The sequence below is a fragment of the Romboutsia sp. Marseille-P6047 genome (assembly GCF_900604535.1).
In the GTDB taxonomy this organism is placed as follows: Bacteria; Bacillota; Clostridia; order Peptostreptococcales; family Peptostreptococcaceae; genus Romboutsia_E.
The window spans coordinates 57,672-173,014 of sequence record NZ_UWOT01000003.1 but is presented as its reverse complement, the minus strand read 5'-3'; the positions used below and the strand labels follow the sequence as shown (position 1 = coordinate 173,014).

General features: G+C 28.8%; 105 protein-coding genes, 2 pseudogenes, 1 riboswitch and 1 other annotated feature (2 of these 109 cut by a window edge). Of the genes and pseudogenes, 15 read left to right on the top strand and 92 right to left on the bottom strand.

The genetic code is table 11. The annotated features are described in order from the left end of the window. On the bottom strand, window positions 1-773 hold the 5' end (the start) of the coding sequence (rnr, locus tag EIH23_RS04485) for a ribonuclease R (protein ID WP_122639027.1). The gene continues 1,369 nt to the left of window position 1, outside the view; only the first 773 of its 2,142 coding nucleotides appear in the window; it begins with the start codon at window positions 771-773; its stop codon lies beyond the left edge, outside the window. A gap of 375 nt (window positions 774-1,148) precedes the next feature. Between rnr and EIH23_RS04480 the strand changes: the two genes are divergently transcribed. Beyond that, on the top strand, window positions 1,149-2,093 hold the full coding sequence (locus tag EIH23_RS04480) for an AEC family transporter (RefSeq protein WP_122639026.1): 945 nt from the start codon (window positions 1,149-1,151) through the stop codon (window positions 2,091-2,093). 167 nt (window positions 2,094-2,260) lie between these two features. On the opposite strand, the gene secG is transcribed toward EIH23_RS04480, so the two are convergent. Next, the gene (secG, locus tag EIH23_RS04475; RefSeq protein ID WP_243113321.1) at window positions 2,261-2,488 is read right to left on the bottom strand and encodes a preprotein translocase subunit SecG; all 228 of its coding nucleotides are present in this window, start codon (window positions 2,486-2,488) and stop codon (window positions 2,261-2,263) included. Window positions 2,489-2,687: 199 nt separating this feature from the next. Between secG and EIH23_RS04470 the strand changes: the two genes are divergently transcribed. Together EIH23_RS04470 and EIH23_RS04465 are read left to right on the top strand one after the other, a co-directional pair. Further along, a complete protein-coding gene (locus EIH23_RS04470; RefSeq protein ID WP_122639025.1) occupies window positions 2,688-4,202 on the top strand; it encodes an ABC transporter permease in 1,515 nt (504 codons plus the stop codon). 9 nt (window positions 4,203-4,211) lie between these two features. After that, complete coding sequence (locus tag EIH23_RS04465) at window positions 4,212-4,883, top strand: ABC transporter ATP-binding protein (protein ID WP_122639024.1); 672 nt, start codon at window positions 4,212-4,214, stop codon at window positions 4,881-4,883. A gap of 74 nt (window positions 4,884-4,957) precedes the next feature. Here the strand turns inward: EIH23_RS04465 and ebgA are convergent, their stop codons facing one another. Together ebgA and EIH23_RS04455 are read right to left on the bottom strand one after the other, a co-directional pair. Beyond that, window positions 4,958-8,026, bottom strand: coding sequence for a beta-galactosidase subunit alpha (gene ebgA / locus EIH23_RS04460; protein ID WP_122639023.1), 3,069 nt, complete (start codon window positions 8,024-8,026; stop codon window positions 4,958-4,960). A gap of 35 nt (window positions 8,027-8,061) precedes the next feature. Beyond that, window positions 8,062-9,534, bottom strand: a complete 1,473-nt coding sequence (locus tag EIH23_RS04455; RefSeq protein WP_122639022.1) for an amino acid permease — start codon at window positions 9,532-9,534, stop codon at window positions 8,062-8,064. Window positions 9,535-9,819: 285 nt separating this feature from the next. Between EIH23_RS04455 and EIH23_RS04450 the strand changes: the two genes are divergently transcribed. Continuing rightward, entirely contained in the window at window positions 9,820-10,644 is an 825-nt protein-coding gene (locus EIH23_RS04450; protein WP_164488984.1) for an AraC family transcriptional regulator, read from the top strand. A gap of 74 nt (window positions 10,645-10,718) precedes the next feature. On the opposite strand, the gene EIH23_RS04445 is transcribed toward EIH23_RS04450, so the two are convergent. From EIH23_RS04445 to EIH23_RS04290, 33 genes and pseudogenes are all read right to left on the bottom strand, one after another. After that, window positions 10,719-13,124: a DUF362 domain-containing protein gene (locus tag EIH23_RS04445; RefSeq protein ID WP_122639020.1), complete on the bottom strand. Its 2,406-nt coding sequence runs from the start codon at window positions 13,122-13,124 to the stop codon at window positions 10,719-10,721. A gap of 110 nt (window positions 13,125-13,234) precedes the next feature. Continuing rightward, on the bottom strand, window positions 13,235-14,554 hold the full coding sequence (locus EIH23_RS04440) for a Na+/H+ antiporter NhaC family protein (RefSeq protein WP_122639019.1): 1,320 nt from the start codon (window positions 14,552-14,554) through the stop codon (window positions 13,235-13,237). A gap of 146 nt (window positions 14,555-14,700) precedes the next feature. After that, window positions 14,701-15,639, bottom strand: a complete 939-nt coding sequence (locus EIH23_RS04435) for a thiamine pyrophosphate-dependent enzyme (RefSeq protein WP_122639018.1) — start codon at window positions 15,637-15,639, stop codon at window positions 14,701-14,703. A 13-nt stretch (window positions 15,640-15,652) separates the two neighbouring features. After that, window positions 15,653-16,876 carry a pyruvate ferredoxin oxidoreductase gene (locus EIH23_RS04430; RefSeq protein ID WP_243113320.1) on the bottom strand — a complete coding sequence of 408 codons (1,224 nt, stop codon included), beginning with the start codon at window positions 16,874-16,876 and terminating at the stop codon, window positions 15,653-15,655. Next, the gene (locus tag EIH23_RS04425; protein WP_122639017.1) at window positions 16,877-17,188 is read right to left on the bottom strand and encodes a 4Fe-4S binding protein; all 312 of its coding nucleotides are present in this window, start codon (window positions 17,186-17,188) and stop codon (window positions 16,877-16,879) included. Further along, window positions 17,189-17,761: a 2-oxoacid:acceptor oxidoreductase family protein gene (locus EIH23_RS04420; RefSeq protein WP_122639016.1), complete on the bottom strand. Its 573-nt coding sequence runs from the start codon at window positions 17,759-17,761 to the stop codon at window positions 17,189-17,191. Window positions 17,762-17,913: 152 nt separating this feature from the next. Then, window positions 17,914-19,140 (bottom strand): methionine gamma-lyase, encoded by a 1,227-nt coding sequence (gene megL, locus EIH23_RS04415; RefSeq protein WP_122639015.1) that lies wholly within the window; start codon window positions 19,138-19,140, stop codon window positions 17,914-17,916. A gap of 271 nt (window positions 19,141-19,411) precedes the next feature. Beyond that, a complete protein-coding gene (locus EIH23_RS04410) occupies window positions 19,412-20,977 on the bottom strand; it encodes a sigma 54-interacting transcriptional regulator (protein ID WP_122639014.1) in 1,566 nt (521 codons plus the stop codon). A gap of 101 nt (window positions 20,978-21,078) precedes the next feature. Beyond that, window positions 21,079-22,500, bottom strand: a pseudogene (gene pyk / locus EIH23_RS04405) (pyruvate kinase); the annotation flags it as partial. A gap of 40 nt (window positions 22,501-22,540) precedes the next feature. Further along, window positions 22,541-23,806, bottom strand: coding sequence for a GntP family permease (locus EIH23_RS04400; RefSeq protein ID WP_122639012.1), 1,266 nt, complete (start codon window positions 23,804-23,806; stop codon window positions 22,541-22,543). Window positions 23,807-23,857: 51 nt separating this feature from the next. Then, window positions 23,858-24,997, bottom strand: a complete 1,140-nt coding sequence (locus EIH23_RS04395) for a glycerate kinase family protein (protein ID WP_122639011.1) — start codon at window positions 24,995-24,997, stop codon at window positions 23,858-23,860. Between the two features lie 376 nt (window positions 24,998-25,373). Continuing rightward, complete coding sequence (gene eno, locus EIH23_RS04390) at window positions 25,374-26,666, bottom strand: phosphopyruvate hydratase (protein ID WP_122639010.1); 1,293 nt, start codon at window positions 26,664-26,666, stop codon at window positions 25,374-25,376. 100 nt (window positions 26,667-26,766) lie between these two features. Beyond that, window positions 26,767-28,188: pseudogene (gene pyk, locus EIH23_RS04385) on the bottom strand (pyruvate kinase); the annotation flags it as partial. Window positions 28,189-28,482: 294 nt separating this feature from the next. Further along, complete coding sequence (gene garR, locus EIH23_RS04380) at window positions 28,483-29,391, bottom strand: 2-hydroxy-3-oxopropionate reductase (RefSeq protein WP_330566175.1); 909 nt, start codon at window positions 29,389-29,391, stop codon at window positions 28,483-28,485. Window positions 29,392-29,439: 48 nt separating this feature from the next. Beyond that, complete coding sequence (locus tag EIH23_RS04375; protein WP_122639007.1) at window positions 29,440-30,357, bottom strand: dihydrodipicolinate synthase family protein; 918 nt, start codon at window positions 30,355-30,357, stop codon at window positions 29,440-29,442. Between the two features lie 16 nt (window positions 30,358-30,373). Beyond that, window positions 30,374-31,726: a glucarate dehydratase gene (gudD, locus tag EIH23_RS04370; RefSeq protein ID WP_122639006.1), complete on the bottom strand. Its 1,353-nt coding sequence runs from the start codon at window positions 31,724-31,726 to the stop codon at window positions 30,374-30,376. Between the two features lie 88 nt (window positions 31,727-31,814). Beyond that, window positions 31,815-33,347, bottom strand: a complete 1,533-nt coding sequence (garD, locus tag EIH23_RS04365; RefSeq protein ID WP_122639005.1) for a galactarate dehydratase — start codon at window positions 33,345-33,347, stop codon at window positions 31,815-31,817. A 150-nt stretch (window positions 33,348-33,497) separates the two neighbouring features. Then, window positions 33,498-34,556 carry a sugar diacid recognition domain-containing protein gene (locus EIH23_RS04360; RefSeq protein ID WP_122639004.1) on the bottom strand — a complete coding sequence of 353 codons (1,059 nt, stop codon included), beginning with the start codon at window positions 34,554-34,556 and terminating at the stop codon, window positions 33,498-33,500. A 184-nt stretch (window positions 34,557-34,740) separates the two neighbouring features. Beyond that, on the bottom strand, window positions 34,741-35,868 hold the full coding sequence (locus EIH23_RS04355; protein ID WP_122639003.1) for a glycerate kinase family protein: 1,128 nt from the start codon (window positions 35,866-35,868) through the stop codon (window positions 34,741-34,743). Between the two features lie 320 nt (window positions 35,869-36,188). After that, window positions 36,189-36,356 carry a hypothetical protein gene (locus EIH23_RS16215; protein ID WP_164488983.1) on the bottom strand — a complete coding sequence of 56 codons (168 nt, stop codon included), beginning with the start codon at window positions 36,354-36,356 and terminating at the stop codon, window positions 36,189-36,191. Window positions 36,357-36,561: 205 nt separating this feature from the next. Beyond that, window positions 36,562-37,938, bottom strand: a complete 1,377-nt coding sequence (locus EIH23_RS04350; RefSeq protein WP_122639002.1) for a GntP family permease — start codon at window positions 37,936-37,938, stop codon at window positions 36,562-36,564. A 353-nt stretch (window positions 37,939-38,291) separates the two neighbouring features. Further along, window positions 38,292-39,605, bottom strand: a complete 1,314-nt coding sequence (eno, locus tag EIH23_RS04345; protein WP_122639001.1) for a phosphopyruvate hydratase — start codon at window positions 39,603-39,605, stop codon at window positions 38,292-38,294. A gap of 201 nt (window positions 39,606-39,806) precedes the next feature. Beyond that, window positions 39,807-41,336, bottom strand: coding sequence for a 2,3-bisphosphoglycerate-independent phosphoglycerate mutase (gpmI, locus tag EIH23_RS04340; protein WP_164488982.1), 1,530 nt, complete (start codon window positions 41,334-41,336; stop codon window positions 39,807-39,809). Window positions 41,337-41,350: 14 nt separating this feature from the next. Further along, the gene (gene tpiA, locus EIH23_RS04335; protein WP_122638999.1) at window positions 41,351-42,094 is read right to left on the bottom strand and encodes a triose-phosphate isomerase; all 744 of its coding nucleotides are present in this window, start codon (window positions 42,092-42,094) and stop codon (window positions 41,351-41,353) included. A 170-nt stretch (window positions 42,095-42,264) separates the two neighbouring features. Continuing rightward, window positions 42,265-43,464 (bottom strand): phosphoglycerate kinase, encoded by a 1,200-nt coding sequence (locus EIH23_RS04330; RefSeq protein WP_122638998.1) that lies wholly within the window; start codon window positions 43,462-43,464, stop codon window positions 42,265-42,267. Between the two features lie 142 nt (window positions 43,465-43,606). Next, on the bottom strand, window positions 43,607-44,614 hold the full coding sequence (gene gap, locus EIH23_RS04325) for a type I glyceraldehyde-3-phosphate dehydrogenase (protein ID WP_122638997.1): 1,008 nt from the start codon (window positions 44,612-44,614) through the stop codon (window positions 43,607-43,609). Window positions 44,615-44,677: 63 nt separating this feature from the next. After that, the gene (locus tag EIH23_RS04320) at window positions 44,678-45,700 is read right to left on the bottom strand and encodes a sugar-binding transcriptional regulator (RefSeq protein WP_122638996.1); all 1,023 of its coding nucleotides are present in this window, start codon (window positions 45,698-45,700) and stop codon (window positions 44,678-44,680) included. Between the two features lie 137 nt (window positions 45,701-45,837). Continuing rightward, a complete protein-coding gene (gene rpoN, locus EIH23_RS04315) occupies window positions 45,838-47,187 on the bottom strand; it encodes an RNA polymerase factor sigma-54 (RefSeq protein ID WP_122638995.1) in 1,350 nt (449 codons plus the stop codon). 122 nt (window positions 47,188-47,309) lie between these two features. After that, entirely contained in the window at window positions 47,310-48,185 is an 876-nt protein-coding gene (hslO, locus tag EIH23_RS04310; RefSeq protein WP_122638994.1) for an Hsp33 family molecular chaperone HslO, read from the bottom strand. A gap of 25 nt (window positions 48,186-48,210) precedes the next feature. Then, window positions 48,211-48,960 (bottom strand): class I SAM-dependent DNA methyltransferase, encoded by a 750-nt coding sequence (locus EIH23_RS04305; RefSeq protein WP_122638993.1) that lies wholly within the window; start codon window positions 48,958-48,960, stop codon window positions 48,211-48,213. Then, window positions 48,947-49,219: a small, acid-soluble spore protein, alpha/beta type gene (locus tag EIH23_RS04300; protein ID WP_122638992.1), complete on the bottom strand. Its 273-nt coding sequence runs from the start codon at window positions 49,217-49,219 to the stop codon at window positions 48,947-48,949. The genes EIH23_RS04305 and EIH23_RS04300 overlap by 14 nt, the downstream gene beginning before the upstream one ends. A 71-nt stretch (window positions 49,220-49,290) precedes the next feature. Next, window positions 49,291-50,409: a M20 metallopeptidase family protein gene (locus tag EIH23_RS04295; protein ID WP_122638991.1), complete on the bottom strand. Its 1,119-nt coding sequence runs from the start codon at window positions 50,407-50,409 to the stop codon at window positions 49,291-49,293. 43 nt (window positions 50,410-50,452) lie between these two features. Continuing rightward, window positions 50,453-51,646, bottom strand: coding sequence for an L-serine ammonia-lyase (locus tag EIH23_RS04290; protein ID WP_122638990.1), 1,194 nt, complete (start codon window positions 51,644-51,646; stop codon window positions 50,453-50,455). 213 nt (window positions 51,647-51,859) lie between these two features. Further along, window positions 51,860-52,028: riboswitch (Lysine riboswitch) on the top strand. Window positions 52,029-52,133: 105 nt separating this feature from the next. Between EIH23_RS04290 and EIH23_RS04285 the strand changes: the two genes are divergently transcribed. From EIH23_RS04285 to dapD, 4 genes are read left to right on the top strand one after another with little or no spacing between them, the layout of a single operon-like run. Beyond that, the gene (locus EIH23_RS04285) at window positions 52,134-53,132 is read left to right on the top strand and encodes an aspartate-semialdehyde dehydrogenase (RefSeq protein ID WP_122638989.1); all 999 of its coding nucleotides are present in this window, start codon (window positions 52,134-52,136) and stop codon (window positions 53,130-53,132) included. 49 nt (window positions 53,133-53,181) lie between these two features. Then, window positions 53,182-54,078, top strand: a complete 897-nt coding sequence (gene dapA, locus EIH23_RS04280) for a 4-hydroxy-tetrahydrodipicolinate synthase (protein ID WP_122638988.1) — start codon at window positions 53,182-53,184, stop codon at window positions 54,076-54,078. After that, a complete protein-coding gene (dapB, locus tag EIH23_RS04275) occupies window positions 54,072-54,815 on the top strand; it encodes a 4-hydroxy-tetrahydrodipicolinate reductase (RefSeq protein ID WP_122638987.1) in 744 nt (247 codons plus the stop codon). Before dapA ends, dapB begins: the two co-directional genes overlap by 7 nt. A 30-nt stretch (window positions 54,816-54,845) precedes the next feature. Further along, window positions 54,846-55,562: a 2,3,4,5-tetrahydropyridine-2,6-dicarboxylate N-acetyltransferase gene (gene dapD, locus EIH23_RS04270; protein WP_122638986.1), complete on the top strand. Its 717-nt coding sequence runs from the start codon at window positions 54,846-54,848 to the stop codon at window positions 55,560-55,562. Between the two features lie 79 nt (window positions 55,563-55,641). Here the strand turns inward: dapD and EIH23_RS04265 are convergent, their stop codons facing one another. The 8 genes from EIH23_RS04265 to EIH23_RS04230 all read right to left on the bottom strand — a co-directional run bounded on the left by EIH23_RS04265 (window position 55,642) and on the right by EIH23_RS04230 (window position 63,148). Next, entirely contained in the window at window positions 55,642-56,244 is a 603-nt protein-coding gene (locus EIH23_RS04265) for a DUF4397 domain-containing protein (RefSeq protein ID WP_122638985.1), read from the bottom strand. Window positions 56,245-56,375: 131 nt separating this feature from the next. Then, window positions 56,376-56,780, bottom strand: a complete 405-nt coding sequence (locus tag EIH23_RS04260; RefSeq protein WP_122638984.1) for a VOC family protein — start codon at window positions 56,778-56,780, stop codon at window positions 56,376-56,378. An 87-nt stretch (window positions 56,781-56,867) separates the two neighbouring features. Beyond that, complete coding sequence (gene hpt, locus EIH23_RS04255) at window positions 56,868-57,407, bottom strand: hypoxanthine phosphoribosyltransferase (RefSeq protein ID WP_122638983.1); 540 nt, start codon at window positions 57,405-57,407, stop codon at window positions 56,868-56,870. 69 nt (window positions 57,408-57,476) lie between these two features. Next, on the bottom strand, window positions 57,477-58,793 hold the full coding sequence (locus EIH23_RS04250) for an L-cysteine desulfidase family protein (protein WP_122638982.1): 1,317 nt from the start codon (window positions 58,791-58,793) through the stop codon (window positions 57,477-57,479). A gap of 204 nt (window positions 58,794-58,997) precedes the next feature. Continuing rightward, window positions 58,998-60,779, bottom strand: a complete 1,782-nt coding sequence (locus tag EIH23_RS04245) for a sigma-54 interaction domain-containing protein (RefSeq protein ID WP_122638981.1) — start codon at window positions 60,777-60,779, stop codon at window positions 58,998-59,000. A gap of 214 nt (window positions 60,780-60,993) precedes the next feature. Further along, window positions 60,994-61,563, bottom strand: coding sequence for a class I SAM-dependent methyltransferase (locus EIH23_RS04240; protein ID WP_122638980.1), 570 nt, complete (start codon window positions 61,561-61,563; stop codon window positions 60,994-60,996). Between the two features lie 90 nt (window positions 61,564-61,653). Further along, on the bottom strand, window positions 61,654-62,292 hold the full coding sequence (locus tag EIH23_RS04235; protein WP_122638979.1) for a single-stranded DNA-binding protein: 639 nt from the start codon (window positions 62,290-62,292) through the stop codon (window positions 61,654-61,656). An 88-nt stretch (window positions 62,293-62,380) separates the two neighbouring features. Then, window positions 62,381-63,148: a polysaccharide deacetylase family protein gene (locus EIH23_RS04230; protein WP_122638978.1), complete on the bottom strand. Its 768-nt coding sequence runs from the start codon at window positions 63,146-63,148 to the stop codon at window positions 62,381-62,383. A gap of 137 nt (window positions 63,149-63,285) precedes the next feature. Here EIH23_RS04230 and EIH23_RS16210 point away from each other — a divergent pair, with 137 nt between their 5' ends. The 3 genes from EIH23_RS16210 to EIH23_RS04220 all read left to right on the top strand — a co-directional run bounded on the left by EIH23_RS16210 (window position 63,286) and on the right by EIH23_RS04220 (window position 64,491). Beyond that, on the top strand, window positions 63,286-63,459 hold the full coding sequence (locus EIH23_RS16210; RefSeq protein ID WP_164488981.1) for a hypothetical protein: 174 nt from the start codon (window positions 63,286-63,288) through the stop codon (window positions 63,457-63,459). Window positions 63,460-63,582: 123 nt separating this feature from the next. Beyond that, on the top strand, window positions 63,583-63,789 hold the full coding sequence (locus EIH23_RS04225) for an alpha/beta-type small acid-soluble spore protein (protein WP_122638977.1): 207 nt from the start codon (window positions 63,583-63,585) through the stop codon (window positions 63,787-63,789). A 165-nt stretch (window positions 63,790-63,954) separates the two neighbouring features. Next, on the top strand, window positions 63,955-64,491 hold the full coding sequence (locus tag EIH23_RS04220) for a DUF4364 family protein (protein ID WP_122638976.1): 537 nt from the start codon (window positions 63,955-63,957) through the stop codon (window positions 64,489-64,491). 2 nt (window positions 64,492-64,493) lie between these two features. Here the strand turns inward: EIH23_RS04220 and EIH23_RS04215 are convergent, their stop codons facing one another. Next, window positions 64,494-65,360 (bottom strand): YncE family protein, encoded by an 867-nt coding sequence (locus EIH23_RS04215; protein ID WP_122638975.1) that lies wholly within the window; start codon window positions 65,358-65,360, stop codon window positions 64,494-64,496. A gap of 134 nt (window positions 65,361-65,494) precedes the next feature. On the opposite strand from EIH23_RS04215, the gene EIH23_RS04210 reads away from it, so the two are divergent. Further along, complete coding sequence (locus EIH23_RS04210; protein ID WP_122638974.1) at window positions 65,495-65,743, top strand: TIGR03905 family TSCPD domain-containing protein; 249 nt, start codon at window positions 65,495-65,497, stop codon at window positions 65,741-65,743. 103 nt (window positions 65,744-65,846) lie between these two features. Here the strand turns inward: EIH23_RS04210 and EIH23_RS04205 are convergent, their stop codons facing one another. From EIH23_RS04205 to EIH23_RS04150, 12 genes are all read right to left on the bottom strand, one after another. Beyond that, entirely contained in the window at window positions 65,847-66,866 is a 1,020-nt protein-coding gene (locus tag EIH23_RS04205) for an ABC transporter ATP-binding protein (RefSeq protein WP_122638973.1), read from the bottom strand. A 21-nt stretch (window positions 66,867-66,887) separates the two neighbouring features. Beyond that, window positions 66,888-67,688, bottom strand: coding sequence for an ABC transporter permease (locus tag EIH23_RS04200; protein ID WP_164488980.1), 801 nt, complete (start codon window positions 67,686-67,688; stop codon window positions 66,888-66,890). A gap of 8 nt (window positions 67,689-67,696) precedes the next feature. Next, window positions 67,697-68,557: an ABC transporter permease gene (locus tag EIH23_RS04195; RefSeq protein WP_122638971.1), complete on the bottom strand. Its 861-nt coding sequence runs from the start codon at window positions 68,555-68,557 to the stop codon at window positions 67,697-67,699. Beyond that, the gene (locus tag EIH23_RS04190; protein ID WP_122638970.1) at window positions 68,550-69,767 is read right to left on the bottom strand and encodes an ABC transporter substrate-binding protein; all 1,218 of its coding nucleotides are present in this window, start codon (window positions 69,765-69,767) and stop codon (window positions 68,550-68,552) included. Before EIH23_RS04190 ends, EIH23_RS04195 begins: the two co-directional genes overlap by 8 nt. A gap of 10 nt (window positions 69,768-69,777) precedes the next feature. Next, the gene (locus EIH23_RS04185) at window positions 69,778-70,362 is read right to left on the bottom strand and encodes a CDP-alcohol phosphatidyltransferase family protein (protein ID WP_122638969.1); all 585 of its coding nucleotides are present in this window, start codon (window positions 70,360-70,362) and stop codon (window positions 69,778-69,780) included. A gap of 15 nt (window positions 70,363-70,377) precedes the next feature. Then, entirely contained in the window at window positions 70,378-71,043 is a 666-nt protein-coding gene (locus EIH23_RS04180; RefSeq protein WP_243113319.1) for a TVP38/TMEM64 family protein, read from the bottom strand. Window positions 71,044-71,059: 16 nt separating this feature from the next. After that, complete coding sequence (locus EIH23_RS04175; RefSeq protein ID WP_122638967.1) at window positions 71,060-72,196, bottom strand: (Fe-S)-binding protein; 1,137 nt, start codon at window positions 72,194-72,196, stop codon at window positions 71,060-71,062. A 78-nt stretch (window positions 72,197-72,274) separates the two neighbouring features. Continuing rightward, on the bottom strand, window positions 72,275-72,976 hold the full coding sequence (locus EIH23_RS04170; RefSeq protein ID WP_122638966.1) for a TVP38/TMEM64 family protein: 702 nt from the start codon (window positions 72,974-72,976) through the stop codon (window positions 72,275-72,277). Window positions 72,977-73,074: 98 nt separating this feature from the next. Then, window positions 73,075-73,791, bottom strand: coding sequence for a rhodanese-like domain-containing protein (locus EIH23_RS04165; protein WP_122638965.1), 717 nt, complete (start codon window positions 73,789-73,791; stop codon window positions 73,075-73,077). Window positions 73,792-73,977: 186 nt separating this feature from the next. Next, window positions 73,978-75,291: a bifunctional folylpolyglutamate synthase/dihydrofolate synthase gene (locus tag EIH23_RS04160; RefSeq protein WP_122638964.1), complete on the bottom strand. Its 1,314-nt coding sequence runs from the start codon at window positions 75,289-75,291 to the stop codon at window positions 73,978-73,980. A gap of 157 nt (window positions 75,292-75,448) precedes the next feature. Continuing rightward, the gene (locus EIH23_RS04155; RefSeq protein ID WP_122638963.1) at window positions 75,449-76,738 is read right to left on the bottom strand and encodes a hypothetical protein; all 1,290 of its coding nucleotides are present in this window, start codon (window positions 76,736-76,738) and stop codon (window positions 75,449-75,451) included. 246 nt (window positions 76,739-76,984) lie between these two features. Beyond that, entirely contained in the window at window positions 76,985-77,665 is a 681-nt protein-coding gene (locus EIH23_RS04150; protein ID WP_122638962.1) for a manganese catalase family protein, read from the bottom strand. Window positions 77,666-77,883: 218 nt separating this feature from the next. Between EIH23_RS04150 and EIH23_RS16205 the strand changes: the two genes are divergently transcribed. Then, complete coding sequence (locus tag EIH23_RS16205) at window positions 77,884-78,048, top strand: hypothetical protein (protein WP_164488979.1); 165 nt, start codon at window positions 77,884-77,886, stop codon at window positions 78,046-78,048. Window positions 78,049-78,202: 154 nt separating this feature from the next. Here EIH23_RS16205 and EIH23_RS04145 read toward each other — a convergent pair whose 3' ends face one another. From EIH23_RS04145 to EIH23_RS04065, 17 genes are all read right to left on the bottom strand, one after another. Further along, window positions 78,203-80,866: a valine--tRNA ligase gene (locus EIH23_RS04145; protein ID WP_122638961.1), complete on the bottom strand. Its 2,664-nt coding sequence runs from the start codon at window positions 80,864-80,866 to the stop codon at window positions 78,203-78,205. Between the two features lie 65 nt (window positions 80,867-80,931). Continuing rightward, window positions 80,932-81,192, bottom strand: a binding site (T-box leader). A 74-nt stretch (window positions 81,193-81,266) separates the two neighbouring features. Continuing rightward, window positions 81,267-82,076 (bottom strand): polysaccharide deacetylase family protein, encoded by an 810-nt coding sequence (locus EIH23_RS04140; protein ID WP_122638960.1) that lies wholly within the window; start codon window positions 82,074-82,076, stop codon window positions 81,267-81,269. A gap of 37 nt (window positions 82,077-82,113) precedes the next feature. Continuing rightward, window positions 82,114-83,499: a [Fe-Fe] hydrogenase large subunit C-terminal domain-containing protein gene (locus EIH23_RS04135; RefSeq protein WP_122638959.1), complete on the bottom strand. Its 1,386-nt coding sequence runs from the start codon at window positions 83,497-83,499 to the stop codon at window positions 82,114-82,116. Window positions 83,500-83,566: 67 nt separating this feature from the next. After that, window positions 83,567-84,433, bottom strand: coding sequence for an FUSC family protein (locus EIH23_RS04130; protein ID WP_122638958.1), 867 nt, complete (start codon window positions 84,431-84,433; stop codon window positions 83,567-83,569). Between the two features lie 201 nt (window positions 84,434-84,634). Next, window positions 84,635-86,038 carry an NADP-specific glutamate dehydrogenase gene (gene gdhA, locus EIH23_RS04125; protein WP_164488978.1) on the bottom strand — a complete coding sequence of 468 codons (1,404 nt, stop codon included), beginning with the start codon at window positions 86,036-86,038 and terminating at the stop codon, window positions 84,635-84,637. 243 nt (window positions 86,039-86,281) lie between these two features. Continuing rightward, window positions 86,282-86,935 (bottom strand): phosphate signaling complex protein PhoU, encoded by a 654-nt coding sequence (gene phoU / locus EIH23_RS04120; RefSeq protein WP_122638957.1) that lies wholly within the window; start codon window positions 86,933-86,935, stop codon window positions 86,282-86,284. A 29-nt stretch (window positions 86,936-86,964) separates the two neighbouring features. Further along, the gene (pstB, locus tag EIH23_RS04115; protein ID WP_122638956.1) at window positions 86,965-87,729 is read right to left on the bottom strand and encodes a phosphate ABC transporter ATP-binding protein PstB; all 765 of its coding nucleotides are present in this window, start codon (window positions 87,727-87,729) and stop codon (window positions 86,965-86,967) included. A 42-nt stretch (window positions 87,730-87,771) separates the two neighbouring features. Beyond that, window positions 87,772-88,596: a phosphate ABC transporter permease PstA gene (gene pstA, locus EIH23_RS04110; protein WP_122638955.1), complete on the bottom strand. Its 825-nt coding sequence runs from the start codon at window positions 88,594-88,596 to the stop codon at window positions 87,772-87,774. A gap of 1 nt (window position 88,597) precedes the next feature. Continuing rightward, complete coding sequence (pstC, locus tag EIH23_RS04105) at window positions 88,598-89,515, bottom strand: phosphate ABC transporter permease subunit PstC (RefSeq protein WP_122638954.1); 918 nt, start codon at window positions 89,513-89,515, stop codon at window positions 88,598-88,600. A gap of 229 nt (window positions 89,516-89,744) precedes the next feature. Then, on the bottom strand, window positions 89,745-90,581 hold the full coding sequence (locus EIH23_RS04100) for a phosphate ABC transporter substrate-binding protein (RefSeq protein ID WP_122638953.1): 837 nt from the start codon (window positions 90,579-90,581) through the stop codon (window positions 89,745-89,747). A 141-nt stretch (window positions 90,582-90,722) separates the two neighbouring features. Beyond that, the gene (locus tag EIH23_RS04095) at window positions 90,723-91,289 is read right to left on the bottom strand and encodes a chromate transporter (RefSeq protein WP_207734738.1); all 567 of its coding nucleotides are present in this window, start codon (window positions 91,287-91,289) and stop codon (window positions 90,723-90,725) included. Beyond that, a complete protein-coding gene (locus EIH23_RS04090; RefSeq protein ID WP_122638952.1) occupies window positions 91,289-91,825 on the bottom strand; it encodes a chromate transporter in 537 nt (178 codons plus the stop codon). Before EIH23_RS04090 ends, EIH23_RS04095 begins: the two co-directional genes overlap by 1 nt. 87 nt (window positions 91,826-91,912) lie before the next feature. Further along, complete coding sequence (pepF, locus tag EIH23_RS04085; RefSeq protein ID WP_122638951.1) at window positions 91,913-93,697, bottom strand: oligoendopeptidase F; 1,785 nt, start codon at window positions 93,695-93,697, stop codon at window positions 91,913-91,915. Between the two features lie 20 nt (window positions 93,698-93,717). Beyond that, window positions 93,718-94,353 carry an MgtC/SapB family protein gene (locus EIH23_RS04080; protein WP_279265821.1) on the bottom strand — a complete coding sequence of 212 codons (636 nt, stop codon included), beginning with the start codon at window positions 94,351-94,353 and terminating at the stop codon, window positions 93,718-93,720. A 51-nt stretch (window positions 94,354-94,404) separates the two neighbouring features. Further along, window positions 94,405-95,256: a mechanosensitive ion channel family protein gene (locus EIH23_RS04075; RefSeq protein WP_122638949.1), complete on the bottom strand. Its 852-nt coding sequence runs from the start codon at window positions 95,254-95,256 to the stop codon at window positions 94,405-94,407. A 132-nt stretch (window positions 95,257-95,388) separates the two neighbouring features. After that, on the bottom strand, window positions 95,389-95,550 hold the full coding sequence (locus tag EIH23_RS04070; RefSeq protein WP_122638948.1) for an aspartyl-phosphate phosphatase Spo0E family protein: 162 nt from the start codon (window positions 95,548-95,550) through the stop codon (window positions 95,389-95,391). 44 nt (window positions 95,551-95,594) lie between these two features. After that, the gene (locus EIH23_RS04065) at window positions 95,595-96,122 is read right to left on the bottom strand and encodes a Gx transporter family protein (protein WP_122638947.1); all 528 of its coding nucleotides are present in this window, start codon (window positions 96,120-96,122) and stop codon (window positions 95,595-95,597) included. A gap of 197 nt (window positions 96,123-96,319) precedes the next feature. Here EIH23_RS04065 and EIH23_RS04060 point away from each other — a divergent pair, with 197 nt between their 5' ends. Both EIH23_RS04060 and feoB read left to right on the top strand, forming a co-directional pair. Then, the gene (locus EIH23_RS04060) at window positions 96,320-96,538 is read left to right on the top strand and encodes a FeoA family protein (protein WP_122638946.1); all 219 of its coding nucleotides are present in this window, start codon (window positions 96,320-96,322) and stop codon (window positions 96,536-96,538) included. A 21-nt stretch (window positions 96,539-96,559) separates the two neighbouring features. Then, on the top strand, window positions 96,560-98,527 hold the full coding sequence (feoB, locus tag EIH23_RS04055; protein WP_122638945.1) for a ferrous iron transport protein B: 1,968 nt from the start codon (window positions 96,560-96,562) through the stop codon (window positions 98,525-98,527). A gap of 56 nt (window positions 98,528-98,583) precedes the next feature. Here feoB and htrA read toward each other — a convergent pair whose 3' ends face one another. The 17 genes from htrA to yihA all read right to left on the bottom strand — a co-directional run. Next, window positions 98,584-99,666, bottom strand: coding sequence for a serine protease HtrA (htrA, locus tag EIH23_RS04050; protein ID WP_164488994.1), 1,083 nt, complete (start codon window positions 99,664-99,666; stop codon window positions 98,584-98,586). A gap of 173 nt (window positions 99,667-99,839) precedes the next feature. Next, complete coding sequence (locus EIH23_RS04045) at window positions 99,840-101,192, bottom strand: glucose-6-phosphate isomerase (RefSeq protein ID WP_122638943.1); 1,353 nt, start codon at window positions 101,190-101,192, stop codon at window positions 99,840-99,842. A gap of 207 nt (window positions 101,193-101,399) precedes the next feature. Beyond that, a complete protein-coding gene (locus EIH23_RS04040) occupies window positions 101,400-103,028 on the bottom strand; it encodes a Na/Pi cotransporter family protein (RefSeq protein WP_122638942.1) in 1,629 nt (542 codons plus the stop codon). A 167-nt stretch (window positions 103,029-103,195) separates the two neighbouring features. After that, window positions 103,196-104,791, bottom strand: coding sequence for an NAD(P)/FAD-dependent oxidoreductase (locus EIH23_RS04035; protein ID WP_122638941.1), 1,596 nt, complete (start codon window positions 104,789-104,791; stop codon window positions 103,196-103,198). 52 nt (window positions 104,792-104,843) lie between these two features. Continuing rightward, window positions 104,844-105,164: a hypothetical protein gene (locus EIH23_RS04030; RefSeq protein WP_122638940.1), complete on the bottom strand. Its 321-nt coding sequence runs from the start codon at window positions 105,162-105,164 to the stop codon at window positions 104,844-104,846. Window positions 105,165-105,169: 5 nt separating this feature from the next. Beyond that, window positions 105,170-105,547, bottom strand: coding sequence for a hypothetical protein (locus EIH23_RS04025; protein ID WP_122638939.1), 378 nt, complete (start codon window positions 105,545-105,547; stop codon window positions 105,170-105,172). A gap of 207 nt (window positions 105,548-105,754) precedes the next feature. Beyond that, a complete protein-coding gene (locus EIH23_RS04020) occupies window positions 105,755-106,789 on the bottom strand; it encodes a YecA family protein (protein WP_164488977.1) in 1,035 nt (344 codons plus the stop codon). A 157-nt stretch (window positions 106,790-106,946) separates the two neighbouring features. Then, window positions 106,947-107,408 carry a hypothetical protein gene (locus tag EIH23_RS04015; RefSeq protein ID WP_122638937.1) on the bottom strand — a complete coding sequence of 154 codons (462 nt, stop codon included), beginning with the start codon at window positions 107,406-107,408 and terminating at the stop codon, window positions 106,947-106,949. Between the two features lie 2 nt (window positions 107,409-107,410). Beyond that, window positions 107,411-107,848, bottom strand: coding sequence for a hypothetical protein (locus EIH23_RS04010; protein WP_122638936.1), 438 nt, complete (start codon window positions 107,846-107,848; stop codon window positions 107,411-107,413). Then, complete coding sequence (locus EIH23_RS04005; RefSeq protein ID WP_122638935.1) at window positions 107,845-108,684, bottom strand: hypothetical protein; 840 nt, start codon at window positions 108,682-108,684, stop codon at window positions 107,845-107,847. The genes EIH23_RS04010 and EIH23_RS04005 overlap by 4 nt, the downstream gene beginning before the upstream one ends. Before the next feature lie 7 nt (window positions 108,685-108,691). Next, window positions 108,692-109,093 (bottom strand): prepilin-type N-terminal cleavage/methylation domain-containing protein, encoded by a 402-nt coding sequence (locus tag EIH23_RS04000; RefSeq protein ID WP_122638934.1) that lies wholly within the window; start codon window positions 109,091-109,093, stop codon window positions 108,692-108,694. Between the two features lie 28 nt (window positions 109,094-109,121). After that, window positions 109,122-110,309 (bottom strand): type II secretion system F family protein, encoded by a 1,188-nt coding sequence (locus EIH23_RS03995; protein WP_243113317.1) that lies wholly within the window; start codon window positions 110,307-110,309, stop codon window positions 109,122-109,124. Window positions 110,310-110,320: 11 nt separating this feature from the next. Further along, window positions 110,321-111,598 (bottom strand): GspE/PulE family protein, encoded by a 1,278-nt coding sequence (locus tag EIH23_RS03990; RefSeq protein ID WP_243113316.1) that lies wholly within the window; start codon window positions 111,596-111,598, stop codon window positions 110,321-110,323. 96 nt (window positions 111,599-111,694) lie between these two features. Then, window positions 111,695-112,375 (bottom strand): DUF881 domain-containing protein, encoded by a 681-nt coding sequence (locus EIH23_RS03985; protein WP_122638932.1) that lies wholly within the window; start codon window positions 112,373-112,375, stop codon window positions 111,695-111,697. A 164-nt stretch (window positions 112,376-112,539) separates the two neighbouring features. Then, window positions 112,540-113,628, bottom strand: a complete 1,089-nt coding sequence (locus EIH23_RS03980) for a PRK06851 family protein (RefSeq protein ID WP_122638931.1) — start codon at window positions 113,626-113,628, stop codon at window positions 112,540-112,542. Window positions 113,629-113,735: 107 nt separating this feature from the next. Next, window positions 113,736-115,088 carry an APC family permease gene (locus tag EIH23_RS03975; RefSeq protein ID WP_122638930.1) on the bottom strand — a complete coding sequence of 451 codons (1,353 nt, stop codon included), beginning with the start codon at window positions 115,086-115,088 and terminating at the stop codon, window positions 113,736-113,738. 216 nt (window positions 115,089-115,304) lie between these two features. After that, on the bottom strand, window positions 115,305-115,343 hold the final stretch of the coding sequence (gene yihA / locus EIH23_RS03970) for a ribosome biogenesis GTP-binding protein YihA/YsxC (protein WP_122638929.1). It continues 573 nt past the right edge of the window; 39 of the gene's 612 nt are visible here — the last part of the coding sequence; the start codon falls outside the window, past its right edge; the stop codon is at window positions 115,305-115,307.

Here is a 115,343-nt window from a genome sequence, read left to right as displayed (position 1 = left end):
ATAGTAAATGTTTTTAACTCTCTTATATCTAATCTTCTTTCTATTTCTTCTTTCGGTATTGGAACCGCTACAAATTCAGCTTCTTCTAAAACCTTTTTAGGGAATTCTTCTGGAAGTCCATGAGCCTTAATTATAGAATCAATCTCAACTCCTCTTTCACCTTTTTGTCCTAAAACTTCAACTATCTTACCTTCTGGCTTTCTATCCTCTGAAGGCCATATAGTTATTTCAACAACAACTTTATCATCTTCTCTTGCTCCTAAGAAAAACTTTTTAGGAATATATATATCTTGATTAAATTTTTTATTATCTGGTATTACAAATCCAAAGTTTCTGCTTGGCTTAAATAGTCCAACAACTTGAGTAACTTCTCTTTTAACTACTTTTATTATTTTACCTTCTGCTCTTCTATCTTCAGTTGCAGGGTTTATAATTTCTGCTATAACTCTATCGTTATGCATTGCAGTATTTACATACTCTGCTGGTATAAATAAGTCTTGTGTAAATTCTTCATCAGATTCAACAAATCCAAATCCTTTTCTATGAGATACGAATTTACCTACAAATAATCCCATTTGATTCAATGACATTATCTTTCCTTTTTTACTTTTACATATATATCCATCTTCTTCTAATTCATCTAAAAAATTAAAAAACATTGCCATCTCCGCTGGATGTATATTAAATATAACTGCAAGTTCTTCTTTCTTTAGAGGATTGTATGCTGGATCATTTATTAGTCCTAATAAACTTTCTTTAAGTCCTGGTACCATGTTAGTCCTCCTATTTACTTTTTTATATTAAGTTCATAAAATTCTTATTATTAAATATATACTACATATTTTCTAAAACATTATAATTATTAATTATAAATTTAATTTTATTAATTTTTATTTTATTCTATTATTTATTATTATCATCTTTAGCATATTTAATATATTTATGATAATTATTTTATTTATTATATATTTCCAAACTATTTTACAATATATTGTTATTCTAGCATAATTTACCTTAAATTAATCATACTTTTTATATTATTGATTTTCTAGTGTATTTTAAGTGTTTTTATATGAGTTTCATTGATTTTTCATATAATTTTTTTTACACTAGAGTATACTGACATTTTAATATAAAGGAGTATATGTATGAATAATTTAATTCTATCTTTTAATGTGGTCTCTCCACTATTTCTAGTAATGTCACTTGGATATTATTTAAAGCATATAAAGCTTTTAGATTTAAAGACTTTAAATTCAATGAATACAATTTGTTTTAAAGTTTTCCTACCATTACTATTATTTTATAATGTTTATAAGAGCGATATAAAAAGTTCGTTTAATCTAAACTTAATACTATTCTCGGTTATCTCGGTTATAATCCTATTTTTATTTTTATTAATTGTTATTCCTAAAATTGAAAAAGATAACTCAAAATGTGGTGTTATGATTCAAGGTATTTTTAGAAGTAACTTCGTTATTTTTGGAATGCCTGTTGCAACTGAACTTTTTGGTGATGAAAAGATTGGTATTACAGCATTATTAATAGCTATAGTAGTTCCTCTGTTTAATCTTTTATCAGTTATAGCTTTAGAGCTGTTTAGAGGAGAAGATAAAAATATAGACTACAAAAAAATTATAAAAGGTGTTATTACTAATCCACTTATTATAGCTTCAGCTATTGGTCTTATATTTGTTTTATTGGGAATTAAGTTGCCTACATTCTTAGAAAAATCAGTTAACGATATTTCTAAAATAGCAACTCCATTTTCACTTATACTACTAGGTGGATCTTTCTCATTTGGCAACGTACAATCTTATTTTAAAAAGACTATATTCATAGTTAGTAATAAACTAATATTTGTACCACTTATATTTATACCAATTGCTGTAGCATTTGGATTTAGAGAAATAGAATTACTAAGCATACTACTAGTTTTTGCAGCACCAACAGCAGTATCATCATTCCAAATGGCAAAACAAATGGGTGGAGATAGTATATTAGCAGAACAATCAATAGTATTCTCATGCTTATTCTGTATCCCAACCGTATTTTTATGGATACTAATATTAAAGCAATTTGCTTTAATATAATCTTTTACTCCTATCAAAATAAAAAGGAGTTAAGTTATTTTGGAAACACCCAGCACGTGGTAATTGATATGTTAAGTTATTCTGACATTTGCAGCATTCTTTGCTGCATGGAAGAAAACTTACATATCAACCACCGGCCATATTCCAGCACAACCAACTCCAAAAAACTATTTATTCACTACAACTAATGCTAATGCATTTAAGAAGAATAATACTGCAGCAATCTTAGTTACTCTACCCAGGAAAGCTTCTTTACCCTTTGGTTTAAAGTAACTTTGACTTCCTTCTCCACCGAACTGTGAAGGAACTGCACTTTTACTATCTTGAGGCATTATAGCAAGTATTAATATTATCCCTAGTACAACCTGTACACCCATTAAAACATTGCTTAACATATGGTATCCTCCTATTTAAAAAATGATAAATTTACTCATTTTTAGTCTAACATAATACATTACTTTATACAAGCACTCACAATTCACATAAAATTCATAACCAGTTCATGGAATATTCTTCTACCATTCATATGAAGTTCATCCCTTATCTCTAAAATAAAAATTGAAGGTACAATTTAGAAAAGGAGAACTTATTTTAATGAATTTTTTTAAAAGAGCAATTTTAAGCATTAAAAGTAGACTATCAAAAACACTACTTTTATTTACAGTTATAACAACAATATGTTTATTAGTGCTAAGTGGTATATCAATACAAACTGCTAGTAAGGCTGCAGGAGTTTTAGCTAGACAACAACTTGGTGCTCAGGTAACTTTAAAAGTTGATACAGAAAAGATGAGAGAAAATATGATGAGTCAAAGAGAGTCTTCAGCTTCATATTCGTCAGGAACTCCTGCTCCTGATAAAATGAAACCAAGTATGACACCTGTTTCTACTGAATATATAAATGAATTATTATCATCTGAATATGTAGAAGAATATTTAGCTCAATCTAGTACAAGCTTACTAGCAAGCAACTTCACTGCTGTTGGTGCTTCTGATGAAGAAGATACTACAACTGGAGAAAGTACTAGCTCTAATATGCCTCAAATGGGACAAGGCGGTAAGATGGGTAATATGGGTGATGTTACTTTAACAGGTGTTTCTAGCTTAGAACAAACTTCATCTTTTAGAGATGGAAATATAAATATGGTTGAAGGTAATATGATAACAGAAGATACCTCATCTAATGTTGCTGTTATAGAAGAAGCCTTAGCTAGTCAAAATGATTTAAGTGTTGGAGATACAATAACTGTAGGCTCTACATCTGATGAAAGTACTACATATGATTTAAAAATAATTGGTATATATGCTTCTAGTGAGGATTTCACAGAACAAGCTATGATGAATACTGCATCTAGCCCATACAACAACATATATACAAACCTAGATACTATATCTACAATCAAAGGTTCTGATTATGAAAATGTAGTTGATAGTGCAACATTCTATTTAAATGATCCTGCTAATGTTGATGCTTTTATAGCTAATGCACAAGAAAATTCTTCTATAGATTTTGATACATTTAAATTAGATGCAAATGATGCAGCTTATGAGCAAATGCTAGGTCCTATAGAAAATATAAGCTCATTTGCAAAAATATCTATATATGTTATAGCTATCGCTGGAGGATTAATTTTAACATTAATAATAATGTTATCTATAAGAGATAGAAACCAAGAGATAGGTATACTTCTTTCTCTTGGAGAAAAGAAGCCTAAGATAATAGCTCAATTTGCAGTTGAAATATTATTAATATTAGTTTTATCTTTAGGTGCTTCGTCACTTTTAGGTAAACCAACTAGTAATATAGTTGCAAACCAACTTTTATCTTCTGAAATTTCATCATCTGAAGATAGTAATGAAGTTAGTGCTCAAGGAATCCCTGGTGATAACTCAGGTAAAGGTATGGGGGGTGGCAAAGGTGGTTTTGCTGGAATGTTCTCTCAAACTTCTAATGTAGAAGTTATAGATGAACTTGATGTTTCTGTTTCTGGGTCTGATTTTGCTAAAATGGCTGCCCTAGGAGCTACTATATCACTTGTAGCAACTTGTGTTCCTGCTGTTACAGTAATGAGACTTAACCCTAAAAATATACTAAGTAAGCATAGTTAGGAGGACTATATGAATACAATATTAGAATTTAAAGATGTAAGTTATGCTTATAATAACAATACAGTTATCTTAGATAAAGCCAATGCTAGTTTTGAGCAAGGAAAGTTTTATACTATAATAGGTCCTTCTGGCTCTGGTAAAACTACTTTCTTATCATTAGCAGCTGGTCTTGATAAATCAACATCCGGTTCAATTTTATTTGATAACAAAAATATAAATAATATAGGTTTTTCTAATTATAGAAATAAGTGTGTGTCTATAATTTTCCAAAGCTATAACTTATTAACATATATGAGTGCTTTAGATAATATTATCTGCGCTATGGAGATAAAAGGTGTGAAGTGTTCTAATAAAAAAGAAAAGGCCATTGAAATACTTAAACAAGTTGGACTTAGTAAAGAACAAGGAAAACAGAAGGTATTAACTTTAAGTGGTGGTCAACAGCAAAGAGTTGCAATTGCTAGAGCTTTAGCTACTGAATCAAATTTAATCTTAGCTGATGAAGCTACTGGTAACTTAGATGAAAATACTTCAAATGAGATAATATCTATATTTGAAAAATTAGTAAGGGACCATAATAAAACAGTTATTTTAGTAACTCATAATAACGAAATTGCTAAAAAATCTGATATAACTTACATTGTAAAAAATAAACAATTACTTCAAACTGAAGTTTATTAATAAAAAATCACTAGCTTTGTAATTTAATACTAAGCTAGTGATTTTTTATTAATATATTATACTTTAAGCTATAACTACTCTAATATCTCTCTTCCTAATGAAATTTCTGATACTTCTTTATTATTAAATACGCTAAGTCTAAATCTTAAGTTAAATTCTTCAAACTTACATCTATATTTATCTAATTGCCATTGTCCACAAGAGTTAGTTCCTACTCCATTTTGTTTATAATCTATATTAAATACAATATAATCTCTCTTTTCTAAATCAATAGTATGTTTAGCATATTCTAAATCTGTATCTTCATAATAAGATGCACTGAAATTAAATTTATCATCTGCAATTGCCATTATTGATATTCCTCTATCATTGCCTAAACTTATCCATGAACAATCACTTCTATTTCCATTTTCTTGTGGCTTTACATAGTTCGTAAATAATCCATCAACTGTATTTTCAAATACTCCAAATAAATTTGCTTCTTTAGTATCTGCATAAGACTCTCCTGGTCCTCTTCCTTTATACTTAACATTTTCTAAATCTTTGTTAACTCTCATTTGAAGACCTATCTTCGGTAACATTTCTGGTGCAGTTTCTATTCTACCAGAAGGTACTCCAGATACATCAACTATTATATCTCCACTTCCAAATACCTTATATTCATAAGTAGATTTATAATGCCATGCAGAGTTAGTTGCTCCATTTATAACTTCCACTTTAAATATAAGTACATTTCCTTCTACACTATACTCAACATTTCTTACTACTTCATGCATTAAATGCATAAAATACTTCTTCTTATAGTCTTCAACTATGTACATATCATTATCAATAGGGGCTCTCCAAAAGTTTAGCCTTGGTCCTTCTTCTATTAGTTTATAATCATCTTTACTTACTTCTAATATATGACCTCTTACTAAGTCAAATACTATCTTAAAGCTATCTCCTTTAGCTATTAACTTACAATGTTCCTTATTAACTTCCAAGTTACCTTTTGGCGTTACTTTCACCTTTTCTGTTTTTATTGGAAGCTCAAATTGTGCATTTGCTAATTCATGTCCAGCACTTGCCCAATTACAATCTTCTTTTAACACATAAGATATATTTAAGTAATATGTTGCTCCATCAACTTTCTTAAAGTTTAAGTCATACGGTAGTGTTATTTGACAAGTCTCTCTACCTTTAATGGAAGGCATTTCTACTCTTTTACTTTGTATTATTTTATCATCTTCTTTTATATTATAAACTAACTCTAACGTATTTAAATTTTTAAAGTCATATCTATTTATAACTTCTATTATTCCTTTTTCTAAATCTATGGCCTTAGTTTGAGCTGGCTCTATAACTTTTTTATATTCTAATAACCCTGGAGAGGCTGTTCTATCTGGCATTATTAATCCATCTATACAAAAGTTTATATTACTTGGGTCATCTCCAAAGTCTCCTCCATATCTATAATAAACTTCTCCATTTTCACTTACTGTATGTATTCCATGGTCAAACCACTCCCATATGAATCCACCTTGTAATTTATCATATTTGTAGAATAAGTCTTGATATTCTTTTAAATTTCCAGGTCCATTCCCCATAGCATGACAGTATTCACATAATATATGAGGCTTCTTAACATCATTTATTATCTTGTTCATTAATAATTTGCTATCATGCTCTAACCAAGTATACATAGTGCTATAAACTTCAGAAACTGGTCCATCATCTTCTGATACATTAAAATCGCCTTCATAATGTAGTATTCTAGTTTGATCTAAATCCTTAAGCTTTTTGGCCATAGCTTTAAAATTACATCCAAATGAGGATTCATTTCCTAATGACCACATTAATATACATGGATGATTTTTATCTCTCTTTATCATTCTTTCTAATCTACTTACATGAGCTAACTCCCACTCTGGATCATCACTTATCCAAGCATAATCTCCTGTTAATTCAAATCCATGACATTCTAAATCAGTTTCATCTATTACATACATTCCATATTCATCACATAATTCATATAGATAATGTGAGTTTGGATAGTGAGCTGTTCTTATTGCATTTATGTTGTGTTGCTTCATTAATACTATATCTTTGATTATTTCTTCCTTAGAAACTACTCTTCCATTTTTAGGATTGTAATCATGTCTATTTACTCCTTTAAACTTAATTGCAACTCCATTTACAGTAAATACTTCTCCTTTTAACTCTATTTTTCTAAATCCAACTCTTTGAGGTATTACTTGTATTATTTCTCCTTCTTTTAATACACTTACCATTAATGTATATAGATTCGGTTCTTCTGCCGTCCATTTTAGCGGTTTTTTGACTTCCTTACTAAATTTTGTATTTCCATTTATATCTATAACTTCTTCCAATACTATATTGTTATTTTTATCTAATAATTCAAATTTAACTTTTTGATTATCATATTTTCTAAACTTAAGATCTATATTTAAAATTGCATCTTCATAATCTTTATCTAAATCCGTTACTATTGTTATATCGTCTATTCCATAAACTGGCTCTGTATAAAGCTCTACATCTCTAAATATTCCACTTAGCCACCACATATCCTGATCTTCTAAGTATGTTCCATCACTCCATTGATATACTCTTACTGTACACTCATTTTCACCACATCTTATATATTTAGTAATATCAAACTCTGATTGTATTCTTGCACCTTTACTGTATCCTACTTCTTCTCCATTTATCCAAACATTATATGCAGAATCTACTCCATTGAATTTTAATATTATTCTTTCATTCATCCAAGATTTATCTATTACAAACTTTCTCTTATATATTCCTGTTGGATTTTCAGTTGGTACATAAGGTGGATTTATTGGGAAGTTATACCATAAATCAGAGTAGTGCATCTTCCCATATCCTTGAAGTTGCCAATTCCCTGGAACTACTATATTATCCCAATTTTCAGTATCAAATTCTTCTTTAAAAAAACCTTCTGGAGAATATTCTGGAGCATCTAAAAATAAAAATTTCCAGCTTCCATTTAAATTTTTATAATTTTGTGTATATTTTTTATCCCCTATTAATGCCTTTCTTTTAGATGAGAAACTTAAAAATTCACTTCTAGCATCTAATCTATTTACCCCATCAACATGTATATTTTCCCATAATTTCATATCCAATCTCTCCTTTTTATATTATGATCATAGATTTAAGCTATAATATCTATTTCATTAGCTATATTTTTACCAACCTTTTTCTCATATTTCATCCAGCATATTTGTGCAAATCCTAAGAATATTACTAATCCTAATACATTGTATAAAAGAACAAATAGAGGATTAGTTTGACCTTCTGGTAAAGTTCCATTAAAATATGCTGTTAAGTCTGCTGGTGATGGTACTGAAGATATAATAAATACAAATGTAAACAGTATTAATAATAAAACACCTATTCCTATACCTAGACCTCTTGATCCAACTTTAAAACTTCTTTCTAGATTATCCTTTTTAGCTCTTAATACTATATATCCAACTAAGAAGAAGAATACTGGTATTAATGATGTTGAAGCTGTCATATTTATTAACATTTCTAATAAACTATCAACAGAACCTATCCCTAAAGCTGGTATTATTAAAAGTATTGTTACTATCATCGCTTGAAGATATAATGCATTTATTGGATTACCCTCTTTGTCTGTTTTAGCTACCCAGCTCCCAAATATCCCTTCTGGTATTTCTGAGAATAAAACTTTAACCGGTGCAGCTGTCCATAAAACTAACGACCCTAAACTTGCAAGTAACATTATAAATCCAACAATGTTAGTAATTATATTCCCTACTCCATAATAAGAACCTAGTATCAAAAATGAATCAAATAATCCATTTGAAAAATTTCCACTCAACTTTTCTGCTGGAACAACGATCCCTACTGCCACTGATCCTAATGCATAAAGTAGTCCAATTAATACTGTTGAAAATAGCATTGTTTTTATAAATGCTTTATTTCCACCTTTTACGTCTTTTATATAAACTCCTATACTTTCTGCTCCACCTACTGCTTGAAGTACCCATGCTAATACCATAAAGTATGTCCAGTTGAATTTAGGCATAATAGTATCTACCGTAAATTCCTGTGCTGGTTTTTTACCTAGTACAATAATTACGCCAAATGAAAGTACTATAAATCCAATTCCTAAAACCATTCTAGCTACACCTGATAAATTTGTTATCTTCGATATCCAACCTACACCTTTTGTAGATAATATAGTTACTACCCAGAATAATAATATTGATAAAACTGAAATTAAAACTGTTTTTCCATTAAATATATTCTTTCCTACAAAAGCGTATGATGCATATATTAAAGTTTTTGGTAATAATGATGTAAAGAAAAATAAATTTACAAAGAAGTATGACCAAGAACCTAAGAACGCCCACTTTGCACCTAGAGAAGTTTTTATCCAACTATTTATTCCTGATTCTGAATTAGAATTAGCTGATGCAAACTCACCTATCATAAGTGCAAATGGGAAAAAGTAAAATATGGTACCAAATATATATGATGGTATAGTTGCTAATCCTATATTCACACTACTATCGATAATATTTCCAAATGAGAATACAGCTGTAAAAGTCATTAACATTAAAGCTTTAGAACTAAGAGTTCCTCTATTTTCACTCATTATTTGACCCCCTGAGTTTTGTATTTTTTACATAATTATTAATATTAATCTAGTTATTAAACTTTTTTAGAATCTTTAACTTAATACTCTCTACACTGCTAAATTTAGCTATTTCCTTTTTAAAAAACGTTTTCTTTATAAATTAATAATACTAATTAATATGTTCTATATCAATATATTAATGTTGCTATGTTTTGTAATTTTGTTGCATTTAAAGTTGACACAATATATTTTTAGATTTAAATTATAATTAATTATTTATCATCAAATATGTGGGGGTGTTTTATGGAAAATAAGATAGGAATTTTTTCAACAGACTTTAAGCCTAGTAATGAATTATATATATATGAATGTGGATTTGAGCATTGTTCTCCTAGAGAGCCATACCAGTATGAACAAATAGATTACTATCTAATTCACTATATATTAGAAGGAGAAGGTCTATTTTTTATGGAGGACAAAGTTTACCATTTAAAAGCAGGAGATGGATTTTTTATACCGCCAAATACTGATAATAACTACTATCCTTTAGATGATAACCCTTGGGTTTATAGATGGATTGGAATAAATGGGTCTAAAGCTAAAGAACTTCTTACTCTGTGTGGTTTTTATAATGGTAATTATACTTTTAGGTATACTAAAGATAATAAATTAGATTATTGTTTTAAAAATATTTATGATAGCTGCTATTCAAATAATATATTTGAAGGAATTGGGTATTTATATCAAACTTTATCAATTTTAATAAACGAAAACTCATCTTCTGATCTAAGCGATATTTCATCCTCTAAAAGCTATATTTCTAAGTCAATAGAATTTATAGAATCTAATTATCATAAAAACATAACAGTATCAGATGTAGCAAGCTACTTAAATATTGATAGAAGCCATTTTTACAAAATATTCAAACTTAATATGATGACTACTCCTCAACAATATATAATGGAGTATAAATTAAAAAAGTCATGTGATTTTCTAAGAAAAAGTAGTTATTCTTTAAATCAAATAAGTGATTTGGTTGGATTCTCATCACAATCATATTTTTCTAAGTTTTTCAAAAAACATATGAATATGACTCCACTTGAATATAGAAATTTATTTATCAAATAAACAATTACTTCAAACTGAAGTTTATTAATAAAAAATCACTAGCTTGTAAACATCTACAACGCTAGTGATTTTTTTTACCAGTTTTCAGAAAAACTTACTGTAAAAATTTTATTCTTATCATCAGTTCCTTCTATATTTGGTATTTTTACTCCTTGAATATATACAAACTCAAAAGGAACATAAAGTGTAAAATCTAAAGGTGGTTCTCCATTATAAACATCCTCAAAATATTTTTTAATAGGATTATTTATGCGCTTATCTGATTTTAAAATATGAGGTGAGACTTTAGGAATATTACCTTGTATCGACTCTAATGACACTATATTGTCTTTAATTTTTTGAGTATATTTACCAAAATTTAATACTTTATCTGCATATTGAAAAGCCCATCCATATAACGAATCTATACTTATATATTCTTCTGTTACTGAGCCATAAATATATGACATATAAAGGACATATGTTGCAGTTTTCCAACTAGGCCACATACCTTTTCCAAATTTCATATTTTCGATAAATAAATCATCATTAATCTCTTCACTTTGAGACATTTCATATGCTACTTGAGCTATATTTACATAAATTCTATCAATTATAAAATCATGACCTTGATGATTCCAATCTTTTCTCACATTTTTTATAAAAGATCTTACCATAAGAAAGTTAGTTTTTAATTGGCCATACCTTTCATTAAAGCTTTTATAACATTCTTCTAAAATATTATAAATAGCATCTTCAAATCCTCTTCCCTTTTCATTATAATCAACTACACCGTCTTTATTTTCATCGTAAATATTCATTATTGTATTAAAAACAGATGTGTTAGCTAATTTATCTTGAGATTTTAGGTAACTAAAAATTGTTGATTGTAAATCATGCATTATTGTAACTAAACTATAATAAAAGTTTTCTGTAATCACTTCTACAAAAGTATTTTCTTCTATTTTTCCTAAATGACCTTGAAGTGATACTAATGGCTTTTTAGTTAAATTATCTATACCAATTACGTAATATAGTTGTTTTCCAATTCCTCTTTTTTGAGCATAATTGTATAAATCATATCTAAGTAATGGTGAATCATATCCATAAGTTGTTATTATATTATTATTTTCAATTTCAGCTATTGGAATTTTTTGAATAAATTCAGTGCTCCAATTATTTTCATCTTTAATTTTTATTGCCTTATCCATAGGTATATTTTTAAAACAATATCTAGCAGTAAATAAATCAATGGCAACACAGTCTAGAGATGAAAAAATAAATCCTTCTTTAGTTGGTTGCGCATTAGCACTATCATGGCTTTTATTCATAATTTCTATTGCATCTAATATATGAATCATAAATATATCCTGACTTTTTATAGCTTTTATTATGTCACTTTGAGTTCCAGATATGCCATGAGTTTTATATTTTATATAATCTCCATCTTCATTCATCTTTGGTGAATTAGTTTCTTCATCTATTTCCATATGCCATGGAGAATATGGATGAAGCCCCATTCCAAGATTTTTAATTGCACCACTTAAAAGGTCTTGGTCGTGTATTTTTACTCTAGGAATATTAATTAATACACATCCTGGATATTTATAAATATCATCTTTATCTCCTTTATCTCCACCTACAATTACCTTATGCAACCTTATTTCTTCATAATTTGCTCCATCATCTATTTTTATAACTCTTCCTTTAGATTTATCCATTCCTATATCATTTAGGTCATATACCATAAGCTGATTATAAGCTTCTCCAGGTGATAAGTATGCACCTTCTATACTTTCTTCATATCCATTCATAGGATTATCTTTATGACTATATAAATTACATTCCTTTAAATACTTACGAGCGAAGTAAAACCCCCATCCTCCATAAAATTCGCCACTTTTACCTTCAATTACAGCTTGTGGTGTTATTTCTTTACCTACAAATTTACTTAAAAATTTTGATATCATAAGTGTACTAGCTGAGCATTCTCCAATTGACATTTTTGAGTAAGATATATTTAGTTCATCATGAAACCATCTCATTATAGCTGCAACTATCGGCCATTCTGTACAAATCTTTTTTGTATCTGCTTCTCTATGTGTAATAGGATCTATCGCAATAGACCCTATTATGTTCGGCTTAAATAAAAGCTTTTTACCTTTATTTACGTCATATTTTACTTTTTCCTTAAAATGAATTTCTTTATCTAACTTTGATAATAAACAATCTATATTGTAATAAATATAATCGATTTTTTTTACTATCTCTCCCCACGCTGCATAATCTTTATAATCTATAAATTTTTGTAATAAAATTGGTATTCCGTCATAAGCCTTATAAGCATCCAATCTTACTGCTGAAATCGCAGAACCTTTGTAGTCTATTTTTTTCTTTCCTATTTTAGAATCAACGATTACTTCATTTAAATTTTTTTTAGATATGATAAAAATCCCCCCTTTCTTATAAGAAAAAAGAATTGCTATTTTTATTATATTCATGAGGGTTAGTTTATTTGCTAAAAAAAGAACAAAATCTATTTTTAAAATAAAAAATCACTAGTCTAGTGTATACTATTTGACTAGTGATTTTTTATTTTTATCAATTTATTTTAAGATACTTTACTCGTTTTTTCATTAGATTTTTTAAGTATTGGAATCCCAAATACTATCGAAGCTATACCACAAACAAGCATTAACATTGGATAATGCAAGTATTTTATTATCTCAACTGCTGATATTCCAACTATTCCAGCAGCCGTAACAAGCTGTGCTCCATAAGGTATCATACCTTGCCAACAAGCTGAGAATATATCAAGTATGCTTGCGGTTTTTCTTGGGTCTATATCATATTGTTCTGCTATATCTTTAGCAAGAGGTCCTGCTGTTACTATTGCTATAGTATTATTTGCAGTGCATAAGTCTACAACACTTACTAATGTAGCTATACCAAACTCAGCACCTTTTTTACTGTTTATTTTGCTAGTTATGAAGTTAAGTAAAAATTCTATTCCACCATTATATTTCATTAAACCAACTACTCCACCTACTATTAGTACTAATATACATAACTCCTGCATACCTGCCATACCAGAAGATACAGCTTGTATCAATCCTAATAAATCAATAGACGATGTTACTAATCCTATTATTCCTGCAAATAGTATTCCTCCTCCAAGCAGCACAAAAACGTTTACCCCGCACAGAGCACCAACTAGTACCACAATATAAGGTACTACTTTTATAAATTCATAAGTATAATTTTCTCCTGTCGCTCCTTGGTATCCTCTTGTCATTACTGCAAGTAATATTACTGTAGCTATTGCAGCTGGTAAAACTATTAAAAAGTTAACTTTAAATTTGTCTTTTAAATCACACCCCTGAGTTCTTGATGCAGCTATTGTTGTATCAGATATCATTGATAAATTATCACCAAACATTGCCCCACCAACTATAGCTCCTGTAACTAAAGCTATTGGTATACCAGTTTTTTCAGCTATTCCAAGACCTATTGGAGCAAGAGCTGCTATTGTACCAACTGATGTCCCCATTGATATAGATATAAAGCTACCTATTATAAATAAACCTGCAACTAATAAATTTGGAGGTAATACTGACAAACTTAAATTTACTGTTGAATCTACACCACCCATAGCCTTTGCAACACTTCCAAAAGCTCCAGCTAATAAAAATATAACTAACATTAGAACTATATTAGGGTCTCCTGCTGCTTTACAGAATATATCCATCTTAGTATCAAATTTTTCGTCTTTGTTAAATAATAATGCAACTCCCGATGCTATCATAAAAGCAACTAGAACTGGCATTTTATAAAAGTCCCCTGTTATAATACCACTACCAACAAATAATACTAAGAATACAACTATAGGTAATAATGCCAATGGATTTCCTTTTGAAGCGCTTTTGTTCATGCTAAACCTCTCCCTATTTAAAATTTTATAATATTACTTATATATAAATTCCCCACCAAGATAAGTTTAGATAGTCCCCATAGTAAAGCTATCTAAACTTCTATCTTGATGAATTTGCCAATATTATAATCATCCTAATATATAACTTATATTTCTTCACCACATCTAATTAATAATTCTCTCCATCTTCTATCAACTTCTTTTTGGAAATCTTCTATTAAATGTTCATTTCCTTTTTTAAATAAATGCTTAAATCTACCTTGTGGTTTTAAAAATTCTTCAATTGGAAGTTTATTTTTAGGTCTATAATTTAATATCCATTTTCCATCTATAACTTCAAATAGTGGCCAATAGCAAGTTTCTACTGCTAATTCACATATTTTCATCATATCTTCTGCTGGATATCTCCATCCTCTTGGACATGGTGCCATTACATTTAAAAATGATGCACCCTCTGTATATATAGCTTTCTCAGATTTAGTATGCAAATCTTTAAAGTTCTTTATAAATGTTGTTTGAGCTACATAGGGAACATCATGTGAGGCGATTATTGTGGCTAAATCTTTTCTATTTTGTGGCTTTCCTGATGACTCACAACCTACTGGAGTTGTTGTTGTATCTGCATACATGGGAGTTGCAGATGAACGTTGTATACCTGTATTCATATATGCGCCATTATCATAACATACATATACCATATCATGATTTCTTTCCATCGCACCTGATAGTGATTGAAATCCTATATCATAAGTTCCTCCATCTCCACCAAATGCTATAAATTTATAATTATCATCTATTTTCCCTTTTCTTTTCATTGCTTTGTAAGCTGCTTCTACACCACTTATCGTTGCTGCTGAATTTTCAAATGCATTATGTACAAATGAGTCTTTCCATGCAGTATAAGGATACATAAAAGTAGATACCTCTAAACATCCTGTTGCACTACTTATTACTGCATGATCCTCATCTTTTAATCCACGTAATATGTTTCTTACAGCTATAGTACCTCCACATCCAGCACACATTCTATGTCCACCAGCTAATCTTTCACGCTTATTCATAAATTCTTTAAAATTATAACTCATCTCTTACACCCCCCTAATCTCTTACTGATAAATAACGATACTCATCCCCTAGCTCATTACTATTATCAATTTTTTCAAGTTCGCTGTATACTTCTTCAACATTTTCAACCTTAACATCTCTACCACCTAAACCGTAAATATAATTTACAATCTTAGGCCCCTTTTCTAAACTGTAAAGTGCTCCTTTTACTTCCGCTCCTAATGGTCCTCCATAAGCATTAAAACCTTCACATCTATCCATTACAGCTAAAACTTTTACATGTTTTAAAGCTTCTCTTATTTCTTCTGCCGGGAAAGGTCTAAACAGTCTAATTTTTAACAATCCAACTTTCTTCCCTTCTGATCTCATTTTATCTATAGCATCTTTCGCTGTCCCTGCAGCAGAGTTTATTATAACAATTGCATAATCTGCATCATCTAATTTATATTTTTCAAATAATCCATAACTTCTTCCAGATATTTTTTCGAAATCTTTTGCTACTTCTAAAGCTACTTTTTTAGCATTTTTCATAGCTTCTGCCTGTTGTCTCTTATGTTCCATATAATATCCTGTCACATCATAAGCCCCTGTAGACATTGGTATTTTTGCATTTAATAAATAATTTTCTTGAGTATATTCTCCAACAAATTCTTTTACTAAAGAATCTTCTATCAAGTTTATATTTTCAACAGCATGGCTTGTTATAAATCCATCTTGGCAAACCATTACTGGTAATTGTACATCTTTATGTTCACCTATTCTTACAGCTTGAATAAAGTTATCGTAAGCTTCTTGGTTATTTTCAGAATATATTTGTATCCATCCAGAATCCCTAGCGCCCATACTATCTGAATGATCACAGTTTATATTTATTGGCCCAGATAGAGCTCTATTAACTAAAGCTAATGTTATTGGTAATCTGTTTGATGCTGCTATATATAATTCTTCCCACATAAGCGCTAACCCACAAGAAGATGTTGCAGTCATAGTTCTTGCCCCTGCTGATTGTGCTCCAACTGCAGCACTCATTGCACTATGTTCACTTTCAACAGTTACAAATTCAGTTTTAACTTCACCATTAGCTACGTATGATGAAAAATACTGCGGTATTTCAGTTGAAGGAGTTATTGGAAAAGCAGGAAAAACATCTGGATGTATTTGCTTTATAGCTATTGCCACTGCTTCATTTCCTGATAATCTTTCTCTTATTACTGAAGGTTCTACTACTCTTTCTTCCATTATTGCTGTAGTTGACATCTATACTTCCTCCTTTACCATTTCTATAGCATCGAAAGGACAAACTTTTGCACATATACCACATCCTTTACAGTGCATATAGTTAAATTCACTTCTTTTTTTATTCTCTACAGGAATAGCACTATCTGGACAAACTGGAATGCATAGTAAGCATTGCTTACATTTATCTTCTATAAATATAGGCTTATCTACTCTCCATTCACCTGTGTTAAATTCTGCTGAAGTTCCACCACCAAAAACATTTCCTGCTGGTGTTATATCTTTCCAAGATATATCTTCTGTAATAACTTTGCTTATTTTCTTGTTTTCCATCTATTCTACCTCCTCTAGTGCAATTTTTAGAGCTTTCATATTTCCATCTATAACCTCTGGCTTAGATGCAAATTTATGTTTAAAAGAAGTTTCCATCTCATTTAAAAATGTATCTAAAGGCATTATGTTTGCTACCTTCACTATTGATGCAAGCATTGGCGAATTTGGGAAGTATTTTCCTAGAGCTCTTTCTGATACACTTCTAGCATCTACTGTATACAACCTGCCTTCATATCCTTTAAGATATTTTGATATTTCATCTTTACTTTTAGATGTATTTACTATTATTGCGCCATCCTTTTTTAATCCTTTAGTTACATCTACTGATTCTAATAAAGTTTCATCAACTACTACTACAAATTGTGGCTCATATATATTTGAGTGTACTCTTATCTCTTTATCACTGATTCTGTTATAAGCAGTTATTGGTGCCCCCATTCTCTCTGGACCATATTCAGGGAAACCTTGCACATATTTACCTGTACTAAATGCAACATCTGCTAGTAATAATGAAGCAGTTTTTGCACCTTGTCCTCCCCTTCCATGCCATCTAATCTCTATTGTGTTATTCACCATCATACCCCCTTAAAAATTAAGTATATTTGTGCTCATCCAATAAAATCTTATTTAAGATTTCCATTATCATACAATTGTTATTATCTAACAATGGAAATCTTAACTATCCGCCATGATAAAAGTATCATAGCGGATATTAGTATTATATTTTAAGCATTTAACACTTCTTCTTTTTCTACACACTCTAATTTATCTAAACCTTGCTTTAAGTCAGCTATTATATCTTCAGGATCTTCAAGTCCTACAGATATTCTTATTAATCCTTCAGATATTCCAGCTTCAGCTCTTTCTTCTGGAGTATATGGTGAATGAGTCATAGATGCAGGATGTTGTATTAATGTTTCACAGTCACCTAAACTAACTGCAAGAGTACATAATTCTAAAGAATTTAATAATTTTTTACCAGCTTCAAGTCCACCCTTAACTTCAAATGCTATCATACCGCCTGGCATATCCATTTGTTTTTGAGCTAATTCATATTGTGGGAAGCTTTCTAATCCTGGATAATTTACTTTTTCTACATTTGTATGAGATTCTAAGAATTTAGCAACTTCTTTAGCATTTTTAGTATGTCTATCCATTCTTACTTGTAAAGTTTTCATTCCTCTTATTATTAAGTAAGCATCAAATGCAGAAAGTACAGCACCTGTCATATCCTTTATTCCAAATAATCTTACTTGATTAATGAATTCTTGTTTACCAACAACGAACCCAGCTAGAACATCTCCATGACCATTTAAGTATTTAGTAGCAGAGTGAACTACAACGTCAGCTCCAAACTCTAAAGGTCTTTGTATGTATGGAGTACAGAAGGTATTATCAACTACAACCATACAACCCTCTACTTCATGAGCTATTTTTGATACAGACTCTATATCTATTAATTTTAAATCTGGATTTGCTGGAGTTTCTAAATAAACAACTTTAGTATTTTCTCTCATAGCTGCTTTTACTTCATCTAAGTCTGTTGCATCTACAAAAGTAACATCTACTCCATATCTGCTCATTCCATGATTTAATAATGCGTAAGTACATCCATATAAAGTTTTACTTGCAACCATATGATCTCCTGCCTTTAATGCTGACCATAAAGTAGAAGTTATAGCTCCCATTCCTGAAGCTGTAGATACACAAGCTTCACCTTTTTCTAATAAAGCTATCTTTTCTTCTAATTGCATGTTTGTAGGATTTCCTAATCTTGAATATATAAATCCATCTTCTTCTAGCGCAAATCTTCTCCCACCTTGTTCTGCACTATCGAATACGAAAGTTGATGTTTGGTATATAGGCGTTGTTAAAGCTCCTGATACTGGGTCTTTTTTATGACCTCCATGTATAGCTTGTGTTGCGAATTTTTTATTTTTTAAGTTTTCCATTTGAGTTACCCCCTATAATTTTATTTACACAATTATATAGAGCAATCATTGTGCCAACTTTTTACTTTTAAATAATAAACTTTATTTTTTATTTTATTAGTTTTGTACCCCTTGAAATAAGCCACTTTGTAAAACGTTTTCCGATGGTGTATTCACATATTTTTCTTATCTTATTATATATATTTATATATATCGTAAACCTTTGTTTACATTATATATATTTTACGTAAATAAAACTTTACATCTGTAAATATTTATTTACAAATTTATCTTACTCATTTATTTTATATTTCTTTACCTTATTCATCACTGATGTATGCGATATTCCAAGTATTTTAGCACTCTCCCTATAACTTTTATTAATATTATATACTTTCATAATAATTTCTTTTTCGTAGTTTTCCATTTCCTCTTTTAGAGTACTTATTTTTATATCATCATCTTCAATAATACTTTGTATAATATCTTCACTTTTATATAAATAATCTATAATAATATCTTTAGAAGTCAAAATGTCTCCACTACATAGATTCATTGCCCTTTCTATTAAATTCTGTAGTTCTCTTACATTCCCTGGCCAATCATAGTTCATCAAAGTATCAATAAAATCCTTTTTAAATCCTTTTATATTTTTCTTAAGTTTCTTATTAAGCTTGTCTATAAAGAACTGAGTTAATATTGGAATGTCCTCTAATCGTTCTCTTAGGCTTGGTATTTTTATTGGGATTACATTTAATCTATAGTATAAATCTTCTCTAAAGCTTCCTTCTTTTATCATATTTTCAAGATTTTTATGAGTGGCAGCTATAATCCTTACATCAACATCTTCTTCTTTACTGCTACCAATCTTTCTTATTTTTCCTTCTTGTAAAACTCTTAAAAGTTTAGCTTGAAGTAACATTGATAACTCTCCTATTTCATCTAGAAAAATAGTTCCTCCATTAGCTTCCTTAAAAAGTCCTTCCTTACCATTTTGCATAGCCCCTGTAAAACTACCTTTTTCATATCCGAATAATTCACTTTCTAGTAAGCTATCTGGCAGTGCCGCACAGTTAATAGCTATAAATCTTTTATTTTTTCTATCACTTAACTCATGTGTAGCATTTGCAAATAGCTCTTTACCTGTACCACTTTCTCCTCTTAATAATACAGTTGAGTTACTTTTTGCTATAGCCAAAGTCATCTGCTTTACCTTTTCTATACTCTTGCTATTACCTATTATATTTTTAAAAGGCCCATCATTATTTTTATTGATAATATTAACAAGTTGTTTTGCTTTATTAACATCTTTTATAGAAATTACACCACCTATAGTTTCTCCATGATCATTTGTTATTCTTCTTCCTGTAGTTATATAGTTGCTTTTTATACCATCATGAGTTAATGTAGCTTTTATATTGTCATATTCATCACCATTATTAATTAAATCTACAATTACATCATCTTTTCCAATAATTCCCCTAATATCTTCTCCAATAACATCCTGCTTATTATAGTTAAACAAATCCTGACAATAGTTATTAAATATATTAATTCTAAAATTTTTATCTATAGAAATAATTCCTTCATCTACAGAATTTATAACTGCCAGTAGCTTTTGTTCATTTTTTTCATGATTTAAAAGTTCTATTTCATCTATAGAGATAATGTCTTCTATACTAGATATTGCCTCTTTAAGAATATCTTTATTATCTGGATCAATATCATCTATTTTTATACAAACCTTTTCCGGAAAAACCTCCATAGATACTAAATCTATTTTTTTATTATATAGCTTATATAATATTTCAGTAGTAATACCAAATCTATTTTTAGTATTTATCTCAAACCTAATCATATTAATTTTCCCCCTGTGTTTGATTGACTCTCTTTTATAATATCATAACAAAAAAATAAGCCAATAATATGATTAATATTATTAGCTTAGGTTTAAAATTATATAGTTTCTACTTTTATTAAATTAGTAGTTCCACTTGTTGCAACTGGCACACCTGCGGTTATTACCACTAAATCATTTTCAGCTATGTATTGTTTTTCTTTAGCTGCATTTATTGCATTATTTATAACTTCATCTGTATTTTTACCACTTGTAGTTATAACTGGAAGCGCACCCCAAGTTAATGATAATTGTCTCATTACTCTTTCATTATCTGTTATCGCAACTATCGGGCATTCTGGTCTAAACTTTGATACCATTCTTGCAGTATGACCTGATGAGGTTGAACTTAATATTGCTTTTGCATTTAAATCTATAGCAGTTGCACAAGTTGAATAACTTATTGCATCTGTCACATTTGTAGCTTCTAAAGCTTTTTCTCTTAATTTTGTATTATAATCAATGGTTTCTTCAGTTCTTTTAGCTATTATAGCCATTGTTTTTACAGCTTCAACAGGATATTTCCCTGCAGCAGTTTCTCCAGATAACATTATTGCATCAGTTCCATCGTATATTGCATTTGCAACATCAGTTACTTCTGCTCTTGTTGGTCTTGGATTTCTCATCATCGAATCCAGCATTTGAGTTGCAGTTATAACTGGTTTTCCTGCTTTATTACATTTATTTATCATATTTTTTTGAACAATAGGTATTTCTTCTGTTGGTATTTCAACACCAAGATCACCTCTAGCAACCATTATACCATCAGATATATCTATTATTTCATCTAAGTTGTCTACACCTTCTTGATTTTCTATCTTAGATATTATTTTTATATCAGTAGCATTATTTTCTTCTAATATTTTTCTTATAGCTAATACATCAGATGCTTTTCTTACGAATGAAGCTGCTATAAAATCTATTCCTTGTTCTATTCCAAACTCGATATCACTTCTATCCTTTTCAGTTATAGCGGGTAAATTAACTTTAACACCTGGAACATTAACCCCCTTATGATTTTTTACTATACCTGAATTTTCAACTACACAAACTATATCATCATTATTGACTTCTTTTACTTTAAGTCCTACTAAACCATCATCTATTAATATGATATCTCCACACTTAACATCCTTAACTAATCCTTTATAGCTTACTGTGCACATATCCTGACTTCCCATAACATCCTTCATTGTTATAGTGAAAGTGTGTCCTTCTTTTAAAAAAACTTCTGGTTCATTAAATTCTCCTGTCCTTATTTCTGGCCCTTTAGTATCTAAAAGTATAGCAGTAGGTTGTCCTAATTCTGCTCTTACTTTTTTAACTAAATCCATTCTTACTTTATGCTCTTCATGAGAACCATGGGAGAAGTTAAATCTACAAACATTTAATCCATTTTGAATAAGTAATTTTAAAGTTTCTTCTTTGTCACTTGCTGGTCCTAATGTACAAACAATCTTGGTTCTTTTTATGCTATTTATCATACGTTTGTCTCCTCTACTTAGTGTATAGTTTTATAATATATTACATTATTATTCCCCACATAATAGTTGAAACTATTGTTATAGTTAACCCAACAGCAGCTTCATATGGTACTAGTTTTAGACGTTCATTTATACTCATATTTACTGAACCTCCTGTTGCGTGGAAAAATGAACCATGTGGTAAACTATCAAGTACAGTTGCTCCTACATGCACCATTGCTGCTCCTGCTAATGGAGCTATTCCAACTGATATTATTGCTGGTGCAAATGTAGCTGAAGCAATAGTTGCTCCTGATGTAGTTGATGCAGTTGCGGCACCCATTAATATACCTGAAATTGGTGCTAATAAGAACTCTGGTATATGCATTGCATTAAGTATTGATATTGTACTAGCTTGGACTCCTGAATATTTAATTACACCTGCAATTGTACCTGTTCCTATTAAAAGTATTGCAACTGGCATCATCTTTGATAAACCAAATGCCATATAATCATTTATATATCTTATTTTTCCCATAACTAATACTCCTATAATTCCTCCTAGAGGTAAAGCTATAAGTGGGTCTACTGTAATTCCTACTATAGGTCTTAATGAAAGTAGTAATATTGCTACTAATGGACCTACTATTGCTGCAAAAAAAGATGGTAACTCTTCTTGAGGTTCATTTTCTTCTAAATTTAATTCAATTTTATCTCCAGCATGTTTTTTAGCTAATATATTTGCAATTATAATAGTAGCTACTAATCCAAAAATTGCTGGTATTATATTAGCTGCCATTAATGATGATAAGCTTACGCCAAAGTTTTCTGATGCTGCTATTGTATTTGGATTTGGAGAAATTACGTTACCACATTTTCCTCCACCTATCATAGCTAAAAGCACTGTAAACTTTGAATATCCTAATTTTTTACCTATTGCTAAAGCTATAGGTGCAACTGTTATTACTGATATATCTACGAATACACCTACTGCTGTTAATATTAAAGTTGATAATGCTAAAGCAATTAAAGCTCTTTTTTCTCCTAATGTTCTTATTATTTGATCTGCAATTTTAGCTGCAGCTCCAGTTTTTATAAGAACACCTGCAAGGACTCCAGATGTCAATATACGAAGAATAGCTGACATTATTCCCCTTGCACCTTCCATCATTACATCTACAGTTCCAACAAGGCCCGCTCCACCAACTAATCCACCAATTAATGCTCCTAATATTAAGCTATATGCTGGTTGAAATTTTTTTATTATTAGAATTATAGCTACTGCTAACCCTAATAATGCTCCAAATGTAGTTATTTGTATATCCATCTACTTCACCACCATTATATAATTTTGTATCTTATTTATATAAACTTAAAATTAACTTAACACCCTGACTAAATTAAATATTTGAGTTGCGGTTTGAATCATATTTTTTTCTGCTGTACTTTTATCTACAGCTTCTTCTAATGACATAGCCTTATTTACAATTGCAAAGAATGCATCTATACCTTCTTCATTACATTTAACTGCATCATCTGTTATACATCCTGATATTGCTATGACCTTTGCACCATACTTTTTTGCTAACTTAGCAACTCCTATTGGAGCTTTTCCCATTGCTGTTTGATTATCAAGTCTTCCTTCTCCAGTTACAACAATATCAGCATCCTTAACTGCATCTTCTAACTTAGTTTCATCAAGTATTATCTTTATACCTGATTCAAGCTTTGCATTTAAAAATGCTAAAAATCCAAATCCTAGGCCTCCTGCTGCTCCAACCCCTGGTACATCTGCTAAGTCCTTGCCTAAATCTCTTTTTACAACCTGTGCAAAATTCATAAGCCCTTTATCCAGCTCTTCTACTATACTTGGTGTAGCTCCTTTCTGAGGTGAATATATATGAGCCGCTCCATTTAATCCATATAAAGGATTATTAACATCGCATGCTATTTTAAAAGTACATTCATCTAATTTTTCTAATTTTTCACTTACATCTATTTTTCTTATTTGATTTAATACTTGTCCTCCTAATCCAACTAATTCATTATTTTCATCATAAAATTTAAATCCTAAAGCTTGAAGCATACCTACTCCACCATCATTGGTTGCACTTCCACCTATACCTATCACAAAGTTTCTACAGCCTTCATTTATAGCTTCTTTTATCATCTCTCCTACTCCATATGTAGTTGTTATTAATGGATTTTTATCTTCCCCAGAAACTAAAGTAATTCCTGCTGCTTGAGCCATTTCCATTATTGCAGTATTACTTTGCTCTAATACTCCATAAGTTGCATTAATTTTTTGCTTAACTGGACCACAAACTTGTACAGTTCTCCTTTTACCATTCATTCCTTCAACTAATGCATCTACTGTACCTTCTCCACCATCGGCTAATGGTTTTATTTCAACATCTGCTTGTAATTTAGCATTTTCTATTCCTTTTTTTATAGCATTAGCTGCTTCCATAGAACTTAAGCTTCCTTTTAGTGAGTCTATTGCAATTACTATTTTCATAATTTCTATCGCCTCCTATTTATTAATGTAATATCAAACAGCATTAAAAATTAAAATATCACTTCTAAAAATTAAATAATTTTCTATATATTTTGTTATATATACTATCCTTATGCAATGCTCAATATTCACATTAAAAGTTTACTCAATTTAGATTATATTATTTGATTATACTTATATATAATCAATGCTTTCTAACAATATTTTATTCAATATAATTCTATATTAATCATATTAATAATCACTCTAAATTTTTACAGTTAATATTATCTTCACATATATTTTTCAAAATAAATTATAATATCTGTAAAAATAAAAAAGACTATCTATGAGATAGTCTAATATTATAATACTTTCTCAAGATAGTCTTTTTTTATTATTTCTTTAAATTGTAGAAAGAATCCATTCCACAATATCTAGCTTGTTCTCCAACCATTTCTTCTATTCTTAATAATTGGTTGTATTTAGCTACTCTATCAGTTCTTGATGGAGCACCAGTTTTTATTTGTCCAGCATTTACAGCTACAGCTAAGTCAGCTATAGTAGTATCTTCTGTTTCTCCTGATCTATGAGATATAACTGCAGTGTATCCAGCTCTCTTTGCCATTTCTATAGCATCTAAAGTTTCAGTTATTGTACCTATTTGGTTAACTTTTATTAGTATAGAGTTTGCAACACCTGCATCTATTCCTCTTTCTAATCTTTCAGTGTTAGTAACGAATAAATCGTCTCCAACTAATTGTATTTTCTTTCCTAATCTTTCAGTTAATACTTTCCATCCGTCCCAGTCTTCTTCATCAAGACCATCTTCTATTGTTACTATTGGGAAGTTATTTGCCCAATCTTCATATAAATCAACCATTTGTTCAGCTGTTAATTCTTTTCCTTCTCCAGCTAAAACATATTTCTTAGTTTCTTTGTTGTACATTTCTGTAGCAGCAACGTCAAGACCTAATCTTACGTCATCTCCTGGCTTGTATCCAGCTTTTTCTATAGCTTCAACTATTAATTCTAAAGCTTCTCTGTTTGATCCTAAGTTTGGAGCGAATCCACCTTCATCACCTACACCACAAGCAAGACCTTTTTCTCCTAGGACTTTCTTTAATGAGTGGAATACTTCTGCTCCCATTCTTAATCCTTCTTTGAATGATTTAGCTCCTACTGGTAATATCATGAATTCTTGAACATCAACGTTGTTATCAGCATGTTCTCCACCGTTTAATATGTTCATCATTGGTACTGGTAATTGCTTAGCATTTACTCCACCTATGTATTGGAATAATGGTAATCCTAATTCTTCAGCAGCAGCTCTTGCTACAGCCATAGAAACTCCAAGTATAGCATTAGCTCCTAGGTTTCCTTTGTTATGTGTTCCATCTAAGTCTATCATTATAGCATCTATTTCAGGTTGATCAAAACAATCCATTCCTTCTAGTTCTGGAGCTATTATTTCATTTACATTGTTAACAGCTTTTTCTACACCTTTACCAATGTATCTTCCTTTATCTCCATCTCTTAATTCTACTGCTTCGAAAGCTCCTGTAGATGCTCCTGATGGTACTATTGCTCTTCCTATAGATCCTGATTCTAATATAACTTCAACTTCTACAGTTGGGTTTCCTCTTGAATCTAATACTTCTCTAGCGTATACGGCTTCTATTAATGACATTTAAATTACCTCCAAAATTTTTATATGATTATATAATAGATTAAAAAACCTACTATACTATTGTCTACATCTATTTAAAATTTATATAAATTATTTATTATATAGTTTCTACTTTTATTAAATTAGTAGTTCCGCTTGTTGCAACTGGTACACCTGCTGTTATTACTACTAAATCATTTTCAACTACGTATTCTTTTTCTTTAGCTGCACTTATAGCATTGTTTATAACTTCATCAGTATTTTTACCATTTGTAGTTATTGTTGGAAGTACTCCCCAAGTTAATGATAATTGTCTCATTACCCTTTCATTATCTGTTGCCGCAACTATTGGGCAAGCTGGTCTAAACTTTGATACCATTCTTGCAGTATGTCCTGAAGAAGTTGAACTTAATATAGCTTTTGCATTTAAATCTATAGCAGTTGAACAAGTTGAATAACTTATTGCATCTGTTACATTTGTAGCTTCTAAAGCTTTATTTCTTAATTTTTTATTGTAATCAATTGTTTCTTCTGTTCTTTTAGCTATTGTAGCCATTGTTTTTACAGCTTCAACTGGATATTTACCTGCAGCAGTTTCTCCAGATAACATTATTGCATCAGTTCCATCGTATATTGCATTTGCAACGTCAGTTACTTCTGCTCTTGTTGGTCTTGGATTTCTCATCATAGAGTCTAGCATTTGAGTTGCAGTTATAACTGGCTTTCCAGCTTTATTACACTTACTTATCATAAGCTTTTGAACAACAGGTATTTCTTCTGTTGGTATTTCAACACCAAGGTCACCTCTAGCAACCATTATGCCATCAGATACAGCTATTATTTCATCTAAGTTATCTACACCTTCTTGATTTTCTATCTTAGATATTATTTTTATATCAGTAGCATTATTTTCTTCTAGTATCTCTCTTATAGCTAAAACATCAGATACTTTTCTTACGAATGAAGCAGCTATGAAATCGATTCCCTGTTCTATACCAAATTCTATATCGCTTCTATCTTTTTCAGTTATTGCAGGTAAATTAACTTTAACCCCTGGTACGTTAACACCTTTATGATTTTTTACTATCCCTGAGTTTTCAACTACACAAACTATTTCATCACCATTAACTTCTTTAACTGTAAGTCCTACTAAACCATCATCTATTAATATAGTATTTCCTGGTTCTACGTCTTCAGCTAGTCCTTTGTAGCTTACTGTACACATTTCTTTATTCCCCATAACATCTTTCATTGTTATAGTAAAAGTTTGTCCTTCTTCTAAAAAAACTTCTGGCGTATCAAATTGTCCTGTTCTTATTTCTGGACCTTTAGTATCTAAAAGTATAGCAGTAGGTTGTCCTAATTCTTCTCTTACTTTTTTTACTAAATCCATTCTTACTTTATGTTCTTCATGAGATCCATGAGAAAAGTTCATTCTACATACATTTAATCCATTTTGAATAAGCGCTTTCAGAGTTTCTTCTTTTTCACTTGCTGGACCTAATGTACAAACAATTTTAGTTCTTTTTGTGCTATTGATCATAATTGACTCTCCTATATTCCTGAAATAAATACTACCCTTATAATATTTACTTCATTTTTATAATTTATATATATATTTATATTCCATATATTATTATACAATTTTTTACATATATTTTGAAGTTATATATAGTTAAATTTTAGATAATTTTAAATCTTCCATCTTTTTAATTATATTTCTAATTATTAGTATTTATAATATATAGTTTTCTTACTAAATCACATAAATTTAATAAAATAATATGGATTAAAAATAGCGAATTATTAAAATTCGCTATTCCTAATTTATATGTTATTAAGCTTTTACTAAATCTTCGTGTCTAACAACCTCAGCATTAGCTAATTTTTCATAGTATTTTACTAAACTTGAGTGATCTTTTTGTCCTAATCCATCTACCTTTAAGGCTTGCATCATTTCCATAACTGAAGAAGTTAATGGTAATGGAGCTCCAACTTCATGAGCTGTTTCTAATACATTTCCTAAGTCTTTTATATGTAAATCTATTCTAAATCCTGGTTCGAAGTTTCTATCCATAACCATCTTAGATTTAGCATCTAAAACTGTACTTCCAGCAAGCCCCCCTCTTATAGCTTGGTAAACTAATTCTGGATCAACACCAGCTTTAGTAGCTAATATATAAGCTTCCGACATAGCTGCTATGTTTAATGCAACTATAGTTTGGTTAGCTAATTTAGTTATATTACCAGCTCCTATTTCCCCTGTGTAAACAACAGATCCAGCCATTGCATCCATTACATTGTAACAAGCATCGAATACTTCTTTTTCTCCACCAACCATTACAGATATTGTTCCATCTATAGCTTTTGGTTCTCCACCACTTACTGGTGCATCTATCATTTTTATTCCTTTTTTAGCTAATTCTCCATGTATTTCTCTACTTACTAATGGAGCTATTGAACTCATATCTATAACTACTAAACCTTCTTTAGCTCCTTCTATTACACCATTTTCTCCTAAAACAACTTCTTTAACATGTGGAGAATTTGGAAGCATAGTTATAACAGCATCAACTTGCTCTGCAACTTCTTTTGGAGTAGATGCAGCTTTAGCCCCTAAAGATACTAATTCATCTACTACTTCTTGTTTCCTATCTAATACAACAAGTTCAAAACCAGCCTTTAGAAGGTTTTTACTCATTGGTCTACCCATTATTCCTAATCCTATAAATCCTATTCTTTTCATATTCATTTACTCCTTTTATCTATTTTTCGTACTAATTTCCTTCAATAATTAAGCTTCTAAAAGAGCTTCTCTTTTTATATAACCTAAATCTGCTAATATTTGTGCCATTTCATCTAGTACATCTTTAGATGCTGTAGTATTTGGTTTTATACTATTTCCAACTTCAAGACCTATTAAATTACAAGCATCTTTCGTTCCTGCTGGGAATGATACTTTATCAAAAGTATTTCTAAAAGGTGTTAATTTAAATTGAGCTTCGCAAGCACCTTCTATATCACCAGCCATATATTTGTCATATATTTCAACAACTAATTCTGGAACTATATTGGCAGTTGATGCTATTGCTCCTACTGCTCCATATGCTAGTGAACCTAATATCATAGTATCTTTCCCTGCCATAACTTTGAAATCTTTATCTCTTGTAGTTCTTATGAATTCAGCAGTTAGAGTCATATTTCCACTAGTATCTTTTATACCTACTATATTAGGTACATCTGCAAGTCTTTTTACTAAATTAACACTTAATCCATATCCAACCTTACCAGGATTGTTGTATAAAAGTACTGGTAATTCTGGAGCTGTTTCAGCTATTGCAACTATATGAGCATATAGTTCATCTTCAGTTGGAGATATGAACATTGGAGGTAGTATAGATAAACCATCTGCACCTTCCTCTATAGCCATTTTTACAGTTTCTACACATTCTTTTGTAGTTATTCCAGCTATACCCATATATACAGGTATTCTCTTAGCTGCAGTTTTTACCATACAAGCTAATGCTTTTCTTTGTTCCTTATAGTCTATAGCAAAGAATTCTCCGTTACTTCCGAAAGCAAGTATTCCATGTACTCCACCATCTATAACATAGTTTACCATTCTTGACATAGCTTCTTCATTTATACAATTATTTTCATCAACGGGAGTAACTATTGGAACAATTATCCCCTTTATTGAACTAGTATCCATTTTAATCCCCCTAATATTAAGCAAGTACTGCTTGTTCTTCTCTTATTAAACAAGGTTTTTTATTATCAAATTTCCAATCTTTTATTAAGTATTGCATTCCTATACTATCGTCTCTTGCTCCTAGACAATGTTCATTGTATAATGCATTTGCCTGCATTATTTTTTCCATGTCTAACTCTATACCTAAACCAGATTTTTTAGGAACAGCTATTTTACCACCTTTTATTTCATAAGGTTGTTTAGTTAATCTATCGATTCCTTCTTGCCATATCCAGTGAGTATCTATTGCAGTTATTTCACCTGGAACTGCTGCTGCAACATGAGTAAACATTGCAAGTGATATATCAAAGTGGTTATTTGAATGAGATCCCCAAGTTAATCCCCATTCATTACACATTTGACCAACTCTTACAGAACCTTGCATAGTCCAGAAATGTGGGTCAGCAAGTGGTATATCTACTGATTGAACTTGTATAGAGTGTTGCATTTGTCTCCAGTCAGTTGCTATCATATTTGTAGCAGTTTTTAAACCTGTAGCTCTTCTAAATTGAGCCATTATTTCTCTTCCTGAGTAACCATCCTCAGCTCCACATGGATCTTCTGCATAAGCTAGTACATCTTGTTTTCCTTTACAAACTCTTATAGCATCTTTTAATGACCAGCATCCATTTGGATCTATTGTTACTCTAGCATCTGGGAATCTATTTTTTATAGCTGTTATAGCTTCTATTTCTTGATCTGGTGTTAAAACTCCACCTTTTAATTTGAAATCTTTAAATCCATATTTTTCATGAGAAGCTTCTGCTAACTTAACTACTGCTTCTGGAGTTAAAGCTTCTTCAGTTCTAACTCTATACCATTCACAGTCACCACCTTTTCCATCTAAGTATGGTAAGTCAGTTTTGTTTCTATCTCCTATAAAGAATAAATATCCTAAAGCTTCAACTTCTTCTCTTTGTTGACCTTCACCTAATAATGCTGCTACTGGTACATCTAAGTGTTGTCCTAATAAGTCAAGTAAAGCAGCTTCTAATGCTGTTACTGCATGAACTGTTATTCTTAAATCGAATGTTTGAAGCCCTCTACCAGCTGCATCTCTATCATTGAATTTATGACGAACTGTATTTAATATATTATTGTAATTACCTATGCTTTGTCCTACTACTAATTCTTTAGCATCTTCTAAAGTTTTACGTATTCCTTCTCCACCTGGAACTTCCCCAGCTCCTGTGTTTCCATTACTATCTTCTAATATAACTATATTTCTTGTGAAGAATGGTGAATGTGCTCCACTTAAGTTAAGTAACATGCTATCATGTCCTGCTACTGGTATTACTTGCATTTTAGTTATTACTGGTGTTTTACTCATCGTAAATTTTCCCCCTAAAAGTTATATTTATTTCATCAAATTAATGTTATTTATCTATTTTAAATTTAAATTAACTTACTTTTTTAAATCAAGTTACTGGTGCAGGATTAAACACTGCTAATGCATTATATATTTTATGTTGATCTGCATAAGTTTTTTGTTTATCACTTGCAACATCTAATATTAAATTGAATATTTCCCAACCCACTTCTTCTATTGTTTTTTGACCTGTTGCAATTCGTCCTGCGTCTACATCTATTAAATCAAACCATTTTTCTTTAAGTGTTGAGTTTGTTGATACCTTGATTACTGGAGATACATTTAAGTTATATGTAGTTCCTCTTCCAGTTGTAAATACTTGCATTGTTATTCCTGATGCTAATTGTTGAGTACCACATACAAAGTCACTTGCTGGAGTAGCTGCATATGTCATACCATGTTTTCTAACTCTTTCACCAGGAGATAGTACATCTACTATTCTAGTACTACCTGATTTCGCTACTGAACCTAAGGCTTTATCAACTACATTTGATAATCCACCTTTTTTGTTCCCTGGAGATGGATTAGCATCTCTATCGACATCAGCTTGTTCTAAGTAGTTATCGTACCATTTCATTTCATATACAAGTTTTGAAAGCACTTCTTCATTAACAGTTCTTGGTGCTAATAAATGAACTGCATCTCTTATTTCAGTAACTTCAGAGAATATTACCTTAGCTCCTGCTCTTACTAATAAGTCCGCTGCATATCCTACTGCCGGATTTGCCGTAACTCCAGAGAAAGCATCACTTCCTCCACATTGAAGCCCAACTACTAAATCAGATACTGGACATTCTACCCTAGTTCTCTCATTCAGTTTTTTTAGTTTAGCTTCAGCCTTAGCCATTATTTCTTCAACCATAGCATTAAATCCATGACAATCTTGTAGTATAACAAGGTTTTCCTTTTCTAACTCAGGAAATAACATATCTGGTACTAATTTCTCACAACCTAGCGATACTGTTAATATCTCCCCTCCAAAGTTAGCATTTTTAGCAAGATTTTTTATAGTTCTTATAGGAACTTCTGCACCTTTACCTTTTATAGCTACTCCACATCCATAAAGATGGTTTAAAGCTATTATGTCATCTACATTTTCATATTTTGGTAATACTTCTCTTTTTAATCTATCTACAGCAACATTTAGAACACCTTCCGAACATTGCACCGTAGTCGTTATCCCTAATATATTTTTGGTTCCTACACTACCATCAGAATTTTTATATCCCATGAAAGTATATCCTTCAAGCGGCTCTAAGTCATTTTCTATACATTCACTTTTAAGTTCATCTAAAGAATATGCTCTTGGTAAGATTACCCTATCTTCTCTTAACCAACTTCCTTTTTGTATATCTTCTGTTGCATATCCGATTACTTCACCGTACCTGATTATTGGCTCTTCTTTTTTTATATTTTCAAGAGTTACTTTATTAGCTTCTGGTATATCTTGAAGTAATTCTAATCCATCTGGAAAAACAGTCCCTTTACTTAATCCTCCTTGATTAACGATTATGGCAACGTTATCCTTAGGATTAACTTTTATGTATAGAGGTTGTTTTTCATTAGCTACTTTATTCTCCATATCATCCCTCTTTTTCATATATACTAATATGCTTAGCTGATTACTTATTTTTAGTTATCTTTCTATATTTTTATTATAAAACTTCCATATATTGTAATCATCGTTTCTTTGACCAAACTTTAACATTCTTTTTTGTTCACTTGCACAATCTTAATTATAAAGTATATATGATGTATATAATTCCAATAAATCTAAAAAGTTTTTAGGATTTTTACCTGTTAATGAATATATTTTTTCTAATCTATAATTAAGTGTATTCCTGTGAATATTAAGGTTTTTAGAGATTGTATTTATCTCTCCACTGTTTTCTATATAAGATAATATTGTATCTATTAAATCTAATTTATTACCTTCATTTTTCAAGATTTCCATATGCCTTTTTAATATCTCATTTCCTTTACAAGTTGTTAAAGTTGACAAAAAATATAGTTCTTCATACTTTAGAACCTTTTCATTTTTACTCAAAGTTTTACCTACTTTTATAGCTAAGTCCCCTTGTTTAACAGCTGTTGATATAAGATTTTCTTTTAAACTAACTCCTATATCTAGTTCTTCTTGAGATAAAATATCTATAATTATATTTTGCTTCGATGGTGTATTAACAAGTACAACTAGTGTATTCTCAAAATACTCTATTATAAATTCTTGTTTTTCTAAGAACATCCATAGTTTATCTTTTATTTTTAAATAGTAGTTAAAATCTTTATTTTTTATATTTATAACAAGTGCAATTCTTGGTATATCTAAGTCTATTCCTAGCTCAATAGATTCTCTTTTTATTTCTTCGCTATACTCCCCTTCTAGTTGAGTTAACTCATAAAAGAATTTATCTCTATGCATTTCAAACGCCTTTTTCTTAGAAAATGTAAAGTGTTCATTTACCAAAAGTTCAGCTGTTATTCTTACTAGCTCACCAAATTGCCTTATATCATCAGGATTACCTGTAACCCCTATTACTCCTATCATTTCATTTGAAAATATTATAGGTAAATTTATACCAGCCTTTTCTTTATCAGTGTTTTTGTGTATTTCTACACTTTTATTTTTTTCTAAAACCAATAAAGCCCCACTATGTATCTTGTTTAATCTACTTCTATCTCCACTTGCAATTATTACACCTTCTTGGTTCATAATATTTACATTATATGGTATAACCTTCATAACTCTATTAACTATATCCTGAGCTATTTTACTATCTATACTATGCATTCTATGTCCCCCTATTTATTATCCATAGTAAATAAACTTTTTTTGTAGATTTGTACAATTGTTTTATTTAATATCGATTTTACTATAATACATCCCAATAGTACATAGATTTTATTATTTTTTTAACAATCTTTTTTATAATAATAAATTTAGCATAGTACATCTAGGTTATAAGTAAACATTTTTAAATAGTTAATAATCGTACAATATTCTCTACTGTATTCTCTATATTTTCTTTTCCTGAGTTTAAAGCTTTTTCTAATGTCATTACACCTGGCATTATTGATAAAATAGAATTAAATCCCAATTCATATAATTCTTCTACACCACTTCCAACATTTCCAGCTACTGCAATTACTGGTATATCATATTTTTTAGCAACTTGTGCTACACCATATGGTGTTTTTCCAAATTTAGTTTGTCTATCTATACTTCCTTCTCCAGTTATTATATATGAAGCTCCTTGAACTTTTTCATCTAAGTTTGAGTACTTTATAACAATATCTATACCTGGTTTAAGGTGACCATTACAAAATGCTAATAAAGCAAATCCTAATCCACCAGCAGCTCCTGCACCTTTTTCATTTGACATATCTTTTCCTAATTGTTCTTTAACAATTTGTGCATAATGACTAAGATTTTTATCTAGAATTTTTATTAATTCTTCTGTTGCACCTTTTTGAGGTCCAAAAATTGCAGATGCACCTTCATCTCCTGTAAGAGGATTGCTTACATCACATGCTACTTCTATATCTATTTCACTTATTCTTTTATCAAAATTACTTAAATCTATTTTATGCAGTTTATCTAATGATCCACCACCAAAAAATAAATCATTTCCTTCTTTATCTAAAAGTCTGCCTCCTAAAGCTTGTATCATACCAGCACCACCATCATTAGTAGCACTTCCACCTATTCCTATTATTATCTTTTTAACACCTTTATCTAATGCAGCTTTTATAACTTCTCCTGTTCCAAATGTTGTTGTAATTAAAGGATTTCTTTTTTCTTTCTCTACATAATGAATGCCACTAGCTTCTGCCATTTCTATTACAGCAGTTTCATTATCTCCTAAAATTCCATATCTAGCATTTACCATTTCTCCTAAAGGACCAATTACTCTCACCTCATAAATCTTACCTTCGGTTCCATCTACTAAAGATTGAACTGTTCCTTCTCCACCATCTGCCATAGGAACCTTAATACATTCCGCATCAGGCAATACTTTCTTTATACCAATTTCCATAGCATCTGCTACTTCTTTTGCTGTCAAACTCTCCTTAAATGAGTCCGGTGCCAATACAAATTTCATACCATCCCCCCAAAATCTTTTTATTTTATATATATTATTTTAAATTATTTTAATATCGTTTTCATCGGCAGTTTACTAATATAATTAAGAATTTATTGTGCTTATGCACAAGACACTTTAAATAGTTAAAATTAGTATAAAAATACTGTAATTATATATGAATCTAAACATATCTACATTATTTTCGTTTATAACCTTATATGTTAGTCTATTAATTTGTGCATTTCAACATTTTAACATTATTTCTAAATATAAATTGCTAATAAAAAATAGCTATATCTCAATATAGAAATATAGCTATTTTTTATTCAATATAATAATTAATTAATTTTATCTAATAAATCAGTATATGATTTAAGTTTTTCCATTACTTCTTTTTTGTCTTGTCTGAACTCAATTCCTCTTGCCATTTGTAATATTTCATTATTTAGTAAATTTATTACTAACTCTTTTTCTTGGCTTGTCAAATTCTTGTTAAGTTCATTCACTTTACAAGACCTCCTTGTATTATAATTTTAAAATCTTTAGCTATGTATACTAAATACAATACTAATAATCTACTATATACTCATTATGTCCATGTTGATACTTTATTATATTAATTAATTATAAATTTAGTTCCTTATTTAAAGTTAAATACATACATAAAAAAATAGCGATAAACATAAGTTTATCGCTATCTATATATTATTTTTAGAAGAATAACATATTTGCTATTATTACTATAGCTAAAGCTGTTAATGAACCAACCATAGATACACCGAATTTAGCATACATTTGATCTTTCATTTCTTTCAATCCATACATTCCATTGAATACCCAGAATCCACTATCATTGAAGTAACTAAATGCTACTCCACCAGCACAAGTTGCCATAGCTGCTATTATCGGATCAAGGCCAACTACTGATAATAATGGAGCTGTTAATGTTGCTGCTGTAGTTAATGCAACAGTTGCACTTCCTAAAGCTATTCTCATTAATGCTGCTATTATAAATGGTATTAATATTGCAGGAATCGGTAAATTTAGAACTAATTCCCCTAAAGCTGTTCCTATTCCAGAATCCCTAACTATAAATCCTAATGCTCCTCCAGCACCAGTAATTAACATTATCATACCAGTTGATTTTATTCCATCTTCCATATAACTCATAACAGTTGATTTATCTTTATCTCTTGCAAGACCATAAACTGCTATAAGAACACCAACTGATAAAGCTACTATTGGAGAACCTATGAAAGTTATTATTTGATACTCTATCCCTGCAAAGCTACATATAGTATTCGCAAATATCATTACTAATGGAACTAATATTGGTAATATTGACATTAATAATGGTGGTAAATCTTTATTTTTCATTAATTCCTCTACATTTTCTATTTCTTTTATGTATTCTTTTTTAAATTCTTTTTTAGTATATCCATCTCCGCTATCATTTGGAATTTGATATACTTTTGTTCCCATCCATTTACAATAGAATATACACACTATGAATGGTATTATTGTTACAAGTACACCTGATAGTATCATCATACCAACATCTACTCCTAATAACCCTGCTACTGTTAAAGGTCCTGGTGTAGGAGGTACAAAAGTATGTGTAAGTTGAAGACCTATAGCTAATGATAAACCTAAACTTACAGCTGATTTACCACTAACTTTAGAAAGTGCTTTCGCAAGTGGCGTTAGTATTACAAGAGCTGAATCTGCAAATACTGGTATTGAAACTATATATCCTGTAATTCCAAGTGCCCATTCTTCTTTTTTCTTACCTACAAGTTTTATTACAGAGAAAGCTAGCTGCTCTGCTGCTCCCGATTTTTCAAGAACTGCTCCCATCATTACTCCTAAACCTATTATGATACCTGTACTACTTAATGTGTTCCCAAATCCCGTTGTTATTGAAGATAATACTGATGATACATCCATTCCCCCAATTAATCCAGTTATCATTGCTGCAAAAATTAGTGCTAAAAATGTATGTACCTTTGTTTTCATAGATAGGAATATTAATACTCCAATCCCTATTACTAGCCCTAAAATCATCTGTGTACTACTTACCTCTGTCATAAATTACTCCTCCCCCTATAATTGCTTTTTTTTTAACATTTAAAATTACAGTTAAATTATCTCTAATATTCTCCAAAATTCCTCAATTTTATTTTGGAAAACCTATGCTTTATACTTATATTATAAACGTTTTCCAAATTCACTTTCATCGTTCATTTGACTAAATTTTAACATGTTTTTTTATATTTTTGCATAGATTTGGTGTTCTTTATATGCATTTTTATAAAATATTACATACCTATTTATAATTAATATTCATTTCATCTTCATAATAAGATTCTTAAGTAGTTATTTTAAAACAAAAAACTAAGCCTATATAAAAATTATATAGGCTTAGTTATTATATCTTAATATTATTTTACTAATATTTTTGATTCATCTTTTAAATTGTAGAAAGATTTCATTCCACAATATCTAGCTTGTTCTCCAACCATTTCTTCTATTCTTAATAATTGGTTGTATTTAGCTACTCTATCAGTTCTTGATGGAGCACCAGTTTTTATTTGTCCAGCATTTACAGCTACAGCTAAGTCAGCTATAGTAGTATCTTCTGTTTCTCCTGATCTATGAGATATAACTGCAGTGTATCCAGCTCTCTTTGCCATTTCTATAGCATCTAAAGTTTCAGTTATTGTACCTATTTGGTTAACTTTTATTAGTATAGAGTTTGCAACACCTGCATCTATTCCTCTTTCTAATCTTTCAGTGTTAGTAACGAATAAATCGTCTCCAACTAATTGTATTTTCTTTCCTAATCTTTCAGTTAATACTTTCCATCCGTCCCAGTCTTCTTCATCAAGACCATCTTCTATTGTTACTATTGGGAAGTTATTTGCCCAATCTTCATATAAATCAACCATTTGTTCAGCTGTTAATTCTTTTCCTTCTCCAGCTAAAACATATTTCTTAGTTTCTTTGTTGTACATTTCTGTAGCAGCAACGTCAAGACCTAATCTTACGTCATCTCCTGGCTTGTATCCAGCTTTTTCTATAGCTTCAACTATTAATTCTAAAGCTTCTCTGTTTGATCCTAAGTTTGGAGCGAATCCACCTTCATCACCTACACCACAAGCAAGACCTTTTTCTCCTAGAACTTTCTTTAATGAATGGAATACTTCTGCTCCCATTCTTAATCCTTCTTTGAATGATTTAGCTCCTACTGGTAATATCATGAATTCTTGAACATCAACGTTGTTATCAGCATGTTCTCCACCGTTTAATATGTTCATCATTGGTACTGGTAATTGCTTAGCATTTACTCCACCTATGTATTGGAATAATGGTAATCCTAATTCTTCAGCAGCAGCTCTTGCTACAGCCATAGAAACTCCAAGTATAGCATTAGCTCCTAATTTACCCTTGTTGTGAGTTCCGTCTAATTCTATCATAACTGCATCTATTCCTGGTTGGTCAAAGCAGTCCATTCCTTCTAATTCTGGTGCTATTATTTCATTTACATTGTTAACAGCTTTTTCTACACCTTTACCGATGTATCTTCCTTTATCTCCATCTCTTAATTCTACCGCTTCGAAAGCTCCTGTAGATGCTCCTGATGGTACTATTGCTCTCCCCATAGTTCCGCTTTGTAATGTTACTTCAACCTCAACAGTTGGATTCCCTCTTGAATCTAATACTTCTCTAGCGTATACAGCTTCTATAACTGACATATTTCTATCTCCCTTCAATTTTCATAATATAATAATTAATATCTACACAATATATTAATTTAATTCCTTCTTTATATAAAAATATAAATTTGTTGATGGGCAAATTTTATTTAAATTTTTAAATTTGGTAATAAAATAATATATCGTGTATTTTATAATTTTCAAATATAATAAATTTATCTCAAATAATCATTTTTATAATCATTTTTTTATTAATGAATGACCAGTCATCTCTTCTGGTTGTTCTAAATGCATCATATCTAATACTGTTGGTGCTATATCAGATAATCTACCATCATCTAGTAATGTGGAATTTTTAAATTCTTCACCTGCAACTATAAATGGTACTGGATTAGTAGAGTGAGCTGTTATTGTTTTTCCAGTTTCTATATCTTCCATTAATTCTGCATTTCCGTGGTCAGCAGTTATTATTGCACTACCACCTTTTTTAATTATTTTATCAATTAGTTTTCCTACACAGCTATCAACTGTTTCAACTGCTTTTATTGCAGCTTCAATATTTCCTGTATGACCAACCATATCAGGATTTGCAAAGTTAACAACTATAAAATCAAATTTATCTTCATCTATTCTAGCTTCAACTTTTTCTAATAACTCATTAGCAGACATTTCTGGTTGTAAGTCATAAGTTGCAACTTTTGGAGATGGTATTAATAATCTTTCTTCACCTTGGTTTGGTTCTTCAACCCCACCATTAAAGAAGAATGTAACGTGAGCATACTTCTCTGTTTCAGCAGCTCTTAATTGAGTTTTGTTATTTTTAGCTAAAAATTCTCCTAAAGTATTGCTTAATGATTGAGGTCCAAATGCTATATGAACATTTTTAATAGTTATATCATATTCAGTTAAGCATACAAAGAAAGTCTTCATACAAGGTCTTTCAAAACCTACAAATTCATCACAAACTAAACTTCTTGTTATTTGTCTAGCTCTATCTGGTCTAAAGTTGAAGAATACTATAGAATCTCCTTCTTTTATAGTTCCAACAGGAGTATTATCCTTAACTATAACTGTTGGTAAGACGAATTCATCATTTTTACCATCATCATAAGAATTTTGTATAGCTTCAGTAGCAGAATTTGCAGTTTCACCTTTACCTTCTACCATTGCATTATATGCAAGCTCAACTCTTTCCCATCTTTTATCTCTATCCATTGCATAGTATCTACCACTTACAGAAGCAAATTCACCTACACCTACTTCATCCATAACATCTTGTATTTCTTTTACATATGTTATTGCACTTTGAGGATCTGTGTCTCTACCATCTGTAAATGCATGAACATATACTTTTTCTACACCATTTTTCTTAGCCATTTTTATTAAAGCTTTTAGATGATCTATATGTGAATGTACTCCACCATCAGATAATAATCCCATTAAGTGAAGTGCTTTATCTTTAGCATTTTCCATAGCTTGGCATAATACTTCATTTTCAAAGAATTCGCCATCTTCTATTGCTTTCGTTATTCTAGTTAAGTCTTGGTATACTATTCTTCCTGCACCTATGTTTGTGTGTCCAACTTCTGAATTACCCATTTGTCCATTAGGTAAACCAACATCTAGTCCACTAGCATTTATTGTTGTGCTTGGATATTCATTAGATATTCTATCTAAGTTAGGAGTCTTAGCAGCAGCTACAGCGTTCCCTTTAGTTTCACTAGTATATCCGTAACCATCCATTATGATTAAAGCAACTGGTTTTTTCATAATTATTTCACTCCTTAGAAATTTACAAGCTTTACATAATCGTCAGCAGCTAAGCTAGCACCACCAACTAAAGCTCCATCTATATCACTTTGTGCCATTATTTCTGCAACGTTTGCAGGTTTAACACTTCCACCATATTGTATTCTAACTTCATTAGCTAAATCACCATATAAACCTTTTACTACTTCTCTTATATAAGATATAACATCGTTAGCATCTTCAGCAGTAGCTGTTTTACCAGTTCCTATTGCCCATATTGGTTCATACGCTATAACAACTTTAGATAAGTCTTCTTTAGCTACATTTTCTAAAGCTTTTTCAACTTGAACTTTACAAACTGCTTTAGTTTCACCAGCTTCTCTTTGTTCTAGAGTTTCTCCACAACAAAGTATTGGAAGTATACCATGCTCTAAAGCTTTTAAAACTTTTTTATTTACAGTTTCATCAGTTTCATTGAAGTATTCTCTTCTTTCTGAGTGCCCTATAACTACATAGTCTACACCTATCTCTTTTAGCATTGATGGTGCAACTTCACCTGTAAAAGCTCCACTTTCTTCAAAGTGCATATTTTGAGCTCCAACTTTTATATTAGTTCCTTTAGTAACTTCTTTTAAATCTTTTAAAGCTAAGAAAGGTGCACATATTACTGCTTCTACATTTCCATTGTTTACTCTATCTTTAACATCATTAACAAAAGCAACAGCTTCTGCTATTGTTTTATTCATCTTCCAGTTTCCTGCTATTATAGGCTTTCTCATTTTCAATTCCTCCACATTTGACTAAACTTTAAGGAAAATCCATTCCCTAATTGGATTTTCCTTAAGTTTAATCTTGATAATATTTAAGGTAGTTTTATTTTCATAAAACTGCTGTGGTAACTTATTTATATTTTAAAATTGAGTACTATACTCTATTGTTAATTTCTATATTATTTGTTATCTAAAGCTACTATCCCTGGTAATTCTTTACCTTCTAAGAACTCTAATGATGCTCCTCCACCAGTAGAAACGTGAGTCATTTTATCTCCGAATCCTAATTGGTTAACAGCTGCAGCAGAATCTCCACCACCGATTACTGTAGTAGCATCAGTTAAGGCTGCCATAGCTTTAGCTACTGCTAATGTACCTTTGTTGAAGTTTTCAAACTCAAATACTCCCATTGGTCCATTCCATACTATTGTCTTAGATTCATTTACAGTATTTACATATAATTCTATTGTTTTTGGTCCTATATCAAGTCCCATGAATCCTTCTGGTATGTCAGCTCCTTCAGTTATAATTGGCTCAACATCAGCAAACTTATCAGCTACTGCATTATCTATTGGTAGTAAGAATTTAACACCTTTAGCTTCAGCCTTAGCCATCATTTCTTTAGCATATTCAACTCTATCTTCTTCGACTAAAGAAGTTCCTATTTCATATCCTAAAGCTTTTAAGAATGTATAAGACATTCCTCCACCTATTATTATGTTATCAACTTTTTCTAATAATTGTTCTATAACAGCTATCTTATCAGAAACTTTAGCTCCACCTAATATTGCAGTGAAAGGTCTAACAGGGTTTGCAACAGCTTCACCTAAGAATTTTAATTCTTTTTGGATTAAATATCCACAAACTCTTTCTTCTAAGAATTCTCCAGCACCTACTGTTGAGCAGTGAGCTCTATGAGCAGTACCAAATGCATCATTTACAAATATTTCAGCTAAAGAAGCTAATTCTTTAGAGTAATTTTCTTCATTTTTAGTTTCTTCTTTTCTGTATCTAGTGTTTTCAAGTAATACTACATCACCATTTTGCATTTTTTCTACAGCAGCTTTAGCATTTTCTCCTACAACATTAGCATCAGCAGCAAATACTACTTCTTTACCTAACATTTCAGATAATCTTTTTGCAACTGGTGCTAAAGATAATTCTGGCTTAGCTTCACCTTTTGGTTTTCCTAAGTGAGAGCAAAGTATTACTTTAGCTCCATTTTCTATTAAATACTTTATAGTTGGTAATGCTCCGTTTAATCTATTTTCATCAGTTATAACTCCATCCTTTAAAGGTACGTTGAAGTCACATCTTACTAATACTCTTTTTCCGTTCATGTTTATATCTTCTATACTTTTTTTATTAAGCATTGACATTATGTATTCTCCTTCTAACACCGAATTATATATATATTCCCTTTATATCGTATACAATAAATTCATACTCTTAGGTACAATTTTTTAGAAAAAAAGTCCAGAGCCCGTAGTATAAAACTACAAACCCGGACCTTGTTTAAAATTACTTAGCTAAGTTAGCAAAGTATCCTAATGTTCTTATTAATTGAGAAGTATAAGACATTTCATTGTCATACCAAGAAACAACTTTAACTAATTGTTCTCCGTTTACTTCCATAACTTTTGTTTGAGTAGCATCGAATAATGATCCGTAGCTTATTCCAACTATATCAGAAGATACTAATGGCTCTTCAGTGTATCCGAAAGATTCATTTGAAGCAGCTTTCATAGCAGCATTTATTTCTTCTACAGTTACATTTTTATCTAATGTACATATTAACTCTGTTATTGATCCAGTTACAACTGGAACTCTTTGAGCAGCTCCGTCTAATTTACCTTTTAATTCTGGTATAACTAAACCTATAGCTTTTGCAGCTCCTGTAGTGTTAGGAACTATGTTAGCAGCAGCAGCTCTAGCTCTTCTTAAATCACCTTTAGCGTGAGGACCATCTAAAGTATTTTGGTCATTAGTGTAAGCATGTATAGTTGTCATGAAACCTTTTTGTAATCCAAAAGCATCATTTAAAGTTTTAGCCATTGGTGCTAAACAGTTAGTTGTACAAGAAGCTCCTGATATAACAGTTTCGCTTCCATCTAATATATCGTGGTTTACATTGTAAACTACAGTTTTTATATCCCCTGTTGCTGGTGCAGAAACAACAACTTTCTTAGCTCCAGCTTCTAAGTGAAGACCAGCCTTCTCTTGAGAAGTGAAGAATCCAGTACACTCTAATACTATATCAACATTTAATTCTTTCCATGGTAAGTCTGCAGGATTTCTTTCAGCAGTTACTTTTATTTCTTTTCCGTTAACAACGAAAGCTCCGTCTTTAACTTCTATTTCACCATTGAATCTACCTTGAGCAGTATCATACTTGAATAAGTGTGCTAAAGTTTTAGCATCTGTTAAGTCGTTTATTGCAACAACTTCAAACTTATCAGTTTGTTCCATTAATTTTCTTAATGCAAGTCTTCCTATTCTCCCAAATCCATTTATAGCTACTTTAACCATCGTGCTACCTCCTAAGTGTATGTATATTTATAATATATTTTTACTAGCTTAGCTAGTGGTTAACTAATTTGTATCTAGAATCTTATATGCACTGTCTTCATCTGTTACAAGGACGATATTTTTATCTACCTTTGATATTGCTATACAAGCTTCTACTTTTCTTGAACCTCCAAATATGGCAATTGTTTCTCTTACATTATTTACAGTATTTAAGTCTATACCCACAGTATTCAACTTATATACTATATCACCATCTTTATTGAAGTAATAACCAAAGGCTTCACATACAGCTCCTTTTGATATAATTTCTTCAACTTGTTCATCTGGTATTTTTCTTCTTCTTGCCATCTCATCAGCTCTACCAATACCAAAAACTAATATATTAGTTTTTTCTATATAATCTAATGTTGTTTTTATTTCTGGCTCTTGTGTTAAGCTTTTCTTCGCTTCTTCACTTAATTCATCTGGTATATTTAATAATTTATAATGTGAATCTAACTTCTTACTTATGTTTGAAACTATATTACTTGTTTGAGTTTCTACGATTTTTCCCATACTACCTCTAGCTGGTACTACCGTAACATCAGTATATTTCTTTTCTGTTTTTAAAGCTTTAGAAAACTCTAACATTGTACTTCCACCAGTTATAGAAACTACATCTTCTGGTTTTAATACTTGAAGAAAATACTCAGCTCCACATTTTACTATGTCATGTAAAATACTTTCGTTGTTATCAAAGCTACCTGGTACTAATAAAACCTTTTTTATACCTAGCTTTTCTTTTACCTTATCTTGTAATCTTGAAAGTCCCATTATATCATTCATAGCATCTTTTAGATCTTCTAGAAGTTCTTCACCTTCTAAAGTAATATTCATGCCTGAACCTGCAACACTTATAAGTCCTTGTTCCTTTAATGACTCTGTTTCAGATCTTATAATTCTTTCGCTTATATCTAATATATTCGATAAGGTTCTTCTTCCTACTGGTTGACTTAAGGAAATCTGTCTAAGAATAGAGTATCTTCTTTCCATAAGCTCCACTACTTGGGGAATTATTTTTTTTTGAAGTTTAATTAAGTCTTTCATTTTATGACTCCTTGGTGTAATTTAACGGGACATTAATTGTCCCTACATTCAATTTTAGTCCCACAAGATAATTTAATTTTAAATCATATCCCAATTTATTTCAATAGTTTTAGTATAATTTTTTTTATTTTTTCTAATTATAACCTTTTTCGTTTACTTGAGGATAATATACCTAGCTCTTCTCTATATTTGGCTACAGTTCTTCGAGCTATATTTATACCTTCTTCATTTAATATTTTTGCCAATTTATCATCACTTAAAGGCTTGTCCTTATTTTCTTCGCTTATTTTATCCCTTATTATCTTTTTTATGCTTATACTAGACATAGACTCACTTCCATCTATATTTATAGAACTGCTAAAAAAGTATCTTAATTCAAAAGTTCCATATGGAGTTAATATATATTTTCCATTTACACCCCTACTTATTGTAGACTCATTAATATCTAATTCGTTTGCTATAAATTTCATAGTCATAGGTTTTATAAATTCAATACCTTTATTTAAAAAGTCTTTTTGATTGTTTACTATACATTCTGCAATTTTAAGTATAGTATTTTTTCTATTCTCAATATTATTAATTAGACTTAAAGCTGAATTTAATTTTTCTTTAATATATTTTTGGGTTTCCTTATCAGAGTTAGAATTTTTAAGTATATCTTTATAAAAGTTATTTATATTCAATTGATATGAACTACTTTGATTTAAATAGACTAAAAACTCATTTTCTATTTTTTCTACTACAACATCAGGCTTTATATATAATATTTCATCACCTTTATTAGAGTAATTATCATATGGCTTTACACTCAAACCTTTTATTATATTAAATATTTCTTTAAATTCTCCTTTCGATATATCATATTTTTTACATAATTCTTTGTACTTACTAGAAGCAATCAGTTCTAAATCATTTAGTATGATATTTTTTAATAGTGAATTAAGTATTCCCATATTTTTTAATTGAATTATTAGACACTCTTTCACAGATCTTGCTCCTACTCCACTTGGATCAAATCCTTGTATTATTTCTAAACATTTATTATATACTTCATTGTTTATATTAAATTCACTTATTATTTCTTCATCACTAATATTTAAATATCCATCTTTATCTAAACTATCAATTATATATTCACAAATTTTTTTTTCTAAATGACTTACTTTATGTAAATTAAGCTGAAGATGTAGATCATCATAAATATTATTGGGACTTTTAATAACATTTTCTAAATTTAGCTCATTATCATTAAATTCCCTTTCTTTATGATTAATTATATTATTTCTTTCATTACTCTTAATATATTCTTCCCAATTTATATCATTATTTTTTTCAGCTTCTAATAAAGGGTTATCTTCAAGCTCTCTTTCTATTTCTTTATCTAAATCTATATTATTCATATGCAATATATTTAGAGATTGAATTAATTGAGAGTTTATTACTAGATTTTGAGATTGAGTTATTTCTAAGTTGTTTTTAATGTACATATTTTAACCCCCTATCAACTTTTATTAACTCTTATTTTTTTGTATAAAAATAAACCCTTATACTAAGGTCTACCAACAAGTTTAGTATACCATAGCACAAGGGTTTAAAATAAGTTATTTAATTACATATTGTGTAAAACTTCTATAAGTTCTTCTTCTGTGTAATTGTATTTTCTATTACAGAATTGACATCCAACTTCTGCTTTTTTGTCTTCTTCTATTATCTCAGTTAAAGCAGTTTTACCTATAGCAGCTAGTGCATCTTTAACTTTTCCTTTTGAACACTCACATTCAAATTTAACTTCACATTTATCTAATATTTTTGGATCTAATCCATTTAATACTATATTTAATATATCTTCTGGAGTTTTACCTTCTTTAAGCATATTTGTTATAGATGGTAAATTTGATATATTTTTCTCTAATATAGATATATTTTCTTCCTCCGCATCAGGCATTAATTGAACTATAAATCCACCTGCATATTCAACTTCATCACTTCTTGTAAGAACACCTAAAGAAACTACTGATGGAGTTTGCTCAGATAATGCAAAGTAATGAGTAAAGTCATCAGCTATTTCTCCACTTACTAGCGGATAAGAACCATTATAAGGTTCTCTAAGGCCTATATCTTTTATTACCTTAACATGTCCATTAGTTCCTACTGCTCCTGCTACATTTAATTTCCCATTCGGATAATTTTCAACTTCTACATAAGGATTTGAAACGTATCCTTTTACATTCCCTTTTGAATCAGATGTAACAAGTATTGTTCCTATTGGACCTCCACCTTTTATTATAACTGTTACTTTATCTCTTTCATTTTTCATCATTAAGCCCATCATTGATGTTGCTGTTAGCGTTCTTCCTAATGCTGCAGTTGCAACCTTAGTTGTATCATGTAAACTTCTTGCTTCTTCAACTAAGTCTCTAGTAGTTGCTACGAAGGCTCTAATTTGTCCGTTTCCTGCAGTTGCTCTTATTACATAATCTTTCATTTCGTATTCCTCCGATAAATCCTAATTATTTCTTACATACAAAGAATATTCTTTCACTGTCATCTTTAGGACTTTCAAAAGTAAAGTCTCCATATGTTTTTATTTTATTAAATCCTACTTTTTTTAGTAGGCTTATTATTTCTTCTTCCTTGTATGCTCTTTGTAAATGAGTTTCTTCAAATCTATCAAATCTCTCATCTTCTTCATCTCTTATAAAGAATGCTAACTCCATTTCAACTAAGTTCTCTTCTTCATCAAAATAATTTTGCCACATATAGGCTATATCTTCTCTATTTTCACCGTACATATTATTTCCTAATACAGTTGATAGTTTATAAAATGAACTTATATCAAATATAAATAATCCATTTTCTTTTAATAGTTCATATGACTTAGAAAATACATTTTCTAAGTCTTCATCATAAGTTATATAATTAAATCCATCACAAGCACATAGAATACAGTCAAGGTTTGGTATATCAAAATCTAATTCAGCAATATCTTGTTGAAGTAGTACTAATTCAACGCCTTCATCTTCACCTTTTTCTCTAGCTACACTAAGCATTTCTTCTGATATATCTATACCCGCAATATCATAATTCTTCTTAGTTAAAGGTATTGTTAAGTTACCTGTTCCACATGCTAATTCTAATATATTTTTAACCTGTGCATCTTCATTCTTTATTATATTCTCTATATAGTCAACCCATCCGTCATAATCAACTTCATTCATAAGTTCATCGTATACGAATGCAAAATCTTTATACTGATTCATCCTCTTTATTTTTGTCCTCCATCATCTTTTTCTTTTGTTTTTTTCGTGATGTAAGTATTCCACCAATTCTGCCTGCTTCTTTTGCAGTAAGACCTGCCCATCCACGTTCACTAACCTTATCTAATAAGCCTAGTTCTGATGCTATCTCATATTTCATTATATCATTATCTGTCAATGGCTTTAGCTTCTTTTTATTAGCTCCTTTTTTAGTTCTTTCACATTTTTCTATAAGTTCTTTATTTAATTCATTTTTTTCCATAAAAACACCCCTTCTTTTCTGTATTTTTATCATCTAGACAAAATTTATACAAAAAACAAAGGGGTTAATTTTTAATTTAGTAATTTTTTAGCTTTTAATAATTTAATATATATTTCTAAGGCATTTAAGAAAATTTTTTCATCAAAATTGAAATTAATATTATGAAGTCCATTTATATATCCTTTTTCTTCATTTCTAGAACCTAACATAAAAAATAATCCTGGAACTTCTTTTTGATAGTATGAAAAGTCCTCCGATATCATTAAAGGGTCTAACTTTATTATTTTATCTTCACCTATTATATTTATAAATTCATCATACAACTTTTTATCATTATTTACAGCAGGATAAAAATCTCTTATCTCTGCATCAATTTTACAATTATACATAACTTCACACCCAGATACAACTTCCTTAATTCTCTTTTTCATATGTGCGTAAGTTTCTGGACTAAATGTTCTCATAGTTCCTTCTAAATATGCATTTTCAGCAACTATATTTCTTACAGATCCTGCATTTAGTTTTCCTATTGTAATTACTCCATTATCTATAGGACTTAAGTTTCTAGAAACTATACTTTGTAAATTGCTTATTAAGCTAGAAGCAACTACAGTAGCATCTATTCCATTTTGAGGCATAGCTCCATGGGCACTTTTAGCAGTTATATTTATATCTATTTCTGCTCCTTGTGCTAAGAAATAACCATCTCTTAAACCAATATATCCTTCTGGTATTTCAGGATATATGTGTAATCCATATATTTCATCTACATTATAATCTTTGAGAACACCTTGTTTTATCATTTCTTCAGCTCCACCAGGCGCTTCTTCTGCTGGTTGAAATATAAATACAATATTATCATTTAAATTATGCCTATTATTATTTAGATATTCTATTAATCCAAGTAAAATACTCATATGCCCATCATGTCCACATAAATGCTTAACTCCATTTTCAGTACTTAATGCGTCAATATCTGATCTAAATGCTATAGTTTTTCTAGGATTTTTTCCTTTTATAATACCTACCGTACCAGTTTCTATATAAACACTATATTCTATTCCTAATTTATCTAAATAACTTCTTATATATTTTGATGTATTATATTCTTTTCTACCTATTTCACCAATATTATGTAATTTATTTCTATGATTTTTCAGTTTTTCAAACAATGCCTTTATGTCATTCATATTTTTCTTCCCCCTTGAGTGAATTATTTAAACTATGTTTTTGTTAACATGAGAAAAAGTGCTTAGCTAAACCACCTTTAGCAGTTTCTTTATATTTATCCATCATATCTATACCTGTTTCCTTCATAGTTTGAATTACTTGATCTAATGTTATAAAATGTGTTCCATCTGTCAATAAAGCATAGTTAGCTGAGTCTAAAGCTCTTTCTGCTCCGATAGCATTTCTTTCTATACATGGAATCTGAACATACCCATATACCGGGTCACATGTCATTCCTAAGTGATGCTCTAATGCTATTTCAGCTGCATACTCTATTTGCTCAGTAGTTCCACCTTTAAGATATGCAATAGCTGCAGCAGCCATAGAACATGCAGCACCGATTTCACCTTGACATCCTACTTCAGCACCTGAAATTGATGCATTGTATTTTATAATATTTCCAATCAATCCTCCTACTAATAATGCCTCATTTATTTGATTATCAGTATATTCACCATGGTCTTGTAAACTTAAAAGTACCCCTGGTATAACTCCTGCTGAACCACATGTTGGAGCTGTAACTATCATATTTCCAGAAGCATTTTGCTCTGAAGCAGCTAATGCATAAGAAAATAACATAGTTGTAAATTTATTACTTTCTAAATATTTATTATAAAAGTCTTTAGCACGCCTTTTTAATTGTAACTTGCCAGGTATAAATTCGGTTGATTCTAATCCTTCTTTTATAGATCGTCTCATCGCTATTCTTATATTATCTATATATTCAAAAACATCGTCATCTTCATTTTCTAAAACATAATCCAATAAGGTTTTATTATTTTCATTACACCAATTCATAATATCTGTCATTGTAGTCAAAGGGTATTGTTTACTAATATTTGATGTATTTTCATTTTCTTCTTTTAAACTTCCTCCGCCTATTGAAAACACTGTATACTCATCTATCACATTATTATCTTTATCTAGAGCCCTAAATGTCATTCCATTTGGATGGAAATCTTTTATTTCATCTGGTTCCCATATTATTTCAACACTTTTAGGTTCTAATGTTTTTTTTATAATATAATCTGTCAAGTGACCTTCCCCTGTTGCCGCTAAACTACCATATAAATTTACTCTAAAACTATCTGCATTATGATTCTTATCTCTAAACTTTTTAGCTGCTCTTTGCGGACCCATTGTATGAGAGCTTGACGGACCACAACCAATTTTAAATAATTCTTTTAAAGTATCCACTAAATTTCCCCCTTATATTGTGATAATTAGTATATTCCTTCAATTTTAATTATATCTTTTTGTCATATTATTAGATACAAATTATTCATTAAAATTTAGAATTTTTTCAACCTAATTTCATTATTTGCATTAAAATTTAGAATTTTCTAAAATTTAAATTGATTTTTAGAGATTTATACATTAAAATTATACTAAATTATTTATAGTCTCTTAACCTATCGTAGAGGCGCTGTAATTATTAGTAACTAATTGTAGCTGGCAAGCGTTAATAATTAGAGAAAGGAATTATAGCCGAAGATATATCTTGGCAAAGGTATTTTCTGGGATTGTATAGAATATATACAATACTGTCACTTATCTTAAGTGTTGAGCTACAAGGTTTACTTTTATGTATTTTAAAACGTACAAAGTATACCTTTGTACGTTTTTTTAATTGTATGTATTTTATATAACTTTGGTAAATATATATTAAATTGGGGTGATTAAAATGAAAAAGATAAATGTGGCAATAGTTGGTGCTACTGGTATGGTTGGTAGAACATTTTTAAAAGTGTTAGAAGAAAGGCATTTTCCAATAAAAAATCTTTATTTATTTTCATCTGCTAAATCAGCAGGTTCTGTAGTTAAATTTGCAGGAAAAGAGTATATAGTTGAAGAATTAACTAAAAACTCTTTTGATAGAGATATACAAATAGCATTATTCTCTGCAGGTGGATCTATAAGTGAAAAATTTGCACCTATTGCAGCATCTAAAGGAGCTATTGTAGTAGATAATTCCAGTCAGTGGAGAATGGACCCTAATGTTCCATTAGTGGTTCCTGAAGTTAATCCTGATGCAGTTAAAGATCATAAAGGGATTATAGCTAATCCAAATTGCTCTACTATACAAGCTGTAGTTCCATTAAAACCACTTCAAGAAAAATATAAAATAAAAAGAGTTATTTACTCTACATACCAAGCTGTATCTGGTTCTGGTGTGAGAGGAGTTAAAGATTTAGAAAATGGTGTAAACGGAGAAGCTAATAGCTTTTATCCTCATCAAATAGCCTTTAACTGTCTTCCTCATATAGATGTATTTACTGAAAATGGCTATACAAAAGAAGAGATGAAAATGGTAAACGAAACTATGAAAATATTTAATAACTATAACTTAAAAGTCACTGCTACTACAGTTAGAGTTCCTGTTAAAAACTGTCATAGTGAATCTATAAATATTGAGCTTGAAAATCCATTTGAACTTAATGATGTAATAAATGATTTAAAAAATGCAGATGGTGTTATTGTAATAGATAATCCAGAAAAATTAGAATATCCTACAACAATTGATGCAAACGGTAATGATGAAGTTTTTGTTGGAAGAATAAGAAGAGACTTTAGTATCGATAACGGATTAAACTTCTGGTGTGTAGCTGATAACATCAGAAAAGGTGCTGCTACTAATGCAGTTCAAATAGCTGAGTTGCTATTAAAATATAATTTAGTTTAAATTTATTAAAAATTATTTTTAATTTTTATATTTTAAGGGGGATATCGTTATGATATTTAAAGGATCTGCAGTTGCTTTAATTACTCCATTTGATGAGAATGGTAGAGTTAACTATGAAAAACTTGGTGAATTAGTTGAATTTCATATAGAAAATAATACAGATGCTATAGTTGCTTGTGGTACTACAGGTGAAGCTAGTACTCTTGATGATGAAGAGCATCTTGCTGTTATAAAATATGTTATAGATAAGGCTAATAAAAGAATACCTATCATAGCTGGCACTGGTGGAAATGATACTATTCACTCTATTTATATGTGTCAACAAGCTGAGAAATTTGGAGCAGATGCTCTTTTAGTTATAACACCTTATTATAATAAAGGAAATAAATCTGGAATAAAAAAACACTTTGAAACTATAGCCTCTAGCGTTAATATACCTATAATAATGTATAACGTTCCTAGCAGAACTGGTGTCAATCTTGCTCCTAGTATGGTTTCTGAACTTGCTCAGGTTAAAAACATAGTTGGTATAAAGGAAGCTAGCGGAAACTTAGCTCAAGTTGCTGAAGTTTGTAGATTAGTTCCAAAAGATTTCGCTGTTTACTCTGGTAATGATGATACTATATTACCATTATTATCTCTTGGAGGCCATGGTGTAATATCAGTACTGGCTAATATTTGTCCTCAAGAAACTCATGATTTAGTTTATAAATTCTTTGAAGGAGATATAAATGGTTCTAGAGAACTTCAACTTGGAATGAAACCTCTTATAGATGCTTTATTTATAGAGGTAAATCCTGTTCCAGTAAAAACAGCTGCTAATTTACTTGGATTCGAGGTTGGTGGTTTAAGACTGCCTCTTGCTGAAATGGATCCTAAAAATGTAGAAGTTCTAAAGCAACAATTAGTCAATTGTGGACTAAAATTACAGGAGGGAACATGCTAAAAGTAATAATAAATGGATGTAGTGGAAAAATGGGAAGAGTTTTGGCTAACTGTGTTAATGAGGACTCTAATTTAGAATTAGTTTGTGGGGTTTCTCCTCAAAATAACAATGATTTAGGATTTAAAGCATACTCTTCTTTTGACTATGTTAGTGAAAATGCTGATGTTATAATAGATTTCTCACATCACTTAGCTTTAGATGAAGTTTTAAGTTATGCATTAAAAACTAAAACTCCACTAGTTATAGCTACTACAGGTTATAATGATGAAGAGTTTGATAAGATTTATAATGCATCTAAAGCTATACCTATATTTCACTCTTATAACATGTCTTTAGGAGTTAATGTATTACTAAGATTAGTAAAACAGGCTGCTAAAGCACTAAGTGATTTTGATATAGAAGTAATCGAAAAACACCATAATAAAAAGGTAGATGCTCCAAGCGGTACCGCTGTAATGATAGCTAACTCTATTAAAGAGGTTTTACCAATGTCAGAAAATAAATATGGGCGATATGGGCGTGAAGCTAAAAGAAAAGAAAATGAAATAGGTATACACGCTATTAGAGGTGGAACTATTGTTGGTGAACATGACGTAATATTTGCTGGTCATGATGAAGTTCTTGAAATAAAGCATACGGCCCAATCTAAGGACATATTTGCAAAAGGATCTATTACTGCTGCTAAATTTTTAGCTAATCAAGATCCTGGATACTATAACATGGATAATATATTTTAATTAAGACATAATCAAGGGGGAATTCAACTTATGATAAATTTAAATGATGCTTATGAAATTGCAAGATTTATAAAGGACTCAGAAAAGCAAACACCTGTAAAAATATATATTACTGGTAAGCTTTTACGTTTAAAAAGAAACGATAAATTTAAAGTTTTTGGAGGTAATGGTTCTTATACTTTAATCGGAGATTATAATGTTATAATGAATGAGCTTGAAAGTATAAAAAACCATATTGACGATATTCATATAGAATATGATAGAAGAAACTCTGCTATCCCTATGTATAACTATTTACATGAAGAAGCAAGAATTGAACCAGGTGCACTTATAAGGGATATGGTTACTATCGGTAAAAATGCAGTTATTATGATGGGAGCTGTTGTTAATATAGGAGCTGTTATAGGTGAAGGTTCTATGGTAGATATGAATGCAGTAATCGGAGCAAGAGGCATAATAGGTAAAAATGTTCATCTAGGAGCTTGTTCTGTTGTAGCAGGTGTTTTAGAACCACCTTCTGCTACTCCAGTAGTAATAGAGGATGATGTTGTTATTGGTGCTAACTGTGTTATTTTAGAGGGTGTAAGAGTAGGTAAAGGTGCTGTTGTAGCTGCGGGTTCTGTTGTTACAAAAGATGTCGAACCTAATACAGTAGTTGCTGGTTCACCTGCTAAATTATTAAAATTTAAGGATGAAAAAACTTCATCTAAAACACAAATATTAAGTGATTTAAGGAAATTAGATTAATATATCATTTACCAGCCTAAATGATAAAAGCTATAAACAATTAGACTCATATCTATTGTTTATAGCTTTTTATATTGTTTTAATTCATAAATGTAGCTCCATCTAAAGATTGGATTACTTCCGCATTTGGTAAATTTCCTACAGCATAAAACGTATATATCCTTCCAGCATTTAATATTACCTTATTTTTTAATATTATTTTTCCCTCTTCAGATTCTTCTATATTAACTACATATTCACCTGCCAAAACAGTTACATAAGGAGTTACTTCTCTAAATTCCACATTACTATATAAATTTTGTCCATTTACTTCAATATTAACTGATGGTCCATTTGGAACTAAGTGTACAACTCTAATTTTAGCATTATTCCCCTCTACAACCTCAGCCTCTTCTACCACAGGAATTAATATTACATCATTTTCACTACCACTAATAGCAATTGTTGCTAATTCCCCTACTTTTACATCTATTTTTTCATTTATTATAGGGTTCTCTTGAGTATCAATAGGATACACAGTTACAGTATAATTGCCTTCCGGTACATATACATACGGACTAAATTCAGTAAAAGCTAAGTTTTTATAAAAAGGCATATTATTTATATATATATCTACTCTATCCCCTTCTGGCACAGCATGAAGCATTCTAATCAATGAATACTTTAAATTCCAATCTCTCACAATATCAACCCCCTATTAAATATAGTACTACTATTATCATATTTAGTTTATAATGTTTTTGATACAATTAAAGCCTCCACATATAACTAAGGTATACTTCTTAATTTATATAAGAGGCGTTTTTATTTTTATTATATATTTGTATCTCTAATTTCTATTTCTGTACCTTCTGGTGCTTTAATTTTGAACAATTTACAACCTTCTACATTATAAATAATCTCTCCATTTTTAACCTTAAAATTATCATAACCCATATCTATAATTCTATTATATTCTTCATCAATATTATCCACTAAAAAACACATATGAACGATTCCCTCATTTTTAGAACTCCACTTATTAAGAGACTCACCATTCTTAGCAGTTTGAAGTTCTATCATGAATTCTCCAAATTTAAGCCAAGTATTAAAATCTCTACCATGAAAACCTTCACTAACCTGAACAACTTCAAACTCCATAACATCTCTATAAAACGCCAAAGATTTCTCATAATCCTCAGTCTGAATACAAACATGATGCATAACTCTTTTGCTCATCATAATATCTCCTTTATTTTAAACATTTCAACCAAAAAGAGGTTTTGTGTTCGTTAATCCCAGCGAACACAAAACCTCCAGACATACCTATCTATCTTCGTTTGTTACGTTAAATACATATGGTACATTTCTATAGTAATCACCATAGTTTAGTCCATAACCAACAACAAACTTATCTTCTATTTCAAATCCACAATAATCAGGTACTAATTCTACTTTTCTTCTACTTGGCTTATCTAATAATACACAAGATTTTATACTAGCAGGATTTTTTCCACTTAAATGCTTTATAACAAAGTCCATAGTAAGAGCACTATCTGTTATATCATCTACAACTAAAACATCGTATCCAGATAAATCTGCCTTTACATCTGATACTACATTTACAGTTCCTGAACTCTCTTCACCATGTCCATAACTTGCTGTTGTCATAAACTCTATTCTAACTGGAACACTTATTTGTCTAACTAGATCCGCACAGAATATAAAACTTCCCTTTAATAGTGATACTACTAATAAGTTTTTATCCTTATAATCTTCTGATATTTGAGCTCCAAGCTCTTTTAATCTTTCGTTTATTTGTTCTTCAGAACATAAAACTTCCCATTTCTTAGTTGCTATATCCATAATGTAACCTCCACTTGTAATAATGATAAATCCATTTTATAGGAGATTAGCTTCTTTTGCAAGGAGGATTTAATTTAACTTATTCATCTCATCCATTACCTTTATTATAACTTTATCAGTAGTTGACATACCCTTATCACTTACTTTACCTAAGTTCTTTATACTTTGTTCAACTCTAGAACCTACAATTCCATTCATAGGTGGTACATAACACCCTTGTTTCGCTATTATTGCACTTTGAACAGCTGCAGATGCTGCTGATGCTAGTTTTAATGCACAACCAGCTTTTGCTCCATCACAAATCATTCCACTTAAATTTGCCACCATATTTTCTATAGCACCTTCAATTTGACTTATATCTTTACTCATTAACCATGATATTGCTGCTGTTGCTCCTGTTGATGCAGCTACTCCACAACCACAAACTGCAGATAATCTACCTGTAAAGTTTTTAACATATGCTGTTACTAAATGAGATATTGCTAAAGCCTTAGCTAACTCTTCTTCAGACTTTGGAAACTTTCTATTATACGCTACGATTGGAAGTATTGCTGTTAATCCATGATTTCCACTTCCATTAGAACTCATAACTGGCATTTTTACACCAGCCATTCTTGCATCTGATGCAGCTGCCGTTATCATCATAGCTTGGTTCATTAAATCATCACCTAGAATACCTTCCTCCATGGATTTTTTCATACCATAACCTACACCAATTCCAACTTTTCCCTCTAATCCAACTTTCGCTATCTCCTCATTCATAGATATACCATCTAATAAAAACTTTATATCTTCAAAATTAAGCTTTTCAATATTTTCAACCAATTCTTTTATAGTTATACTATCCATTATGTTTTCTTGTTTATCGATTGTTATCGATTCTTCTTTTACTTCTTCTGTTAGTTCTTCTTTATTTAATATAATTTGCCCGTCTTTTTCTAAATATATAAAATTATCATGTTTATTTCTTATTACAACTTTTACACTATGATTTTTTCCTTTTAAAATAACCTCTATATAAACTTTCTCATCTGTATCTAATGGTGATATATCTATTGGATTATTATCCATATAATCTTCTGCAGCCTTTACTTGAGTGCTATCTAAAGTTTCTAGAACTTGAAGACCATTTTCTGAATGTCCACCTAATAACCCCATAGCTGCTGATATCTTTAATCCTAATCTATCTGTCCCTGGTATTCCAACACACATACCATTTTTATAAACATTTGGACTTAATAATATTTTATTGCTAACAATTTCTTCTCCTAGTAATTCTTTTGCTTTTGCACAAGCTAAAGCTACTGCTACTGGTTCAGTACATCCTAGCGCCGGCTTAACTTCTTCCATTAATATATTTATTAAATTATTTCTTATATCTCTCATAATAATATAACCTCCTAATAAATTTTATTATACATTTATATACAGCATTTTTCATGCCAACTTTTAAAATTTTATTAATTTTTTATAATTAAGGTATATACTTGATTTTGTACTTAGAAATTTTATTAGTTTTTATATATATAATATTTTTCAACAAATATAGTCTCAAAATAAAAAAATATAGTCTCAAAATGAGAATTTGTATCATTTTGAGACTATATTATATTTTTCTAACTTTCTATATAAAGTGGCTCTAGATATACCCAAAGATTTAGCGACTAATTCTTTATCTTTTTTATAATCTTTATATTTATTTAAAGCTTTAATAATTTCATTTTTTTCTAGCATTTCTAATGTATTTATTGTAGTATTCTCTTTTATAAATTTATCTATACGTCTTGCTTTTATTTTCTGAGGAATCACATCTAAAGTTATAATGGAAGATGTCGACATATTAATACTGTATTCTATTATATTTTGTAGCTCTCTTATATTTCCAGGCCACTTGTAATCAATCATTACTTGTAATGCATTATTGTCAATTGACTCTACATCCTTACCTAGCTTTTTTGCATATTCTTTAATTGTATAATTTATAAGTAAAGGAATATCTTCCTTTCGTTCTCTAAGACTTGGTAAATGTATTGGTATAACATTTAATCTATAGTATAAGTCTTCTCTGAAGCTTCCCTTAGATACCATTTTTTCTAAGTCTTTATTAGTTGCAGCTATAATTCTTACATCTATAGATACATTTGATTTTCCACCTATCTTATCAAGCTCTTTTTCTTGTAACACTCTCAGTAATTTTGCTTGAAGATGTAAGCTCATATCTCCTATTTCATCTAAAAAAATTGTTCCATTATGAGCCAATTCAAACTTACCTAATTTTCCACCTTTTTTAGCTCCTGTAAATGCACCTTCTTCATATCCAAATAGCTCACTCTCTAAAAGGTTATCTGGTATAGCTGCGCAATTAACTGCTATAAAAGGATTTTCACATCTATAACTATGATTATGTATAGCTCTAGCAAATAACTCTTTTCCTGTACCACTTTCTCCAGTTATTAAAACTGTAGAATTAGATTTAGATGCTACTAAAGCTTCTTTTTTAATATTACTTATTATATCGCTATCTCCAATAATATTATCTAACATTATCTTATAGTCATTGTTTATCTTATTATAGTTTTTTATAGCTTCTCTTTTGTCTATAAAATCAATTACATAACCTTTTAAATTTTCTTTTACTATAATCTTATTTATGTTATATATCCCCTTTAAATTACGTCTATTTTTATGGTAAAAAAACATGCCTGACTTATATGCCCTAAAATCTTTATTAAGAGAGTTATTTACAAAATTTAATATTTCATCAATATTTTTATTTTCTATATCATAACTATCAAGTTCAAAAAATTCCTTGAATTTAGAATTATACTTATCTATTTTACCATTTACATCTATAGAAACGATAGCCTTGTCCATACTATCAATTAATATTTCAAGTTTTTTCTTTTCTAATTCTAGCTCTTCAGTTTTAATTTGAGCTTTTAATTTGTTAGAAATTAAATCTGCCATCTTTCCTAGAAAATTTAAAAGACCTTCGATATTATGCATTATTCTTTCTTTTTGCTCTTCATTAAATGCTATAAGACCAATAACTCCATATGAATGCCCATCTAATGTGATAGGACAACAAACCTCTGCATACTCCTTACAAAATTGATTATTATCACATACTATGCATACCTTACTAATATGAGGATCATCTATAACAATTGATACTTGTTCTTGTAAAGATTTTTTAAATGCAGAGTATCCATCAATTCGTTCTCCTATCTTGTTTAAGTATCTTCCTGTTCCAGCTATCCTAATTAAACTTTCATCTACTATAGTCACCTCTATATTCAGAACTGAAAGTATAGCTTCTGCTATGTTTTGAATTTCATCCTTTATATACTCTAAGCTATTCATTTTTATCATTCCTTATTTTTCTTTAGACGTATCAATTCCTTTATTTCCTTTAATGTCACATATATCTTATTTAGCGTAAATTGAATTGACATAAGTATTACAAACAACATGACTACTACTATTAGTGTAAAATTTATATTCATACCTATTATTCTCTCCTATAATAAAAGACCAGGATAACCTAGTCTTTAGTATTTTTATTCACAATTATATTTTAATTCATTTATTTCATTTTTCCTATATAAATGTATCTTTCATCCTTTATTTCCTTGAGAGCACCTTCAAAATTTAATTTTGAAAATAAATTAAGTATTTCTTGTGGATAATTATAGTGTACATTTTCTCCTAGAAGCCTATGCTTAAAATATTTTAACTTTACTTTCAAGTTTTTTAAGTTGTGGTCTTCTAGAATAAGCTCGCCCTTCTTCTTTAAAACTCTACGTATCTCATGTGATGCCTTTTTACAGTTGCTGGTATGGTTAAAGTGATCTAACACTATAACTTTATCAAAGAAACTATCATTAAAAGGCATATATTCTAGTGCACCTCTTACAACAGTACAGTTCTCATTATTCACTAAAGATGGACATACATCTTGATAGTTACTATGTTCTAATATCGTTACGTTAACACCCAGCATCCTAAGTTTTTTGCCTAAGTTGCCTACATCTCCAACAAGCAGTATCTTGTCTCCTATATCATATTTAATCGTATCCAAAAAACATGTTATGTCGTCTGATTCTTCAATTCGGTCTGAGTTTGGCTCATAGTCATGATATAATGCGCTCTTCACAGTGCTCCCCCTCTTATCTTTTCTCAAAATTTATCATAAAATAGATTATAATAAATCATGAGCAACTATTCAATACATAAATAGAAGTATTTATTCTTGAGCATTATTTTCAGATAATTTTTTAATTTTAGATATAGATACTTCATAAGCTACTTTTTTGATAGGATCTCCATTTTCAACCTTTTTCTCATATTCTCTACTTTGAACTCGTCCCCACATCTGTACCCTATCACCAACTTTTAGGGTCTTGGCAAATTTCGCATTTCTACCCCATACAATAGATGGAATATAATCAGATTTATTATATGGTCTATTTATTGCAACTAACAGATCTGTAATTTCTCTTCCTAAAGGTGTTTTTCTATATATAGGTTCTTTGCATATATACCCATCTAAGAATATACTATTTGGATCCTTATTTTCTTCTTCAGATTGCTTTAATTCTCTAACAAACACAGTCAAAACCAATCTGTTTTTATTATCAATATTTTTATTATAAGATCTAAGTTGACCTATAACATTTACTAAATTATTATTTTTTATATCAACATCTTGTAATAATCTTTCTGATATAGTTAATGGTAGTATGTCATAAGATTCGCTTAATCTATTTATTTTTATTTTTGTATTATAAAACTTTTCCCCAAAGATTTCATGACTAAAGTCTAAATTATCGTCCATTTCTCCTCTTAGGTATACTACATTAGTGTCATCCTTTATATCTATCATATTATTTATCCTCCCACAATTGTTAATTCTATTATTTTATCTCAATCTTATATAATAAATATATTTATAACTACTTAAATTTATTACATTAATTCTCTTTTGACTTTTGGACTCCCGAAGAGTTTATAGTATAGTTATCTTTATAAATTAAATCTGATACTTTACAAATACCATATCCGTTTTTTTCAAGTTGAGTAATAGCAGTATCTAGATATTCCTTTACGTTACTAGAACTCGCATGAAATAAAACTATTGATCCAGGTTGAACACTTTTGTATACTCTCTCTGTTATCTGATCTGCGCTTATTCCCTTCCAATCTAGTGAATCTACATCCCATTTTATAACTGTATAATCTAAAGATTTACAAACTTCCATCACTTCATCAGTAACCTCTCCAAATGGTGGTCTAAATAATGTTACTCTTTGTCCTGTTATATTAGATATTTTTTCTGATGTGATTTCTATCTCATTCATAATATCTTCATCAGGTGTTTCTTTCATATTAGGATGAGTATTTGAATGATTTCCTATTTCATGACCCTTTTCACTTATTAGCTTAACTGTATTCTTATTATCATCTATCCAGCTTCCAACTAAAAAGAATGTCGCCTTTATATTGTGCTTATCTAATACCTCTAATATTTCATCTATATTTTCACTTCCCCATGCAACATCAAAAGTTATAGCTATTTTTTTTTCATCTGTGTCAACACTATATATAGGCATATTTGCATCATCACTTATATTACATATGTACTTAATTCCAAAAACTAAGGCAAATACTGATAATAATGCTAATAAAAAAAAAGTTATACTTAAAAAGAAGGCCTTAGTTCTTTTCCATCTTAAACCCATATCACACCTCCTTTATATATATAATCCTATATTTAAAACTTATTTTCTTTTATTTCAAAAAATTACTACAAAGATAAATTTATTATTTGGGCAATTTAGAATTAAGAAATAAAATAAATAATTAAGGTGGTGTAATTATGGCAGACATAAAAAATTCTTTAAAAAATATTCAAGCAAAAGAAAGCCTAAAAGCAACTGTTAACACTGTCACTAGTAATATTAATAATAGTTATACTAGGGAACCTCATGGACTTTATGAAGGTATTAGAAAAGATAAAAAAATAAAAATGAACCATAAAATATATGAATAAGCCTAAATACATTAATATATAAATTAACTTATTTTTACAGTATATAAAATTTCAATCTGGTCAAAATACTAGTAACAACACAATTAAATGTGTTGTAAATGACAACTAAGGAGGAAATTTACTATGTCAAATACTAATAACAAAACAGTCGTACCTGAAGCGAAAGCTGCTTTAAATCAAATGAAATTAGAAATAGCTAACGAAATAGGTTTATCTAACTACGAAAACATAGATAAAGGTAACTTAACTGCTAGACAAAATGGTTACGTAGGTGGATATATGACTAAGAAATTAGTTGAAATGGCTGAGCAACAAATGGCAGGCAAATAAGCCTATAGTAAATTTTTATAGTTAGTTAAAAGTAAGGCTACCAAATTTTTCGGTAGCCTTTTTGTTTGTTTTATACGAAATTAAATATTAAGTAAATTGTACTTTTAATTTTATATATTTTGGTTTAATATAGTATATAGAAATAGTTTTACGGAGGATGATATTATGTTTGAAAACTCATCTGAAGAGTTAGCTTATCATAAGCTATTAATTTTATATATTTTAGATAGGATTAATATGGATTTAACTAATTCTCAAATAACCCAAGTTGTTTTAGAAACTGAAATGATGAATTATTTTTCATTACAACAACTTCTATCTCAACTTATGGAATCTAAGTTTTTAATTACATATAAAGACTCTGATAGAGAATATTACTCTCTCACACAAAAAGGGATTGAAACATTGGAATATTTTTTATCTAGGATACCTGAGAATTCTACTAGAAAAGTTGATGAATACTTATTATCTAACAAAGAAAGTTTGCTAGCTGATACTCAAGTTAAGTCTAGTTTTGTTAAACAAAGCGATAATGAATTTATAGTTAATTTAAGAGTAATTGAAAATCAATGTAATTTAATAGATTTAAATTTAAATGTTTCTTCTGAAAAACAAGCTCAGCTTATTTGTAATAATTGGAAGAATAATGCATCAGATATGTATGCAGAAGTTATAGACTTACTAATACGAAACAATCATTAAGCCTACATACACACTATGCTTGTAGGCTCTTTTCCAACTTTAATTTCTTTTATTAACTGATTCGTAATACAATTATAAACCTTAATCATGTTATTTTGACTATCTGATACAAATAAAAAATTACCATCATTTGAAATTTCTAATCCTTGTGGTGTTCCATCTACACTTATATTAGCAATATATTTACCTGTATAAAAATCTAATATTTTTATATTTTTATATGCTAAATCTGCTATATATACTCTTTTATTTTTATAATTAAATCTAATTTCAAGAGGCAATAAAAAATCATTTAGTACTTTTCTTATTTCCATGCTTTTTAAATCTATTATCATAACCTTTCCATCTAAAGTAGATATATATATATGATTGCTTTCTTTATTAATTTTAAGATGCCATGCTTTAGAACTTATATTCATTTGCTTATCTATTTGCTTTCTATCTACATCTATACATACAATTGAATTTATACAGGATACATATATTTTTTTTGAAACTTCATCAAAATCTAATCCATGAGGTGTGTGTTCTAAATTTATAACCCCAACAGGAGTCAATGTCTCTCGATCTAAAAAGTATATACTATCTGAATCTTCATTAGATATAAATACTTCTTTATTACATAGTATTACTTGACTTAAATTTCCGCCGACAGAAACTGTATCTAAAATATTATCATTATTTAAGTCATAAATATAAATTATTCCATTACTTGAACTAGGTATATAAATTAAATTTTTTTCTTTATCTATACAAAAATGATGTGGATAAATACTCTCTTCTAAATTTATTACCTTCTCTACTTCAAGGGTGTAATAATCTATTATACTTATACTCTTAGATAGATAATTAGATATATATATCTTCAAAAAATCCCCCCTTCCATAACCTACGTATTATATAATAATATATTATTCATTTGTTAGGATTATTCATTGCTTTATTTAACTTATATTGGTATTATTATTTTTATAATAATTATATTTATTAAGGAGATAGTGTTATGAGATTTTCTTTTAATCCAAGTGGTGTATGCTGCAAAGAAATGATATTTGAGTTAGATGATAATAATAAAATAGTTGATGTTGATTTTATAGGTGGCTGTCCAGGAAACCTAATCGGAATAAAGCAATTAGTAATGAATCAAGATGCTAGTGATGTTGCTAAAAGATTAGAGAACATAACTTGTGGTGGTAAATCAACTTCTTGTCCAGATCAGCTATCTAAAGCTTTAAAAGAGGCACTTAAGTAAGTAGATAGATAATAATTTAAATATTTACACGTATATGTATATAATATCGAAAAAGTTTGTTATCACTTAAACTATTCTTAAATGATAACAAACTTTTTGTTGATTAGAATAAAACTATATTTTGGGTTTTAATTTCTACCTTTATAATATCACCTTCTTTATAGAAGTTATTATCACTTGATGATTTTAAAATTGTTTCATTTACTTTTACATCATAATATGTTTTTTCTCCTGCATACTTTCGTTTTATTATCTTCCCTTCTATTCCTTCTTTTGAATCTCTGTTTAACAATTTTATACTTTCTTGAGGTATCATTAATTCTACATTATTTATATCTTTTACATCTTTTAAGTTTAATTCTACTGAATTACTTATAAATTTATTATTTTTTATTTTTCCTTGTAAGTAATTTCTATCTCCAAATATATTTGCAACTTCTTTACTATTTGGATTTTCATAAAGATTACTTGGTGTATCATACTGCTTTATTTCTCCATCTAACATTACTGCTACTTTATCACTCATCATTAAAGCTTCTTCTTTGTCATGAGTTACTAAGATTGTCGTTATTTCTAATTTTTTTTGTAAGTTTAATACAAAATCCCTCATTTCATTTCTTAAACTTATATCTAAATTAGAAAATGGTTCATCTAATAACAATACCTTAGGACTTATAGCAAGCGTTCTAGCTATAGCTACTCTTTGCTGTTGTCCTCCAGATAACTCTGATGGGTATTTACTTTTATAATCGTTTAGCTTTACTAATTCTACTAATTCTTGTACTTTCTTAACTCTTGCTTCCTTTTTTACTTTTTTCATTTTTAATCCAAACTCTATGTTTTCAAAAACATTCATATGAGGAAATAATAAGTAATCTTGGAATACTATTGCTGCATCTCTTTTGCCAGTCGGTATATTTTTTACACTAGCCCCATCAAATAAAATATCGCCTTCATCTAGTTCTAAGATTCCAGCTATTATTTTTAGTGTTGTACTCTTTCCACATCCTGATGGACCTAATAAAGATATTATTTCTCCTTCATTTATTTCTAAGTTTATATTTTTAAGTACATTCACTTTATCAAAACTTTTATTCAAATTTATTAGATTAACATGTGACATATCTTTCTCCTTAGGTTTTATCTATATTAAATATGTAGTTTCTTCATTATTCATGTAATACTTCTTTATTCGCTTTTCTATTAATATAAGTAGCATTATACTTACAATTAAAAACACTATACTGTATAAGGCTGATATATTCCTATCTCCACTTTGTATATACGGAAACATTATCATTGGATAAGTTATTATATTACCTCCACCTATAAGCATAGTTAAAAAATATTGACTAAATGATATTATAAAGCACATACTACTTGCGCCTATTATTCCAGGCATTATTAATGGTAATGTAATATATCTAAATACATTGAACTTATTTGCTCCTAGTAATTGTCCTTGAATTTCAAGTTTATTACCTACTAATTTATAAACATCACCTATAATTCTCACAGCATATGGTATACAAGGAATTATATTTATTATTATTACACCAACTAATGTATTTGCTATTTTCATTCTTATAAATGTAATATGTATTCCCATTGCCACAGATACCATTGGTATTATAATAGGTGATAATATTAATAGCTCGAATAATCTTTTTCCTTTAAAATTATATATAGCTATTGCCTTTGCAGATGGTATACTTATTATAATTGTAATAAATACAATAACTAGTGATATTAATATGCTATTAACTAGAATCTTTAAATTTGATTTATTTAGTATATATTCAAATCCCCTAATTGAATAAGTTTTTGGTAGCAAATCTGGATAAGTCCAACTATTTGTAAAGCACCATACTCCTAATATAAATATTGGAGTTATAATTGATATTAAGAGAATATCTATAATTAATTTTCTTATATTTCTTTTCATCATTTCACCTATAATTTGTATCTATATATTTTATAAAATATTTTATTATATATTATTAACAAAACAAAACTTATTAAGGATAAAATCGTATTTATAGCCATAGCTAAAGATCTTTTTCTTAAATCTGAGCTTATATAATTAACATATGAATATACTGATAGAGCTTTAGGTGTACTTGGTCCTATTAAGAATGGAACTTCATATGATCCAAAAGAAAATGCAAATAATATTATAAATGATGAAACTATAGTTGACATTGATAGAGGCAAAATTATATATATAAAACTTTGAAACTTACTTGCACCTAGATTTAATGCTACTAATTCTAATTTTCCACTTATATTTTTTAGTATATTATAAGTTGTAAGAATAACATAAGGCGTTCCCTTCCATAAGTAAACCAATATTACTCCTATTCCATTTTTATCTGATATTAAATTCAAAAACTGAGATGAATCATTTATTATTCCTAAGTTAAAAAGTATTCTAGATATTATACCAGTCTTAGAGAATATGAATATTATCAATATAACTACGATTATATGAGGTACTATAACTGGTATATTTAATATATATGTTCTGAAATTTGAATATTTATCTTGGCATAATAAATACGCTAGTATAACTCCTATTAAAACTGATAATAAAGCTGAAATTAATGAAGTTTTCATACTAAAGAGAAGAGATTTTAAGAAAGTTGCCTCTCCTAAAATCTCTTTATAATAATCTAAAGTTATACTATTCATACCTATCTGTGGAAAATATCCTAAGCTCTGTACTATACAATTATATATTCCAACAATCATAATAGACGCTAATATGATTCCAGAAGGTGCTATGAGTAAATATGGCTTTAGATTTTTATTCACTTTCTAACACCTCTTCAGTCCATATTTCTTCTATTATAGGTACCATACCTGCACTTAGTTCTGGGACTGAATTACTTATTGTTATACTATCTTCACTAAACTCTGACTTTTCACTATCTGAAACTTTATTCATATCTAAAACGGTTGTATCTCCCCAGTTTTCAGTGAAAGTCTTTGAAGCTTGAGCATCTACACTCATTAAAAAGTTTATTAATACCATCGCTCCAGCTTGATTAGGAGAATTAAATGGTATACTTAAAAAGTGGGTATTACTTAAATTTCCATTTTTAAACTCTATTATTTCTGTAGTACTGCTAAGTTCACCTGTTTCCATTCTTCCATTTAATGAATTTGGAGAATATGTCATAGTAAAGTAGACTTCATTATCTGAATACATATTATCTAATTGAGATGTAGTTGATGGATATGTTTTTCCTTCATTCCATAAATAAGGCTTTATCTCATTTAAATAATCTATAGCAGGTTGTATAGCTTCTTTTACTTTTTCTTTATCTTCTGGTAAGTTTGCAACATTTTCATAACCTACTATGTCGTATATTACATTTCTAACAAAAGCACTCGCTGTAAAATCAGGTAATGCTGGATATGTAAATTTACCTGGGTTAGCTGTTATAGCTTCTTTTAAAGATTGTGTATCTGTTATAGTTTGAGTTATTTTATCAGAATTAACAGCTATTGCAAATTGAGATTTCCCCCATGGTGCTTCCATTCCACCTACTTCTGTACCAAAATCTGTAGTAACATCTTCTGATGCAGTATCTACATAGTCATTAAAGTTTGGAAGCTTTCCTACAAATGAACCTAATAATAAATTACTTTCCTTAGCTGTCTTAAAGTTTTCTCCATTTATCCAAACTACATCTATTAAACCATCATTATTATTAGCTTGTTTATCTGATAGTAATTGATTTAGTATTTCATCTATATTCATACCTACTCTTTTTACTGTTATATCGTATTGTTCCTTCATTTGGTCTACTACATAACTATCAAACCATTTATTCATTACTTCATTTCCACCATATCCATAGAAAGTAACAGTAGTACCCTTAGCTTTTTCTAAAATCTCATCATAATTACTATCTAAAATACTTATATTCTTGTCTGTAGATGTTTTACTTGTACATCCTACTAAACTAACAGCTATTGCTAGCACTACACATAATAAACTTAATAATTTCCTTTTCATATTAATTCTCCTAATCTAATATTTTTTTGGCTTCGAAAAATCTTTGCCCAGCTGTAAATAATACTAATACAGAAAATATATTAGTAATTATCCCCAAGTACTGTGGTAGTAATATCATAAGTGAAAATAATATAAATCCTTCAGTTCTTTCTGCTACCCCAGCTTGGTAATAAAATGACTTCATTCCTTTCTTCTCTGAGCAAGCTCCAACAGTTAAGAATATAGTCATTGACATTAATATTGATGCTGTTAATATAAGTAAGTTAAATCTTACGTCTATAAACTTAATGCCAAATACAATTATCATACTTACTTCAACAATTCTATCAGATACTATATCAAGCACTGTTCCAAATGATGAACTAGAGTTACTTTTTCTAGCCATTGCACCATCTACTGCATCTAAATACCCCGATATCCAAAGTATTACTAATCCTAATAAGGGCCTATCAAAATATATAAATATAGATGTTGATATACCTAATAAAAGAGCTAACATTGTAATTTGATTTGGTCTCATTTTTAAATTCAAAAATAATTTTGCACCCATTTCAATAAATGGATTAACATATTTTCTAGCATGTGTATCTAACATTTATTCCTCCTAGCTTTACTTTGTATTATTCTTTAACTCTTTTGATATAAATTTATTTTTTAAGAATATAGAAACCACAAATAAAAGTATTAATAAAGCTATTGATATATAAAAGCTTGTACTACCCATATTCACAGCTTCTGATCCTAGGTTTGTAAATACTAATATCCCTGGAATCGTTCCAACGAACGTAGCTAATATAAAATCTTTATACTTAACAGAAGTAAGACCTGCTCCATAACTTATAACATCAAATGGAAATAGTGGTATTAATCTTAATAAAAATATAATTGTAAATCCTTTATTATTTATCATAACTTCTATATTATCTAATTTTTCTTTGGTAAGTTTTTTAATTATTTCTCTACCCCAATATCTAGATATATAAAAAGATATAGTTCCTCCAATTAATGCTCCTATAGCCGTATATATATATCCTTTAAATAATCCAAAAATTAACCCTCCAGCTATTGCTAGTACAGAATCTGGAAAGAATGTAAGTGGTACTAATGCAAACATTATAATATACACAATTGGTCCAATTTTACCAAAACTTTGTACGTAGTTTTTTATATCTTCTACACCTAAATTTAAACTACATATCTTATAAATAACTATCCCTATTATAGTTAAAAATAATACTCCTAATGTTATCTTTAATATCCTTTTATCATATTTCACTTTAATTTCTCCATACTTATAATTTTTTACTTTTTCCATTTTGTATAGTTTTATATCTCATCTTCCATTTATGAATTACTGATGTTTTATCTTGAGTAAATGACCTTTTATTTATTACATCTTTATTAAAAATAAAATCTAATAAGTGAAGTGAATTCTTTCCAACAGACATCATAGATTCACAACAGGATTCACAATATGAAATTACTGTATCAGTTTTTGCTTGATTAGCTCTTCTTTTAGTTTGTTTTATTGATATATCTGGGTTAGTTACTCTAACCATAGCTCCTGATCCACAACATTCACTATTTTCTCTATTTTTATCAAATTCAATTATCTTCACACCTAAATCATTTAATATCTCTCTTACTGCTTCATGTATTTTAGGTTCTTTTCTTATTGGACAAGGATCGTGAAGGGAGAATTCAAGATCTATGTCTTTATAATAATATTTAAGTTCTTTTGGTACTTTATATTCTTTAATCACACTCCATAAAGTAGTTACTTTTATATTCTTACTACTGTTTCTTATTGTATCAAAACAATTGGGACATGCAACTATAACTTCATCTATATCATTACTTTCAAACAACTTGTCTAATTTAGAGTAATATTTTTTAAACTTATCAGTATCCCCCATTGCTAGTGTTGGTTTACCACAACATTCTACTGCTAAAGATATATTATCTATTCTATCTTTTAGATACTCAAAAGTCTTAATAACTATTTCTGGACTATAGCTAGATAAACTGCATCCTGGTAAAAATATTTTTTTAGTATCTTTAGTTACAAAATTTCTTGAAAACAATGGTGAAAAGCTATTTATCTGATGAAATTTTACTGTATTATACCCTAAAGATTTTAGTTCCTTATTATTGTTACTAGTTATATCTTTTCTAATTCCTAAGTACATTTCTTTCAAATCTATATCCTTTGGACATTTCTCTTTACAAAGATTACAGAACATACAAGAGTAAGGTATATCCTTATTTACTGATTCTTCATTTAATATATCTTTCATTATGTTTTTGGGAGATGATCCATATTCCTTCATCATAGGACAATTATTGTAACATAGTTTACAATTAATACAATCATCATATTTACCTTTTACTAATTCTAAAGTTTTTTTATTTAGGTTTATTTTTTTCATTATAAACACCTCTTATATATAAAATAGGATGACAGTATAAAACATAGATTTATGCTTTAATACTCCATCCATAAGAAATTAATTATTATGCTTTTCACTCCATACCTTTTTAGCTACATATATTAGTATACTTAATGCAAATAAAGTAAGAAGCCCAGTCATCATTAACTTAGCACCACCTGTAAGCATTCCTCCTACATATGAGTAAACTATAGTTGCTGGAAGCTGACCTATTCCAGTGGCTACAAAAAATGATATAAAGCTCATTGATGTTAAACCTGCTGCATAGCTTACTAAGTCAAAAGACATAAACGGAAGTAATCTTGATATTAATATAGTGTGCTTTCCATATTTATCAAAAAACTTATCTATGCTTTCAAGTGCAAACTTACTAGTTAAGCTTTCTACCACACCTCTACCAAGAAACTTTGCTATATAAAAACATAATGTTGCTCCAGCCATAGCACTAGACCAAGAAAGTATAGCTCCATACACCCATCCAAATAGCGCAGCATTAGCAAAAGTTATTACGAATGCTGGAAGAGGAGCTGCAACTGACTGAAGTATCATTAATAAAAATGATATTACCGGAGCCCACATTCCAAAGGATAATATATATTCCTTTAAACCATCCATATCAAGAGATATTAAATATGATGTCATTTTATTAATAACTTTATTTACTGATGGATTAAATATGTAAATTAATAATGATACTAAAATTATTCCTAATGTAATCCAAAATGTTTTATTTAAACTCTTTTTTCTATTTTCTTTCATATTGATAAACTTATATATCCTTTCTACTTAATTAGCTTTTAAATTAAATTAGGGAATATAAAAATAAGTATTTTATACCCCCATTTTACTTTAATATATTATTTAACTAAATTAAAATCGTATTCTTTAACACCATCAACTGAGTTGACTACGTTTTTAAAACCTTTATCTTTTAATAATTCAGCTACTTGAGCACTTCTTCTACCTATAGAGCAATATATTAATATATCTTCATCTTTATGATCATCAATTTCATTTAATCTTGATTCAACTTCATCAATAGGTATATTAACTGCATTTTTTATACTACCTTTATCATAATCTTTTGCATCTCTAACATCTAATATAAAAGCATCTTTATTTTCTTCAACTAACTTCTCAAATTCATTTCCAGTTACATTAGTATAATCAACTGTTTTATAATCAAATTCATCCATACCATCTTCTGCATTATATACTTTAGTAAACCCATTATCTATTAACATCTTAGCTGCCTTACCACTTTTATTACCTGTATGACATATTAATAGTATTTTTTGATCTTTATATATTTCTAACTCAGATATTTTTCCTTCAAACTCATCAAATGGTATATTTATAGCATTTGCTAAATGACCTTTTATATAATTTTCTTCATCTCTAACATCTATTACTAGTACATTTTCATTTTCATCAGCTAACTTTTCAGTCTTAGTAGAATCTATTTTGTTATAGCCTACTTCCCCTTTATTTGAAGAGCACCCCACTAAGCCACCTATTGCTAATACTAATAGCATTCCAACTGATAGTGATTTTACTATTTTCTTTACATTCATTTTTTAATCTCCCTCTAAATATATAATTTTATATTATAATTACAAGCTTTTGACCATGTTCAATTATACCAAATGATATTTTTAAGTAAACTTATATAGAAAACTTCTATACTATAATATTTTTGTATAGAAGTTTTCTATATAAAAATTACCCTTGAATAAATCCAAGGGTAACTTTGTTTAGTATTATTTTTGAATTAAAAGCTCTTTTTCTTTTACTAAAGTTCTAACTGCTCCTATCATATATAATGATCCAGCACTTATTATTACATCATCTTCTTTAGAATTATTTAAAGTATAATTAACTGCATCATCTATATTCTCTATTGAAATTACATTATCTACATACTTAGATATTTTATTTTTTAATTCTTCACTATTTATAGCTCTATCATTATCTGGAGTTGTAGTTACCACTTTATCAAACTTAGGCATCAGTATTTTTAATACACTATCTATATCTTTATCTGCCAACATCCCTATTAGCATTGTTAATTTCTTATTTGGGAAGTTTTTATCTAAAGCCTTTGATAATGACTTTGCTCCATCTTCATTATGAGCTCCATCTATTATAAACATAGGATTTTCTTTTATCTTTTCTATTCTTCCAGGCCACTTAGTAGTTAAAAGACCTTTTCTTATAGATTCATTACTTACTTTAACATCTTTATTATCTCTTAAATACTTAATTACATTTAATGCAACTATTGAATTATTTATTTGATGATCTCCTATTAATTTTATTTCTATGTCATCAAATTTTTCTAACATAATATCACAATCATATACTTGAGAGTATATATCTGATTTTTTAATATATATATTATCAAAGTTTACTTCTATATAGTTTGCATTTTTATCTTTACAAACTTCTTTTATAACGTCTTCTGCTTCCTTAACTTGCTTATATACTATAGCGGTTCCATTTTCCTTTATTATTCCAGCTTTTTCATAAGCTATTTTTCCTATAGTATCCCCAAGAACACCAATATGATCTAAACTTATAGATACTAATACACTTACTAATGGATTCTTAATTACATTAGTAGAATCATATCGTCCACCTAGTCCAACTTCTAGAACCACATAATCTATTTCTTGTTCATTATAATAATAAAATGCCATAGCAGTTACTATTTCAAATTCTGTAGGTGCAGAATAACCTTCGCTAACCATTATATCTATTTTATCTTTTATTAAAGTTATTATTCTTGCAACATCATCCTCTGGTATATTTTCTCCATTTACTCTTATTCTTTCTGTAAAAGTTTCTAAGTACGGAGATGTATAAAGTCCTACTTTATATCCTTCTTCTTTTAAAATATTTGCTACAAAAGAGCAAACTGATCCTTTTCCATTTGTACCTGCTACATGAACCACTTTTAAATTTTCTTGAGGATTACCTAAAAGCTCCAATAATTTTCCAGTACAATCTAATCCTAATCTTATACCAAACTTATGAGTATCTGCTATATATTTTAATGATTCTTGGTAATTCATCCTTCTTCCCCCTTGTCATTTTTTATAAATTATCTATATAATATCTATGATTCATTTTGACTTAACTTATAAAATTTCTATATTTTATAAGTTAATTATAGTATATTTATATATCTATAACAAAGAATTTATTGTATATATAAATTAAAAATATCCATTAGAGTACTCTAATGGATATTTTAATTACTTCATTATAGATGTCTTTATTTATTTTATAAATTACATTTTCATCACTACTTGTATATCTTACATACTCTTGATTATTGTAAAATTCTAAACTAATATCTGTATCATCATTTATAGTTAATATAATATCACCTTGAAGATTAAAATCATCATTTTGCTCTTCCCAACTTATAAATTCAAAAGAATCTAATAAGCTACATATCTTTTCATAATCATCTTCAATACTTAAAATTTCTTCTTTATTATCTCTTAAGTCTTTAACTTTTAAATATGATATATTATCATCTATAAGTTCTTGATTTTTCCTTGGATATAACACATAGGCATCAGTATATACACTTTCTGTACCATATGTATCTTCTGTATTATTTGACATTTCCTTCATAAGGCTAAACCAAATAATTCCACCACTCATTGGTAATTCTCTTCTTTGAGCCTTTTTATATGTATATTTCTCATAGTCTTCTATATAGTATATAGTATCACCATTATCTACTTGTTCACTTCCTGTTGAATAGTTATTTTCATCATAAGTTAAATAGTAAGATACTATTTCTTTATCAGTTTTACTTGTATCAAATTTAATATTAGATATAGCTTTTAAAAGCTCTTTTATTTCAATTGTATTTGTTCCTATTTCATTATAATTATAAAATGCATTCCAGTATGAGTCTACTTTATCACTATACTTATTTATCATTATATTATAGCCTTCATTCTCTTTGTTTTTAGATATATTATAATATTTATCATCACTTATAAATGAATAACTTATATTCTCTATATTATCATCATAATAGCTTAATCTAAAGTCTTTAGGTATAATGTAATCATTTAATTTCAGATTTTCTTCTATTAACTTATAATCATCTTCTATACCTTTAACACTATTATTTTCTATTCTTACAAATCTATCTCGGTATTCTAGTCCATTATAAATAAAGCCACATACAATTCCAATTCCTAATACTATTATTCCTAGATTGGCTGATTTGTGTTTAATTACTTTATTTTTTCTATCTTTATCTTTCATCCATAAAGCATAGATTCCATATCCTACTGGAATTATGAATTTGATATAAATATCTATATTAAAGGTAAAACATCCTAGAAGATAAAATCCTATTAATTTTAAAACTAAGTAATCTTCATTCTCTTCTCTCTCTTTATAAAATTTTATTAATATAAATATTACACCTAATATAATTACCCAGCTTGAATATTCAAATATAGTCGTTGCTATGTCTAATATATAGTCCACCTTTTCCCCCTAAAAATAATATACTTTTCATTATTATATATCATATAAAACCCTATTTCCATATTATTCTATTTTATTAAACACCTATAATTTTATATTAATACATATTAGTACATAAATTTATAACATAGTAAAAATGACCTACTCAAAGGTCACTTTATGGTTTATATATAATATTTTTATTTTATAAATAATTTTTTATAATATTAAGTTAATCTCAGTAATATTAACACTTTATATGTATTACTATTTCTTTAATGGTTGTTCAAAAGAAGGTGGATTAACATTATTTAATACAGTGTCATGATTTGGTCCAGGAGTTGATAAATCAAAGTATAATTTAGAATCTTTAGTAACTCCAAAATCTCTATTTGAACCAGTATTTTGTACTTTATTTAAAGCATCTCTAAATAAAGCATTATGTGCTTCCTCTCTATTAAGTAAAAAGTCTATTGTTTCTCTTACATATTTATCTTCTATTTGTCTATATAAATATTCATATACAACTTTAGCTCTTTGCTCAGATGCTATATTAGATAATAAATCTGCCACTAAGTCGCCTGTCACACTTACATAATTTGCTGTCCAAGGCTCACCTGATGAGTTTATTAAAAATGGAGCTAATCCAGATAATACATGTGTCTCTATTTCACCTTGTCCAACTTTATTATAGTCAACTTCATGTCCATTTAATAAATTAATAGTTTGAGCCACCATTTCCATATGGCTAAGTTCTTCTGCTGCTATATCTAAAAATAAATCTTTTAGTTGTGGATCTTTTACCCTAAAACTTTGAGATAAATATTGCATTGCAGCCTTTAACTCACCATTTGCTCCTCCTAATTGTTCTTGCATAAGAACAGCATATTGAGGATTAGGTTTTTCTACTTTTACTTCACGTAATAAAGCTTTATCATGTTTAAACAAATCAATATACCTCCTTTATGTTGTATAAAAATATTATTAACATAAAAATAAAATATATTAATGATTTATATCATAATAAAAATAAAACATAATTTTATAAAATAAAAATGTACGTTACTATTTTCTCAAAGTCATCTATAGTTAAATTTTATCATAAATATTTATATGGCTTATTTATACACATATTGGAGATAATAAATTTTAAGAGGTGATGTTTAATGAATAACGAAAATATTTTAAGTAACAATTTACCGACAGACTTAAAAGTTCAATTAGATATTTTAGCTACAGAAAATCGTACCACAACAGATAATTTAATACTAACAATTCTAAATAACTACGTAAAAAATGAATTCGAAGACTCTGACAATATTATAGAATAATATATTTCTTATATACTAAATCCTCAAAATAAATTGACTATAACTTTATATCTAATATAATAAAAAATAGTTAGTACATTGCAAATTCTCTTAATCTGCTTGTACTAACTATTTTCATCTTTAAGTCAACTAAATTATCATTGATTTAAGTTATCTATTTCATTTTTAATTCTAAATTTTCAAGTCTTTCTACTACAGACTTCATCATTTCTTCGAATTTTTCTTTTTTAGCTTTTTCAGCATTTATTAATGCCTCTGGAGCTTTTGCAACAAATCCCTCATTAGAAAGTTTTCCGTTAACTCTCTTTATTTCACTTTCTAATTTAGCTTTTTCTTTGCTTAATCTTTCTATTTCTTTTGCAAAGTCAACTAATTCATCAAGAGGTATAAATATTTTAACTCCATCTATAACAACACTTACAGCATCTTCTGGTATATTATCTTCATTAGCCACTATTTCAACTTCAGATGCAGATGCTAATGTTACAAAGTAATCACAACCTGCAACCATCGCTTCTTTCTTTTCTTCAGTTGGAACTATTATTACCTTAGCTTTCTTTGATGGTGGAACATTCATTTCAGCTCTTACATTTCTTATATTTCTTATTCCATCCATTGTTAAGCTCATCATTTCCTCTTCTTTAGCCATATTATCAGCTTCAGTGTAGTGAGGGAATGAAGATATAACTATACTTCCTTCTACTGTTGGTAAATGAGTATATATTTCTTCTGTTATAAATGGCATATATGGGTGTAATAATTTTAATATTTTTTCTAATACATAAGTTAATGTATATAAAGCAGCTTGTTTAGCTTCTTTATCTTCACTGTATAATCTTGGTTTAACTATTTCTATATACCAGTCACAGTATTCTGACCATGCGAAGTCATATATCTTTTGAGCTGCTATACCAAGGTCAAACTTATCCATATTGTCAGTAACTTCTTTAACAACATTGTTTGCTCTTGAGATTATCCACTTATCAGCTAAAGTTAAATTAGCTTCAACAGACTCTCTATTTACACCTTCCATTATTTCTGTATCTATATTCATGAATACGAATCTTGACGCATTCCATAACTTATTAGCAAAGTTTCTTGCAGCTTCTACTCTTTCCATGTAGAATCTCATATCATTTCCTGGGGAATTTCCTGTTGCTAACATGAATCTTAACGCATCAGCACCATATTGGTCGATTACTTCTAATGGATCTATACCATTACCTAAAGATTTACTCATTTTTCTACCTTGAGAGTCTCTTACAAGTCCATGTATTAATACATGCTCAAATGGCTTTTCATTCATACAGAACATTCCTGCAAATGCCATTCTTACTACCCAGAAGAATATTATATCGTATCCAGTAACTAATACACTAGTTGGGTAGTAGTAGTTTAATTCTTCTGTATTATTTGGCCAACCTAATGTTGAGAATGGCCATAATGCTGAAGAGAACCAAGTATCAAGTACATCTTCATCTTGCTTTAAGTTAGTGCATCCACACTTACATGCTTGTGGCTTAGATTTAGCAACTATTACTTCACCACAATCTTGGCAGTAATAAGCTGGTATTTGATGACCCCACCATAACTGTCTTGATATACACCAGTCTCTTATATTTTCTAACCATTGTAAGTAAGTTTTATCAAACTTATCTGGAACAAATTTTAATTCTTGCTTTTTAAGTATCTCTATTGCAGGTTTTGCAAGCTCGTCCATTTTAACAAACCATTGATCTGATAGTCTTGGTTCTATTACTGTATGACATCTATAGCAAGAACCTACATTATGGTTATGATCTTTTATAGCTATTAAGTATCCAGCTTCGTCTAAATCAGCTATAAGTTGTTTTCTACACTCATATCTGTCCATACCTTCGTACTTACCAGCTAAACTATTCATTGTTCCATCTTCGTTCATTACATTTATTTGCTCTAAATTATGTCTTTTTCCTACCTCATAGTCATTAGGGTCATGAGCTGGAGTCATTTTAACAGCACCTGTACCGAACTCTGCATCAACATAATCATCAGCAACTATTATAAGCTCTCTTCCTACTAATGGAAGTATTGCATGCTTTCCTACTAAATGAGTATATCTTTCATCTTCTGGATTTACAGCTATACCTGTATCTCCTAATAATGTTTCTGGTCTAGTTGTAGCTATTTCTAAAAATTCATCACTACCTGCTATTGGGTATTTTATGTGATAGAATTTACCTTCATGCTCTTCATGTTCAACTTCAGCATCAGATAAAGTAGTTTTACAATCTGGACACCAGTTTATTATTCTGTTTCCTCTATATATTTGACCTTTTTCATAAAGTTTCACAAAGAACTCAGTAACAGCTTCATTACATCCTTCATCCATTGTAAATCTTTCTCTGTCCCAGTCACAAGAATCTCCTAATTGTTTCATTTGGTCTACTATTTTTCTACCAAATTCATTTCTCCAATCCATAGCTCTCTTTAAGAATTCTTCTCTTCCTAATTCGTACTTAGATTTTCCTTCTTGTTCTCTTATTCTTTCAACAACTTTAACTTCTGTTGCTATAGAAGCATGGTCAGTTCCTGGTTGCCATAAAGCTTCGTATCCGTCCATACGCTTCCATCTTATAAGTATATCTTGTAATGTATGGTCAAGTGCATGTCCCATATGTAATTGCCCAGTTATGTTAGGCGGTGGAAGCATTATTGTAAATGGCTTTTTATTTGGATTTGGGCTAGATTTAAAGTATCCTTTTTCTACCCACTCTGAATATAATCTTGATTCAAAGTCTTTAGGATTATACGTTTTTGATAAATTAGTATTTTCCATTGATATTTCCTCCTGCTTATTAATTATTCTAATTTGTATAATAAAAAAGAGCTTTTAGTCCTTATAATAAGGACGAAAAGCTCGCGTTACCACCTTAATTCTAAGATTTAAATTCAAAATTGTATCGTTGCATCATTCAAATACAAAAAATTTTCCTCTTAGCTCTCAATAAATTTTAACGATTTTCACCGTCTAAGTCTACTATTAATTCAACCTAGAAACTCCGAAGCTACCTTCTGTAAACCTATACTTAGAAAACCTTCCAGCCTATGAGTTTTCTTCTCTATTAGCAGTATTTACATACTCCTCTTCTTCACTGTATTTTTTTATATTATTTTATTTATTAATTATATCTAATTATCATTATTATTGTCAATTACTTATAATAATATAAGTAATTTTAGCTATTAGTATTCCCTACCCAAAAGTTTTTAGGCTCTATATTTTCAGTTATAGGAAGTAAAGTATACCCCCTCTCTTTTAAAATCTTAATCGTATCACTTAATGCTTTTACACTTTCTTCTTTTTCATGCATTAAAACTACTATTTCTTCTCTTTCTCTTCCATAATACAATATATTACTTACAATTTGATCTTTACTTGATTTCCAATCTAATGTATCAAGAGTCCAATCCCAAACTAAATATCCATTATCAATTAGATTATTGTAATTTACTTCTGGTGTATATGGTTTACTTCCATATGGAAGTCTTATTAATTTTGATGTTTCTCCTGTAATATCATAAAGTGTTTTATTACAAGTTTCAAACTCTTCTAAAGAAGATGTTGCAGTTTTATATAATTCTTCTACATCATGACTAACACCATGAAATCCTACTCCATGTCCTTCATCTACCATTCTTTTTATTTCATCCTCATATTTTTTCATATTATCATTTAACATAAAAAATGTACCTTTTACATTATTTTCATCTAATATATCTAATATCTGACTAGTATACTTTGATGGCCCATCATCTATTGTTATATATGCTATTTTATCTTGTGTTGCTCCAGGACCTTTACTTATTTCATTTGCACTATTATCTATGATTTCAGTTACACTTTTATTTGAATTTAAGCTATCATCAATATTGCTATATTTATCTTTAATATTATAGCTATATTTAAAAGAAATACCTATACTTATCAAAATTGCACTTACAAATACCCCCATTAATATTTTTAATACTTTTCTATTATCCCCCATATTCTAATCCCCTTTAAATAAAGATTAAGTTAAATTATCATTTAGTACTTCTCTCAAAAATTTTTTGAATTTTTTCATGATCTTTAACATTTAAATTCTCTACTTTTAAAATACCTATTTGTATTAAAAATTGAGCTACATTTAAATTATCAAGTGGCGTTTTCATATCCGCTTCATTTGAATATTTGTCCACATTTGCACTACCCTTATCTACTGATAAAAGTTTCTTAGGTCCTCCTATGCAACCCCCGATACATCCCATTCCTTCTATAAAATTAACATCTAGTTCTTTATTTATAACTTTGTTTAAATCTTCAATACATTCTTTAGCACCTTGAAATGCTATAGGTTTAAACTTAATACTTGAGTCAATTTCTTTTAATGTAGCTTCTATAGATTTGCTAACACCCCCTGATTTTGCATATATTCGTCCACAGTAAGAAGATTCTTCTCTAGCATCTTCTTCAATATCTAATAAGTTTACATTTAAAGCTTTAAAAATTTGCTCTATCTCCTCAAAAGTAAGTACAAAATCTATTGCATCATTTAAAGCATCTTCCTTAGCTTCTTCCTTTTTAGCTATACATGGTCCAATAAAAACTACTTTTGCACTAGGATTCAAAATTTTAATTATTCTTCCACAAGCAATCATTGGCGATACAGATGTAGATATTTTATCAGCCACTATAGGAAATTTATTTTTTACTAAGTTAACCCATACAGGACAACAGCAACTTGTTATAAAAAATTCCTTATTATTATTATTCATATTTTCATAAAAGCTATATGCTTCTTTAGCTGTAAGTATATCAGCTGCAAACGCAACTTCTATCATATCTTCAAATCCTATACTTTTAAGGGCACTTCTTAAAATTCCAGCAGTTACATTTTCTCCAAATTGTCCAATAAAAGCTGGCGCTACTGCTGCATATACTGGATACTCTTTACTCTTAAGCATATTTATCATCGGTATAAACTCAATTTTATCCGATATAGCACCTAGCTTACATTTATACATACATTGTCCACATGAACTACATGTACTTTCCTTATTACAATGTATATGCTTACTCTTAGTTAAACATTCACCTTTACTACTTTCACAATACTTGCAAGCATCATCTATTATAGAAATTACAGGCATTTGAATTTGTTTTAGATTAGTAGCTTCATTAATTAAATCTTTTAAATTTACATCATCGATTCTATCAATAGGATCAAGACCCATTATTATTCTTATTAAGTTGATAACTGTTCCTTCATCTATTTCCTTATTTATATCATTTCGCAAATCTTTTAGCACTTTTTGAGGAATCTCATTTATATCATTTAGATTTTCATACCATATAATTCTTATTAATTCTTGAAAAATTTTTGATTTATAATTACTTAAAATTTGATTTTCTATATAGATAGGTTTCATATAGCACCTCCCAAATAGGCTTATATATCTAATATTTGTAGAGGAGCTATATTTTATTAATGAATTGTTATTTGAAATCATTTATATAACTTAATTTATCTATCTTTTCTATTATTTTTTCTAAATGAAAGTTAAATACAGGAGATTTATGATCATCTATATCCCAGTTAAACTCCTCTCCTTTATAAAACTTCTTTAATATTTTATAGTTTTTTTTACTTAGATAAAGCTTTTCTTCTAATAATTCTATAGATTTCATATGAAAATATATTTGTTCGCATATACCAATTGCTTCTTCTAGTTCATCTGTATTTACATTATTTTTACTAAAATCTAACTCATCTAGAAATTTAGAGTACACACATTCTAATTTATTAAATGATTCTCTATATTTGCTTATATCAAAGTGTTCATTATTTATAATTCTTAATTTTATAAATTCTTTAGATAATATTTCCATATTTATAAATTCGCTTACTGTATTTTTTAGGTAATCTGGTCTAGCAAACATGTAATTTACAAGTACTCCAAAGATTACACCCATTGATGTATCTATAACTCTATGAATTGCATAATACCCTGGTTCAGCACTTATATTTCCTAAGTATATTGCTGAAAAAGTTACTACTGATACGATTCCCCCACCTGTATTTAATATAGTACATCCATATATAACTGCCATTACACCTATTCCACATAAAATTGGATCTTCAGGTTTAATAATAGCCATTAAGTATCCAATCAATCCTCCAAGCATTGTCCCTCTTACTCTGCCTAGCCCCTCTTTTAATGATCCACGTACTGTATCTTGGACTGATAATGCACACGCTGCAACTGCAAAAAACATTTTTTGTATAACAAACTGCCCAAATATGCAACAAAGCATAACCGCTATACCAGTCTTAATTGTCCTCATACCTAGCTTAATTTTCAACTGTTAAACCTCCCGATGTGATTATACCGATATATTTACTTATATAGTATAATCTAAAAAAAAATATATTGGTAGACTGTATACAATATTCCCTATTAATTCTAGATATTTTTATAAAAAAAGATGTATTTAATAATTATAATTTTAAAATAAAATATGTAATCATTAAATACATCATATATTAATTTCCGATAAAATTTATTATATTATCCCTTGACTCATCATAGCATCTGCTACTTTAATAAATCCAGCTATATTAGCTCCTACAACATAGTTGCCATCTTTACCATATTCTTTAGCAGCTTCTTTAGATGAATTAAATATGTTTATCATTATTTCTTTTAATTTGTTATCTACTTCTTCAAATGACCATGAAAGCCTCATACTATTTTGCGCCATTTCTAAAGCTGATGTTGCAACTCCTCCTGCATTTGCAGCCTTTGCTGGAGCTACTAAAATATTATTTTTTAGTAAATAATTTAAAGCTTCATTTGTACAAGGCATGTTTGCACCTTCTCCAATTGCTTTTACTCCATTATTAACTAATACTTTAGCTTCCTCTATAGTTATATCATTTTGAGTTGCACAAGGTAAAGCTATATCACACTTTACTGACCAAATGCCTTTTTGTCCTTCAAAATAATGAGCATTATGTTTTCTTTCTGCATATTCTTTAATTCTCTTTCTTTCAACTTCTTTGATTTGTTTAATTAAGTCTATATCAATCCCATTTTCATCAACTATGTATCCATTAGAATCACACATTGCAATTACAGTTGCCCCTAATTGTTGTATCTTTTGTGCCGCATATATAGCAACATTTCCCGCTCCTGATATAACAATCTTTTTCCCTTGAATACTTTCTCCATGAGCCTTTAACATTTCATCTACAAAGTATATAAGACCATACCCTGTTGCTTCAGTTCTTACTAATGATCCACCATAATTTAATCCTTTTCCAGTTAGGACTCCAGGCTCATTAGCATTTCTTATCCTTTTATATTGTCCAAATAAGTATCCTATTTCTCTTCCTCCAACTCCTATATCTCCAGCTGGAACATCTACATCTGGACCTATATGTCTATATAACTCTGTCATAAAACTTTGACAGAATCTCATTATCTCTCTATCTGATTTTCCTTTAGGGTCGAAATCTGCTCCTCCTTTTCCTCCCCCTATAGGTAATCCAGTTAATGAATTTTTAAATATCTGCTCAAATCCTAAAAATTTTATTATACTTCCATTTACCGAAGGGTGAAATCTTAATCCACCTTTATAAGGTCCTATTGAGCTATTAAATTGTACTCTAAAACCTCTATTAACTTGAACTTGACCTCTATCATCAATCCAAGGAACTCTGAAAATAATTTGTCTTTCTGGCTCTACAATTCTTTCTAAGATACTTTCCTCCATATATTCTGGATGTTTAACTAATACAGGCTCTAAAGATTTTATAACCTCTTCAACAGCTTGATGAAATTCTTCGTCCCCCTTATTTCTTTCTTTAACTTGATTTATAACATTTTTTACATATTGAGTTGCTTTAATCTCAACTACAGTCTCCTCAAGTAATCCACTTACTGATTCAATAACTTTCGAACTCATTTTAATCCCCCTAATTAATTGAATTGTTAAATCTCTCTTATATAATTTTATACTTTAAACAAAATTTTTCCAATAGTACAACTATAATCCTTTAAAAATTTCTGAATTTTCAGTAATATACTATTATATATTTATCTAAAATATAAAACTACTTAATTTTATTATATGAAAATAACTTTCATTATATAAAAATAATTTGCACAATATTGTAGTGTTTATCTACTTATATTATGCAAATTATTTTTAATCAATCTCTATCATTTTACCATTAGCTACGTATATAATTTTTTCACATATATTAGTTATATGGTCCCCTATTCTTTCAAGATATCTAGCTACAAATAAAATTCTTGTTCCTTGTTCTACATTTTTAGCTTTTTCGCTCATTATACTTATAATATCTGGCTTAGAAATTTTATATATTTCATCAATTTTATCATCTCTAGATGCTATATCATATGCTAACTTTTCGTCACAGTCAGATAATGATTTTTTTATATCACTAAGCATACTTAAACATACACTTCCCATTTCTTCTATTCGATTTAATTTCATAATATGATCTTCATTTTCTATAGCTAGTGCCTCTTCAGCTATATTTTCAGCATAATCACCTATTCTTTCTAATTCTATAGCTATATTACTTAAAGCATATATAAACCTTAAATCTTTTGCCATTGGTTGCTTTAGTACAATTAATTCTATACTTCTATCCCTTATATATTCTCTTAACGTATCTATATCTTCATCTAACTTAATAACTTTTCTTGCACTATCTAAATCCTTATTTACTAGGCTATTTATTGATAAAGAAACTGCATCTTCACACTTTTCAACCATCCTGATTGCATATTCTCTTAAAGTATTTATGTTAAATTCTAACCTTGTAACCATCATGATTTTACTCCTTTTATATTATATAAATTCTAACCAAATCTACCTGTAATATAATCTTCTGTACGCTTATCAAAAGGATTAGTAAATATAGTTTTAGTTTCGTTAAATTCTACCAATTCCCCATTTAAGAAAAATCCTGTCTCATCAGAGATACGTGCTGCTTGTTGCATATTATGAGTAACTATTATAATAGTGTAATGTTTCTTAAGTGTTTCTATAAGTTCCTCAACTTTTAAAGTTGATATTGGGTCTAGAGCTGATGTTGGTTCATCCATAAGTATTACTTCTGGCTTCATAGCAATTGCTCTAGCTATACATATACGTTGTTGTTGACCACCTGATAAACCAAGAGCAGAAGACTTAAGTCTATCTTTAACCTCATCCCAAATTGCTGCACCTTTTAAACTTTCCTCTACGATTTTATCTAATTCTTTTTTATCTTTTATACCATGTATTCTTGGACCGTAAGCTACATTATCATATATACTCATTGGGAACGGATTTGGTTTTTGAAATACCATACCTACTTTTGTTCTTAATTTTATTACATCGTCAGATTTATATATATCTTCACCATCAACTTCTATTTTTCCTTTTATTGTTACATTATCTATTAAGTCATTCATTCTATTTAGTGTTCTTAGGAATGTAGATTTACCACATCCAGAAGGACCTATTAATGCAGTTACTTTATTTGACTTTATATTCATATTTATTTTTTTTAAAGCTTGATTGTTTCCATAAAATAAATCTAAGTTATTTACATTTAGTTTTGTTTTATTTATCATACTCATAATCCTTACCTCTCAGATATATTTTCTATATTTATATAAACTTTAGTAATTTGCTTTATTTAATTTATTTGCTATTATTTTAGCTATAGTATTTAAAGTTAATACTATGACTATTAATACTATACCTAGCGCTGCAGCCGTTTCAATATCTCCAGTTTCTTTAGTTAAAAGATATGCATGAACAGTCAATGTTCTTGCACTGCTAAATATTCCGGTTGGCATTTGAGCAACAGTACCTGCAGTTAAAAATATCGCTGCTGATTCACCTATAACACGACCTACAGATAATATTATTCCCGAAAGTATCCCTGGTACTGCACTTGGAAGAACTACCTTATATAAAGTTTGGAATTTTGTTGATCCAAGAGCTAAAGAAGCTTCTCTATAAGCTTTAGGTACAGTTTTTAAAGCTTCTTCTGTAGTCCTTATTATTAAAGGTAATATTATTATTGCAACTGTTAACGCTCCTGATAAAATTGAAAAACTTAATTTTAAAACAGTTACAAAGAAAATCCCTCCAAATAGACCATATATTATAGATGGTATTCCTGCTAAGCTCTCTGTTGCAAATCTTATTGCTTTTACTAATTTACCTTGCTTAGCATATTCTTGCATATAAATAGCTGATAATATACCAATCGGTGTTGCTATAACTATAGAAAGTACAACCATATAAATTGTTGTTATTATCATAGGAAGTATTCCACCATCTCCAGACGATGAGTAATCACTTATTAAAAATTGTAAGTTAAGTTTTCCTATACCTTTAGTAAATATATATCCTACTATTATAGCTAATGTTCCTACTGTAAATACTGCTGATAGATAGATTAAAAACTTTAATATATTCTCTTTTAATTTCCTCACCTTAATCTACCCCCTTAGATAATTTATTTAAAACTAGATTTAAAATTAATATAAATGAGAATAATACTACTCCTGTAGCAAATAGCATTTCTTGATGAGTTCCAAATGCATATCCCATTTCAAGAGCTATATTTGTTGTAAGTGGTCTTACGCTTTCCATCAAAGATCCTGGCATCACTGGAGAGTTACCTGCAACTAATATTACAGCCATTGTTTCTCCTAATGCTCTACCTATACCTAGTACTACAGCTGCTAATATTCCTGATTTAGCTGCTGGTAAAATCACTTTGAATATAGTTTCTATTTTCGAAGCACCTAGGGCTAAAGAACCTTCTTTATAAGCTTTTGGTACTGCTCTTATTGCGGTTTCAGATACTGATATTATTGTAGGTAACATCATTATAGATAAAACTATTATTACTGCTAATAGACTTTGACCTTTTGGTAAATTAAAGGCTTTTTGTATACCAGGTACTATAAATGATAGTCCAAATATACCGTATAAAACTGATGGTATACCCGCTAATAGTTCTACTGCAGGTGACATTAGTTTAGCAACTTTTTTAGGTGCTATTTCTGCAATAAATACAGCTGTTAATATACCTACTGGAACACCTATTATTAAAGACCCACCTGTTGCTAATAATGAAGCCACTATCATTGGTAAAATACCAAATTTATCAGACGAAGGTAACCAGTCAACTCCTGTTATAAATTTAGTAAATGAGTATCCCTTTGCTATGAATGGCGTTAATCCTTTATAAAATACAAATCCTATTATAAGAAGTAAACTTACTACTGCAACTAATGCACTAATAAAAAATATATTTTTAGCTACATTCTCTGCTATATATTTACCTTTATTATTTTTACATTTATACTTCTCACTTATCTCTACAGATTGAGATTCAATTGACATTAAAATTCCCTCCTATTTTTACTATTCTATTTAAAATAAGCTTTTTATGTTTAATTTGTATTCGCTTTCTTTAATTAGATAATATAATAGAAAAGTTAAATCTAAATTATATCCAAGTTAAGTAAAGGTAAAAATATTACATACTCTTAACGTTTTTTTACATTATAAAAAACAGCTATTTTAAGAAAAACTCTTAAAATAGCTGTTTTTTATTTAGTGGAAATCTATACTAGTTTACTCTTATGAATCCTTTTTCTTCTAATATACTTTGACCCTCATCACTTAATATGAAGTCTATTAAAGATTGTGCATTATCAGATATTCCATCTTTGTTTACTAGTATAAATGGTCTTGCTATTACATATTCATTATTTGCAACGGTTTCATGATTTATTTCTACACCATCTATTTTAACTGAATTTACTTTTTCATCAACATATCCAAAAGATATGTATCCTATTGCATTTTCATTTCCTTCTACAGTTGACTTTATATTACCTGAACCGTCACTTATAGTTGCATCTGATACTAGTTCTTCAGACTCAAATCCTACTTTTTCTTGGAATCCATCTCTAGTTCCTGATCCATCTTCTCTTGATACAACTACTATTGGAGCATCATTTCCTCCAACATCTTTCCAGTTAGTTATTTTTCCTGTGTATATATCTCTAACTTGATCTAAAGTTAAATCAGTTACATTATTTGCTGAGTTAGTTATGACAGCTATACCATCTGTTGCTATTATTGTTTCTTTTAATCCAGAACTCTTTTCTTCATCTTTTAAATCTCTAGATGACATTCCTATTTCAGATACTCCTTCTATAGCATTTTTTATACCTGCTGAAGAACCTAATTGTTGAACTTCAACTTTTATTCCTTCATTTTTTTCTTCAAATGCTTCTGCTAATTTTTCCATTGGAGATCCTACTGAAGTTGAGCCTGATACTGTTACCTTAGAGCTTGATGAACTTCCTGCATCTGATCCAGAGCCAGCTCCACATCCTACAGCTAATCCTGCAACTAATATTGTACTTGATAATAATGCTAATACTCTTTTTTTGAACATTTCATTACCCCCGATATATTTTCAAATTTAGTTTAACTTATTTGTTTACTTTTCTTTACAACTAAATAATACATATTTTTTGTTAACTAAATATTATAAATCAGTTAAATGAAAGTAAATAATGTTAAGAGTATGTAAACACTATAACTTCAATACAATTCCTGCAATAGCTCCAATTAATAGAAATAAAGCAGGGTGTTTTTTAGATTTTCTAGTAATAAAAAATATTATTATAAATAAAATTAAAGATTTATAATCGAATAAGTTTATTATATTTTTTGAATCTACAAATCTACTCCATGTCAATATTGATATATTTACAACTTGAAACCATGCTACAGCTATAAGACCTGTTACAGCAGGTCTTAATCCACAAAATACAGCTTCAACCTGTTTACTTTCTCTAAATTTACTTAAAAAATGTGCAACTATTATAATAATTATAAATGCTGGCATCACTAATGCTGTAGTCGCTACTAAAGATCCAATTACTCCGCTTGCTTGAAAACCTGCAAATGTAGCCATATTTATACCTATTGGACCTGGAGTTGATTGAGATACTGCAACCATATCCGCTAAAGTAGACTCATCAAACCAAGTATAATTTCTAGCTATATCATATAAAAAAGGTAATGTTGCTAGCCCTCCTCCTATAGCAAATAAACCAGTTTTAAAAAATTCATAAAATAATTGTATATAAGTAATCATTATTTCTTTCTCCCATATGTAATTATAAATCCAACTATTGCGGCTGCAATAACTATATATATAGATGAAACCTTTAATATTGCCCCCAATATAAATGTTAGTGCAAATACAACAACACCAATTTTATCAACTATAGAATTCTTCCATAACTTTATAATAGCATTTAATATAAGAACAGCTACCACAACCCTGATTCCCGAGAATGCATTTTGAACAATCTCGAATTGTGAGAAGTTTTTTAAACAAGTTGCTATTATCATTATTATTACTAAAGATGGAAATACAACTCCCATTGTTGCAAAAAGCGCTCCTAAAATCCCCTTTACCTTATATCCAACAAACGTTGCTGTATTTACAGCTATTATTCCTGGAGTTGTCTGGCCTACTGCATAGTAATCTAATAATTCTTCACTAGTAGCCCACTTTCTACTTTCTACAACTTCTTTTTCTAACATAGGAAGCATTGCATATCCACCACCAAATGTTAGTCCTCCAATCCTAAAAAAGGTTTTAAATAAGTCAATCAATTCACTCATAATATGTATTCCTCCCTATTATCTCTCGGTTAAAAATATAAAATGGGCTAATCAAATTATAAATTATAATTTAATTGCCCTTTATTTTTATAATTCTTTTTCTAATTTATCTACTAAATTACTAAATACACTTAATGCTTTATCTACAGATTCTTTTTTCTCCATATCTACACCTGCAGCTCTTAACTGATTAAGTGGATAGTCTGAACCACCACTTTTTAAAAACTCTATATATCTTTTAACTGCATCTTTTCCTTCATTTAATATTTGTTGGCTTAATGCACTTGCTGCAGAAAATCCAGTAGCATATTTATAAACATAGAAGTTTGAATAGAAATGAGGTATTCTAGCCCACTCTAAGCCAATTTGCTTATCTACATTACAAGATTTCCCATAGTACTTTTCATTCAGCCCATAATATATATCTGTAAATTCTTTAGCTGTTAAAGGCTCTTTTCTTTCAACCTTTTCATGAGTTATTTTTTCGAACTCAGCAAACATAGTTTGTCTGTATACAGTAGTTCTAAACTGCTCTAGATAGTAATTTAATAAATATATAGTTTCTTCTTTAGAGCTTGAGTTTTCTAGTAAGTAATTTATCAGTAGCAATTCATTTAAAGTTGATGCTACTTCTGCTACAAATATTTTATAATCTGAATATAAATATTCTTGTGTACTTCTAGAATAATAACTGTGCACTGAGTGACCTAATTCATGTATTAGTGTGAATAAGGAATTTAAATCATCATGATAATTCATAAGAATATAAGGATGAGAATCATAACTTCCCCAAGAGTAAGCTCCACCTTGTTTGCCTTCATTCTCATAAACATCTATCCAACGCTCTGAAAATGCTCTTCTTATAATACTTAAATAATCTTCCCCCAAAGGCTTTAATGCTTTAAGTATTATATCTTGAGCTTTTTCATAAGGTATATTCATATCAAAGTTTTCAGTTAATGGTACATATAGATCATACATATGTATTTCATCTAGCTTTAAGAATTTTTTCTTTAGCTCTATATATTTATTAAGTGAATCTAAGTTTTCATCCATAGCTAGTATAAGATTATTATATACATCTACGTTTACATCATCATTAAATAATGAGCCTTCTAATGCTGAGTTATATTTTCTCATCTTAGCATAAAATATTTCAGATTTTATTCCTCCATAAAGAGTTGATGCAAATGTATTCTTATATTTTTCATATGTAGAATAGACTGCTTCAAAAGCATCTTTTCTAATTTTTCTATTTTTACTTTTTAATAGTACTGAAAAATTAGAATTAGTTAACTTTATTTTATTACCATCTTCTCCATCTATTTCAGGAAATTCTAAATCAGCAAATGAAAGCATGTCATATACATTTTCCGCTACACCTGATATATCTGATACTGCTGCTAATATTTCCTCTTCTTTTTCACTTAATGTATGTGGTTTTTGTCTTATAATATCATCTATATATTTTTTATAAAATCTAAGTTCTTCTGATTGTAAAAATTCTTTTAGTTTATTATCATCAATTGATATTATTTCTGGGATCATATATGAAGTTGCCATTGATAGTTCTGTTGAAATCATTTCTATCTTAGTTGCTATAGCTTGATTTTCATTAATTCTAGTATCTTCATGTAACTTCATATGTGTGTATACATATAAGTTCGAAACAATTCTAGAAGCATCTATTGATAGTATAAGAGCTTCACATAAATTATCTTTACTATCTCCTAGCTTTCCTTTATATAATTTAACTTTATTAATTAAATCTTCTACCTTCTTTATATCTAAATCTATATCCTCTTCATTCGGATACATTTCCTCTATATTCCATTTATATTCTTCTTCAATTAAATTTCTATCTTTGTTCATATGATTCTCTCCTTTATAATTTAATATATAAAATCTATAAATAATACATTTTCAATTTTATTTAATTCATTTTTTAATTCACTCATAATTATTCTTCTATCATATACTATATAAAAATTTATTCTCCAAATACTATTTCCTCCTGTATCTATATCCATATTTTTTACAGTAATTTGAGATTTAATCAATATATCATATATTATAGATACTATATTTATATTATTTACAGTTATACTTAATATAGCTTCTTTCTTTTTAAAAATAACTCTATCTATCCTTTTTAAGATGTATAAAGTTATCATAACAAAAAGCCATGCTAATATCCCTAGTATATATTGACCATATCCTATCGTTATTCCTATACATGCAGTTGCCCATATTCCCGCAGCTGTAGTTAGTCCCTTTATTCCATTAGATGTTTTTAAAATTGCTCCTGCACCTAAAAAACCTATCCCCGATAATACTTGAGCAGGTAACCTACCTGGATCCATGTTTGCATAAATATAATATTCTTGAAATAACATTAAGGCAGTTATTGATGTTATACACGATCCTACTGAAACTAATATATGAGTCCTAAAACCTGCAAATTGATGAGATTTTTCTCTTTCTAATCCTGTGAGCCCTCCCATAAATAACGCTAATAATAATTTTATTATAATTTGTTTTGTGTCTATAAAAATCCCCCCAATCTTTTATAGACTCATTTAATCTAAAGAATTCATATCTTTATTTTCATGACTTATAATATTTATATGTCTAGGATAAGCTATCTTAATATTATTTTTGTTAAAAACTATTAAAATTTGTAATTTTGATTCTTTAAGCGCAGAAAAATACCTATACGACTTTACCATTCCCGTGATTGTATATTGAGCTCCAATAGAACTTTTATCTATATCTGTTACTCCATATACACAAAATCCCTTATTTTTATTTGAATTTATATCTTTATATAAATAATCACTATATTGATTATTCATTATCTCACAAACTTCTTGCAGTGAACTAATTACTTTATTAGGGTCTTCTTCATAAGATACCTTTACATGAACCACTACTCTCATTTTATCTTTACTATAATTTTTTATACTATTTATACTTCCATTTGGTAAGGTTATCCTTCTAAGGTCCCAATCTCTCAAACTAGTACTCCTGATTCCTATCTCTTCTACCGTTCCTCTAAATTCTTCATTTATAATAACAAAATCACCAACTTGTAATTGTTTTTCAAATAAAATAAAAAAACCATTAAATATATCCTTTAGTATACTTTGAGATGCAAATCCTGCTATTAATCCTACTATACTTGCTCCAGTAACTAATGATCCAAATTTTGTTGCATCAACTATCCCAAATTCTCTTAATACCAAAATTACACATATAACAAATACGATATAATATGTTATAGAAGATAAAACACTAGAAAGAGTATTCTCATACCTAACATCAAAATTTGTAAATTCAAATAATCTATGCAAAAGATATTGTATAAGCTTAATCAATATGTATGAAATTAAAACTATTATAACTGAATTTATAATTTTCCCTATAATCATACTAAATCATCCTTTATATTAAATAATTTTCCATCTTAATTATTTAATATTCGCCATTTACATTTTATTATACTTCACATAATGATATTAAGATTACTAATTTTAGATATAAAAAAACCCACTTTCGTGGGGCTATTTACTTAAAAATATATACTTATTTATTAAAGAATCTATTTTTTTACTTGATTCAACTAATTCATCTTTAAATATTTCAGGATACTGTATATAAGTATTTATTTCTTGTCTCAATTCTTCTATTTCAGTTTTTAGTGTTTCCAATTCGCTATTCGCCATAATAATCACCACTATTATAAATTTGTATTCTTATAACAATTTTATCAAATATTGATATTCTTTGTCAATGAATTTTTACATATATTGCCAATCTTAGGTAAACAACATTTAGCTACAATACCTACAAAACAACCTGTAACTAACGATGTTATAAGCATGAACGGAAGATATCCTATCATAAAAATATTTTTTACAATTACACTTGCTACTATAAGTTGACCTATATTATGTCCAATTGCTCCAATCATACTTATGCCTATCAATGAAAAACCCCCTATTTTTAAAAGCATATACATAGATATTAAACTTAAATACGCCCCCCCTATACTAAATAATAAATAAGATAATGGCCCCGAAAAAATAGATGATAGTATAACCCTTATTGTTATAATTATTAAAGTATCCTTTACACCTAATATTATTAAAGAAATAAGAGTTATAATATTTGTTAATCCTAATTTAGCCCCTGGAAATAAAGCTATTAGCGGATTTGGAATATATATCTCTATTATATATAAGATTAAACTATATCCTATCATTAGACTTAAAAATGTCATCTTCTTTACTTTCATACATTTCATCCCCAAATATCATATTATACTTACATATTAATTATAGTTCATATATAACTAAAAAACTCTTTATATAAGTAAAAATTTTTTATTTATATAAAATTGCTTAAATATAGTAATAACCCCTATTACTTGACTTCTCCTATTTATATTGATACAATTTTTATGATAATGAATTTCATTAGGAGGTATAAATAATGACTGTTTGCGATTTAAAAGTTGGTCAAAAAGGTATAATCAGCAATATAGATGGAAACGACAAGTTAGTCAAAAGACTACTTGCTTTAGGTTGTATAGATAATACAGAAATAGAAGTAACAAAAATCGCTCCATTTGGAGACCCTATTGTAATAAAATTTAGAGGAGTTAATTTTGCACTTAGAAAATATGATGCCCAAAGTATATCTTTAAAATAATATCAAAAGAGGTGATTACGTATGATTAATGTGGCATTACTTGGTAATCCTAATGTTGGTAAGACAACAATATTTAATGCTCTTACAGGATCTAATCAGTATGTTGGAAACTGGCCTGGGGTTACAATCGAGAAAAAAGAAGGTTTTTTATGTGATGATATAAAAATAGTAGACCTACCTGGTATATATGCAATGGATACCTTCTCAAATGAGGAAAAAGTAGCTAAATCATTTCTAGAAAATGATAATGTTGATGTTATCGTTAATGTTGTTGATGCATCTAACTTAACTAGAAATCTGTACTTAACTACTCAACTTATGGAATTTAATAAACCCATAATAGTTTTATTAAATATGATGGACGTTGCTGAATCAAAAGGTATTGATATTGATACTAAAAAGTTAAGCGAAGAGCTTAACATAACTATAATTCCAACAATAGCTAAAAAGAAAGATAATCTTTCTTCTATTGAAGAATCTATTAGAAGTGTATCTGGCAAAACAATAAATTATAGTAATAACTTCGGGAATGAAATTGAAACATATAAAAAATTAGATAATATACTTGATAAGTGTAGTAAATCATCTACATTTAGAAAAAAAAGTATAAGTGATATAATCGATGATATAGTTTTAAATCCTATACTTGCTTATCCAATTTTTATAGGACTATTATTACTCCTATTCAAATTTACATTTGATTGGGTTGGGGGTCCTCTTCAAGAGGGATTAGCTGGAATTATAGAGACCTATGTAATGGCTCCTTTAGATATCACACTATCTAACTCAAGCCCATGGTTTAAGTCTTTAATTATAGACGGTATATTAGGTGGTATAAGTGGAACATTACCATTTTTCCCATTAATATTCACTTTATTCTTAGGAATATCTTTATTCGAAGATAGTGGTTATATGTCTAGAACTGCATTTTTAATGGATAAGATAATGAGTAAGGTTGGATTATCTGGTAAAGCTTTTATACCAATGGTTATGGGATTTGGTTGTTCATCTCCTGCTATAATGGCTACAAGAACATTAGAAAGTGAAAAAGATAGAAAAATAACAGCTTTAATAGCACCCCTTATGACTTGTGGTGCAAGACTTCCTATTTACGCTTTATTTGCTGCCTTATTCTTCCCTGGTAAAGAAGCTATTATTACTATGTCTTTATATTTAACTGGTATAATAGTAGCTATTTTAGTAGCATTAGTTTTAAATAAAACAGCTTATAAAACAGAAATAGAACCATTTATATTAGAACTTCCAGAATATAAAGTTCCAACATTAAGCGGATTATTGAAAAATACTTGGAATAAATCAAAAGGCTTCTTAATAAGAGTTGTTACAGTAATGTTTGCCATGTCTGTAGTTATATGGGCACTTTCATCATTTAACTTCTCTGGATTTACTGAAAATATAAATGATAGTTTCTTAGCTTCAATAGGAAAACTAATTGCTCCAATATTCGTTCCTTTAGGATTTAGAGATTGGAGAATATCAGTTTCAATTTTAACAGGATTAGGGGCTAAGGAAATAGTTGTAAATACCCTAAGCGTTCTTTTTGGAAACTTAAACGAAGTTTTACCTACTGTTTTTACAGGAGTTAGTGCATATTCATTCTTAATATTCTCAGCGCTTTATACTCCTTGTATAGCAGCCCTTGCTACTATGAGAAAAGAATATGGAAATAAAATGATGATGATATCTTTATCTTATCAATTTATTCTTGCATGGGTAGGAGCTTTTATTGTAAATATTATAGGAAGTTCTATAGTTGGTAATTCTAACAGTTCAATGATAGAGCTTTTAATTGGTGGGGCTATAATATGTTTAGCAATAGTTATACTATTTAAAATGATGAGAAAAGAATCTAATGGTTGTTCTTCATGTTCTAGCTGTTCATCTTGTCCATCAAACTCTAGCTGTTGTTCTGATGAAAAAATAGAATCGAATGAAGCAAAAAAAGACGCTGTAAAAAAATCAGTTTAATATAAAAGGTGAGATTAAATTTTTAATCTCACCTTTTTACTTATAGCTTTTATATTTTAAAATTTAACATTTAAAGTTACTTCTTTACCACCTCTATATACAACTACCTTTGTGCTATCCCCTGATGAATAAGTATATAAAGATTTAGTTAAATCTGACATACCAGTTAAATTTGTATCTCCTAATTTCACTATTACATCTCCAACTTGTACCCCTGCTGTTTTTGCAGCACTATCATCTATAACTTCTGCAACATAAACACCTGCATCAACACCAAGACTTTGATTAGTAGCTGATTCATATGTTGATACATCTGCTCCTTTTATTCCTAAAGTAACTTTATCATAAGTTCCACTATTTATAATTGACTCAACTATAGGTTTTGCTGTGTTTATAGGTATTGCAAATCCTAAACCTTCACCTTGAGAGGCTTTAGCTGTATTTATACCTATTACTTGACCATTTTGGTTTAATAAAGGCCCTCCACTATTACCTGAGTTTATACTTGCATCAGTTTGTATAAGACCAGTCATTGTCCCTTGTTCTGTTTCTATAGTTCTATCTAGTCCACTTATTATACCTTGAGTAACACTTCTCTGTAAATCTAGTCCTAATGGGTTACCTATTGCTACTGATATATCACCGGTTCTAACTTCATCGCTATCTCCAAATTCAGCTGGAGTTAATCCAGTCTTATCCACTTTAACTATAGCTAAATCTAATTGAGCATCATACCAGGCAACCTTACCTTCTGATGTAGTTCCATCATTAAATAATACATTAACAGTATTTGCTTCTCCATCAGATACAACATGTGAGTTAGTTAATATATATCCATTTGCATCAACTACTACTCCTGTACCAACACCTTCTGATTGAGTTGGTATTGCAAATCTATTATTTGTACTAATAGTTGTAGTTGTTATCCCAACCACTGAAGGCATTGCTTTTTCCGTTACTGCATGATATACATTTTGAGTTTTTCCACTATCATTAACTACAATTTCTGAGTTCGTTGTCCCTGAATTACTAACCCCTATACTATTTCTTACTATAGCTATAGTTAATAAAGAGCTTAAAGCTGAGCAAATTATTGCTACTATTACAACTAATCCTATGCCTCTTTTTCTCGACATAATATCTCTCCTCCAAATTTCAATTATTTAAGTTTAAAAATATTCTACCTTTTATTATTTTCACTTTTTTATTTTTAATACGAAACTAACCTATGTAAAATAAAAAAGAAATCACCATAAGATATTATATTTATCTTTTGATGATTTCATTATATAATTTGTAACTTAATTAAACCTTAATTATTAAGTCTTTTTTCTAATTCTTCTCTTTCTTTTTCAAATCCAGGTTTTCCTAATAATGCAAACATATTTCTCTTATATGCTTCAACACCTGGTTGATTAAATGGATTAACCCCTAATAAATATCCACTTATAGCACACGCTTTCTCGAAGAAGTAAACTAGATATCCAAAGTTATATTCATTTAATTCTTCCATACTTACTAATAAATTAGGAACTTGTCCATCTGTGTGAGCAAGTAAAGTACCTTGGAATGCTTTCTCATTTACAAAGTCTACACTTTTTCCAGCTAAATAATTTAACCCATCTAAATCTACATCTTCCTTTTCTATAGCAACAGTTCTTCTTGATTTTTCAACATTTATAACTGTTTCAAATAATATTCTCTTACCTTCTTGAATATATTGTCCCATAGAATGTAAATCAGTTGAGAAATCTACAGATGCTGGGAATATGCCCTTATTATCTTTCCCTTCACTTTCACCGTATAGCTGTTTCCACCATTCACTTACATAATGTAATTGTGGCTCATAATTTACTAATAATTCTATGTCTTTACCTTTTCTATGTAATATATTTCTAACTACAGCATATTGGTAACTTTGATTTTCTTTTAAATTTGATGTTCTATATTCTTCACAAGCTTCTTTAGCACCAGCCATCATTGCATCTATATCAAGTCCTGCTGCTGCTATTGGTAATAGTCCTACAGGAGTTAAAACTGAGAATCTACCTCCAACATCATCTGGTATAACAAAAGTTTGATAACCTTCTTCATCCGCTAATTGCTTAAGAGCTCCTTTTTTAGAGTCTGTAGTTGCATATATTCTTTTTCCTGCTTCTTCCTTACCATATTTCTTTTCTAAGAAGTCTTTAAATATTCTAAACGCTATTGCAGGCTCTGTTGTAGTTCCAGATTTTGATATAACGTTTATAGAAACATCTTTATCTTTTATAATATCTAATAAATCCATCATATATGTAGAACTTATGTTATTTCCTACAAAGTATATTTCTGGAGCATTTCTATCTTCTTTACTTAAATTATTTCTGAAAGAGTGGCTGCACATCTCTATAGCAGCTCTTGCCCCTAAGTAAGATCCACCGATTCCTATTACTAATAGAACATCTGAATCTGATTTTATTTTTTCTGCAGCTTCTTTTATTCTATCAAATTCTGCTTTATCGTAATTATTAGGTAATTCAACCCACCCTAAAAAATCATTTCCTAAACCAGTCTTTTCATGAACCATATCATGAGCTAAATCTACGTATGGTTGCATAGATAACACTTCTTCTTCATTGAAAAAATTAACTGCTTTACTATAGTCAAATTTTATTTTTCCCATAACTTTACCTCTTTCTTAAAAAATAGTCTAACCAAATTATAACATATTTTATACTACTTTTTACTAAAAAAATCAATTTCCCGCTTATCCACTCTACGTATTATATATATTAATAAGGTATAATTTCTTTATAAAAAAAGAGTATGGTAATATATCATTTATAAGTTAGATACAAAACCATATTCTTTATATATTAAAAATTATAAATTAATTCTGTGTTACTTGATGTGATATAACTTGTTGAGCTATATTAACAGCATGATCCGAAACTCTCTCTAAGTTCATTATCATATCTAAGTATATCACTCCACTATCTATACTACATGAGCTTTCATTAAGTCTTCTCATATGGCTAATTCTACATGATCTTTCCATAACATCAACTTGTTCTTCCATTTTTATAACCTTACAAGCTAAATCTATATCTGAAGTTCTCATAGATTCTAATGCATATGTATAAGCTGAAATAACTTTATTATACATTTCATTTAACTCATCTTTACCTTCTTTAGAAAACTCAGCTCCACAATTCTTAGCAGCTTCTGCTAATTCAGATATATTATCTGCATGGTCTCCGATTCTTTCTATATCATTTACTGTATTAAATAAAGCATCTACAACTTCTCTAGAATCTTCGTTTAATGGTGCCTTAGAAAGTTTTAATAAATAATCTAATATTGTTTTTTGTAGTATATTAACTTGCTTCTCATTTTTTCTACAAGCATCTATATTTTCAGTTACATCTTCTAAAATTGCACTCATAGCTAGGTTTAAAGATTCTTTAGCCTTTTCACCCATTCTTAAAGTTTCTTTAACTGTATTTGCTAATGCAATTGAAGGTGTTTCTATCATTCTTTCATCTATATATTTTATTACTTTACTTTCATCATTTTCATGTTCATTACTTTTGTCTGGAACTAATGTAACTGCAAGCTTTATTATAAACTTATTAAATGGTATTAATAGTAATACTGATATTATATTAAATAATGTATGAGTATTAGCTATTTGTCTTGCAACATTTCCAGGGTCTGCTGATGTTACCATACTTACCACTGGCTTGTTTAAGAATATTAAGAATACTATTGTTCCCAGTATATTAAATATTAAGTGTATCATAGCTGCTCGTTTTGCATTTTTACTAGCACCTATACTTGATATTAATGATGTAACACAAGTACCTATATTTTGACCATATAATATCGGTAATGCTGATGATAATGGTATTAATCCTTGAGATGCTAAAGCAACTAGCATACCCATTGAAGCACTTGAACTTTGTACTATTGCTGTTATACCAAATCCTAATAAAAGACCTAGTAAAGGATATGTACCAAATGTTAATAATAAATCCGTAAACCCTTTATACTCTGCTAGAGGTTTTACTGCATCCTTCATAAAATCCATACCAGTAAATAGTATCCCAAATCCTATTAATATTTCTGCTATATGCTTTACTTTCTGTTTACTACTAAATAAGTACATTACTATACCTATACCTAACGCTACTGGTGCAAGACCATTTAAGTCGAAAGATACTAACTGCGCAGTTATTGTAGTACCTATATTGGCACCCATTATAACTCCTGCTGCCTGAGGTAAAGTCATTATTCCTGCATTTACGAAACCAACTACCATAACAGTTGTAGCACTAGAACTTTGTATTACAGCTGTAACTAAAGCTCCAACTATAACTCCCATTATAATATTACTAGTTAACAGCTCTATGATTTTCTTTAATCTAGATCCAGCTGATTTTTCTAGAGCTTCTCCCATAAGGTTCATTCCGTATAAGAATAGCCCTAAACCTCCCATAAGACTTACTGCAATCTCCACTTGTTTTCCTCCTTAAGGATAATTATCTTGTCTAAAAATTTAATGTCCTATTGTATTCTACCAAATACAACAGAACATTAGTGTTAAATATATGTTAAATATTAAATTTGTATTAAGTTTTTGTTTATTTTAAGTTAAATTTTTCATAATGTATTTTAAAATTAATCTTATTTCATACTTGCATACTGACTAATTATTTTTTCAGCACATTTAATTCCATCAACAGCAGCAGTAACTATTCCACCTGCATATCCAGCTCCTTCTCCACAAGGATATAGTTTTTTAGTATTTGTAGACTCTAATGTTTCTTCATCTCTAACTATTCTTATAGGTGCTGATGATCTTGTTTCAACTGCTGTTAAAACTGCATCATCCATCGCAAAACCTTTTATTTTTCTATCAAATCCAACTAAAGCCTCTTTCATAGTTTCTATAACAAAGCCTGGTAAGCACTTTCTCAAATCTACGAATGTATACCCAGGCTCATAAGAAGGCTTTACACTTCCAATATTTGTAGATATTCTATCATTTAAGAAATCTCCTACTAATTGAACAGGTGCATTGTAATTTTTACCACCTAATTCATATGCTAATCGCTCATATTTTTCTTGGAAATACATTCCTGCCAATGGGTGCTCACTTCCAAAGTCATCTGGAGTTACATTTACTAAGAATGCGCTATTTGCATTGTCTTTATCTCTAGCATGCTCACTCATACCATTAGTAACCACTTGTCCATCATTCGATGCAGATGCTATAACACTCCCCCCTGGACACATACAAAATGTATATGCTGTTCTTCCATTTGAAGTATGCTCAATAAGTCTATAATCTGCTGCACCTAGTCTCGGGTGATTATGATACTCTTTATATTGAGATTTATTTATTAACTCTTGAGGATGTTCTATCCTAGCTCCAATTGCAAAAGGTTTTTGAGTGATTTTTACACCTCTATCATGTAACATTTCATAAGTATCTCTTGCACTATGTCCTATAGCCAAAATTACTATATTAGTTTCTATTACTTCTTCATTATTTATTGTTATAGACTCTATTTCATTATTTACCCTACATATATCAGTTACTTTAGAATCAAATCTTACTTCTCCTCCAAGTCGAATTATCTCGTTACGTATATTTTTAACTACATCTTTTAATATATCTGTACCAACATGAGGTTTATGAGAATATAATATTTCTTCTGGAGATCCGAAATTAACAAGCTCTTCTAATACTTTTCTACATCTTATATCCTTTATTCTTGTTGTTAACTTACCATCAGAAAAAGTACCTGCTCCCCCTTCTCCAAATTGCACATTAGAGCTGTTTTTAAACTTTCTTTCCTTCCAAAATTCCTCTATATCTTTAGTTCTATTGTCAACATCTAAACCTCTTTCTAATAAAAGTGGATTATATCCTCTTTGAGCTAATAATAAAGCTGCAAATAAACCTGCTGGACCACTACCTATGATTACTGGCGTTTTGTCTAGTTTTTTAGTTCCTGATTGTACATCTTCATACCTTAATTCTTTTATTTTTACTATATCTTTTAAATTCTTTTCTAATACTTTATTTTCATTTTTAACTTCCGCATCAACAGTGTAGACAAAGTTTATCTTCCCTTTTCTAGCATCTATTGATTCTTTATAAATATAATATTTAACTAAGTCACTTGATTTTATTTTTAACTTCTTGATTACAAGACTTTCTATTATAGATGGACTTTCATCTATAGTCATTTTTATATTAGATATTCTTAACATAATTTCACCTTTCTTTTACTATATAGCATAAAAGGGAATGTCTCAAAATTATTTATTTTGAGACAGCCCCTTTTATAAACATAACATCTATATCATTATTCTCTAGATCATCTATCAAAATTTCATCTAAAATGAATTCTTTTATATCATCTACGGAGATATCTTTATTATTTAGATTTTTTACTAAAGCGATAACATTAAAACTCCTATTAAACTTCTTAATATAAATGTCATCGATTTTTTCCACAATTACTTTTAAATCACATATAAATGAGTTTTCATTTCCTAACTCAATTTTATCATCATACTTAAAAAGTTTAAATTCAAATGAATCTTTATATGGTGTTATTTCTTCAATTCCCACTAAATTCATATTATCTAGTCCTTTTTAGTTATAAGACCTCTTATAACCTTCATATTATTAAATACTTTTTCTAAAAAGTTTTCAGCTTCTTCATTATCTAATAATGCTATTTCTAAGTTATGATCCTCTGGTATACTTCTAGAAGAACAATATTCTTTTGCTACCTCTATTAGTTTATTTTTTGACTCTGCTGATAAATCAAACTCTTTATAATCTATTATTATGTATTGTTTAACTTCTTGAGTAGTACCTTGATTATACCCTATTTCTATATGATAGATAACTGCATATAAATTTTCTGGAGTTTGTTCTCCACTATATACAGGTACCGCTGGATTAGATTTTATAAAATTTGTTGATACTGCGATTGCATTTCCTAAACTAAGATTCATATTTATACCTCTTTCTGTATATTATATAATTCTATTTTATACATTATTTCTATATATTAAAACCTTTTTTTCATAATTTAAATGTAAATTTATATATAATTTAATATACCCTCAAAATTTTTAAGTAAACTTATATGTAAAATTTAGTCAAACATAAAAAATTAGAGGAACTATTACTATATAATCCCTCTAATTTTTTATATATTACTACTCAGCCTTAAAATCTTTATATCTTTTACCTAAAGTACTTGGGCTTATTTCATATTTTTTAGCTATTTGAGCTTGAGTTATTGATTGACCAGCTTCTTTTTTAACATAGTATTCAACTCCAGCTGCCCATCCGTTCTCAGCACCTTTTACTTCGCCATTTGCAGCCTTATATCCGTTCCAGAAGTCTATACCTGATTGTAATAAGTCTTCTTCTATATTTTGCTTTAACATAGTAATTACTTTATCATCACTTTCGCATACTTCAACTGCTTCAGCTTTACTAGCTTTTTCCGCTCTTTGATTCTTTAAATATTCAGCTATACTTGGCTCTAATAATTGTTGTATGTATTTGTATAGTATATGAGTATGATGTATTAAGAATGTCTTCATATCTTTGTATATATCTTCATATTGAGCAAATAAAGCTTTTATATCATTAACGATTGTATCTTTAATTGCTTCTGATATACTTATAGTTATATCTATTAGTATATTTATATCTCCTACCTTTACAACTCTCGCTATCATTGGGCTTCCAACTTTAAAATCTTTTAATAAGTTGATATCTTCAGTATATAACTCGACATCATTTAAGCAGTCTTTTAATAATATTTTTTCATCTTGAATTTCTTTTACTTCATACACACTTACATAAGATTCAAATAAGCTTCTTAGTATATCTCTTTCAACCATATCTAAGTTATCTCTGTTCGCTTCAAAAAATTCAACTGTCATAACCTTTTTATTTTCCATTATATGGTCTTGTATGAAATAAGTATTAAAGAATCTTTCAAACTTAGAGTTTATTTCTTCATCTTCCATTATGAAGAATGTTTCTCTAGCTTTATCGTATTCTGCTTTGAATTTCTCATCTCTAGAGAATTCAGATATCTTTGAATATAGTTCGTAATATTGCTTTTGTGAAAGACCTACTTTTCTACTTGATCTTTCTGAAGCCATATCTTTATTTAAACAACATTTTTTATATTTTTTACCACTTCCGCATGGACATAAATCATTTCTTCCTAGCAAGGTGACGTTCACTCCTTTATTTCTAAATTAAAGTACAATATCATATTATACCATTTTTTTCTCGAGTATTCTACAATTCTTTGGTATTTTATTTAAGATACTTAATGTTAAGTTTTGGAATTAATTTGTACTTTAATAACTATTATGACATATTTGTTTATATCCCTTTAATTTGTATTATACAATTAACATAATCTTTGATTATTTCATTTTCATCATTTAAGTTTGAGGTATTTTTAATAATTTCAAATTTACTAATTTTATTTTCTAGACCTATATTTTTAAGTCCACCTTCTATATAAAATATATTATCTATCCTTCCACTTACTTGTATTTCTATTATATATTTATAATTATTATTTTCATCTGAATATGAATTTTTATTTATATAATTTATATTTACTATGTTTTTTATCTCATTTTCAATTTTTAATATTATATCTTTTTCATAATTATCATTAATTTTATTAATAGTGTTAGCTTTCTTATCTAAACTTTCTAGTTCTATTTGTATATTATTTTTCTTATTATTTTGTATTAGATTAACACATCCATATATACAAACTATTACAAAAATTATTATTAATATTTTTTCTCTTTTACTTAGTTTTCTACTCAAATCTATACTCCTACATTATACTTTAGTTTAAACATATAATGTTCCTCTTCTTTTACTATGCTTTCTATAGAAAAATCTTTAGCACCTGACTGAGTTTTTAATTTTTCTAGCATATTTAAATCTTCACATATACCTTCAATTTCTACATTATTATTTTCTATTAGTAGCCTTTTTATATTTTCTTTGCCTATTACTTTATAGGCTAATTTTATATCTTTAACTTTTACATATATCTCTTTATATGTACTATCTTCAATATCTAGGTTTAAATTTCGTTCTATATCTTGATTTATTTGTACTTCTTTATTTTCTTTATCTTTTTGTTTAATATTTACCATAAGAAAAATGCTTAATATTGTAAATAAACAAATTATTATTTTTGATAACTTTATTAAATTAAAATCTTCTTTTAAAAAATTAATCATTGTATATTTCTTCATATTACTATACCTATTGCATTTATATATCTATTTACGTCTTTATTTAAATCTTTTGATATATCTAAAGTTACTTTTCCCATGTTTAGTATTATTGAATTTAAATTTAGATTAAGTTCTTTTATATCTTCTTTTATTTCACTATCTCCATAATAGTAAATATTATTATAATTTTCACTTATAAGTCTTATATGCTGTAAGGTTGCTATATTTCTAGGCAGAATATATGATTCATATACGATACTATTGATTACTTTATTTAATAAAAATTCTTTATCTCTTAATTCTATAAATAAATTAGTTGAGTCCAAGTTAGTTATAGTACCTAAGTTAATTAATTTTTGAAGTATATCAAAATTAACATTTAATATTTTAGCTTTCATATCTAGTATTTGAGCTATATCATTACATAGTTTAATTATGTGTATAGGACACAGTACAATTTGTACTGTGCCCGTATTATGATTTTTTTCTAAAATTTTATATCTAATTTTATAATCTTCTAAGTTTATCGGCATATATTGATTTATATTATATTTTATAATACCTAGTACATCTCTCTTTTTGCTAATATTTATATCCTCAATATTCCTAACAATTATATCTTCTGTTTGTATATTGAATAATAGCTTACAGTCTCGTTTATATGTATTTTCAATACTATGTATATTTAATTTAATATTTTCACATAGCTGTTTCATATTGTTTATACTTATATTTTCAATAAAATCATGCTCAATAGTTATTCTTTTATTGTTCTTTTTTAAAAGTATAATTCTAGTATAATTATTATTAATATTTATATTTATTATATATTTAATATAATCACATCCTATCATACTTTAATTAATTTTCAGGCTGATTATTAGGTTTACTTGGCAATTCTAGCTTAGGATAAAACTGTATAGTTCCATCATCACCAATTGAGCTAATTGTTATAGAGTCTCCCTTTATTAATATATCAAAATCCTTATTTGTCGAATTAGATTGTACTTTAGATTGTAAGTATCCATTTTTAACCAAATCATCTATTACTCCTGATGATTCACTTGAACTAATCTTTCCATCATTTTTAGCTATAGTTATTGCAGTTGCACAATCCGATTTTATCTTAGCATTTTTTTGAACTTCGCCATATTTCATCATAGCCATACTTGACAATATACCTAAAATTACTACAACCATAACCATTTCAATTAATGTAAATCCCTTTTTCTTCTTACTTCTAAACTTTTTTAAATTTACCATAATAAAATCTCCTTTTATTTTTTAATTTTTATATTGATGCTATTACATCAAACATCGGCAATAGCATTGATATAACTACAATTCCAATAATTACTGCTACAATCCCAATAATTACTGGTTCTATTAGCTTCATACTGTACTCGATTTTATTGTCTAATTCTTGCTCATAAAACTTATTTATACTAAGTAAGGTTTTGTCTAAACATCCACTTTCTTCACCAATTTCTATCATACCTAAAAATAAAGTAGGAAATGCTTTTACCCTTTTAAATGATTGCCCAATAGCATTACCTCTTATAATACTATCCTTACAACTTAATATTTCTTTATATAAAATGTGATTATCTACGACTTGCGAGGATATCTCTATTGCTTCTGTAATTTCTATTCCACTTTTATTGAGTATATAAAAAGCTCTAGAAAATTTAGTTGTTATAATTATTTTTATGAGATTTTTTATGATTGGAATTTTTAACTGCATTTTTTCTATATAAATTTTGATTTTTGGACTTGTTTTTATTTTATAAAGTAAGTATGTTATTATAAGAATATTAAGCACTATCAATATTAAATAATTATTTTTTAAAAATGCAGATAAATTTATTAAGAGATTTGTAATAAACGGTGGTTCAGTACCATTATTTTCAAATATCATTTGGAAGTTTGGTATTATTTCTATAAGCATAAATATAGATGCTATTATAGATAAAATAATTAATATTACTGGATATATCAAAACTGATTTTATTTTAGATTTTAATTTATACTCTTTATCATAGTATTCTGATAGTCGACTCATTACAGCATCTAGATTTCCACTTATTTCACCTGCTTTAACCATGCTTACAAAAAATTTAGAGAACTTATTCGTTTTTTGAAATGACTGGTTGATAGAATTTCCATTATGTATGTTATTCAATACTTGATTCAATACTTTAACTAACTTCTTGTTTGAATTAGATTTTAACATTTCAAATAATTTAGTTATTTCACATCCTGATTCCAAAAGAATACCTATTTCATTGCATAGAATTCTTAATTCTTTATAATTTATCTTATCTTTATCCCAAATCTGTAGATCATATTTCTGTATAGATGCTACCATAAAGTTATTTTTATTTGCATATTCAAGAACCTCTTTCTCTGATACACAATCTATTTTTTTAATTACTCTATCATTATTTTTATCATATAGTACACATTTATATATGCTCACTGAACACCACCTTATATATCAATATAATTTGAACATAAATACTCTTCTAATGTGATAATCTTTTCCTTGACTAGTCTTTTATATGTATCATCAAAAGTTATCATTCCATTTTTTATAGCTGTAGTTTTAATATTTTGAGCATCTTTCATCTGACTTATAGATAATTTTATATCATCATTAATTTCTAGTATTTCATAAATTGAAGTTCTTCCAATATATCCATCTTTACATTTATTACACCCTATTGCAACTTTAGTCTCTATATTTTTACCATTATCATCCGATATAGTTATATCATGGCTACAATTATTACATAATTTTCTTACTAGTTTTTGTGATATAACACCTATTAATGATGCACTTATTAAATAGGGTGGTATTTGCATATCTATAAGCCTAGCAATAGATGATACTGAGTCATTTGTATGCATTGTACTAATTACTAAGTGTCCTGTTATTGCTGCTCTTACAGCAATTTTAGCTGTTTCAATATCTCTAATTTCACCTATCATAATTATATCTGGATCTTGCCTTAAAATAGCTCTTAATCCTTCTTCAAATGTTAAACCAATTTTAGAGTTTACTTGTATCTGATTAACTCCTTCCATCTTATATTCAACAGGATTTTCTATAGTCATAATATTTTTGCTCTTACTTTGTAGTTCGTTTAATATTGAATAAACTGTAGTTGTCTTTCCACTGCCAGTAGGACCAATTACAAGTAAAATACCTGATTTTTTATTAATTATTTTATTAATAATATTTATTGCATTTTTCGAGAATCCTAATTCTTCTTTACTTTTCAAAAATGAATTTCTATTTAAAATTCTTAATACTATTTTTTCTTTATATATAGTTGGTATAGTTGAAACTCTAATATCTACTAAATTATTTTTAACTTTCAAGTCAACTCTACCATCTTGAGGTAACCTCTTTTCTGTAATATCCATATGAGCTTTTAATTTAATTACTGTAGCTAGTGCCGGATATAACTCTATCATAAGTCTAAAAACTTCTCTCAATTCACCATCCACTCTATTCCTAATTATTATATAATCATTGAATGGTTCTATATGAACATCACTAGCTCTATCATAAACTGCTTTTTCCAATATGTTATTAAATAATTTTTTTGCATAATCTTCATCTGAATTTCTATTTTCTCCATAGTACTTATCTATTTTTAATTTTACTAAATTTGACTCGACTTTTTTCAATACAATATCCATTCCTGTAGCTAATTTTAAGTCTTGCATAGCATGTATATTTTCTTTTTCTATACCTACCACTAAAGTATCACTTTCAATTTTTATAGGAAATAAGTTATATTTTATAGCTAATTTTTCTGGAATAATATTATCTAATATATCTACTTTATTTATATACTACCCCTCCCTTAAGTACTTAAGTTTATTTGGTACTTCTATTTTTAACATATTTATATTTTCTTCAATTTTATAATCTACTTTCATCGGATAATTAACTATAATACGTTCTAAGTAATTATTACTTTTATTAACATATGTAGATAGCTTATTGATATTTCCAATAGCTTTAATTTCATAAGGTTGTGCTATAGGAGTTGAATTTATATTTATATGATTTCCTGCCAATGTAATTTCTGAATATTGGTTTATTCTCTGATTGTTTATACTTATAAATATTGCTCCATTTTTTTTAAGCTCATTTACTAAATTAATTAGTATTTTGTTATAATCTACACTATTAGCAATATTACCTGTCTCTTCATTTAAAGCATCAATTTTTATTGTTATTCCCCTACCTTTTATGTCTGTGTAAGATAATAATTGTTTTAATTTTTCAATCTTATCAATATCACTTTTATCTGTATATGTATCTTTTAAATCTTGTAATTCTTTATCAATATTTTCTTTCTCTTTTTTTAAGCTTTTTATATTTTTTTTAGTTATTTTAATTTCTTTTTTTACTATATCATCCTTACTCACATATAATTCAGCTTTAGATTTAAAATCTTTTATCATACTACCTATTAATACCCCTAAAACTGTACTTGCTAGTATTATCAACACATATCTTTTTTTCATACAGCATAACCACCTATAAATTATTTTTTATATTTAATTTTATTTTTATTTATTTTATTTCTCAATTTCTATTTTATTTGAATTTAAATAAAATATCTATTAATCTTTAATATTCTTTTTTATTATAAAATAAGGGCATATAAATTTATACGCCCTTTTCCTAACTAATTCAAATCATATTCTGTTTCATATTTTAAAGATCTTTCAATTAATTTATCTTTTAATTTATCAATTCCTTCAAAATCCATATTGTCAATATAATATGCTTCTATTATGTCATGTTTAGATTTTGCTTTTTTCAAATTTGAAATTGCATAATTTATTAGCTCATCAAAAACATGTTTATCAGAAATTATCACGTCTTCATATTTATCTAATTTACTTTTATCTAAATATTGAGTTAAATCTATTGTTTCTCTGTCACTAAATAAATTACTTACTGTGATTCCTATATTTAAATCAATTATCCATATAGTTTCTATTTTTTCTGGTATCAATGGAAAATGATATATTTCCACTTTCATTCCTTTTTCAACTGCTTTTTCATACACTTTTTTTAAGAAAGTAGTTCTACCACATCCAATTTCTCCTTTTAAATAATATATTTTTTTAGCTTCACTTAGTAAGCTATCAGAATAATCTATATGACCTATTGGAGTTATAGCCGTTCCAAATAAATGTCTAGGCTTTTTGTACACTCCTTTATTTATAGTATCTTTAAATACATAATTAATAAAGCTTTCAGTAAGTTCATTTACTTTACCAAAATCCATAGCATATGTGTATCGTTCTTCAATATCATAATATATAGGTTCTGCTGCTTTTAAATATTTATAACATCTTCTAAAATAACTACTTATTTCTTTCCCACATTCTATAATTTCAACTTTATTTTTTTCTAATTCAACCGAATCCCAATAATCTCCTAAATTAACTATTTCATCTACTGCACCTGGATTTTTAGGATCTACAATATGTGGAGATGTACCATCTAAAAATACTACACCTAATTTTTTTATTACGAGTGCATCTAGTGAACTTGGATCTGATGGACAATGATGAAGCTCTACATCATAATCTTTGTCTATAAATTCTTTAGCTATCTTCTTCATCATTGATGATTTCCCTACTCCTGGACCACCTTTTAAACAAAAAATTCTATTTACATTTTCAAGTATTATATACTCAAATAGTGGTTTTGATCCATTTGATGTATTTCCTCCTGGAAATATTTTTCTAACTTTCCCTGACATATAAATACCCCCTAAGACTTTACTCCTTATAAGATATTATTTTTATATAACTTTTGTTACTCAATAAAAATATCTTAGTAAAATCTTAAGGGGATATATAATTAAAATTAAGCAGTTTTGTTAGATAGTTCTCCATTTTTTGCTTTAATCATCTTTGTAATCGAGTATACTGGTAAACCAAGTAATGTTATAAATATTCCTAATACAGCGTTTTGTGTCTGACTCATAAGTGTACTTATAACTATAAATGCCCCTCCTATAATTGCGATTATCGGTACTACTGGATATAAAGGCACCTTATATGGTCTTTTCATATCAGGCCTAGTTTTTCTAAGTTTTATTACTCCAGCAAACAGCATTGTATAGAATATCCAAATTGTAAACATAGCTAAATCAGATAGTAAATTAAATTGTCCTGTTAAAGAATATAATACTGCTAATCCAACTATCATCCATATTCCATTTATAGGAACACCATTTTTATTTAGTTTAGAAAATAAATTTGAAAAAGGTATTTTACCTTCACATGCCATTGTATAAGGTATTCTACCTCCTGTTAATATAAATCCATTTAGTGTACCAAATACAGATATAAGTATTCCTATACTTATTACCTTAGCTCCAACACTTCCAAATAGTTTACTTGCAACTAGTGTTGCAGGTGCAGCTGACATAGATAATTCTGCTGCTGGAACAACATATAAGTAAGCTACATTAATCAGTAAATACACTGCCATAACAGCAGATATACCGCCTACTATTGCTGTTGGTAAATGTTTAGATGGATTTTTCATTTCTCCAGCCAAAGCTCCAACAAATATCCATCCATCATATGCAAATAATGTTGCTAAAAGAACTTGAGATATAGCTGATACTATATTAATTCCTTCACCTACCATAGGTGTCATTATTGATGATGTTGAATCACCTTTAATAAACCCAAATATTATTATAATAGCTAACGGAACTAATTTACATAAAGTTAATACAGTTTGTATACCTCCACCAAATTTTGCTCCTAATGAATTTAAAAATGCTATAAACACTATTGTAGCTATTGCTATAATTATTACGTATAAATTATTATCTAATCCTAACAATGAAACTACTTCTTGTGCAAATATTATACCTAAAGCCGCAGCTATTGCTGGTATAAATAATATTCCTTGTACCCATCCAGTTAAAAATCCAATTCTTTCTCCATAAATTTCTTCCATATATACTGTCATTCCACCTGGTTTTGTTATACTTGCAGATATTTCTGAAGCTGTAAGCCCAGCTGCTATTGTCATTATACCTCCAATTATCCAAGCCAGTATACCTAGTCCAGGACCTCCATTAGTAGCTGTATATATAGCTTGAGGTTTAAAAAATACCCCAGATCCTATTAATATTCCAACTACAGTAGAAAGAGCTGCACTAAGTCCTATACTTTTTCTTAATGTCTGATTATTACTCATATTATTCTCCTCATTTATAATTCCACAGATTCTTTCTATGTTTAGACATTTTACCACATTTTTCTGTTTTTTGAAATAATCCTCCGTTACTTTTTTTAATTTTCTGATATTTCTAAAAGATCATTTTATATTATTATTATAAAATAGCTATATACTCAAATAAAATTTTATATTTTATAAAATTTATTCAAATATATAGCCATAAGTTATTTATAATTAATCTACTGTTATTTCATATCCAGCTTGATTATATTG

Bases quoted from the DNA above. Each gene is read 5' to 3' on its own strand.
- eno (WP_122639001.1), bottom strand. From the start codon at position 39,605: ATGTCAGTTATAGAAGCTGTATACGCTAGAGAAGTATTAGATTCAAGA.
- EIH23_RS04075 (WP_122638949.1), bottom strand. From the start codon at position 95,256: ATGATTATAGGGAAAATTATAAATTCAGTTATAATAGTTTTAATTTCA.
- EIH23_RS04305 (WP_122638993.1), bottom strand. From the start codon at position 48,960: ATGAATCAGTATAAAGATTTTGCATTCGTATACGATGAACTTATGAAT.
- EIH23_RS04245 (WP_122638981.1), bottom strand. From the start codon at position 60,779: ATGATAAAAATGAATAGCTTAGAGTATATAAAGGATGAAATTCAAAAC.
- EIH23_RS04090 (WP_122638952.1), bottom strand. From the start codon at position 91,825: ATGAGTGAATTGATTGACTTATTTAAAACCTTTTTTAGGATTGGAGGA.
- EIH23_RS04070 (WP_122638948.1), bottom strand. From the start codon at position 95,550: ATGGCGAATAGCGAATTGGAAACACTAAAAACTGAAATAGAAGAATTG.
- EIH23_RS04095 (WP_207734738.1), bottom strand. From the start codon at position 91,289: ATGATTACTTATATACAATTATTTTATGAATTTTTTAAAACTGGTTTA.
- EIH23_RS04065 (WP_122638947.1), bottom strand. From the start codon at position 96,122: ATGAAAGTAAAGAAGATGACATTTTTAAGTCTAATGATAGGATATAGT.
- EIH23_RS04425 (WP_122639017.1), bottom strand. From the start codon at position 17,188: ATGGAAAACAAGAAAATAAGCAAAGTTATTACAGAAGATATATCTTGG.
- EIH23_RS04170 (WP_122638966.1), bottom strand. From the start codon at position 72,976: ATGAAAGAAAATAGAAAAAAGAGTTTAAATAAAACATTTTGGATTACA.
- EIH23_RS04045 (WP_122638943.1), bottom strand. From the start codon at position 101,192: ATGGGAAAAATAAAATTTGACTATAGTAAAGCAGTTAATTTTTTCAAT.
- EIH23_RS04140 (WP_122638960.1), bottom strand. From the start codon at position 82,076: ATGGGGGATAATAGAAAAGTATTAAAAATATTAATGGGGGTATTTGTA.
- EIH23_RS04205 (WP_122638973.1), bottom strand. From the start codon at position 66,866: ATGTCACATGTTAATCTAATAAATTTGAATAAAAGTTTTGATAAAGTG.
- EIH23_RS04465 (WP_122639024.1), top strand. From the start codon at position 4,212: ATGAATACAATATTAGAATTTAAAGATGTAAGTTATGCTTATAATAAC.
- eno (WP_122639010.1), bottom strand. From the start codon at position 26,666: ATGTCATTAATAGAAGCCGTATACGCTAGAGAAGTATTAGATTCAAGA.
- EIH23_RS04025 (WP_122638939.1), bottom strand. From the start codon at position 105,547: ATGAATCTTAGTTTAGGAAATGCAATCGCAGTATCAACAAATTTTATA.
- EIH23_RS04200 (WP_164488980.1), bottom strand. From the start codon at position 67,688: ATGAAAAGAAATATAAGAAAATTAATTATAGATATTCTCTTAATATCA.
- EIH23_RS04430 (WP_243113320.1), bottom strand. From the start codon at position 16,876: ATGTCAACTACAGCAATAATGGAAGAAAGAGTAGTAGAACCTTCAGTA.
- EIH23_RS04375 (WP_122639007.1), bottom strand. From the start codon at position 30,357: ATGGATACTAGTTCAATAAAGGGGATAATTGTTCCAATAGTTACTCCC.
- EIH23_RS04030 (WP_122638940.1), bottom strand. From the start codon at position 105,164: ATGAATTTAGTGGGAATTGAAGAAATAACACCATATAAAGATTCATTT.
- garD (WP_122639005.1), bottom strand. From the start codon at position 33,347: ATGGAGAATAAAGTAGCTAATGAAAAACAACCTCTATACATAAAAGTT.
- EIH23_RS04260 (WP_122638984.1), bottom strand. From the start codon at position 56,780: ATGAGCAAAAGAGTTATGCATCATGTTTGTATTCAGACTGAGGATTAT.
- EIH23_RS04220 (WP_122638976.1), top strand. From the start codon at position 63,955: ATGTTTGAAAACTCATCTGAAGAGTTAGCTTATCATAAGCTATTAATT.
- EIH23_RS04145 (WP_122638961.1), bottom strand. From the start codon at position 80,866: ATGGAAAATACTAATTTATCAAAAACGTATAATCCTAAAGACTTTGAA.
- EIH23_RS04295 (WP_122638991.1), bottom strand. From the start codon at position 50,409: ATGAATGACATAAAGGCATTGTTTGAAAAACTGAAAAATCATAGAAAT.
- EIH23_RS04410 (WP_122639014.1), bottom strand. From the start codon at position 20,977: ATGATTAGGTTTGAGATAAATACTAAAAATAGATTTGGTATTACTACT.
- garR (WP_330566175.1), bottom strand. From the start codon at position 29,391: ATGAAAAGAATAGGATTTATAGGATTAGGAATAATGGGTAGACCAATG.
- tpiA (WP_122638999.1), bottom strand. From the start codon at position 42,094: ATGAGAAAGCCTATAATAGCAGGAAACTGGAAGATGAATAAAACAATA.
- dapA (WP_122638988.1), top strand. From the start codon at position 53,182: ATGATATTTAAAGGATCTGCAGTTGCTTTAATTACTCCATTTGATGAG.
- EIH23_RS04450 (WP_164488984.1), top strand. From the start codon at position 9,820: ATGGAAAATAAGATAGGAATTTTTTCAACAGACTTTAAGCCTAGTAAT.
- EIH23_RS04395 (WP_122639011.1), bottom strand. From the start codon at position 24,997: ATGAAAATAGTAATTGCAATAGACTCACTAAAAGGAAGCTTAAGTTCT.
- dapB (WP_122638987.1), top strand. From the start codon at position 54,072: ATGCTAAAAGTAATAATAAATGGATGTAGTGGAAAAATGGGAAGAGTT.
- EIH23_RS04010 (WP_122638936.1), bottom strand. From the start codon at position 107,848: ATGAAGAAATATACAATGATTAATTTTTTAAAAGAAGATTTTAATTTA.
- EIH23_RS04210 (WP_122638974.1), top strand. From the start codon at position 65,495: ATGAGATTTTCTTTTAATCCAAGTGGTGTATGCTGCAAAGAAATGATA.
- EIH23_RS04190 (WP_122638970.1), bottom strand. From the start codon at position 69,767: ATGAAAAGGAAATTATTAAGTTTATTATGTGTAGTGCTAGCAATAGCT.
- gdhA (WP_164488978.1), bottom strand. From the start codon at position 86,038: ATGAGTTCGAAAGTTATTGAATCAGTAAGTGGATTACTTGAGGAGACT.
- pepF (WP_122638951.1), bottom strand. From the start codon at position 93,697: ATGAACAAAGATAGAAATTTAATTGAAGAAGAATATAAATGGAATATA.
- EIH23_RS03985 (WP_122638932.1), bottom strand. From the start codon at position 112,375: ATGAAAAAAAGATATGTGTTGATAATACTAGCAAGTACAGTTTTAGGG.
- EIH23_RS04330 (WP_122638998.1), bottom strand. From the start codon at position 43,464: ATGTCAATGCTTAATAAAAAAAGTATAGAAGATATAAACATGAACGGA.
- EIH23_RS04035 (WP_122638941.1), bottom strand. From the start codon at position 104,791: ATGTTAAGAATATCTAATATAAAAATGACTATAGATGAAAGTCCATCT.
- gudD (WP_122639006.1), bottom strand. From the start codon at position 31,726: ATGAGTAAAACACCAGTAATAACTAAAATGCAAGTAATACCAGTAGCA.
- EIH23_RS16205 (WP_164488979.1), top strand. From the start codon at position 77,884: ATGAATAACGAAAATATTTTAAGTAACAATTTACCGACAGACTTAAAA.
- EIH23_RS04000 (WP_122638934.1), bottom strand. From the start codon at position 109,093: ATGGTAAATTTAAAAAAGTTTAGAAGTAAGAAGAAAAAGGGATTTACA.
- secG (WP_243113321.1), bottom strand. From the start codon at position 2,488: ATGTTAAGCAATGTTTTAATGGGTGTACAGGTTGTACTAGGGATAATA.
- EIH23_RS04225 (WP_122638977.1), top strand. From the start codon at position 63,583: ATGTCAAATACTAATAACAAAACAGTCGTACCTGAAGCGAAAGCTGCT.
- feoB (WP_122638945.1), top strand. From the start codon at position 96,560: ATGATTAATGTGGCATTACTTGGTAATCCTAATGTTGGTAAGACAACA.
- EIH23_RS04455 (WP_122639022.1), bottom strand. From the start codon at position 9,534: ATGAGTGAAAATAGAGGAACTCTTAGTTCTAAAGCTTTAATGTTAATG.
- gap (WP_122638997.1), bottom strand. From the start codon at position 44,614: ATGGTTAAAGTAGCTATAAATGGATTTGGGAGAATAGGAAGACTTGCA.
- rpoN (WP_122638995.1), bottom strand. From the start codon at position 47,187: ATGTACATTAAAAACAACTTAGAAATAACTCAATCTCAAAATCTAGTA.
- gpmI (WP_164488982.1), bottom strand. From the start codon at position 41,336: ATGAAAAAACCAGTTGCTTTAATCATAATGGATGGTTACGGATATACT.
- pstC (WP_122638954.1), bottom strand. From the start codon at position 89,515: ATGTCAATTGAATCTCAATCTGTAGAGATAAGTGAGAAGTATAAATGT.
- EIH23_RS04355 (WP_122639003.1), bottom strand. From the start codon at position 35,868: ATGAAATTTGTATTGGCACCGGACTCATTTAAGGAGAGTTTGACAGCA.
- pstB (WP_122638956.1), bottom strand. From the start codon at position 87,729: ATGAGTATGATAAATAAAACAAAACTAAATGTAAATAACTTAGATTTA.
- EIH23_RS03980 (WP_122638931.1), bottom strand. From the start codon at position 113,628: ATGTCAGGGAAAGTTAGAAAAATATTTCCAGGAGGAAATACATCAAAT.
- phoU (WP_122638957.1), bottom strand. From the start codon at position 86,935: ATGATGGTTACAAGGTTAGAATTTAACATAAATACTTTAAGAGAATAT.
- EIH23_RS04160 (WP_122638964.1), bottom strand. From the start codon at position 75,291: ATGAATTACCAAGAATCATTAAAATATATAGCAGATACTCATAAGTTT.
- EIH23_RS03975 (WP_122638930.1), bottom strand. From the start codon at position 115,088: ATGAGTAATAATCAGACATTAAGAAAAAGTATAGGACTTAGTGCAGCT.
- EIH23_RS04440 (WP_122639019.1), bottom strand. From the start codon at position 14,554: ATGAACAAAAGCGCTTCAAAAGGAAATCCATTGGCATTATTACCTATA.
- EIH23_RS04165 (WP_122638965.1), bottom strand. From the start codon at position 73,791: ATGAATGTAAAGAAAATAGTAAAATCACTATCAGTTGGAATGCTATTA.
- EIH23_RS04185 (WP_122638969.1), bottom strand. From the start codon at position 70,362: ATGTTAGATACACATGCTAGAAAATATGTTAATCCATTTATTGAAATG.
- EIH23_RS04470 (WP_122639025.1), top strand. From the start codon at position 2,688: ATGAATTTTTTTAAAAGAGCAATTTTAAGCATTAAAAGTAGACTATCA.
- EIH23_RS04135 (WP_122638959.1), bottom strand. From the start codon at position 83,499: ATGAAACCTATCTATATAGAAAATCAAATTTTAAGTAATTATAAATCA.
- hslO (WP_122638994.1), bottom strand. From the start codon at position 48,185: ATGAAAGATTATGTAATAAGAGCAACTGCAGGAAACGGACAAATTAGA.
- EIH23_RS16210 (WP_164488981.1), top strand. From the start codon at position 63,286: ATGGCAGACATAAAAAATTCTTTAAAAAATATTCAAGCAAAAGAAAGC.
- EIH23_RS04005 (WP_122638935.1), bottom strand. From the start codon at position 108,684: ATGATAGGATGTGATTATATTAAATATATAATAAATATAAATATTAAT.
- EIH23_RS04060 (WP_122638946.1), top strand. From the start codon at position 96,320: ATGACTGTTTGCGATTTAAAAGTTGGTCAAAAAGGTATAATCAGCAAT.
- megL (WP_122639015.1), bottom strand. From the start codon at position 19,140: ATGGAAAACTTAAAAAATAAAAAATTCGCAACACAAGCTATACATGGA.
- EIH23_RS04175 (WP_122638967.1), bottom strand. From the start codon at position 72,196: ATGAAAAAAATAAACCTAAATAAAAAAACTTTAGAATTAGTAAAAGGT.
- EIH23_RS04100 (WP_122638953.1), bottom strand. From the start codon at position 90,581: ATGTTCAAAAAAAGAGTATTAGCATTATTATCAAGTACAATATTAGTT.
- EIH23_RS04400 (WP_122639012.1), bottom strand. From the start codon at position 23,806: ATGGATATACAAATAACTACATTTGGAGCATTATTAGGGTTAGCAGTA.
- EIH23_RS04360 (WP_122639004.1), bottom strand. From the start codon at position 34,556: ATGCATAGTATAGATAGTAAAATAGCTCAGGATATAGTTAATAGAGTT.
- EIH23_RS04435 (WP_122639018.1), bottom strand. From the start codon at position 15,639: ATGAGTTATAATTTTAAAGAATTTATGAATAAGCGTGAAAGATTAGCT.
- EIH23_RS04285 (WP_122638989.1), top strand. From the start codon at position 52,134: ATGAAAAAGATAAATGTGGCAATAGTTGGTGCTACTGGTATGGTTGGT.
- EIH23_RS04230 (WP_122638978.1), bottom strand. From the start codon at position 63,148: ATGGGTTTAAGATGGAAAAGAACTAAGGCCTTCTTTTTAAGTATAACT.
- EIH23_RS04300 (WP_122638992.1), bottom strand. From the start codon at position 49,219: ATGGAAAAAAATGAATTAAATAAAGAACTTATAGAAAAATGTGAAAGA.
- EIH23_RS04350 (WP_122639002.1), bottom strand. From the start codon at position 37,938: ATGACAGAGGTAAGTAGTACACAGATGATTTTAGGGCTAGTAATAGGG.
- hpt (WP_122638983.1), bottom strand. From the start codon at position 57,407: ATGGATATAGCAACTAAGAAATGGGAAGTTTTATGTTCTGAAGAACAA.
- EIH23_RS04480 (WP_122639026.1), top strand. From the start codon at position 1,149: ATGAATAATTTAATTCTATCTTTTAATGTGGTCTCTCCACTATTTCTA.
- EIH23_RS04235 (WP_122638979.1), bottom strand. From the start codon at position 62,292: ATGATAGATATAAAGGATGACACTAATGTAGTATACCTAAGAGGAGAA.
- EIH23_RS04250 (WP_122638982.1), bottom strand. From the start codon at position 58,793: ATGAGAGATATAAGAAATAATTTAATAAATATATTAATGGAAGAAGTT.
- ebgA (WP_122639023.1), bottom strand. From the start codon at position 8,026: ATGAAATTATGGGAAAATATACATGTTGATGGGGTAAATAGATTAGAT.
- EIH23_RS04320 (WP_122638996.1), bottom strand. From the start codon at position 45,700: ATGAAAGACTTAATTAAACTTCAAAAAAAAATAATTCCCCAAGTAGTG.
- EIH23_RS04445 (WP_122639020.1), bottom strand. From the start codon at position 13,124: ATGAATATAATAAAAATAGCAATTCTTTTTTCTTATAAGAAAGGGGGG.
- dapD (WP_122638986.1), top strand. From the start codon at position 54,846: ATGATAAATTTAAATGATGCTTATGAAATTGCAAGATTTATAAAGGAC.